This window comes from Streptomyces rhizoryzae, assembly GCF_023155275.1.
GTDB classification, from domain to species: domain Bacteria; phylum Actinomycetota; class Actinomycetes; order Streptomycetales; family Streptomycetaceae; genus Streptomyces; species Streptomyces rhizoryzae.
Genome location: NZ_JALMUV010000011.1, coordinates 55280 through 151055, shown reverse-complemented (window position 1 = coordinate 151055; position 95776 = coordinate 55280). Strand labels below are relative to the sequence as shown.

Genomic DNA, 95776 nt, shown 5'->3' with positions numbered 1-95776 from the left:
GGGTGGGGGCCGGGGGGGAGGGGGAGGCCCCCGGGGAGGCGTGTCGGGGGCCCGCCCCCGTATCCCCCGTACGCTGACCGGGTGACGAACTCGCACGCGGAGAACGCGCAGGACGGCCAGGACCGACCGGACGTACCGGGGACACCCGGCGCCCCGGCCGAACCGCGGGCGGCGGATGCCCGCGGGGAGGCGACGGGCGCGGAGCGGCAGGGCGGGGATGCCGCCGGCCCGGGTGGGGGCCCGGAGGGCGGTGGCGGCGGTGCCGGGGACGAGGCCACCCAGCGGCTGGCGAAGGCCGTGCGGGCGGCGGAGCAGGCGCTGATCGAGTTCGAGATCGCGGTGGAGACGTTCCGGATCGAGGTGGAGAACTTCTCCCGGCTGCACCACCAGCGGCTCGGCCCGATGTACGCGCGGCTGGACGAGCTGGACGCGCTGATCGCGGAGGCCGTGGCGATGCGGACCGGTGACCCGGAGGACCTCCGCAAGGCCCGGGAGGCGCGCGCTGCCGTGCTGCCGATGCCGGAGGTGGAAGAGCTGTTCCACGGCTGGCTCGGGTCGGAGGGGCTGTTCCCCGAGGCGCAGGCGATGCTGACGGATCAGCCGGTGCGGCCGCCGACGAAGGTGCGGCCCAGTGAGGAGGCCCGCAAGGTCTACCGCGATCTGGTGCGCCGGGCGCATCCGGACCTGGCGCGGGACGACGCGGAGCGGGCCCGGCGGGACGGGTTCATCGCGCGGGTCAACGCCGCGTACGGGCGGGGCGACGAGGCGGCGCTGCGGGAGCTGGTGCGGGAGTGGGAGGCCGGTCCGGCGCCCGCGGAGCGGCGGCCGACCGAGAGCGAGGAGCTGTACGCGCGGCTGGAGTGGCTGGCCGAGCGGAAGGAGCTGCTGGCGTCCGTCGCGGCGGATCTGGAGACCAGTGCCATCGGCGCGATGATCAAGATGGCGCCGGATGATCCGGACCGGCTGCTGGACGAGATCGCCGAGAAGCTGCTGGCCGATGTGCGGGAGCGCGAGGCGTACCTCGCGCAGCTGGTCGGGTAGCGTCGGGAGCATGCAATTTGGTTCTGTGCCCACGGTCGGTGTCGATGCCCTCGCGTCCGGGGACTTCCTGCTGGACGTACGTGAGGACGACGAGTGGGAGGCCGGTCACGCCGAGGGTGCCCTGCACATCCCGATGAGTGAATTCGTCGCGCGGTACGGGGAGTTCACCGAGGCCGCGCCCGAGGACGGCAGGGTGTTCGTGCTGTGCCGGGTCGGCGGGCGGTCGGCCCAGGTGGCGCAGTACCTGATCCAGCGGGGCATCGACGCGGTGAACGTCGAGGGCGGTATGCAGGCGTGGGAGGCGGCCGGGCGTCCGGTGTCGGACGGCAAGGGCGGCACGGGGACGGTCATCTAGCCGTCAGGCGGTCATCCGGCCGTCGGATGGCTATCTGGCCGTCGCCTCCCCGCGCGCCGGGCATGGCTGCCGCGCCCGGCTGCCCGTGGTGCACCGCTCCGGCGGCGGCGGTCCTCCCCCGGACCTGGTGTGTCGCGTGGGGGCGTCAGCTCGGTGTGTGGGCGGCGAGGAGGTCGCCGAGTGCTTCCTCGTGGGCCGCGGCCGGGCCGAGGGAGAGTTCGAGCTGTTTGGCCCAGGCGTGGTAGCGGTGCAGGGGGTAGTCGGTGTCGGCGCCGAAGCCGCCGTGCAGGTGCTGGGCGGTCTGGACGATGCGGCGGACGCCTTCGGAGGCCCAGATCTTGGCGACGGCGATGTCCGCCTCGGGCGGCAGGGGGCCGGCCGCGCCGGGGGTGAGGCGCCAGGCGGCCTGCCAGAGGGTGGTTTCCATGGCGCGCAGGTCGATGTAGCGGTCGGCGGTCTGCACGGCGACGGCCTGGAAGGTGGCCAGGGGGCGGCCGAATTGTTCGCGGGTGCCGGTGTAGTCGCTGGTCATGGTCAGGACGCGGTCGCCGAGGCCGAGGGCGAGGGCGCAGGTGCCGGTGGTCAGCAGGTTGCGCAGGGTGTCCCAGGCGGCGGGGTCGGTGAGGATTTCCGGGGATTCGGCGGGGACGGCGTCGAGGTGGAGCTCGGCGTGGCGTTCGCCGGTGGTGGAGGTCTGGTCGGCGAGGGTGACGCCGGTGCGGGTCGGCGGGACGAGGGCGAGGACGGTCTGTCCGTCGGGGGTGCGGGCGGGGAGCAGGACGCGGTCCGCGGTGGCGGCCCAGGGGACGGCGGTGTGGGTGCCGTCGAGGGTCCAGCCGGTGTCGCCGCGGCGGGCGGTGGCGGCGAGGGGTGCGGGGTCGTGTCCGGTGCGGCCGGCGGATGCGGTGGTGAGGACGAGGTCGCCGGTGGCGACCCGGGGCAGGATGGCGGCGCGTAGGGCGTCGGTGGCGTGCTGCTGGAGGGTGTGGGCGGCGGCGTAGGTCTCCAGGAGGGGGACGCGGGCGAGGGCGGCGCCGGCTGCGCGCAGGACGAGGCAGAGGGCGAGGGGGTCCAGGCCGGCGCCGCCGTGTTCGGGGGCGAGCGGGAGGCCGAGCAGGTCGGCTCGGGCGAGGGTGCGCCAGAGGGTGCGGTCGAAGTCGTCGGCGACGGGGCCGTGGGTGAGTGCGGGGCTGGGGACGGTGTCGGGGGCGACCGCTGCGAAGACGGTGTGTGCCGCTTCCGCGGCGGCTTGCTGTTCTTCGGTGAAGGTGAAGTCCACTGGTCCGTCCTCCCGCGTGCCGCCGGATTCCGCCGGGTGTGCCTGACAGGGCGTCAAGTTAGAACATGTTGCAGGAATTGGGAACGGTGCGGACGGCGGCGGACGTCGTTCAGCGGTCGAAGTCCAGCTCGACCTTTTCGGTGCCGGGGTGGGACTGGCAGGCCAGCACGTATCCGGCGTCGACCTCGTCGGCTTCCAGGGCGAAGTTGCGGTCCATGCGGACCTCGCCGGAGACGAGGAAGGCGCGGCAGGTGCCGCAGACGCCGCCCTTGCAGGCGTAGGGGGCGTCCGGGCGGTTGCGGAGCACGGCTTCCAGGAGCGATTCGCCGGCGTGGACGGGCCAGGTGCCGGAGCGGCCGTCGAGGGTGGCGGTGACCGTGCTGTGCGCGGGCGCGGTGGCGGTGGTGGCGGGGGCCGTGGCGCCGTCGGCTATGTGGAAGATCTCTTCGTGGATGCGGGTGCGGGGCACACCGAGGGCGCGCAGGGCCCGTTCGGCGCCCTGGACGAGGCCGTGCGGGCCGCAGAGGAACCAGCCGTCGACGGCGGTGGTGGGGAGGAGCGCGGGCAGCAGGGTGCGCAGGCGGTCCTCGTCGAGGCGGCCGGAGGGCAGGCCGGTCTGCCGTTCCTCGCGGGAGAGGACGGTGACGAGCTGGAAGCGCTGCGGGTAGCGGTCCTTGAGGTCGGCGACTTCCTCCAGGAACATCGTGGAGGCGGTGGTGCGGTCGCTGCGGATCAGGCAGAAGTGGGCGCCCGGTTCCCGGTCGAGCAGGGTGGCGGCGATGGAGAGGACCGGGGTGATGCCGCTGCCGCCGACGATGGCCGCGAACCGGCCGGGGCACGGGGTGAGGGTGAAGCGGCCGGCCGGTGCCATGACGTCGACGGTGTCGCCGGCGGTGAGTTCCTTGAGGGCGTAGGTGGAGAACGCGCCGTTCTCGACGAGGCGGATGCCCACGCGGAGTTCGGGGTTGTCGGTGGCCGGGGTGCACACGGAGTAGGTGCGGCGGATTTCCTGGCCGTCGATCGTTCTGCGCAGGGTGATGTGCTGCCCGGGGGTGTGGCGGAAGGCCGTGCGGAGTTCGGGCGGGACGGCGAAGGTGACGGCCACCGCGTCGTCCGTGAGCCGCTCGATCTCCTTCACCCGGAGCGGGTGGAACATCACAACTCCTTGAAGTGGTCGAAGGGTTCGCGACAGGTCTCGCAGCGGCGCAGGGCTTTGCAGGCCGTGGAGGAGAAGCGGCTGAGGAGGGTGGTGTCGGTCGATCCGCAGTGCGGGCAGCGGAGGGTGAGGTCGACGGGGACCGGTCCGGGGCCGGTGGGGCGGGGCGGGGCGATGCCGAACGCGGCGAGTTTGCGGCGGCCCTCGTCGGTGATGGCGTCCGTGGTCCACGGGGGGCTGAGGACGGTGTGGACCTCGACGTGGGGTATGCCGTGGTCGTGCAGGGCGCGTTCTATGTCGGCGGCCATCGTTTCGAGGGCGGGGCAGCCGGTGTAGGTGGGGGTGAGGCAGACCTCGACGCGGTCGGGTGCGGTGAGGCGTACGTCGCGGAGGACGCCGAGTTCGGCGAGGGTGAGGACGGGCAGCTCGGGGTCGGGGACGGCGCCGGCCAGGGCCCGGAGTTCGGCTTCGAGGGCGGTGGTGGTCACCATGTCGCCCCCGGGTGGCTGCGGTGGAGGTGCTGCATTTCGGCGAGGAGCCGGCCGAAGGGTTCGGTGTGGAGTCCCTGGCGTCCGCCGCCGGCGGCCCAGCCGCTGCGCTGCGGTCCTTCGGGGAGGGTGAGGGCGGCCCGTTCCAGGGTGGTGGTGATGCGGGTGGTCCAGGTGGCGCGGAGGTCGTGCCAGGGAACGCTGTCCAGTCCGTCGACGGGGTCGAAGAGTTCGCCGGTGAAGCGCCAGAGGGTGTCCAGGGCGCGCTGCATGCGGGTGTGGCTCTCGGCGGTGCCGTCGCCGAGGCGGACGGTCCATTGTTCGGCGTGGTCGCGGTGGTAGGCGGTCTCCTTGACGGCTTTGGCGGCCAGCGGCGCCAGGTCGGTGTCGCCGGTGGCGAGGTGGCCGTGGAGGAGTTCCTGGTAGGTGGAGAAGTAGAGCTGGCGGGCGATGGTGTGGGCGAAGTCGCCGTTGGGCTGCTCGACGAGCTGGACGTTGCGGAACTGGCGTTCTTCGCGGAGGTAGGCGAGTTCGTCCTCGTCGCCGGCGAGGGAGAGCAGGACGCGGGCCTGGCCGAGGAGGTCGAGGGCGATGTTGGCGAGTGCGACCTCTTCCTCCAGGACGGGGGCGTTGCCGGCCCATTCGCCGAGGCGGTGGGAGAGGATCAGCGCGTCGTCGCCGAGGGGGAGGGCGGGGGTGGCGGTGCGGGGCGTCACAGGTGGTGCACCCCCTCGGGGATGTCGTAGAAGGTCGGGTGGCGGTAGGGCTTGTCGCCGGCCGGTTCGAAGAAGGGGTCCTTCTCGTCGGGGGACGAGGCGGTGATCTGGTCGGAGGGGACGACCCAGAGGGAGACGCCTTCGGAGCGGCGGGTGTAGAGGTCGCGGGCGTTGCGCAGGGCGAGTTGGGCGTCGGGGGCGTGCAGGCTGCCGGCGTGGGTGTGGGAGAGGCCGCGGCGGCTGCGGACGAAGACTTCCCACAGGGGCCAGTCGGGCGGGGTGGCGGGTGCCGGTGGTGCGGGTGCGGCGGCCGGGGCGGTGGGCTCGGTGGGGTGCGCGGTGGTCATCGGGCCGCCTCTTCCTGGTGGGTGCCGGTGCGGGGCGTGCGGGCCGCGTGTCTGGCGGCGTGGGCGGCGGCGGCCTCGCGGACCCAGGCGCCTTCTTCGTGGGCGCGGCGGCGGCGGCCGAGACGTTCGTCGTTGCAGGGGCCGTTGCCCTTGAGGACCTCGCGGAATTCGCTCCAGTCGATGGGGCCGAAGTCCCAGTGGCCGCGTTCCTCGTTCCACCGCAGGTGGGGGTCGGGGAGGGTGAGCCCGAGGGCTTCGGCCTGGGGGACGCAGATGTCGACGAAGCGCTGGCGGAGTTCGTCGTTGGAGTGGCGCTTGATCTTCCAGGCCATGGACTGGGCGGAGTGCGCGGATTCGTCGTCGGGCGGGCCGAACATCATCAGGGAAGGCCACCACCAGCGGTCGACGGCGTCCTGGGCCATGGCGTGCTGGGCGTCGGTGCCGCGGCTGAGGGTGAGCAGGAGCTCGTAGCCCTGGCGCTGGTGGAAGGACTCCTCTTTGCAGACGCGGACCATGGCGCGCGCGTAGGGGCCGTAGGAGCAGCGGCAGAGCGGGACTTGGTTGGTGATCGCGGCGCCGTCCACGAGCCAGCCGATGGCGCCGACGTCGGCCCAGGTCAGGGTGGGGTAGTTGAAGATCGAGGAGTACTTCTGGCGGCCGGTGTGGAGCTTGTCGAGGAGTTCGTCGCGGCCGGCGCCGAGGGTTTCGGCGGCGCTGTAGAGGTAGAGGCCGTGGCCGGCTTCGTCCTGGACCTTGGCCATGAGGATCGCCTTGCGGCGCAGGGACGGTGCGCGGGTGATCCAGTTGGCTTCCGGCTGCATGCCGATGATCTCGGAGTGGGCGTGCTGGGCGATCTGGCGGATCAGTGAGGCGCGGTAGTCCTCCGGCATCCAGTCGCGTGGTTCGATCCGCTCGTCCGCGGCGATGGTGGCGTCGAACAGGGCTTCTTGGTCCGTGTTCTCCGGCGCGATCGTCGTCATGTGGTGCCCCCTCCTCCCGACCGACCGATCGTTCGGTTCAATGGTGGGTGGCCGGACCGCGGGTGTCAAGCCTGTGGATAACCGGCGTGAGGTGTGCGCGGGGCGGCGCCCTAGGTACCGTTCCGGGGCGGAAGCGTCCGCACGAGGACTCGAAACGGGGCGGGAATGCAGTCATACGGGGACGAATCGCGGCCACTGTCCGCGCTGTCGCTGCCCTCGCGCATCGTCATAGGAACGGCGGCCAGCGGCATCGCGGTCGCGGTCCTGATCCATCTCGCGATGATGTTCCTGCACGTCGCGCCGTCGAACACGCTCAGCAGGCAGCAGTCCGCGCTGATCAGCGACTACGTCTACCCGGAGTACGAGCAGAACTGGAAGCTGTTCGCACCCAACCCGCTCCAGCAGAACACCGCCGTCCAGGTCCGCGCCCACCTGCGCGACCAGGACGGCACGGTGCGGACCACCGGCTGGACCGACCTGTCCGCCCGCGACGGCCAGGCCATCCTCCACAACCCGCTGCCCAGCCACACCCAGCAGAACCAGCTCCGCCGCGGCTGGGAACTCCTCTCCGGCACCCTGGACGCGAAGAACACCCCGACCGGCGAGCGCGGCGGGATGTTCGCGCGCTACTTCCGCCGCATCGTGATGCTCCGGATGTCCGGTGAGTGGACCCGCGGCGGCGCCCGGGTCGAGGAGATCCAGCTGCGCGCGCAGACCACCGCGGTGCTCCCCCCGCCGTGGTCCGGCGAGAAGATCAGCGACCGGCCCGTCTACCGCGTCCTGCCCTGGTGGCGGATCACCGCGGGTGATCTCCCCGAGGGGGCGACGAACCAGTGACATCACCGACGCCGCAGCAGCCGCACACCGCCCCCGGGGCCACCGGCGCCCCCGCCGCCACCGAGGAGCCCCCCGCCTACCAGGAGACCCGCATCGAACGCGCCATCGGGCGCGGCTTGGCCCGGGTCAGCGCCCGGGCCCTGGCCCCGTACCAGACCGCGGTCATCCGGATCGGCTTCGCCGGCACCTGGCTGCTGTTCCTGCTCCGCGAATGGCCGAACCGGCAGGAGCTCTACGGACCCGCCGGCCCCTTCGACTTCACCATGGTCCGCCAGCTGCTCACCGGCAACCACGGCTTCTCCCTGCTGCTGTGGTCCGGCAGCGGCGGCTGGTTCGAGTGCGTCTACCTCCTCGCCCTCGCCGCCGCCGCGCTGCTGATGCTCGGCTGGCGCACCCGCACCATGTCGGTGCTGTTCATGGTGGGCGTGCTCTCGCTCCAGAACCGCAGCGTCTTCGTCGGGGACGGCGGCGACAACGTCCTTCACCTGATGTCGATGTACCTCGTGCTGACCCGGTGCGGGCAGGTGTGGTCGCTGGACGCCCGCCGGGCCCGCCGCGCGGCCGCCGCCGGCGTCCCGGACCGCGGCCCGGACTCCCCCCGCGACCTGCCCGGCATCGTGCTGTGGGCGGTCCTCGGCCTGGCGCTCGCCGCGGCCCAGGTGGCCGGCGCGCCCGGACTCACCTGGTTCGGGCACGGCCCGTTCCCGCACATCGGCTGGAGCCTGGCCCTGTGGGGGCTGTGGGCGGCCCACGGCCTGTGGTGGGCGGTGCGCCGCCACGCCCCCGGCGAGCCCCGGACGGTCCTCGACACCCTCACCGTCCTGGCCCACAACGCCGGCCTGCTGGTGATCATGGTCGAGGTGTGCCTCGTCTACGCCACCGCCGGCTGGTACAAGATCCAGGGCTCGCGCTGGCAGGACGGCACCGCCGTCTACTACCCGCTGCACCTGGACTACTTCTCGCCCTGGCCGGGCCTGTCCCAGCTGCTCGGCGGCACCGGCCTGAGCGTCATGCTGATCACCTACGGCACGGTGATCGTGCAGGTCGCCTTCCCGTTCACCGTCTTCAACCGGCGGCTGAAGAACGCCCTGCTGGTCGTGATGGTCTGCGAGCACCTCTCGATCGCGTTCCTGCTGGGCCTGCCGTTCTTCTCCCTGGCGATGATCACCGCCGACCTCGTCTTCCTGCCGACGAACTTCCTGACGTGGTTCGGCGGGCGCTGCTCCGCGCTGCGCCGGCGGTTCCGTCCGGCCGGCGCCCCCGCCCCGGACCGGGCCGCCGGCCGCTCCCCGGCCGAGGCCGCTGCCGGCTCCGGCGGCGATGGCCCTACGCTCGTGGGGTGAGCAGCGAGAACACCGCCCCCGCCGAGCCCCTGCAGTACGACGAGGGGTACGGGCCGAAGATCGGCGCCGGCCCGCACCCGCAGCCCTGGCCGCGGGACGACCGCTACGACCCCGAGCTGCTCGCCCACGGCGACCGCCGCAACGTCGTCGACCGCTACCGCTACTGGACCCGCGAGGCGATCGTCGCCGACCTCGACACCCGGCGCCACGACTTCCACGTGGCCGTGGAGAACTGGAGCCACGACTTCAACATCGGCTCGGTCGTCCGGACCGCCAACGCCTTCCTCGCCAAGGAGGTCCACATCGTCGGGCAGCGCCGCTGGAACCGCCGCGGCGCCATGGTCACCGACCGCTACCAGCACGTCCGCCACCACCCGGACACCGCGGCGCTCACCACATGGGCCGCCGCCGAGGGACTGCCGATCATCGGGATCGACAACCTCCCCGGCTCCGTGCCGCTGGAGACCACCGCGCTGCCCCGCCGCTGCGTGCTGCTCTTCGGGCAGGAGGGCCCGGGCCTGACCGAGCAGGCCCGGGAGCACGCCTCCCTGGTCTGCTCGATCGCCCAGTTCGGCTCGACCCGCTCGATCAACGCCGGGGCCGCCGCGGCCATCGCCATGCACGCCTGGATCGCCCGCCACGCCCGGCTCCAGGAGCTCTGAGGCCGAGGCCCGGGCCGCCGCCCGGGCCCGGTCTCATGCCTCGCGCCGCACCTCCACCGTCCGGAACCGGTTCGCCACGAACGCGCCGTCGCACAGCACCGCGTTGGCCGCCGGATTGCCGCCCGAGCCGTGGAAGTCGGAGAACGCCGCGGTCTGGTTCACGTACACCCCGCCGGTCAGATTCAGCGACAGCTGGGCGCACTCGTCCAGACAGGCGTCCTCGACCAGCCGCTCCACCTCCGGGGAGGTGGTGTACGCGCCGACCGTCATGGCGCCCTTCTCCCGGACCGTGCGGCGCAGCAGCGCCACCGCGTCGGCCGCGGAGTCCACCGCCACCGCGAACGACACCGGGCCGAAGCACTCCGAGAGGTACGCCGCCTCGGAATCGGGCTTCGCCCCGTCGAGCTTGACGATCACCGGGGTGCGGACCGTGGCGTCCGGGAACTCCGGGTTCTTCACCTCGCGGGAGGCCAGTGCCACCTCGCCGAACCCGGACGCGTCCGCGATGCGCGCCGCGACCTGCGGATTGACGATCGCGCCGAGCAGGGCGTTGGCCCGCGCGTCATCGCCCAGCAGACCGCTGACCGCGCCCGCCAGATCGCTGACGACCTCGTCGAACGTCTTCGGGCCGGCGTCCGTGGTGATGCCGTCGCGCGGGATCAGCAGATTCTGCGGGGTGGTGCACATCTGGCCGCTGTAGAGGGACAGCGAGAACGCGAGGTTGGCGAGCATGCCCTTGTAGTTGTCCGTGGACTCGACGACGACGGTGTTCACCCCCGCCTTCTCGGTGTAGACCTGCGCCTGGCGGGCGTGGGTCTCCAGCCAGTCGCCGAACGCGGTCGAACCGGTGTAGTCGATGATCCGGATCTCGGGCCGGACCGCGAGGGTCTTGGCCAGCCCCTCGCCCGGCCGGTCCACCGCCAGGCACACCAGGTCGGCGGGGAAGCCGGCTTCGGCCAGCACCTCCCGGGCCACCCGGACCGTCAGCGCCAGCGGCAGCACCGCCCGCGGATGCGGCTTGACCAGGACCGGATTGCCGGTCGCCAGGGAGGCGAACAGGCCCGGGTAGCCATTCCACGTCGGGAAGGTGTTGCAGCCGATCACCAGGGCCACACCGCGCGGTACGGCCGTGAACGCCTTGGTCAGCTCCAGCGGGTCCCGCTTGCCCTGCGGCTTGGTCCACGCCGTCTCCCGCGGGGTGCGGGTCTGCTCCTCGTAGGCGTACGCCACCGCCTCCAGGCCGCGGTCCTGGGCGTGCGGCCCGCCCGCCTGGAACGCCATCATGAACGCCTGGCCGCTGGTGTGCATCACGGCCTGCGCGAACTCATGGGTGCGCGCACTGATCCGCGCCAGGATCTCCAGGCACACCGCCGCCCGCACCTCAGGACCGGCCTCCCGCCACACCGGCAGCGCGGCCCGCATCGCCGGCAGCAGCACGGAGACGTCCGGATGCGGATAGGTGATGCCCAGCTCCGGCCCGTACGGCGAGACCTCCTCGCCCACCCAGTCGTCCGTACCGGGCTGGTCGAGCGCGAAGCGGGTGCCGCGCAGCGCCTCGAAGGCGGCCAGCCCGTCCTGCGGGGCGCTCTCGCCGTACGCCTTGGGGTGCTCGGGGTGCGGCGACCAGTACGCGCGGGTGCGGATCGCTTCCAGCGCCTTGTCGAGGGTCGGGCGGTGCTTCTCGACCAGCTGCGCTGCGGTCATTTCGGCGGTCATCGATGACCAACTCCTCGTCGGCTGCGCGGAAAGGGAATGAGGGACCGGGAGTGAAGGACTGGGAGTGACACGGCAACGGAGTTAGAGTAACCGAACGATCGGTCGGGGCAAGGGGGCCCGGCGAACCTGTGGAAAACTCGCTCGGGGAGGAACAGCTGCCATGACGGCACTCGGCAACGGCGACACCGTGGCAGTGGTGGGCACCGGCACCATGGGACAGGGGATCGCGCAGGTCGCCCTGGTCGCCGGCCACCGCGTACGGCTCTACGACAGCGTTCCCGGCCGGGCCGGGCAGGCCGCCGTGGCCGTCGTCCGGCGGCTGGACCGGCTGGTGGAGAAAGGCCGGATCCCGGCGGCCGCACGGGACGCGGCCCGCGACCGCCTCTCCCCCGCCGGCACCCTCGGCGACCTCGCCGGTGCCGCCCTGGTCATCGAGGCGATCCTGGAGGAACTCCCCGCCAAACAGGAGCTCTTCCGCGCCCTGGAGGACATCGTCCCGGCGGACTGCCTGCTGGCCACCAACACCTCCTCGCTGTCCGTCACCGCGGTCGCCGGCGGACTCCGCCACCCCGGCCGCTGCCTGGGCATGCACTTCTTCAACCCCGCGCCGCTGCTGCCCCTGGTCGAGGTCGTCAGCGGCGCCGCCACCGACCCCGCGGCGGCCAGCACCGCCTACGACACCGCCGCGGCCTGGGGCAAGACCCCCGTGCGCTGCGCCGACACCCCCGGCTTCCTCGTCAACCGCATCGCCCGCCCCTTCTACGCCGAGGCGCTGCGCCTGCACGAGGAGCGGGCCGCCGACCCCGCCACCCTCGACGCCGTCCTGCGCGAGGGCTGCGGCTTCCGGATGGGCCCCTTCGAGCTCACCGACCTCATCGGCCAGGACGTGAACGAGGCGGTCACCCACTCGGTGTGGAACGCCTTCTTCCAGGACCCGAAGTTCACGCCCTCCCTGGCGCAGCGCCGCCTGGTGGAGGCCGGGCTGCACGGCCGCAAGACGGGACGCGGCTGGTACGACTACGCCGACGGCGCCGCAGCACCCCGGCCGGCGACCGCCGCCCCCTGCCCGGCGCCCGCCTCGGTCACCCTGCACGGGGAGCTGCCCCGGCCCGCCGCGGCGCTGCCCGGGCTGATCGAGGAAGCCGGCATCGAGGTCGTCCGCGCCACCGCACCGGAAGGGGCCGGGGGCTTCCTCCGGCTGCCCGGCGGCGCCGCACTGGCCCTGACCGACGGCGGCCCGGCCACCCGCCGGGAGGACGGCCGGGCCGTCCGCTTCGACCTCGCGCTCGACTACCGGGCGGCGACCCGGATCGCCCTCGCCGCCTCGGCCGCGGCCCCCGGGGCGGACGTGGCCGAGGCCACCGGTCTCTTCCAGGCGCTCGGCAAGCAGGTCAGCGTGGTCGACGACGTCCCCGGCATGATCGCCGCCCGCACGGTCGCGATGATCATCGACTTCGCCGTGGACGCCGCGGCCCGCGGGGTCGCGTCCCCCGGGGACATCGACACCGCGATGCGCCTGGGGGTGAACTACCCCGGCGGCCCCCTGGAATGGGCCGAACGGCTCGGTGCCCCCTGGGTCCGCGATCTGCTGGACTCCCTGCACCGCCACAATGCCGGGGGACGGTACGCACCGTCCTGGGCGCTGCGGCGCCGTGCGGACCTCGAGGAATGGGTGCTCTAATCATGACCATGGCCAAGCGCGACGCCTACACACCCGAGTCGCTGCTCGCGGTCTCCGTCGAGGTGTTCATCGAGCGCGGCTACGACGGCACGTCCATGGAGCACCTCTCCAAAGCGGCCGGCATCTCCAAATCGTCGATCTACCACCACGTGCGCAGCAAGGAAGAACTCCTCCGGCGCGCGATAAGCCGCGCCCTGGGCGGGCTGTTCGGCGTCCTGGAGGAGCCCGGCGCCACGGAGGGCCGGGCGATCGAGCGGCTGGAGTACGTCACCCGGCGCGAGGCCGAGGTCCTGATGGACGAACTCCCCTACGTCACGCTGCTGTTGCGGGTCCGGGGGAACACCGACACCGAGCGGTGGGCCATGGAGCGCCGCCGCGAGTTCGACCACCGGGTCGCCGAACTCCTGAAGGAGGCCGCCGCCGACGGCGACCTCCGGGAGGACGTGGACGTGCGGCTGGCCACCCGCCTGCTCTTCGGGATGATCAACTCCATTGTGGAGTGGTACCGCCCCGGGCGGGGCGACGCCGCCGGCCGCGAGGAGGTCGCGGAGGCCGTGGTGCGGACGGCGTTCGCGGGGCTGCGGAGGGTTTGAGGGGCGGGGGAGGTTTCCCGCCGGGCACCCACCGCCCGTCCACCCGCCCCCGGCACCCGCGCAAGACCCCGGCAGCCCCACCCGGCGAGCCTCCGCCCCAGGCACGCCTCACCCCGCGCCACCCCCGCCCCACCCCTCCTCCAGTCCCAGGTCGGTCTCCTCGAAGACCAGCAGGGTGCGGGTGCTCAGTACCTCCGGTATGGACTGGATCCGGGTCAGGACCAGCTCCCGCAGTTCGCGGTTGTCCTTGGTGTGCACCAGCAGCAGGACGTCGAAATCGCCGCTGACCAGCGCGATGTGGGCGGCCCCGGGCAGCGTGGTGAGCTGCTTGCGCACGGTGCGCCAGGAGTTCTGGACGATCTTCAGGGTGATGTAGGCGGAGGCGCCCTGGCCTGCCCGCTCCTGGTCCACCAGGGCGCTGAAGCCGCGGATCACGCCGTCGTCGAGCAGCCGGTTGATGCGCGCGTACGCGTTGGCGCGGGAGACGTGGACCTGCTCGGCGACGGAGCGTATGGAGGCCCGGCCGTCGGTGCGCAGCAGGCGCAGGATGGCGCGGTCGATGGTGTCGAGCGGGCGGGCGGCCGGAGGCGGTGGGGCGGGCGGGGCCGGCGGCTGTCCCCCCGGGTGGGCCATCTGTTCCTCCGGCATGTGCTCCCGCCTCCCCTTCGTGGACTCCCTGCCTTCATCACAAGCTGTGGAGAACCGTTTGTCCACAGGCTGAACCCGCCTGTAGCCAAAATGCATCAGCGACCGAACAATCGGTAGGGAAGGGCTCACCCGCCCCGACCCGTTGCATCCTGCCCGCGCGTCGCCCGCCCACCACCCCCATGAGGCGCATCGCGCCACCCCTTCGATGACGAGGAGGTGCCCGTCATGACGGTCCTTGAGCAGCCCGGCAGCCCCCGGCACACCAGCGGCCCGGCCGTCCCCCCGCCCGCCTGGCGGCCGCGTGTCGACCCCGCGCCCCTGCTGCCCGACACCGAGCCGTACCGCCTCCTGGGGACGGACGCCGCCCGCCGGCTCGACCCCGGCCTCCTGAAGCGGCTCTACACCGAGCTGGTCCGCGGCCGGCGGTACAACACCCAGGCCACCGCGCTGACCCGGCAGGGCCGGCTCGCGGTCTACCCCTCGTCCACCGGCCAGGAAGCCTGCCAGGTCGCCGCCGCCCTGGCCCTCCAGGAGCAGGACTGGCTCTTCCCCAGCTACCGCGACACCCTCGCCGCCGTGGCCCGGGGCCTGGATCCCGTCCAGGCCCTGACCCTCCTGCGGGGCGACTGGCACACCGGCTACGACCCGCACGAACACCGCATCGCCCCCCTGTGCACCCCCCTGGCCACCCAGCTCCCGCACGCCGTGGGCCTGGCGCACGCCGCCCGCCTCAAGGGCGACGACGTGGTCGCCCTGGCGATGGTCGGCGACGGCGGCACCAGCGAGGGCGACTTCCACGAGGCGCTGAATTTCGCCGCCGTCTGGCAGGCACCGGTCGTCTTCCTCGTGCAGAACAACGGCTTCGCGATCTCCGTCCCGCTCGACAAGCAGACCGCCGCCCCCTCCCTCGCCCACAAGGCGGTCGGCTACGGCATGCCCGGCCGCCTGGTCGACGGCAACGACGCGCCCGCGGTGCACGAGGTCCTCACCGAGGCGGTCCGCCGGGCCCGCGAGGGCGGCGGCCCCACCCTCGTCGAGGCCGTCACCTACCGCCTCGACGCCCACACCAACGCCGACGACGCCACCCGCTACCGCACCGAGGCCGAGGTGGAGACCTGGCGGGCGCACGACCCGATAGCCCTCATGGAGCGCGAGCTGACCGGCCGCGGCCTGCTCACCGACGCGTTCGCCACCGCCACCCGGGACGGCGCCGAGCAGCTCGCCGCCGCCCTCCGGGACCGCATGCACACCGACCCCCCGCTGGACCCGATGGCCCTGTTCGACCACGTCTTCATCCGGCAGACCGGCCAACTGCGCGACCAGGCCGCACAGTTGCGCGCCGAGCTGGACGCCGAGGCCGAAGCGGACGGGACCACCGCGGCCACCCCCGCGCCCGCCCAGGAGGCCCGGCCATGACGACCACCGCCCAGCCCACCGCGCGCAAGCCGGCCACCATGGCTCAGGCGCTCACCCGCGCGCTGCGCGACGCCATGGCCGAGGACCCCACCGTCCACGTGATGGGGGAGGACGTCGGCACCCTGGGCGGCGTCTTCCGGGTCACCGACGGCCTGGCCGCCGAGTTCGGCGCCGACCGGTGCAGCGACACCCCGCTCGCCGAGGCCGGCATCCTCGGCACCGCCGTCGGCATGGCGATGTACGGGCTCCGGCCGGTGGTGGAGATGCAGTTCGACGCGTTCGCCTACCCCGCGTTCGAGCAGCTGGCCAGCCACGTCGCCCGGATGCGCAACCGCACCCGCGGCGCGGTCCCCATGCCGCTGACCATCCGCATCCCCTACGGCGGCGGCATCGGCGGGGTCGAGCACCACAGCGACTCCTCCGAGGCGTACTACCTCGCCACCCCCGGTCTCCAGGTCGTCACGCCGGCGACCGTCGAGGACGCCTACGGCCTGCTGCGCGCGGCCATCGCCTCCGACGACCCGGTCGTCTTCCTCGAACCCAAGCGGCTCTACTGGTCCCGGGCCGACTGGTCACCGGACGCGCCCGCCCCCGTCGCCCCGATAGGCCGCGCCGAGGTCCGCCGCCCCGGCAGCAGCGCCACGCTCCTCACCTACGGGCCGTCCCTGCCGGTCTGCCTGGAGGCCGCCGAGGCCGCCCGCGCCGAGGGGTGGGACCTGGAGGTCGTCGACCTGCGCTCGCTCGTGCCGTTCGACGACGACACGGTCTGCGCGTCGGTGCGGCGCACCGGCCGGGCCGTGGTCGTGCACGAGGCCAACGGCTTCGGAGGCCCCGGCGGCGAGATCGCCGCGCGGGTCACCGAGCGCTGCTTCCACCACCTGGAGGCGCCGGTGCTGCGCGTCACCGGGTTCGACATCCCCTATCCGCCGCCCATGCTGGAGCGCCATCACCTCCCCGGCGTGGACCGGATCCTGGACACCGTCGCCCGCCTCCAGTGGGAGTCGCGCTGGACGGAAGGGCGTGGTGCGTGATGGCCGTGGTGCGTGAGTTCACCCTCCCCGACCTGGGGGAGGGCCTGACCGAAGCGGTGGTCGTGCGCTGGCTGGTCGAGGTCGGCGACGTGGTGGCCGTCGACCAGCCGGTGGTGGAGGTGGAGACCGCCAAGGCGATGGTCGAGGTGCCCTGCCCGTACGGCGGTGTGGTCACCGCCCGGTTCGGCGAGGAGGGCGCCGAGGTCCCGGTGGGGGCGCCGCTGGTGACGGTCGCGGTCGGCGCCGCGCCGGACGCCCTGCCGGGTGCCCGCTCGGAGCCCGGCACCCCGGCCCCCGCCCCCGAGGAGGCGCCGGCCGCGGAGTCGGGGTCGGGGAATGTCCTGGTCGGCTACGGCACGAGCGGTGCGGCGGCCCGGCGCCGCCGGATCCTGCCCGCCGCCCCGGGGCCCGCCGCCGCGGAGACCGCCGCGGCCGCCCGCCCGGCCGGGCCCGCGCCCGCCGCGAGCGGCCCCGCCCGCTCCGTCGCGGACCCCGGCGGCACCCGCACGGTCGCCGTCATCTCCCCGCTGGTGCGCCGCCTCGCCCGGGAGCACGGGGTGGATCTGCGGGAGGTCCGGGGCACCGGGCGGGACGGCCTGATCCTCCGCACGGACGTCGAGTCCGCGGTCCGCGCGCTGGCCGGACGGGCATCCCGGGCCGCGCCGGCCGCCCCCGGCCTCCGTACGGAAGCCGCGGCCGCCGCCCCGGCCCCGGCGGAGGAGCGGATTCCGCTGAAGGGCCTGCGCGGCGCCGCGGCCGAGAAGTTCAGCCGCAGCCGCCGGGAGATCCCGGACGCCACCTGCTGGGTGGACGCCGACGCCACCGAACTCCTCGCCGCCCGCGCGGCGATGAACGTGCCCGGCGCCCCCAAGGTGTCGCTGCTGGCGCTGCTGGCCCGGATCTGCACGGCCGCCCTGGCCCGCTATCCGGAGCTGAACGCCACCGTCGACACCGCGGCCCAGGAGATCGTCCGGCTGCCCGCCGTCCACCTCGGCTTCGCGGCGCAGACCGACCGCGGGCTGGTCGTACCGGTCGTCCGGGACGCCCAGGACCGCACGGCCGAGCAGCTGTCCGCCGAGATGGCCCGGCTCACCGACGCCGCGCGCGCCGGGAAGCTGACGCCCGCCGAGCTGTCGCACGGCACGTTCACGCTCAACAACTACGGCGTCTTCGGCGTCGACGGCTCCACCCCGATCCTCAACCACCCGGAGGCGGCGATGCTCGGCGTCGGCCGGATAGCCCCCAAACCCTGGGTGCACGAGGGCGGGTTGGTGGTGCGGCAGGTGGTCCAGCTGTCGTTCACCTTCGACCACCGGGTGTGCGACGGCGGCACCGCGGGCGGTTTCCTGCGCCATGTCGCCGATTGCGTGGAGCGCCCCGCGCTGCTGCTGCGCAGCCTGTGACGACCGGTGGTGGCGTGCCCGGAGCGGGCGCGGAGATACTCACGGGGTGAGCGAGCACACCGAGTACGACGTGATCGTGCTGGCCGGCGGCGCGGCGCGGCGGCTCGGCGGGGCGGACAAACCCGCCCTGCCGGTCGGCGGCCGGACCCTCCTGGACCGGGTGCTGGCCGCCTGCGCCGGCGCCGCGGTCACCGTCGTCGTCGGGCCCGCGCGCCCCACCGCCCGCCCCGTCGTCCAGGCCCGGGAGGACCCGCCCGGCGGCGGCCCGCTCGCCGCGCTCGACGCCGGGCTGCGGCACACCACCGCCCCCACGGTGCTGCTGCTCTCCGCCGACCTGCCGTTCCTGACGCCCGCCACCGTCCGCGGCCTCCTCGACGCCGCGGCCGGGCCCGGCGGGGCCCGGCCGCGGGACGGTGCGCTGCTGTGCGACGCGGACGGCCGCGACCAGCCGCTGGTCGCCGCCTACCGGTCCGCGCCGCTGCGCCGCGCCCTGGACGGGCTGCGGGCCGGCCACGGCGGCCTCGCCGGCCTGCCGCTGCGCCCCCTGCTGTCCGCACTGGCCCTGGCCCGGGTCCGCAACGCCCCGGCCACCGCCTCGTTCGACTGCGACACCTGGGAGGACCTCGGCACGGCGCGCGCCCGGATCAGGGAGCATGGACACGTGTTGGACGAATGGATCACCGCAGTCAAGGCCGAACTGGACATCGACCTCGATGTCGACACGGCGGCACTCCTCGACCTCGCGCGCGACGCGGCCCATGGTGTGGCCCGTCCGGCCGCGCCGCTGACGACGTTCCTGGTGGGCTACGCGGCGGCCCGGCAGGGCGGCGACGTGGCGGAGCTGGCCCGGCGGGCCGCCGCGCTCGCCGACCGCTGGGCGGCGGAGGCGGCGGCCGAGGAGGCCGCGGCGGCGCGCGCGGCCGGCGGCGGCGCCCCCGGTGGGGAAGCGCAGTCCGCGGAATGACCCGCGGGGAGCACGGCGACCCGTTCGGCGACGAGTTCGCCGACGCCCTCGCGCTGGCCAACGACACCGCGCCGCCCCGCCGCCCGTCCGGCGCCCCCGCGGCCGGTGCGTGCGGCGCCGGCCCGGATCCGCACCCCGGCGCCGCCGCGCCCGGCGGCCCCGGTCCGCAGCGCCCCGCCGGCTCGGCGCCCGGTGACCCGCACGAGAAGACCGGGACCGGCCACCGGGACGCCGCGGCGGACGCGGCCCCGCCCGCCCGCACCGGCGCACCGCGCCCCGCCCACCGCACCACACCGTGGCGGACCGCCCGGGAACGGGCCGCGCACGCCGTGCACGGCCCGCCCGGCCCCGGCACCGCCCCGCTGGACGACGCGCTCGGCCGCACCCTCGCCGCTCCCCTGACCGCCCTCACCGACCTGCCGTCGTTCGACACCTCCGCGATGGACGGCTGGGCGGTCGCCGGACCCGGCCCCTGGCGCGTCGACCGCGTCGCCGCGGACGGCACCGGAACGGACCCGGACCAGGGAATCCTCGCCGGCCGCACCGCCGACGCCGCGCTCTCGGACGGCCACGCGGTCCGCATCGCCACCGGGGCGCGCATCCCCGCCGGCGCCACCGCGGTGCTGCGCAGCGAGCACGGCGAGGTCCTCGAACTCCCCGACGGCCGCGCCCGGTTGTACGCGCCGCGGCCGGTCTCCCCCGGCCAGGACATCCGCCCGCGCGGCCAGGAGTGCCGCACCGGCGATCACCTGCTGCCCGCCGGCGCGGTGGTGACCCCCGCGGTGCTCGGCCTGGCCGCAGCGGCCGGCTACGACGAGCTGTCCGTCCACCCCCGCCCGCGCGTCGAGGTCTTCGTCCTCGGCGACGAACTGCTGCGCAGCGGACGGCCCGGGGGCGGCCGGATCCGCGACGCGCTCGGCCCGATGCTGGTGCCCTGGCTGCGCGCCCTGGGCGCCGAGACGGCACCGCCCCGGCACCTCGCCGATGACGCCGGGCTGCTCCGGGAAAGCCTGGCCGGCTCCACCGCCGACCTGGTCATCACCACCGGCGGGACCGCGGCCGGACCGGTCGACCACCTCCACCCCACCCTCCGCGGGCTGGACGCCGACCTGCTGGTGGACGGGGTGGCGGTGCGCCCCGGCCACCCCATGCTGCTGGCCCGCCTGGCGCCCCGCCGGCACCTCGTCGGTCTCCCCGGCAACCCGCTCGCCGCGGTCTCCGGCCTGCTCACCCTGGCCGAACCGCTGCTCCGCACGCTCGCCGCCCGCCGCCCGGCCGAGCCGTACCGGGTGCCGCTGGCCGCCGCCGTGCAGGGGCATCCGCGCGACACCCGGCTGGTCCCGGTCGCCTACCGCGACGACGACCGGCACGGCCTGGTCGCGGTGCCGCTGCGCTTCCACGGGCCCGCGATGCTGCGCGGGATCGCCGCCGCGGACGCGATGGCGGTCGTCCCGCCGGGCGGCGCGGAGCGCGGTGCCGAGGCCGAACTCCTCGAACTGCCCTGGCCGGCGGGCTGGTCGGCGGGCTGGCCCGCCCCCGACACGGGGTACGACCCCGCCGCCGGCCCGGCCTGACGCCGCTGCCCCGAGGCCCGCCCGCGTGCCGGACGGGCCTCGGGGCGGCGGGGCCGTCACTCCGCCGCGGGCTCCTCGGCCGACACCCGCTGCACGGTGATGAGCCGGTCCGCGGGCCGCAGCGTCGCGGCCTCCGGTTCGGTGTAGTCCAGCAGCCTCCCCCCGCGCAGCACGGCCACCACCAGGTCGCCGCAGGCGCGCGGGGACCGCCCCGCCTCGGACGCCGCCACCGGGCGTTCGACCAGGTCCAGGCCGCTGCCGAAGGTCATCAGCCGTTCCAGGACGGCCCCCGCGCTGGGGCTGGCCATCGCCACCCCCAGCAGCCGGCCCGCCGAGCTGGAGCTGGTGACGACGGTGTCGGCGCCGCTCTGCTTCAGCAGCGGCAGGTTCTCGTCCTCCCGGACCGCCACCACGATGGTCGCGTGCTTGTTGAGCTGGCGTGCGGTGAGCGTCACCAGGGCGGCGGTCTCGTCGCGGTGGGTGGCGACGACCACCTTCGCGGCCCGGGGCAGTTCGGCCCGGCGCAGCGCGTCGGACCGGGTGGCGTCCCCGAGGACCCCGGCCAGTCCGTCGTTGCCCGCCGCGTCCACCGTCGGCTTCTTGGGGTCCACCACCACGATCTTGTGCTTCGGGACGCCCTGGCCGACGAGGGTCTGCACGGCGTGCCGGCCCTTCGTGCCGTACCCGATGACGACGACGTGGTCGCGCATGCGGGACCGCCAGCGATGCACCCGCACCTGGTGCCGGGTGCGCTCGGTGAGCACCTCCAGCGTGGTGCCGACCAGGATGATCAGGAACAGCACGCGCAGCGGGGTGATGACGAAGATGTTGGTCAGCCGCGCACTGTCGCTGACCGGGGTGATGTCGCCGTAGCCCGTGGTCGAGAGGGTCACCGTCGCGTAGTACGCCGCGTCGAGCAGCCCGACCTTTCCGCCGGCGTTGTCGTGGTAGCCGGTGCGGTCGATCCAGACCACGAACGTGGTCAGCGCCAGCACCACCAGGGCCATGACGAGCCGCCGCAGGACCTGCTGGAGCGGCGGTTTCACGCCCTGCGCGGGCAGCACGACGGCCCGTCCGGCCTCCCCCTGCTCCTCCGCCTGCGCACGCGAACGCGACCAGAGCGCCCGCAGGATGGAGACCCTCGTGCTCCCGCGGGACGGCGGGTGCTCCTCCCTCATGCGGCCGGCTCCTCGTGCGCGGCCTGCGGGGTGATCGTCGCTGGACAAGGCATAACCGGTCATCCTCCGGGTTTCGGGCGCCCATGGTCTCCCTCCGGAAGTCTGTCAGGACCCGCGCCCTGTCCGGGCCCCCGGACCCCTCCGGAGAGCGTCGGCGCTCCTGCGCCGCGACGCCCGTGCCCGTCCCCGGCGGGGGCTGCGGCGTGCGCCCGAAAGCCGGCTCGGCGCCCGCCGAATCGGTAGCGTCGAGGACACGTCCCCCACCAGTCGCTCACACCGCTGGAGAACCGCCTTGCGCGACCACACCGTCATCGTCGGCTACGGAACCAAGGGCCGGTCCGCCGTCCAGACCCTGTGCGCCACGGGCCTGGCCCGGGACCGCGTCGTCATCGTCGATCCCAGCTCCAAGGTGGTCGAAGCGGCGGTGGCGGAGGGGTTCACCGGCGTGGTCGGCGACGGGACGCGCAGCGATGTCCTGATGCGGGCCGAGATCCAGCGCGCGCACCAGGTCGTCATCGCCACCCAGCGCGACGACACCGCCGTACTGGTCTCGTTGACCGCCCGTCAGCTCAACAGGGACGCCACGATCGTCGCCGCGGTCCGGGAGGAGGAGAACGCGCCGCTGCTGCGGCAGTCCGGTGCGGACGCGGTGATCACCTCGGCCAGTGCCGCCGGCCGGCTGCTGGGGCTCTCGGTGCACAGCCCCAGCGCGGGCGCCGTCATGGAGGACCTGATCCAGCAGGGCAGCGGCCTGGACCTGGTGGAGCGGCCGGTGGTGAAGGCCGAGGTCGGCAGGTCCGTCCGGGACACCGAGGACCTGGTCGTCTCCGTGCTGCGCGGCCACCGGCTGCTGAGCTTCGACGACCCGGAGGCGAGCCCGCTGCAAACCGCGGACCGCCTGATCACCATCGTCCGGGCCGCCCCGGCCGGAGCACCGGGCGGCTGCGGCCGGCCGCCCGCCAAGCCGACACTGCCCGGTACGGCGGTCTCCGCCATGCGCCCCGCGGACGAGTGACCGGCGGCCGGGCGTGCCGGAGCCGCCCGGTCCCCGGGCGCGGACGGGCCCACCGCCCCGCGCCCGCCCTTTCGCCCCCCGGCCGGACGGCGAGTAGCCTCGCGCCCATGCGAGCGATCACCATCCCCGAACCCGGAGGCCCCGAAGCCCTCGTGTGGGCCGACGTGCCCGATCCGCAGCCCGCCGAGGGCGAGGTCCTGATCGAGGTCGCGGCCAGCGCCGTGAACCGTGCCGACCTCCTCCAGCGCCAGGGCTTCTACGACCCGCCGCCCGGCGCCTCCCCGTACCCGGGCCTGGAGTGCTCGGGGCGGATCGCCGCGGTCGGACCCGGCGTGCACGGCTGGGCGGTCGGCGACGAGGTCTGCGCGCTGCTGGCGGGCGGCGGCTACGCCGAGAAGGTCGCCGTCCCGGCCGGCCAGGTGCTGCCGCTGCCGCCCGGCGTCGACCTCGTCACGGCCGCCGCGCTCCCCGAGGTGGCCTGCACTGTCTGGTCGAACGTCTTCATGATCGCGCACCTGCGGCCCGGCGAGACGCTGCTGGTCCACGGCGGTGCCAGCGGCATCGGCACCATGGCCATCCAGCTCGCCAAGGCGGTCGGCGCGCGGGTCGCGGTCACCGCGGGCGGCCCCGAAAAGCTGGCCCGCTGCGCCGAGTTGGGCGCCGACCTGCTCATCGACTACCGCGAGCAGGACTTCGTCCAGGAGATCCGCAAGGCGACCGACGGCAAGGGCGCGGACGTCATCCTCGACATCATCGGCGCCAAGTACCTCCAGCGGAACGTCAAGGCCCTGGCGGTCGCCGGCCGGCTGGCGATCATCGGGCTACAGGGCGGAGTGAAGGCCGAGCTGAACCTCGCCGCGCTGATCTCCAAGCGCGCCGCGATCACCGGCACCGGTCTGCGGGCCCGTCCGGTGAGCGAGAAGTCGGCCATCGTCGCCGCCGTCCGCGAGCACGTCTGGCCGCTGATCGGCAACGGCCAGGTCCGCCCGATCGTGGACCGGACGCTGCCGATGGCGGAGGCCGCCGAGGGCCACCGGGTACTGGACTCCAGCACCCACTTCGGCAAGGTCATCCTGACCGTCTGAGCCGCCGACCAGGCGCTTTCGGGGGCCCCGGCCCGCCCCCGCCCCTCCCCGTGCCGGCGGATCACCCGGCCGACCTGCCCGAGATGCCGCGGTCATGCCGCCGTGTGACGCTGGGCACGTCACTCGACGGCTCGGCACGGGAGGGGCACCGTGGTCGCTCCAGGATTCCGTACGCGCATTGCCTCAAGTCTGCTGGTGGTCGCCGCCGCCCTGCCTGCCTCCCTGACATCCGGCACCGCGCTGGCCGCGGACCGGCAGGCCACGCCGGCCGCGCGGCCCGGCGAGCCGATGGACGACTACGCGGCGGACCCCCCGATGAGCGCGGACCGCTTCGGCGAGCTGTACCCGGGCCGTCCCGGCGCGCCGGTGCGCCTGCCGGAGTTCCCCGGCACCGCCTCCTTCCGGGACCTCCCGGACCGCTTCGCCGGGCTCTCCGGCACCCTGCCGGCCTTCCCGCACCACCCCGGCGGGCCGTTCCTGGACGGGCCGCGCCACCACCACCGGCATCACCCGTTCGGACCGCGTTTCCCGTGGTCGCCGGCGTCCGCGCCGGACGCCGGCACCGCCGTCGGGGACGACGCCTCGGACGGGGACCCGGTGGTACCGGCCGCCCCGCCGCGCGCACCGGCCGCGGACCCCGTCCAGCTGCCGGCCGGCCGCCCCGCCCGCCCCGTGCTGCGCGACAGCATGCCCCGGACGACGGCGGCCGACGACCTGGACACCGCCGAGCCGGAGCTCCCCGCCCCGTCGCAGCCCCGCGAGCTCGCCGCCCCCGCCCTCCCGAGCCCCCACCGGCAGGTGCCGTCGCCCGTCCCCGAGCAGGACCCCGGCACCCCCGCCACCAAGGCCGGCCCCGGCGCCTCGGCAGGCCCCTACTCCCTCGAAACCCCCGGCGCGCATGTCGAGCGGGTACTGCCGATGGGCGCGGGGATGGCCCTCACCGGTCTGGGGCTCGCCTTTCTCGGCCTGCGGCTGCGGCGCCGCTGAAGGCCCGGAGTACGTGTTTCACGTGAAACACGTACGCGCGGTTTCACGTGAAACGGTGCGGGCCCCCGGTTTCACGTGAAACATCCGCCGCGCGCGGTGTTTCACGTGAAACACCGCGGACCGAGCCCGTGGTTCCACGTGAAACATGCGACGCCGTTTCACGTGAAACAGGGCGGCACCCTGGGTGGATCACCTTCCGCCGGGGGCACCACCGTTCTGGACCTGTCGTACGAGAGAATGGCGGCATGGATATGCCGATGAACGAACGGTCGCAGGAGAACCAGCACGTCCTGGTCGTCGGCCCGGACGGCATGGCGCTCGGCAGCGCCGCCTCCGGTGGCGGGGAAGAGGGCGGGGAGCCCCGTGAGGTTCCGGTCACGGACATGGTCGAGCAGCCTGCGAAGGTCATGCGTATCGGCAGCATGATCAAGCAGCTGTTGGAAGAGGTGAAGGCGGCTCCTCTCGACGAGGCGAGCCGGGTGCGTCTCAAGGAGATCCACGCCAGCTCGGTCAAGGAGCTGGAGGACGGGCTGGCGCCCGAGCTGGTCGAGGAGCTGGAGCGGCTCTCGCTGCCCTTCACCAATGAGTCGGTGCCGACCGAGGCGGAGCTGCGGATCGCCCAGGCCCAGCTGGTGGGGTGGCTGGAGGGCCTCTTCCACGGCATCCAGACCGCGCTCTTCGCCCAGCAGATGGCCGCCCGGGCCCAGCTGGAGCAGATGCGCCGCGCCCTGCCGCCCGGTATCACCGCGGAGGGACAGGAACAGCCCGGCCACGGCGGCGCCCGCTCGGGCCCGTACCTCTGATTCCCCGGCGCCCGGCGCCCGCGAAACGGCCGGAGGGGCCGGCACGCCCGTTGCGTGCCGGCCCCTCCGCTGTCAGGACGCCGCCGTCAGCTGCTGCGGCCGGTCGAGATGGTCAGCTGGATGGTGTCGTTGCTGCTCGGGTTCCACCAGCTGATGGCATCCGGGGTCTGGTTCGTGACGGTGTTCTTGCCCCAGATCGCGTCGTTCTCCTCCTTGACGACCTTGTACTTCCAGCCGGCCGCCTTGATGCACTGCTCGACCGACTCCAGGTTCTTGAACTTGAAGCTCGGGAAGAGGATCTTGCGCGGGTCCACGGCGCTCTTGGCCGGGCTGGTGCACTCGGAGGTCTGGATGGTCGCCGTCTTGTCCTCGGGCCGGACGCTCGCGGTGGGCGACGGACTGGAGGAGAACACCGAGGTCGGCGAGTCGTGGCCGCCGCCTCCGCTGTCGCTGCCGGCGCTCAGGCCGATGCCGATGGCTATCGCGGTGACCACCACGACGCCCACCACCGCGGCGGCGATGATCACCGGGCCGTTGTTCTTGCGGGGGCCCACCGGCGGCATCGGGCCGGTCACCGGCGGCGCCGGCGGGCCGGGGAACGGCGGCGGGGCCGGGAAGCCGGCGTTGGGGAACGGCGCCGGGGTCGGGGCCGGGCCCGGCGCGGGGGTGGGGTAGGCGTTGTTCACCGGCGGCGGGGTCTGGGGGGCGAAGGCCGCCTGCGTCGGCTGGTACGGCTGCTGGACGTTCGGCGGAGCCGGGGTGTGCGGGTTGCCGGAGGCGGTGGGGAAGACCGCGGAGGAGACCGAGGCGCCGCTGGTGCGGGCGCGCGGCCCCTCGCTGATGATCAGCGGGGTCGCCCCGGACTGCCCGGAGCCGGCGATCCGCAGGCACTCGTCCCGCATCGCCTCGGCGGTGGGGAACCGTTCGTTGGGGTTCTTCTTCAGCGCCCGGGCGACCAGGGCGTCGACGGCCGGCGGCAGCGAGCGGTTGATGCCCGACGGGACCGGCGGCTCTTCCTGGACGTGGGCGTAGGCGATGGCCAGCGGCGAGTCGGCGTCGAACGGCAGCTGGCCGGTGAGCAGCTCGAAGAGCATGATGCCGACCGAGTAGAGGTCGGAGCGGGCGTCCACCCCGCGGCCCAGCGCCTGCTCGGGCGAGAGGTACTGCGGGGTGCCGACGACCATGCCGGTCTGCGTCATCGACGTCACACCGGACTGCATGGCGCGGGCGATGCCGAAGTCCATCACCTTCACGACATTGCGCTTGGTGATCATGACGTTGCCCGGCTTGATGTCCCGGTGGACCAGGCCCATCTCGTGGCTCGCCTCCAGCGCGGCGAGCACGTCGGCGGTGATTTTCAGCGCCTTTTCGGTCGGCATCGCGCCGTGCTGGGCGATATCGCTGTCGAGCGCGGACCGCAGCGGCTGGCCGGAGACGTACTCCATGATGATGTACGGCACCATGCCGCCGTCGAGCTCGTCCTCGCCGGAGTCGAAGACCGAGACGATGTTGGTGTGCGTGAGCTTCGCCACTGACTGCGCCTCGCGGCGGAACCGCTCGCGGAACGCCTGCTCGCGGCCGAGCTCGGTGTGCAGGGTCTTGATCGCGACCTCGCGGTCCAGCACGCTGTCGTAGGCGAGGTGCACGGACGCCATACCGCCGGCGCCGAGAAGATCACGAAGCTGGTAACGTCCACCGCCGACCGAACGGCCCCCGTATTGGCCCTGAGCGCCGTCCTGGCTCATCGTTACCGCTTCCCCCTGGGCGCACTGCCCGTGCATGTCTGGCGATCAGATCTGAAATACCGGAGCCAAGTCTGCCCCAGGCCACCGGCACGTCAAGCTGTGTGCCCGTTCCGTGACCAGATGTGCAAGATCCGGGCACGATCACACAGCGGACCGGGCCGCGGCCGGAGGGTGGCGAACTTGCGGCGCCCGGCCCGCAGAAGGTTTGATGGCCGGTCCACGACGGACCGGTGGGTGCCGCGGAACCTGTAGCGTGCTCTAGCGAAGACCGAGACCTTACCGCTGCAATGCGGATCGATTCGACGGCGAGGACCGATGGCACCGACGCAGCGCCCCCAGGGGCCGTCCGATCCTGACGCCACCGGCTCCAATGTCCCCGACGTACCGGAGATGTGGGGCAACGGCGGACTGGTCGGCGACGGCCGCTACCGGCTGACGCGCCGGCTGGGCCGTGGCGGCATGGCGGAGGTGTTCGCCGCCGAGGACGTGCGCCTGGGCCGCACCGTCGCCGTGAAGCTGCTGCGCGCCGACCTCGCCGAGGACCCGGTGTCCAAGGCCCGCTTCACGCGCGAGGCGCAGTCCGTGGCCGGGCTGAACCACCACGCGGTGGTCGCGGTGTACGACTCCGGTGAGGACTTCGTCGGCGGCAACACCGTGCCGTACATCGTGATGGAGCTGGTCGAGGGCCACACCATCCGCGATCTGCTGCTCAACGCCGAGGCCCCGCCGCCGGACCAGGCGCTGATCATCGTCTCCGGGGTGCTGGAGGCGCTCGCCTACAGCCACCAGCACGGCATCGTGCACCGTGACATCAAGCCCGCGAACGTGATCATCACCAACAGCGGCGCCGTGAAGGTGATGGACTTCGGCATCGCCCGTGCCCTGCACGGCGCGCAGTCGACCATGACCCAGACCGGCATGGTCATGGGCACCCCGCAGTACCTCTCCCCGGAGCAGGCGCTCGGCAAGACCGTCGACACCCGCTCCGACCTGTACGCCACCGGCTGCCTGCTGTACGAACTCCTCACCCAGCGGCCGCCGTTCACCGGCGAGACCCCGCTCTCGGTCGTCTACCAGCACGTCCAGGACATGCCGGTGCCGCCCTCCGAGGTCGCCGAGTCGGTGCCGCCGGAGCTGGACGGCCTGGTCATGCGGTCGCTGGCCAAGGACCCCGACGACCGGTTCCAGACCGCCGAGGAGATGCGCGGGCTGGTCCAGTACTCCCTGCAGATGCTGCACGAGCAGGGCGGCCACACCGGCACGTGGAACACCGGGCCGGTCGCGATGCCCGACGGCGGCCACACCATGGCGCTGCGCGGCGGCGCCGCCGAGACCACCGCGCTGGCCCACCCGGACGCCGGCCAGACCGCGGCGCAGCCGATCCTCGGCCCCGGCATGCGGGACGACGACGGCGGCTACGAGGGCGGCTACCGCCAGGCCAAGGGCGGCCGCGGCAAGGTGTGGCTGATCGCGCTGCTGGCGCTGATCGCCATCGGCGTGGGCGTCGCCTTCGCGATCCAGAACACCAGCGGCCCGGGCCACAGGAAGCAGCCGCAGGTGACCACCCAGTCCCCGTCGCCGTCGGCCTCCGACGAGACCAGCGAGCCGCCGACGGACGAGCCGAGCACTCCCGACACCTACCCGGGCAGCAGCACCGGCGGCGGGAACACCTACACCCACCGGCCGAGCCACGAGCCCAGCACCCAGCCCTCGTCCGCGCCGCCCAGCTCGCAGCCGCCGACCTCCGGGCCGCCGACCAGCACCACGGGCGGTTCGAACAGCGGCGGCACGAACAGCGGCGGTACCGGCACCGGCGGGACGACGGACGGCGGCACGAACACCGGCGGTACCGGCAGCGGCGGCACGACGGACGGCGGTTCGAACACCGGCGGTACCACGACCGGCGGCACGAACACCGGCGGCACGAACAACGGCGGGTCCACCACCGGCGGGACGCCGCTGGGCGGCACGACCGGCGGCTGACCGGGAGCGGGGCGGCGGCGGGCGGGGTGACCGCCCGCGCGGTCAGCCCGTGAACGCCTTCCGCACCGCCGGGTAGGCGCGGGTCCACCACACCGCCAGCGCCGCCGCCGCGGGGAACTGCGGATCGGTGCGACGGTCCCCGAGCCGGTAGCGCCAGGTGAGCATCCAGAAGTCGTTCAGCCGCTCCCACCACACCCGGTGCACGGCGGCGGCCAGCTCCTCGGCACCGGCCCCGCACCCCCTGCGGTAGGCGCTCGCGTACGCGGCGACCTTGGCCAGGTCCAGGGTCCCGCAGGGGCGCACGAAGAAGATCGCGGCGGCGCGCACCGCCTCCTCGGCGCGGGGCTGGACGCCCAGCCGGTCCCAGTCGACGACCGCGGCCGGTTCGGTGCCGCGGTAGAGCACGTTCAGCGGGTGGAAGTCCCCGTGCACCCACCCCGCGGCCGGTTCCGCCCCGGGCGGCGGGCGGCGGTGCGCCTGCCGCTCCAGCAGGGCCCGCCGCTCCAGGAGGCGGTGCTCGGCCAGCTCGTCGAAGCTGGTCCGCGGGCGCGCCCCGCGGGCCAGCGCCAGCAGCTCCTCGATCGTCTCGACGGTCCGCTCGGGATCGGCGGCCGCATCGGTGCCGGGCGGCCGCGGCGGGGCCGGCTCGTCGGCCATGACCTCGGCCAGGGTGGTGTGGACGAGCCCGAGCAGGGCGCCGAGCCGGCGCGACTGGCCCTCGGTCAGCTCGGTGCCGGTCAGGTGCCGGCCCTCGACCCAGGGGTGCAGGGCGTAGTACCGGCCGTCCAGCACGGTGACGGTGCGGCCGTCGTCGCCGGTCACGGGCGGGACGACCGGCAGGCCGAGCCCGGCCAGCCGGCGGGTGGCGCGGTGCTGGCGGGTGAGGGCGGCGCGGTCCCCGTCGAGGTGGTGTTTGAGGAAGTAGCGGCCGCGGGTGGTGGCGAGGAAGTAGCCGTGGTTGAGCAGGCCCTCGGCGACCGGCTCGCAGGACAGCGGCGCCCCGGCACGGCCGTAGTGGCGCAGCAGGGATCCGAGGGTGTCGCGGTCGGGCGTCGCCGCCGACCGGACTACAGATGAGCGCAGCACGCGCCAGATGTTAGATCAACTACGCCCAGTGGAGTGGGTGTGGCGGAAAGCCTTACCGAGGGTGCGCATACCCGGCGACCGGTACCTCCGTGAGGTGGTGCAGCGTCACGAATTCCGGCTCGATCCGCAGGAAGACCGGGTCGAAGGGGTCCCCGTCGGCCAGGTGCGGGGCGCGTCCGAACAGCTCCCGCTCGGCCCGGTCCGGCTCGGTGGCCCGGGCGGTGCCGGTGAACTGCACGGACCACGTGTCGCGGGCGCCGCTGTTGGCGTTGTCGGCCTCGTAGGCGACCACGCTGCCGTCCAGCGCCCGGTGGTAGCCGTAGCCGCGGTGCAGCCGCAGGACCACCCGGCCGCCGGCGACGATGTGCCGGGCGACGGCGGTGAAGGGGAGGGCCCGCCGGCTGGCCGACACCCGGCCGTAGGGAATCCGGCTCAGCAGATCGAGGGCGCGGGAGTCGTCGGTCGGCATGGGGCCCAGCCTGCCCGGCCGGCCGCGCGGCGGGTAGGGGCGGGGGCCCGGGTGCAGCGGGACGTTGGTCCCGCCCACGGGTGAGGGGAATTACCGATTCCGCGGTGGTGCGGCTATTCCGTGCCTGGTCAGCGCCGTTCGGCCTGCCGCCGGGCGACATAGGCGGCGGCTTGCGAACGGCGCTCCATACCGAGCTTGGACAGCAGACTGGAAACGTAATTCTTGATCGTTTTCTCGGCCAGGTGGAGCCGTTCGCCGATCGCGCGATTGGTCAGCCCCTCGCCGATCAGATCGAGGATCCTGCGCTCCTGGTCGGTGAGGCTCGCCAGCCGGTCGTCGCCCTTGGCGGTGTTGCCGTCGCGGAGCCGTTCCAGGACGCGGGACGTGGCCACCGGGTCCAGCAGCGACTTCCCGGCCGCCACGTCCCGTACCGCGGAGAGCAGTTCGCTGCCCCGGATGGCCTTGAGGGCATACCCGGACGCACCGGCCATGATCGCATCGAAGAGGGCCTCGTCATCGGCGAACGAGGTGAGCATCAGGCAGCGGATGTCCTCGTTCTGCGAACGGATCTCACGGCAGACCTCCACACCGCTGCCGTCCGGGAGCCGGACGTCGAGCACGGCCACGTCCGGACGGGTCGCGGGGATCCTGACCAGCGCGTCGGCCGCGGTGCCGGCCTCGCCGACCACCTCGATGTCCTCCTCGACCGAGAGCATTTCGTGGACGCCCCGCCGTACCACTTCGTGGTCATCGAGCAGGAAAACCGTGATTTTTCCGTCTTCGCGCACCTCCCCAGTCTCACACATCAACTCTTCCCGTGCTCCAGGTCACCGATATAACGTGCCGTTGTCCCGGCGGCCTGCAACGCTGTGACCAGGAGTTGTTCCCAGCCTTCGCGATTTACTTGGAAATCCAAGCAAAATCGCAGGTCAGCGCCATTTCCACTTCGGCTTTGACAATGGGTAACGTGCAATGAGCAGGCCACTCCGGGGCGCTTTGTTCCACCCGGATCCGGCCGCGTTCGCACACACCCCGTGCGCCGTATCGGATACCGGGTGAGCCGCAACGGCCACCGGCGGACCCCGGGGGCCGGACAGACGGAGGAGCAGCACGTGACCGTGGAAGGCACTGCCGAGCGGAAAACCGCCCGCGGCGGCAGCAAGCGCACCACCGCCAAGAAGTCGGCGCCGGCGAAAAAGGCGTCGCCGTCCCGGGCCAGGAACGGCGCCCGGCCGGAGCAGGCGGAGCAGGAGCAGCTCGTACAACTGCTGACCCCGGAAGGGAAGCGGGTCGAGCACCCGGACTACGCGATCGACCTCACCCCCGAGGAACTGCGCGGCCTGTACCGCGACATGGTGCTCACCCGGCGCTTCGACGCCGAGGCGACCACCCTCCAGCGCCAGGGGGAACTGGGCCTGTGGGCCTCGCTGCTGGGCCAGGAAGCCGCGCAGATCGGCTCCGGCCGGGCGCTGCGCGACGACGACTACGTCTTCCCCACCTACCGGGAGCACGGCGTGGCGTGGTGCCGCGGCGTCGACCCGACGAACCTGCTGGGGATGTTCCGCGGCGTCAACAACGGCGGCTGGGACCCCAACAGCAACAACTTCCACCTCTACACCATCGTCATCGGGTCGCAGACGCTGCACGCGACCGGCTACGCGATGGGCGTGCAGAAGGACGGCGCGGATTCCGCGGTCATCGCGTATTTCGGTGACGGTGCCTCCAGCCAGGGCGATGTCGCCGAATCCTTCACCTTCTCCGCGGTCTACAACGCCCCGGTGGTCTTCTTCTGCCAGAACAACCAGTGGGCGATTTCCGAGCCCACCGAGAAGCAGACCCGCGTCCCCCTCTACCAGCGCGCCCGGGGCTACGGCTTCCCCGGCGTACGGGTCGACGGCAACGACGTGCTGGCCTGCCTGGCGGTGACCAAGGCGGCACTGGACCGGGCCCGCTCCGGTGAGGGCCCCATGCTCATCGAGGCGTTCACCTACCGCATGGGCGCCCACACCACCTCCGACGACCCGACGCGGTACCGCCCCGACGAGGAGACCCTGGCCTGGGAGGCCAAGGACCCGATCCTGCGGCTGCGGCGGTATCTGGAGGCCGAGGGCGCGGCCGACGAGGCGTACTTCGCGGCCGTCGAGGAGGAGAGCGAGACCCTGGGCAAGCGGGTCCGCGAGGCCGTCCGGGCGATGCCGGACCCCGACCCGATGTCGATCTTCGAGAATGTCTATGCCGACGGGCACGCGCTCGTCGATGAGGAGCGCGCGCAGTTCGCCGCGTACCAGGCGTCGTTCGCCGACGCCGATGCCGCCGCGGAGGGGAACTGACCATGGCCGTCCACGAGAAGATCACCATCGCCAAGGCGATCAACGCATCGCTGCGCGCCTCCATGGAGGCCGACCCCAAGGTCGTCGTCATGGGCGAGGACGTCGGCAAGCTCGGCGGCGTCTTCCGCGTCACCGACGGGCTCCAGAAGGACTTCGGCGAGGACCGGGTGATCGACACCCCGCTGGCCGAGTCCGGGATCATCGGCACCGCGATCGGCCTGGCACTGCGCGGCTACCGCCCGGTCGCCGAGATCCAGTTCGACGGTTTCGTCTTCCCCGCCTACGACCAGATCGTCACCCAGCTGGCGAAGATGCACGCGCGGGCGCTCGGCAAGGTCAAGGTGCCGGTCGTCATCCGTATCCCCTACGCGGGCGGCATCGGCGCGGTCGAGCACCACTCCGAGTCTCCCGAGGCGCTGTTCGCGCACGTCGCGGGCCTCAAGGTCGTCTCTCCGTCGAACTCCTCGGACGCCTACTGGATGCTCCAGCAGGCCATCGCCGGGGACGACCCGGTCATCTACTTCGAGCCCAAGCGCCGCTACCACGACAAGTCGCGCCTGGACACCGAGTCGATCCCGGACCCGCTGCACAAGGCCCGGATCACCCGCACCGGTACGGACCTCACGCTGGCCGCCTACGGCCCGATGGTGAAGGTCTGCGAGGACGTCGCCAAGGTCGCGGCCGAGGAGGGCAAGTCGGTCGAGGTCGTCGACCTCCGCTCGATCTCCCCGATCGACTTCGACACCGTGCAGTCCTCGGTCGAGAAGACCGGCCGGCTGGTGGTGGTCCACGAGGCACCGGTCTTCTTCGGCTCGGGTGCGGAGATCGCCGCCCGGATCACCGAGCGCTGCTTCTACCACCTGGAGGCACCGGTGCTGCGGGTCGGAGGTTTCCACGCCCCCTACCCGCCGTCCAGGGTGGAGGACGAGTACCTTCCGGGGCTGGACCGGGTGCTCGACGCCGTTGACCGCGCGCTGGCGTACTGAGGGCTGAGGAGAGTCGTGACCATGACTGCAGGGACCGCCGGCGCGGCGAACACGCAGCGCATCCGCGAGTTCAAGATGCCCGACGTGGGCGAGGGCCTCACCGAGGCCGAGATCCTCAAGTGGTACGTCCGGCCCGGTGACACCGTCACCGACGGCCAGGTCGTCTGCGAGGTCGAGACCGCCAAGGCCGCCGTCGAACTCCCCATCCCCTACGACGGAGTGGTGCACGCGCTGCACTTCGACGAGGGCACCACCGTCGATGTCGGCACGGTCATCATCGCGGTCGACACCGACCCGGGCGCCGGCCCCGTCCAGGAGGCGCCCGCCGCGGCGGCGCCCGCCGAGTCCGCGGAGGAGGACGCCGAACCGCAGGGCCGGCAGGCCGTGCTGGTCGGCTACGGCGCCGCACCGTCCTCGACCAAGCGCCGGGCGCGCAAGCCGCAGCCGGCGGTGGCCGCGGGCCTCCAGGCCGAGCTGAACGGGCGGGCCGCGCCCCCGGCGGCCGCTCCGGTGGCCGTCCCGGCGGCCCCGGCCGCGCCGGTCGTCCCGGTGCCCGCACCCGCCGCCTCCGTGCCCGCACCGGCCGCTCCGCCCGCCGGGCGGCCGCTGGCCAAGCCGCCGGTCCGCAAGCTCGCCAAGGACCTGGGCATCGACCTGGCGACGGTCGCCCCGACCGGGCCGGACGGCACCATCACCCGCGACGACGTGTACGCGGCCGCCGCACCGGCCGAGGCCGCGCCGGCCGCCGCGGCCGCCGGGGTGCCCGCCCCGGCGGAGGCCGCCGCCCCGGCCGGCTTCGATGCCGCGCGTGAGCGGCGGGTGCCGGTCAGGGGCGTGCGCAAGGCCACCGCTCAGGCGATGGTCGCCAGCGCCTTCACCGCGCCGCACGTCACGGAGTTCATCACCGTCGACGTGACCCGCACGATGAAGCTCGTCCAGGAGCTGAAGCAGGACCCGGATCTGGCCGGGTTGCGGGTCAACCCGCTGCTGCTGGTCGCCAAGGCGTTCCTGGTCGCCCTCAAGCGCCACCCGGAGGCCAACGCCGCCTGGGACGAGGCCGCCCAGGAGATCGTCTACAAGGACTACATCAACCTCGGCATCGCCGCGGCCACCCCGCGCGGCCTGATCGTCCCGAACATCAAGGACGCGGGGAACAAGCCGCTGCCGCAGCTCGCCGCGGAGCTGGGCGAGCTGGTGGCCACCGCTCGCGAGGGCAAGACCTCACCGGCGGCGATGTCCGGCGGCACGGTCACCATCACCAACGTCGGCGTCTTCGGCGTCGACACCGGTACGCCGATCCTCAACCCGGGGGAGTCGGCGATCCTCGCCTTCGGTGCCGTCAAGCTCCAGCCGTGGGTCCACAAGGGCAAGGTCAAGCCGCGCCAGGTCACCACCCTCGCGCTCTCCTTCGACCACCGCCTGATCGACGGTGAGCTGGGGTCCAAGCTGCTCGCGGACATCGCGGCGGTCCTGGAGCGGCCCAAGCGGCTGATCACCTGGGGCTGAGCCGCCCGGCCGGCCGATCCGGCCGGCCGCGGCGGCAGCAGGGGCGGTGTTTCACGTGAAACGGTCGGCGAGTTTCACGTGAAACACCGCCCCTCGTCGTTCTCAGCCCCGGATGAGCTCGACCACGCGGCTCAAGTGCGCCACCGGCCCGGTCGGCGTGGACGGATCGGGCTGCCCCGCGGCGCGGATCACCGTGGCCCCTGTCCAGACGGTCGCGACGATCAGGGCCAGTACGACGGCGTTGCGGGTGCGGCGGCCGGTGTGCGACCTGGTCTGCATGGTCAACTCCCCTTGTCCTGCTGGTCCTCACGGCTCCCTGACTCCATTCACCCACGGAATTCCGCGCGTTCCCTACGCGTCAGGTACGGACTCGGGTCCCCCTTGAGTCGGACCACCCCTCCGTCCTGGGTCCCCCTTTCGTCAGAGGCGCACCACCCGGGAAAGGGTTTGCCGCCGCCGTCCGGGCTGTTTACGGTCGGCGAAATGAGCAGTGAAACGATCATCCGGCCCTACCGGGAAGCCGATCAGGACGCGGTGTGCGACCTGTGGTCCAGGGCGTCGAAGCAGGCCCACCCCTTCGTCGAGGGGGAGGGCGAGGGGGAGCGGGCCCGGGTCCTGCGCGAGGTGTATCTCGTCCAGGCGGAGAACTGGGTCGCCGAGCGCGCGGGGGTCGTCGTCGGGCTGCTCGGTCTGCTGGGCGGCCAGGCCCCGGACGGCGGTGTCGAGATCGGCGGGCTGTTCGTGGCGCCGGAGGCGCAGGGCGCGGGCGTCGGCCGGGAACTGGTGGAGCACGCGGCCGCGCGGTACGGCCCGCTGCGGCTGGAGGTCTTCGAGGAGAACGCCCGCGCCCGCCGCTTCTACGCGCACCTCGGCTTCGCCGCGTCCGGGCGGCGGATCGACGACCTGACCGGCCGGCCGCTGATCGCCGTGGAACGCCAGGCGCCGCTGCGGTCGGTGTCCTGGCTGCACGTCCGCGACGGGCGGTTGCTGAGCGTACGGACCCGGGGCAACGACACCTTCTACCTCCCGGGCGGCAAGTACGAACCGGGGGAGACCGCGCGGGAAGCGCTCTCCCGGGAGCTTTCCGAGGAACTGGGGCTGCGGATCCCCGCGGGGGAGCTGACCGAGGCGTTCGTCGTCCATGACGTCGCGCACGGAAAGAACGGCCGGCGGCTGCACATGACCTGCTTCACCGGCGGGCCCCAGGAGATCGATCCCGCTCCCGGCCGGGAGATCGCCGAGTACGCCTGGTTCGACCGCGCGGAGTCCCGTGTGCGGTGCGCGCCGGCCCACCGTCAGGTGGTCGACCGCCTGGTCGCCGAGGGCCGGATGCGCGGCTGACCGGGGGCCGCCCGCCCGCTCCGCCAAGGGCGCCGGTCGGCCCCATTATCACCTCTACCAGGACAAACATCCTCGTGATCGTCCGCATCGCGGAATGCGGTATCGGTCGCATACCTGTTGTATCTATCCTGTGCGCATGCCATCAGCGTCCCTGCCCACCGCCCCCACGAGGGAGACGGGTCCCGTTCCCGCCAAACAGCCGCCCGCCGCCGAGCGGGTCTACACCCACATCAAGGACGCCGTCCTGGAGCGCCGCTACGAGGGCGGCATGCTGCTCACCGAGGGCGAGCTCGCCGACGCCGTGGGCGTCTCCCGCACCCCCGTCCGGGAGGCGCTGCTCCGGCTGGAGGTCGAAGGGCTGATCAAGCTCTACCCGAAGAAGGGCGCCCTGGTGCTGCCGGTCTCCGCGCAGGAGATCGCGGATGTCGTCGAGACCCGGCTGCTGGTGGAGAAGCACGCGGCGGCCAAGGCCGTACCCGCGCCGGAGGCACTGATCGGCGAGCTGAGCCGGCTGGTGGAGACCATGCGGGAGCAGGCCGCGGCGGGCGACCTGGCCGCCGTGTCGGTCACCGACCGCGCGTTCCACGCCGCCATCGTGCGCAGCGCCGGCAACCAGATCCTGGACCGGCTCTACGAGCAGCTGCGCGACCGCCAGCTGCGGATGGGGGTGGCGGTCATGCACGCCCACCCGGACCGGATCGCCAAGAACATCGCCGAGCACACCGAGATCCTGGAAGCGCTGCGGGCCGGGAACGCCGAGGCGGCCACCGACGCCGTGCACCGCCACGTCAGCTGGGTCCGCCACCTGGCACAGGGGGAGGAGCGATGAGCGGCGGTGCCGACCGCGCCGCCGGAAGCGGCGGCATAGGCGGGGGCGGCGCCCGGCTGCTGCCCTCGGACCCGCCCGGCGGCCGCAAGGCCATGGCGGTCTGGGGCATCGGCGTCGCCGTCTACTTCGTGGCGATCACCTACCGCACCAGCCTCGGGGTGGCCGGCCTGGACGCCGCGCACCGCTTCCACATCAACGCCTCGGCGCTGTCCACCTTCTCGATCCTTCAGCTGCTGGTCTACGCCGGCATGCAGATACCCGTCGGCCTGCTGGTCGACCGGCTGGGCGCGAAGAAGGTCCTGACCCTCGGCGTGATCCTCTACACCGCCGGCCAGTTCGGCTTCGCGTTCTCCGCGTCGTACACCATGGCGCTCGGCTCACGCGCGCTGCTCGGCTGCGGCGACGCCATGACCTTCATCAGCGTGCTGCGGCTGGGCTCCCGCTGGTTCCCCGCCCGGCGCGGACCGATGATCGCGCAGATCGCCGCCCTGGTCGGCATGGCCGGCAACCTGATCTCCACGCTGGTGCTGGCCCGGCTGCTGCACACCTTCGGCTGGACGACGACCTTCGCCGGCAGCGCACTGGGCGGTATCGCCGTCCTGGTCCTGCTGGTGCTCTTCCTCAAGGACCACCCCAAGGGCTTCGCCCCGCCGCCCGCCCCGCGCGAGCACAGCGGCGCGGGTTTCGTCCGGCGGCAGATCGCCGACGCCTGGCGCGAGCCCGGCACCCGGCTGGGCATGTGGGTGCACTTCACCACGCAGTTCCCGGCGATGGTCTTCCTGCTGCTGTGGGGGCTGCCGTTCCTCGTGGAGGCGCAGGGCCTCTCCCGCGGTACGGCCGGTGAACTGCTGACCCTCGTGGTGCTCTCCAACATGGCCGTCGGCCTGGTCTACGGCCAGGTCATCGCCCGCCACCACACGGCCCGCATGCCGCTGGCGCTGGGCACCGTCGTGGCGACCGCCCTGGTCTGGGCGCTCACCCTGTGCTGGCCGGCGGTGCACGCGCCGATGGGCCTGCTGATCGTGCTCTGCCTGGTGCTGGGCGCCTGCGGCCCGGCCTCGATGATCGGCTTCGACTTCGCCCGGCCGGCCAACCCGCCGGAGCGCCAGGGCACCGCCTCCGGCATCGTCAACATGGGCGGCTTCACCGCTTCGATGACCACGCTGCTCGCCGTCGGTGTCCTGCTCGACGCCACCGGCGACAACTACCGGATCGCCTTCGCCTCGGTCTTCGTGCTGGAGGCGCTCGGTGTCTCGCAGATCCTGCGGCTGCGCCGGCGCGCGGCGCGGCGCGAACGGGAGCGGCTGGTCGTCAGCAGGGTCGAGGCGGTGCACGTCCCGGCCTGAGGCCGCCGGCCTCCCGGGTGGACGCGTGCGGCTGGTTGCCCCAGCGGCTCGGGGCCGGGTTCGGTTTCACGTGAAACAGCGGGGCGTTGTTTCACGTGAAACCGAACCGATGTTTCACGTGAAACCGAGATCCCGTTTCACGGGGAAACGGGGAATGCCGGGGCCGTTACGGCGTGACCGCGAGGTTGTCGAGGATCGCCTGTGCCAGCTCCTGGTCGCCGTCGATCTTGATCTGCTCGGCGAGGGCCGCCGGGCGGATCCGGCCGCATGCCAGCCGGTGGAAGGCGTCCCAGTCCATCGCGAGCGTCACCGTCGGCCCCAGCGACACGCTGCCGTCGATGGTGGCCTTCCCCTCCGCGTCGACCCGGACCGTGCGCATGAACTCCACCGGGCCGCTGATGTCGAAGACCACCGTCGAACGGGCCGGTGCCTTGGCCCTGTTGGCGACGACGCCGGGCAGGACCCGCACCAGCAGATCGCGGGTCACCAGCGCACCGGGCGAGTCGAGGTTCCCGGGCGTGCCGAGCGCCCGGCGCAGGTCCTGCTCATGTGCCCAGACGTCGAAGGCCCGCTGTTCGAGGACGAATTCCAGGGTGCGGTCCTCACCGAGCGGGCTGTGGATCACGGTGTCCGGCTGCCGGGTTTCGTTCCGCAACTGGCGGGAGCGCCGGATGACGGTGTATTCGAGCTCGCTGAGCATCTCCGGGGCGGTGTGGTGCCGGCGGACGTCGACCTGGACCTCCATCCGGCGGGCCGACTCGCTGCGCACGTGGTAGAGGTCGCGCGGCAGTGTGTGGATCGGCCGCGGGTCGCCCAGCATTTCGCATTCCAGGCCGATGACGTGGGAGACGATGTCGCGCACGGACCAACCTGGGAGGTCCGTCGCCCTGTTCCACTCGCCCTCGACGAGCGGCGTCACCAGCTCGGTTATCGCTTCTATGGAGTGCGTCCAGGCGTCGATGGAGGACTGAAGGCTGGGATGGACGGTCACGGGACCCCTCGAACGGTTCGTACGCGGGCTGCTGTCTGTGCAGTTAAGTTACGCTGCGCACGGGCACCCCGGCAGTGCTTTCGGGTGACCATCGTAGGCGGATGTTCGACGGCGGGGCCGTTCGAAAGCCCTGCCGGTGGTACTGTGCGCGATTCGCCATCGCCGATTGGTGCGGAGCCGGTGAAACCGGTCAATTCCCGCGTGGCGCAAGGGGCTTGGCGGACCGGTCCGGAGTCCGCTCAGTCGCCCTCGCGCTCACGCTCCGCCATGCGGATCACCGATACCGCCACCGCGATCAGCAGCGCCGGGTCCGCGTCCTCCCGGATGACATGGACGCCGTAGGTGTCGCGGAGGGTCAGCCAGCGCCGCGAGATCTCGGCGAGCAGCTCACCGTCGTACTCGACCGCGAACTCGCGGTCCAGGATCTTCCCGCTGACATCCAGTTCGGTACCGTCCACCAGCTCCACGCGGTAGTGGTGGCGCAGCAGCGACAGCCGCTTGCGCCGGATCGTGGCCAGCGGCTGGTCGTCCCGCTCGATGGTCATCGCATCGCGCAGGCTGAACATCTTCTTGCGGATGGTGATCAGCACCCGCCGCTCGGTGTCCTTCAGCTCGAAGGTCTCCCGCAGACGCAGTGCCTTCCCGTCCACCAGGAAGGCGTGCCGCCCGTGATCGTCGTCGACCCAGTAGTCCTCGCCGATGCCGAAGATCCGGTCGTGCACGAGGTACTTGCGGGAGCGGGGAGGGGCTTCCCCGTGGGATGGCAGCATGGGTGACGTGTTCCCCGTGCCCCCTGCGGAATGCGTGCGCACCGGAGTGACGTTGAATGTCCACATGGCTTCACGTGCGCGCGTCCGGGCCCCCGAGCTGATCGGCAAGGGCGGCTGGCTCAACACCGGCGGAACTGACCTCACCCTCTCCGACCTGCGAGGACGCATTGTCATCCTCGATTTCTGGACGTTCTGCTGTGTGAACTGCCTGCACGTCCTGGACGAGCTGCGGGAGCTGGAGGAGCGCCACCGCGACACGGTGGTGATCATCGGTGTGCACTCCCCGAAGTTCGTCCACGAGGCCGATCACCAGGCGGTGGTGGACGCCGTCGAGCGGTACGGCGTCGAGCACCCGGTCCTCGACGACCCCGAGCTGGCCACCTGGAAGCAGTACGCGGTCCGCGCCTGGCCGACGCTGGTGGTGATCGACCCCGAGGGGTACGTCGTCGCCCAGCACGCCGGCGAGGGCCATGCGCACGCCCTCGGCACCCTCGTCGAGGAGCTGATCGCCGAGCACACCGCGAAGGGCACCCTGCGCCGCGGCGACGGCCCGTACGTTCCGCCGGAGCCGGTCGCCACCGACCTCCGCTTCCCCGGCAAGGCGGTGCGGCTGCCCGGCGGCACCTTCCTGGTCTCCGACACCACCCGGCACCAGCTGGTGGAGCTGGCGGACGACGGCGAGCGGGTGCTCCGCCGGATCGGCACCGGCGAGCGGGGACTGGGCCCCGACACGTTCAACGAGCCGCAGGGCCTGGCGCTGCTGCCGGACGGCCGGGTCGCCGTCGCAGACACCGTCAACCACGCCCTGCGGGTCTTCGACCCGGCGACCGGCGCCCTGGAGACCGTCGCCGGCACCGGCAAGCAGTGGTGGCAGGGCTCCCCGTCCTCCGGCCCGGCGCGCGAGGTGGATCTCTCCTCCCCCTGGGACCTCGCCTGGTGGGAGGACCGGCTGTGGATCGCCATGGCCGGGGTCCATCAGATCTGGACCTACGACCCCGCCGACGGCACGGTGGCGGTGGCGGCCGGCACCGCCAACGAGGGCCTGGTCGACGGCCCCGCGGCGGAGGCGTGGTTCGCCCAGCCGTCCGGGCTCGCGGCCGCCGGTGACCGGCTCTGGATCGCCGACTCCGAGACCAGCGCGGTCCGCTGGATCGAGCGCGCCGAGGACGGCGGCGGGTATGTGGTCCGCACGGCCGTCGGCACCGGTCTCTTCGACTTCGGCCACCGCGATGGCGCCGCGGAGCAGGCCCTCCTCCAGCACCCGCTGGGCGTGACCGCGCTGCCCGACGGCTCGGTCGCCATCGCCGACACCTACAACCACGCCCTCCGACGCTTCGACCCGGCCGGCGGCGAGATGACCACGCTCGCCACCGACCTGCGCGAGCCCTCCGCGGCGGTCCTCGCCGACGGCGACATCGTGGTGGTGGAGTCCGCGCGCCACCGCCTGACCCGGCTGCGGCTCCCCGAGGAGGCGGTCCGCGTCGAGTCGGTGGCCCACCGCACCCGGCGTGCCGCCACCGACATCGCCCCCGGAACCCTCCGGCTGGACGTGGTCTTCCAGGCCCCGGCGGGCCAGAAGCTCGACACCCGGTACGGTCCCTCGACCCGGCTGCTGGTCAGCGCCACCCCGCCGGAACTCCTCGCCGAGGGCGCGGGCGCCGGCACCGACCTGGCGCGGGACCTGGTCCTCGCGGACGGGGTGGCCGAGGGCGTGCTGCACGTCTCGGCGATGGCCGCGTCGTGCGACGACGACCCGGCCGTCGAGTACCCGGCCTGCCATGTCCACCAGCAGGACTGGGGCGTGCCGGTCCGGATCACCGCGGACGGCACGGCCCGGCTGGGGCTGGTCCTGGCGGGGCTGGACACGCAGTGACGGCCGTCCGGCCGGGCCGGCCCCCGCGCGCAGGCGGGGGCCCGGCCGGGCTCAGTTGCCGACGCCGGCCTGCATCCTGGCCGTGGCCGGGAGGTCGTACCAGTAGGTGACCCGGCTCTGGCCGACGGAGACGGTGCTGTACTTCTTCGCGAGGTCGTACACCGCCGGCTGATCGGGGGTCCGGGCGCCTGCGTGGCGGCCCACGAACTGGACGCCGACCTGCTTCTGCTCGGTGCCCCTGGCGGCCGGGGTGGTGGTCGGGATGATCGCGTAGGCCGCGCTCTTGGGCTTGAGGGTGAGGACGTGGCCGCCCTCCTCCTTCATGAGCGGCAGCGGGGACTTCGCCTTGTTGAAGTACAGCAGCGGCCCGTCGTACAGGGTGCAGCTGGTGCTGGAGGCGTTCCGGTATCGCACGGTCACATAGCCCTTCGCCCCCGACGTCTGCGAGAAGCTGAGCCAGGTCGTGCTGAAGGGGCACACCCGCGTCCGGCTGCCGGCCGCCGCTCCCGCACCGGCCCCCGCCGCCGCGGCGCCACCGCCGATGACCGTGCGCTTCTTGCTCTTGGAGGACGAGGAGGACGAGCTCTTCCTCGACTTGGAGGAGGAGCTGTTGCAGCCGGTCAGGGCGAGGGAACCGGCCAGTCCGAGGGCCAGCGCGGCAAACGCGGCGGACCGGCGGCGGGTGCGGCGTGCGGTCATGGAAGGCTCCCCCAGTCGAGGCACTGCGATCAGTGAGGCGGTTCTGTCATGGCGCGGCCACCCTATCGACTGCCGTGCCGGTCGCCGGGGCGGGTTCGCGGGCCCGCACGGCCCCGGTCGCCTTTCCGCGGCACGCGCGGCTAAACCCCGGCCGGGTCAGGTCCGGCACGGGGCAGCGGCTGCGGCCCACCCGCCGTGCGGGATCGTCCGGTGATGTTTCACGTGAAACAGCCGGACCGTTTCACGTGAAACACCGCTGCTGCCCGGGGATTTCGCGGCATCGGCGGTCTGATCCGCCGGGCAGACGCCGACCCGGTGGCGGCGCCGTCCGCCCGGGCAGACGGAAAGGGCGCCCGCTGGGGGAGTCGCGGGCGCCCTGCTCGTGGGGCGGTCTCCTGTCGGACCGCCGGGGTTACGCGGCGGCCGGGATCACCAGGTCGCCGCCACGTTCTGATCCGTCTGCCAGTACGTCACCCGCGCGCTGTCGTCCAGGTATGCGGAGCCGCCGGGCAGTGCCACCTGCGCCGCGCCGTCGATGCTGCCCTGTCCGTCGCGGCGGGCGAGGTAGACGGTCAGTGAGGTCACCGTGGTGCCGTTCCGGGCACCGTCCGCGCCGGACAGCGCCACCCCGGCGTAGCCGGACTTGCCCGGCTCCAGGCTGACCACGGCCTGCGGCTTGCTCTCCGGCCACTCGGCCACCGGCGCCTGGGCGTCGTCGAACCGCAGGGCGGGCGCGGCGTACAGGTCGCAGCGGACGCCGGAGGTGTTGGTGGCCACCAGCATCAGGTGGTTGATCGGCCGGGTCATCGGCCTCGCCGTGATCCGGAGCTTGGTGACGTCGCAGGCCGCCTGCCGGACGCCGGACCCCTTGCCGTGGCCGGCGGCGGGCGGCGCCACGCCACCGGAACCGTCCGGCTTCCCCGCGCTCTCCACCGCGGGGGTGGCGTCCTTGCCGTCCTTGCCGCTCTTTCCCGCCGCGCCGCTGCCGCCGTGGCCCGCGGTGCTGCCGCCCTTGCCGTCGCGCAGGGCGTTGGCCGCCGGGTCCTTGGCATCCTGGGGAGCCGGGTTGAAGGGCTTGGCGTCGCTGGTTTCCAGCGGGTTGCTCTGGCCGCCGCAGGCGGTGAGGGTGAGCGCGGCGACCGCGGTCAGGCCGGCCGCGGCGATCCGCAGCGTACGGCGGCGAACGGCGCGGGGCGAGGTGCGGGCGGTGGCGGCGTCGGTGCGTGGCATGGCAAGTCCCCCCTCGGCGGGCGCGGGGCGCGCCCTGGTCCGGCCCGGCTCGGTCGGCCCGGTCTCTCCTGCGGTCTGCCCACAAGACTGCCGACCGCCGCTGCCGTCCGGCTAACGCCTCCCTAACGTCCGCCCCGCCACCTCGCCGCTCAGCCGCCCGGACGCCCGCCCGGCTCGCCGGACTCCGCCGCGCCTCCGCTCTCCCGCCGCGGCCCCGCACCGCCCTCGTCCCGGGCGAACAGCTGGGTCAGGGCGCTGATCGTGTAGACGTCGGTGGCTTCCTCGTCCACCAGGTGCATCTCCGCGAGCCGTTCGAGCCCGTCCTGGGTGCGCTCCTGGTCGTACCCGGCGAGCGCCGCCGCGGCCGACGCGTTGAGGTGCCCGTCGGGACTGTTCGCCAGCGCCCGGAGCAGCCGCGCGTCATCCGCGGACAGCCGGGCGACGGACACTCGCAGCGCCGCCGCGACCCCGGTGTCCTCCGCCGACAGCAGGGCCAGCCGCCGCCGCTCGTCGCGCAGCGCGGAGGCCAGCCGGGCCAGCCGCCAGCGCGGCCGGGCGGTCAGCTGGGCGGCCGCGGCCCGCAGCGCCAGCGGCAACCCGTCGCACAGGTCCACCAGTTCGCGGGCCGCGGCCGGATCCTCCGCGACCCGGTCGGGTCCGAGCATCGCGCCGAGCAGGGCCGTGCCCTCCTCATGGCCCAGCGCCTGAAGCCCCACCGGACGGGCGCAGTCGGTGGCGACCAGCCCGTCGAGCCGGCTGCGGCTGGTGACGACCGTGGCACAGTGCGGACCGCCGGGCAGCAGCGGGCGCACCTGTGCCGAGCTCCGCGCGTTGTCCAGGACGACCAGCAGCCGCCGTTCGGCGACCAGTGAGCGGAACAGTGCCGAGGCGGCCTGCGCGGAGCCCGGTACCCGCTCCGGCGGGGTGCCGAGCGCCTGGAGGAAGTCGCGCAGGATCTCGGCCGGCGCCGCCTCGTCGCCCTCGCCGAAGCCGCGCAGATCGGCGAAGAGCTGCCCGTCCGGGAACGCCCCGGCCTGGAGGTGGCCCCACTGCACGGCGCACGCGGTCTTGCCGACCCCGGCCGGACCCGCCACCACCGCCAGCGGGCTCTCTCCGGTCGTACGGTCCAGCAACGCCTCGGTCAGCGCCGCCAGTTGGCCTTCGCGTCCCAGGAAGCGGGCCGGGGGCCGGGGCAGCAGCCGCGGCGCCGCGCCGGCCCGGGGCCGGCCGGACTGCGCACCGGACGCACCCGCCTGTCCGGCAGCGGCCGGGGCCCCGTCGGAACCATGTTTCACGTGAAACGTGCGGCCGTCGGCCGGACCGCTGCCGCCCCCGCGGCCGGGTGCCGCGGCCTTCGGACCGCCGTCGCCGGCCTCCGCGCGCAGGATCTCCTCGTACGCCGCGCGCAGCCGCTCGCCGGGGTCGACGCCCAGCTCCTCGCTGAGCAGCCGCCGGGTGCGGTGGTACCACTCCAGCGCGTCGGACTGCCGCCCCGTCCGGAACAGCGCCCGCATCAGCGCGGCGATCAGCCCCTCCCGCAGCGGATGGTTGACGGCCGCCGAGTAGAGCATGGCCGCGCCCTGTTCGTGCTCGCCGAGCGCGCCGTAGGCCCGGGCCAGCGCCTCGACGGCGGTCAGCCGGCGCTCCTCCAGGGCGTGCGCGGCGGCCGCGAACGGCGGACTGGTGACCGTGCCGGTCAGCGCGGGCCCGCGCCACAGCCCCAGCGCCTCCCGCAGCAGCGGGACGGCGTCGGCCGGGGCGGCCTCCGGCCGCGCGAGCGCCACCAGTTCACCGAAGCGGTGGGCGTCGATCAACTCTTCCGGCAGCCGCAGCAGGTACGCCGACCCGTGGGTGGCCAGCTCGATGCCGTACGCCTCGGCACCGCCCGCGGCCAGCGTGGCGCGCAGCCGCGAGACATGCCCCTGGACGACGGTGCGGGCGTGCTCGGGTGGCTCGTCCTCCCACAGGGAGTCGATCAACTGCTCCAGTGGGACGGTGGTGTTGGGCTGCAGAAGCAGCAGTGCCAGCACACTGCGCCGTTTGGCGGGCCCGAGCGACAGCTCTTCGGAGCCGTTCGTCACGGAGATCGGGCCGAGCAGTGAGAAGTCCAACTCAGCTCTCCAGGAAGGCTGTCAGCGCGTGCGCGAGCAGATAGGGGTCCTCGGCGCCGCACAGTTCGCGGGCCGAGTGCATGGACAGGATCGCGACACCGATGTCCACCGTCCGGATGCCGTGCCGGGCGGCGGTGATCGGGCCGATGGTGGTGCCGCACGGCATGGAGTTGTGGGACACGAAGGACTGCCACGGCACCCCGGCCCGCTCGCAGGCGGCGGCGAACACCGCCCGCCCCGTGCCGTCGGTCGCGTACCGCTGGTTGACGTTCACCTTCAGGATCGGCCCGCCGTTGGGCATCGGGTGGTGCCCCGGCTCGTGCCGGTCACTGTAGTTGGGGTGCACCGCGTGGCCGGTGTCCGAGGACAGGCAGACGGTGCCCGCGAAGGCCCGCGCCCGGTCCTCGTACGTCCCGCCGCGGGCGAAGACCGAACGCTCCAGCACCGTGCCGAGCAGCGGGCCGTCCGCACCGGTGTCGGACTGGCTGCCGTTCTCCTCGTGGTCGAAGGCGGCCAGCACCGGGATGGCGGTCAGCGGCGCGCCCGAGGTGGCCGCCGCAGCCAGCGCCGCCGTACCGGCGTGCACGGACAGCAGGTTGTCCATCCGCGGACCGGCGACCAGCTCCCGGTCGCGCCCGAGGTAGGCGGGCGGCTCCACGCTGTGGACCATCAGGTCCCAGCCCTTGATGTCCTCGGCCGGGACCCCGGCCTCCTCGGCCACGAACGCCATCAGATCGCCCTCGGCGACCTCGCCCAGGCCCCAGATCGGCGTCATGTGGCGCTGCTTGTCGAGCTTGAGGCCCTCGGAGTTCACCGAGCGGTCCAGGTGCACGGCCAGCTGCGGCACCCGCAGCAGCGCCCGGTCCACGTGGACCAGCCGGCTGCTGCCGTCGGCGAGCGTGATCCGGCCGCTGAGCCCGAGGTCGCGGTCGAGCCAGGTGTTGAGCAGCGTGCCGCCGTAGATCTCGACGGCGATCTGCCGCCAGCCGCGGGTACCGGTGTCCGGGATCGGTTTGACGCGGAGGTTGGGGGAGTCGGTGTGCGCCCCGATGATGTGGAACGGGGTCGCGGGGCCCGCCCCTTCCGGGACGTACCAGGCGATGATCGCCCCGCCGCGGAGGACGTACCGGCCACCGCTCCGGCCGTCCCACTCGTCGGTCTCCGCCACCTGCCGGAAGCCGGCCTTCTCCAGCCGCTCCGCCGCGTTCGCCACCGCGTGGTAGGGCGAGGGGCTGGCGGCGAGGAAGGACATCAGGTCGTCGGTGTGGCCGCGGTCGAAGCGGGCGGAGTTGGTCATGGATTCAGCATAAGGAGCCAACTCCGTTCTGCCGTGCGCCCCCGGGGCGCGACTCCATTGCCTTCCGGCCACGATTTCCGCATTCCGGAGCGGTGGTGCGGCCAGAACGCCGCGCTGTTCGTCCCGGCCGGCCGCAGCCGTACCAGGGGGCCCGCCCGCACCGTCCGGTGCGGAAAGGGAGGAGCCCGCCTCGCCGGGGGAAGAGAGGCGGGCCCCCACAGTCTCCTCAGTGATTCTGAGAGCTTTCTGAGAAGCCGGTGACGGTCCGGGAACAGCTCCCGGACCGGCGGCTTCCGGCGCGGTCCTTAGAACGCGGCCTCGTCCAGCTCCATCAGGGACTGGTCGATGGACTCGGCGAGCTGCCGCTGCACCGCGACACCCGGCAGGACGTTGTGCGCGAAGAACTTCGCGGCCGCGATCTTGCCCTGGTAGAACGGCTTGTCCTTGGACGACGCGCCCTCCAGCTTTCCGGCCGCCACCGCGGCGCCCTTGAGGAGGAGGTAGCCGACGACGACGTCACCGGAAGCCATCAGCAGGCGGGTGGTGTTCAGGCCGACCTTGTAGATGGACGTGACGTCCTTCTCGGTGGCGGCGAGGTCGGTCAGCATGGCGCCGACGATCGCCTCCAGGTCGCCGGCGGCCTTGGCCAGCTCGCCGCGGGCCTGCTCCAGCTCCGCGCCGCCCTCGGCGTCGGCCAGGAACGACTTGATCGTCTCGGAGAGCCGGGTCAGCGCGGCGCCCTGGTTGCGGACGATCTTCCGGAAGAAGAAGTCCTGGCCCTGGATGGCGGTGGTGCCCTCGTAGAGCGTGTCGATCTTGGAGTCCCGGATGTACTGCTCGATCGGGTACTCCTGGAGGTAGCCGGAGCCGCCGAAGGTCTGGAGCGACTGGGCCAGCTGCTCGTAGGACCGCTCCGAGCCGTAGCCCTTGACGATCGGCAGCAGCAGGTCGTTCAGCGCGTGCTCGGCGGAGGCGTCCTCGCCCGCGGCCTCCTTGACGATGATCTCGTCCTGGACGGTGGCGGTGTAGAGCACCAGGGCGCGCATGCCCTCGGCGTACGCCTTCTGCGTCATCAGCGAGCGGCGGACGTCGGGGTGGTGGGTGATCGTCACGCGGGGGGCGCTCTTGTCGGTGAAGGCCGCCAGGTCGGGGCCCTGCACGCGCTCCTTGGCGTACTCCAGGGCGTTGAGGTAGCCGGTCGAGAGGGTGGCTATCGCCTTGGTGCCGACCATCATCCGCGCGAACTCGATGATCCGGAACATCTGGCGGATGCCGTCGTGCTTCTCGCCGATCAGCCAGCCCCTGGCGGGGTGGCGGTCGCCGAAGGTCATCTCGCAGGTGTTGGACGCCTTCAGGCCCATCTTGTGCTCGACGTTGGTGGCGTAGACGCCGTTGCGCTCGCCCAGCTCACCGGTCTCGAAGTCGAACTCGTACTTCGGCACGAGGAAGAGCGACAGGCCCTTGGTGCCCGGGCCGTGGCCCTCGGGGCGGGCGAGGACGTAGTGGAGGATGTTCTCCGACATGTCGTGCTCACCGGAGGTGATGAAGCGCTTCACCCCCTCGATGTGCCAGGAGCCGTCCTCCTGCTGGATCGCCTTGGTGCGGCCGGCGCCGACGTCCGAGCCGGCGTCGGGCTCGGTCAGCACCATGGTGGAGCCCCAGCCCTTCTCCACCGCGATCTTGGCGATGTGCTTCTGCTGGTCGGTGCCCTCCTCGAAGAGGACGCCGGCGAAGGCGGGACCGGAGGCGTACATCCACACGGCGGGGTTGGCGCCCAGGATCGTCTCGGCGAAGGCCCACAGGAGCGAGCGCGGCGAGGTGGTGCCGCCGATCTCCTCCGGGATGCCCAGCCGCCACCACTCGGCGTCCATGTACGCCTGGTAGCTCTTCTTGAAGGTGTCCGGGACCGGCGCGGTGTTGGTGTCCGGGTCGAAGACCGGAGGGTTGCGGTCCGCGTCGGCGAAGGAGTCGGCCAGCTCGTTCTCCGACAGGCGGGCGATCTCGGAGAGCACGCTCTTGGCGGTGTCGACGTCCATCTCCGCGAACGGCCCGGTGCCGTACACGCTGTCGCGGCCGAACACCTCGAAGAGGTTGAACTCGATGTCGCGGAGATTCGACTTGTAGTGCCCCATGGGTACGGCTCCGTAAGGGTTCGGGAGGGCCTCGTGCGAGGAAGACCTCGATGCGAGGAAGGGACCTCGATACGCAATACCAGCAAGTAGCTACGATGATGCTACCCACCGGTAATAAGAAGCAACCCCTTACGGCCGATCTGTGACGAGCGTCCCCCGCCTCCGCCCCGAATCAGTACGCTGTGCCGCATGTACGGCTACGACCAGAACGCGGGTGCCGGGCAGCAGTACGGAGCGCCGCCCCCGCCGCAGCAACCGGCCCCCGGGGGCTATGGCGAGCAGCCGCTGTATCCGGAGCCGTCCCCGCCGTCGCTGGCCGACGCGGTGCGCGCCTTCACCACCGGGTCGATGTCGGCCGAGGACTTCCAGGGCATCTTCTCGACGTCCAAGGTCTACTGCCCGCGCGGTGACAACCCCGGCTTCCTGGCGCTGCACAACACCCAGCAGCCGGTGATCCCGATGTTCACCTCGCTCAAGGAGCTGCGCCGGTACGCGGGCAAGGAGTCCAAGTACTTCGTGATCACCGGCGCCGAGGTGCTCGACCTGCTGCCCACCGGCTACGGCTTCGTCCTCGACATGGAGGGCGACCACCGGATGGTCTTCGACGCCAAGGCCGTGGAGCAGATGGTCGACTTCGCGATGCGCCGGATGTACGGCTAGCCGTTCTCGCCGCGCGGCCGGCTGGCGGGCTGACCGGCCTCCTGGCTCGCCCTGCGCCCCACCATCTGCTTCCGCGCCTCTCTGGCCTGCGGAAACATCACCGTACTCGCCAACGGAATAGCGCACACCTTGCGAGTTGTTCAGCTTTCAACTAACTTATTGAAAAGCGAACGACCGAGGAGGCCGTCATGCCCGCTGTGACCGTGGAGAACCCGCTGACCCTGCCGAGGGTCGCCGCACCCGCCGGGGCGCGCACCCGGCCCGCGCTGGCCGTCAGCACCGCACCGACCGGTTTCGAGGGCGAGGGCTTCCCGGTGCGCCGCGCCTTCGCCGGCATCGCCTACGCCCACCTCGACCCGTTCATCATGATGGACCAGATGGGCGAGGTGGAGTACGCGCCCGGCGAGCCCAAGGGCACGCCGTGGCACCCGCACCGGGGCTTCGAGACCGTCACCTACCTGCTCGACGGCACGTTCGTGCACCGCGACTCCCACGGGGGCGGCGGGGTCATCAATGACGGGGACACCCAGTGGATGACCGCGGGCTCCGGCCTGCTGCACATCGAGGCGCCGCCGGAGTCGCTCGTGATGTCGGGCGGCCTCTTCCACGGCCTCCAGCTGTGGGTGAACCTCCCCAAGAGCGACAAGATGATGGCGCCGCGCTACCAGGACATCGGCGGCGGCCAGGTCAAGCTGCTGACCTCCAGCGACGGCGGTGCGCTGCTGCGGCTGATCGCGGGCGACCTCGACGGCCACCGCGGGCCGGGCGTCACCCACACCCCGATCACGATGATGCACCTGACGGTGAACCCGGGCGCCGAGGTGACGCTCCCCTGGCGGGCGGACTTCAACGCGCTCGCCTACGCCCTGTCCGGCCGGGGCACCGCCGGTGCGGAGGGCCGCCCGTTCCACATGGGGCAGACGGTCGTCTTCGGGGCGGGCGACGCGCTCACGATCCGCGCCGACGAGAGCCAGGAGTCCCGCAGCCCGAACTTCGAGGTGGTGCTGCTGGGCGGGCTGCCGATCCGCGAGCCGATGAGGCACTACGGCCCGTTCGTCATGAACACCCACGCCGAACTGGCCCAGGCCTTCGAGGACTTCCAGGCCGGGCGGCTGGGCACGATCCCCGCCGACGAGGTGTGAGCGGCCGGCGTCAGCGGGTCCGCGGGGGCGGTGTTTCACGTGAAACACCGCCCCCGCACGCATGTTTCACGTGAAACACCGCCGTACGCGCCGTGCCGGGAACCGTGGCGACCCCGCCCCATGGACGTCGGCGGCCGGCGGGCCGTGGTGGACTGTCGGGGTGCGAAACGACTCGGATCACAACCGGAGCGGTGCCGAGCCCGGCCGGCCGCCGCACTCCCCGCCGCTGCTCCCGATCGAGGCCCGTCGTGCCGCCGCCTGGTGCGCGGCCGCTCTGCTGGTCGCGGCGGTGCTGGCCGTCGGCGGATGGCTCTGCGTCGAACTGAGCGCGGCGGTCACGCCCGTCCTGCTGGCGCTGCTGGGTAGCGCGCTGCTCGGGCCGCTGTACCGGCGGCTGGTGGCGATGCGCCTGAACCGGTCGCTGGCGGCCGGCCTGACCTGTGCGGTGCTGGTGATCGTGGTCGGCGGCGCCGGGTACATCGTGGTCAGCGCGCTGGTCGAGACCGGCGACCAGATCATCGCCTCGCTCAAGGACGCGGCGGCGGACCTCTCCAAGCACGTCGGCATGGCCGGAAACTCGCTCAGCGATCTCGCCACCAACGCCAAGACGCTGGTCAGCAAGTTCGGCAGCACCGCGGCCTCCGGGCTGCTGGCCGGGGTGAGCATCGTCGGCCAGTTCATCGCCGCAGCGGTGCTGGCGCTGCTGCTGACGTTCTTCTTCCTGCGCGACTCGGACAAGGCGGTCCGCGCGCTGCACGACTGGGCGCCCCGCAATTCCGCGCCGCAGCTGGAACGGATGGCCCGGCGCGGCTTCCAGTCCATCGAGGGCTTCATGCGCGGCACCACCTTCATCGCGCTGATCGACGCCCTCTGCATCACCGTCGGGCTGCTGGTCCTGAAGGTGCCGGGCGCCTTCGGCCTGGGCGCCCTGGTCTTCGTCGGCGCCTACATCCCCTACCTCGGGGCCTTCATCTCCGGCGCGGTGGCGATCCTGGTGGCGTTCGCGGACCGCGGCGTCGTGATCGCGCTCTGGGCGCTCGGTGTGGTCGTCGCCGTCCAGGTACTGGAGGGCCATGTGCTCCAGCCGATGATCCAGAGCCGTACGGTGCAGATGCACCCGGCGGTCGTGATGCTGGCGATCACCGCCGGGGCCAGTGTCGCCGGGATCCTCGGCATGCTGCTGTCCGTCCCGCTGACCGCGGCCGTCTCCGGCGTCCTGCACGAGCTGCGCAAGCACTACGCGGCGGGCCCGGGCACGGACGCGTCCGGCGGCTCCGGACCGGAGGACTCCCCCACCGCCCCGGCGTCCTCGTAGAGCTCGAACCACGTCGACTTGCCGTCCCCGCGCGGGTCCACGCCCCAGGCCCCGGCCAGCAGTTCCAGCAGCACCAGCCCGCGCCCGGAGGACGCGAGTTCGCCCGGACTGCGCCGGTGCGGGAGTTCGTCGCTGCCGTCCGCGACCTCCACCCGCAGCCGCCGGGACCCCCGCTCACCGGCGACCTCCGCCACCAGCAGCGCGTCCCCGTCGGTGTGCGTCAGCACATTGGTGACGATCTCGGAGACCAGCAGCTCGGCGGAGTCGACCTGGTCCGGGTCGGCCCAGTCGTGCAGCACATCGCGTACCTGGCGGCGGGCCGCCGCGATCCGCTCCGGCTCCGCCTGGGCCACGGAGAACACGGTGCGCCGCCCCGGCAGCCGCCGCAGCCGGTCCCCCGAGCCGAGCCCGCAGCTGCCGCCCTCACGGGAGAGCAGCAGCAGGGCGATGTCGTCCTCGCGGCGGTCCGCCAGCGGACCGGTGGTGTGGTGGGACGAGGGGCCGTGCACCGCCTGGACCAGGGAGTCGGCCAGCCGCTCCAGACTCTCGCCGTCCCCCTCCTCCGGCTGTGCGCCGTGCCGCTCGAACAGCTCGCGCAACCGCTCCCAGCCGGTTTCCAGATCGTGCCCGCCGGTCTCGATCAGCCCGTCGGTGCACACCAGCATGGTCTCGCCCGGCTCCAGGACGATCCGGGTCGTGGGGTAGTCGGAGTCGGGGTCGATGCCCAGCGGCAGACCTCCCGCGGTGGGCCGGCGCAGGACCGTGCCGTCGGCCATCCGGATCGCCGGGTCGGGGTGGCCGGCCCGGGCCACGTCCAGCAGCCCGGTCGCCGGATCCACCTCCACGTACAGGCAGGTCGCGAAGCGCTGGTCCTCGCCGTGGCCACGGAACTCGGTCTCGTTGATCCCGGCGAGGAAGCGGGAGGCGCGGGAGAGCACCGCGTCCGGGTGGTGGCCCTCGGCGGCGTAGGCGCGCAGCGCGATCCGCAGCTGCCCCATCAGCCCCGCGGCCCGTACGTCATGGCCCTGGACGTCCCCGATCACCAGGGCGATCCGGCCGGACGGCAGCGAGATCATGTCGTACCAGTCGCCGCCGACCTCCAGACCGCCGCCGGTCGGCACGTAGCGGGCCGCGACCGCCATCCCGGGGATGTCCGGCTGCACCGTCGGCATCATGCTGCGCTGGAGCCCGACGGCCAGTTCGTGCTGCGACTCCTGCACCCCCGCCCTGGCCAGCGCCTGGGCCAGCATCCGGGCGACGGTGGTCAGCACCGCCCGCTCGTCCGGGGTGAAGGCCACCGGGTGGGCGAAGCCGGCCATCCAGGCGCCGATCGTCCGGCCCGCGTTGACCAGCGGGAGGAACGCCCACGACGTGCGGCGGAAGCGGGCGGCCAGCGGCCAGGCGGCGGGGTAGCGGCGCCGGTACTCCTCCGGGGAGGGCAGGTAGATGGCCCGGCCGGTGCGCACCACCTCGGCGGCCGGGTAGTCGGTCGCCAGGGTGAGTTCGGTGAACGGCCGCTCGTCACCGGGGCGGTGGCCGTGGTGGCCGATCACCGAGAGCCGGTCGCCCTCGATGCCGAAGACCGCCAGGCCGTCCGGCATGAAACCGGGCATGGAGAGGCCGGCCGCGACCCGCAGCACCTCGGCCGTGGACCGCGCCTCGGCCAGCGCCCGCCCGGCGTCCAGCAGGAACGCCTCCCGCGACCGGCGCCAGTCGCCGGTGACCGTGGTGTGCGCCGCCGAGGTGCCGGGCTGCGGCTCGGGGACCTCCTGGAGGATGCCCACCAGCTCGAAACCGCCGTCGACCAGCCGGGGGCGGGAGCGGGAGCGGACCAGCCGCAGCACCCGCCCGCGCTCGTCGACGATGCGCAGCCGGGCCTCGGCGAGCGTCTCCTCGGCGAGCGCGAGCTGGATGATCCCGTTGATCTCGGCGAAGTCGACGGGGTGGAAACGGGAGCGCACGGCGGCCTCGGTGAGAACGGCCGGCTCGGCGGGAAGCCCCAGCAGCCGGGCCGCCTCGGCGTCGAGGCTCACCCGCCCGGATGCGTTGTCCCAGCGCCACAGGCCGGTCGCGAGGGCGGCCAGGAGGTCCTTGGTGCGCATTGCATCACTTTAGGTGGATTTGGCGTGACCCGGCCGGTGAGCCGGGCGGGACCATCGTCGCAGCCGGGGGCCGCGCCCTCACCCGCGGGGGACCGTGAGGGGGATATGTCAACCAGGACCCCGGGGCCGGGCGGTAACCTGGAGCGGTTATGCCATTCCTGGGGTGGTCTTTCGGGTGGTCCCCAAGGCGATCGATCGGGCGAGCCCCGCATCTGTCCTGCCGCCCGTCAGCTCCCCACCTCGACTCGCGACGACTTGGATGAGCGATGCATCGGTACCGGTCCCACAACTGCGGCGAGCTCCGAGCCGCGGACGTCGACACCGACGTCCGTCTCAGCGGCTGGCTGCACAATCGACGTGACCTGGGCGGCATCCTCTTCATCGATCTCCGCGACCACTACGGTCTCGTGCAGCTCGTCGCCCGCCCCGGCACCCCGGCGAACGAGGTCCTCGGTTCGCTGACGAAGGAGACCGTCGTCCGGATCGACGGCAAGGTCAGCGCCCGCGGCGCCGAGAACGTCAACCCCGACCTGCCGACCGGTGAGATCGAGATCGAGGTCACCGAGGTCGAGGTGCTCGGCGCGGCCGAGCAGATCCCCTTCACGATCAACGCCGAGGACGGGGTCAACGAGGAGAAGCGCCTCGAATACCGCTTCCTCGACCTGCGCCGCGAGCGGATGCACCGCAACATCATGCTGCGCACCGCCGTGATCTCCGCGATCCGCCACAAGATGGTGGCGCTCGGCTTCAACGAGATGGCGACCCCGATCCTGTCCGCGACCTCCCCCGAGGGCGCCCGCGACTTCCTGGTCCCGTCCCGTCTGCACGCCGGCAGGTTCTACGCGCTGCCGCAGGCGCCGCAGCAGTTCAAGCAGCTGCTGATGATCGCCGGCTTCGACCGCTACTTCCAGATCGCCCCCTGCTTCCGCGACGAGGACGCCCGCGCCGACCGCTCGCCGGGCGAGTTCTATCAGCTCGACATCGAGATGAGCTTCGTCGAGCAGGAGGACGTCTTCCAGCCCGTCGAGAAGCTGATGACGGAGCTGTTCACCGAGTTCGGCGACGGCCGCACGGTCACCTCGCCCTTCCCGCGCATCCCGTTCCGCGAGGCGATGCTCAAGTACGGCTCCGACAAGCCGGACCTGCGCGCCGAGCTGGAGCTGGTGGACGTCTCGGACGTCTTCGCCGCCTCCGGGTTCAAGGCGTTCGCCGGCAAGCACGTCCGGGCCCTGGCCGTACCGGGCACCGCCGACCAGCCGCGGAAGTTCTTCGACCAGCTCGGCGAGTTCGCCGTCGCGCAGGGCGCCAAGGGCCTGGCCTGGATCCGCGTCGGCGAAGGCCACGCGCTCAGCGGCCCGATCGCCAAGTTCCTCACCGACGACGACGTCAAGGCGCTGGTCGCGGCCCTGGACCTCAAGCCCGGCCACGCCGTCTTCTTCGGCGCCGGTGAGTTCGACGAGGTCTCCAAGATCATGGGCGCGGTCCGCGTCGAGGCCGCCAAGCGCGCCGGCCACTTCGTGGAGAACGAGTTCCGCTTCTGCTGGATCGTCGACTTCCCGATGTTCGAGCGCGACGCCGACACGGGCAAGATCGAGTTTTCCCACAACCCGTTCTCCATGCCGCAGGGCGGCCTGGAGGCGCTGGAGACCAAGGACCCGCTGGACATCCTCGCCTGGCAGTACGACATCGTCTGCAACGGCACCGAGCTGTCCTCCGGCGCCATCCGCAACCACGAGCCGGACGTCATGTACAAGGCGTTCGCGATCGCCGGTTACGACAAGGAGACCGTGGAGTCGGAGTTCGGCGGCATGCTCCGCGCCTTCAAGTTCGGCGCCCCGCCGCACGGTGGCATCGCCCCCGGCGTCGACCGCATCGTGATGCTGCTGGCCGACGAGCCGAACATCCGCGAGACCATCGCCTTCCCGCTCAACGGCAACGCCCAGGACCTCCTGATGGGCGCCCCGTCCGAGGTCGACGAGGCCCGCCTGAAGGAGCTCCACCTGAGCATCCGCACCGGCCCGGCCAAGCCGACGCCGTACAAGCCGACCAAGTAGGCACGGCGCCCGGGGCCCGGTACCGCAGCGGCGGTGCCGGGCCCTCGCGCGTGGGCGCCCGGAGTGCCACCGCACGCGAACGCCCCCGGACCGGCTCGGTCCGGGGGCGTCCTCGGCAGGGCGCCGGGCGCTCAGCCCTCTTCGCCGCCGAACCGCTCGCGGTACGCCACCAGGTCATCCTCGGTGATCTTCGCGAAGAGCACCGGCGGCACGGTGAACGGCGTCCCGGCGGGCACGGACGCCAGCGCCGTGGCCTCCTCCTGCGTGACCCAGGTGGCGGTGTCGCTCGCCAGCGCGAACGCGCCCCGCATCGCCTGCGCGGACGCCGGGATGAACGGCTCGGAGACCACCGCGTAGAGGTGGATGAGGTTCATCGCGGTGCGCAGGGTGAGCGCGGCGGCGTCCTTGTCCGTCTTGATCTCCAGCCACGGGGCCTTCTCCTCCAGGTAGGAGTTGCCCGCGCTCCACAGCGCCCGCAGCGAGGCCGCCGCCTTCCGGAACTGGAGCGCCTCCATGTGGCCCTCGTACTCCGCGAGCAGCCGGGCGATCTCCTCGCCCAGCTTCTGCTCGGCGGCGCCGGCCTCGGCGCCGGCCGGCACCTCGTCGCCGAACCGCTTCCGTGAGAACGACAGGACGCGGTTGACGAAGTTGCCGAGGGTGTCGGCCAGGTCCTTGTTCACCGAGGAGGAGAACAGCTCCCAGGTGAAGGACGTGTCGTCCGACTCCGGGGCGTTCGCCATCAGGAAGTAGCGCCAGTAGTCGGCCGGCAGCAGCTCCAGCGCGGCGTCGGTGAAGATGCCGCGCCGCTGCGACGTGGAGAACTTGCCGCCGTAGTAGTTGAGCCAGTTGAACGCCTTGAGGAAGTCGACCTTCTTCCACGGCTCGCGGGTCCCCAGCTGGGTGGCCGGGAACATCACGCTGTGGAACGGCACATTGTCCTTGGCCATGAATTCCGTGTAGCGGACGTCATCGGCCTCGTACCACCACGACTTCCAGTCGCGCTCCTCCGGCGCCTGGTCCGCCCACTCCTTCGTCGAGGCGATGTACTCGATCGGGGCGTCGAACCAGACGTAGAAGACCTTGCCCTCGGCGGCCAGCTCCGGCCAGACATCGGCCGGCACCGGCACACCCCAGTCCAGGTCGCGGGTGATCGCCCGGTCCTGGAGCCCCTCGGTCAGCCACTTGTGCGCGATGGACGACGCCAGGGTCGGCCACTCCTTGCTGCCGTTGCCCTCCAGCCAGCCCTCGACCTCGTGCTGGAGCTTCGCCTGGAGCAGGAAGAGGTGCTTGGTCTCGCGCACCTCCAGGTCACCGCTGCCGCTGATCGCCGAGCGGGCGTCGATCAGGTCCGTCGGGTCCAGGACCCGGGTGCAGTTCTCGCACTGGTCGCCGCGCGCCTTGTCGTAGCCGCAGTGCGGGCAGGTGCCGACGATGTAGCGGTCGGGCAGGAAGCGGCCGTCGGCGTTCGAGTAGACCTGGCGGACCGCCCGCTCCTCGATGAAGCCGTTCTCGTGCAGCTTGCGGGCGAAGTGCTGGGTCAGCTCGACGTTCTCCGGCGACGAGCTCCGGCCGAAGTGGTCGAAGCGCAGCCCGAAGCCGTCGTAGATCGCCTTCTGCTTGTCGTGCTGCTCCGCGCAGAACGCGTCGACGGACTGCCCCGCGTCCTTTGCCGCCAGCTCGGCGGGGGTGCCGTGCTCGTCGGTCGCGCAGATGTAGAGGACGTCGTGACCGCGCTGCCGGAGGTACCGGGCGTACACATCGGCCGGGAGCATGGACCCCACCATGTTGCCCAGGTGCTTGATCCCGTTGATATACGGAAGGGCGCTGGTGATGAGGTGTCGAGCCATTGCCGGCTGCTCCCAAGTCGCTACGGTGAGTGATGATTTGCTTTACGCAACGTCAATATCGTACTGGACGGGGTACGGGTCCCCGCGCGTGCATTTCCGGGCCCGAAGGCGTGCGAGCGGCGGCCCGGTCCGCGGCCGTTTCACGTGAAACATGGCGGCCGCCTGTCCCATCATCACGCACCCGGCGCCCGGCCCCGCCCCCGCGTTCGCCGTGAAACGCGCCATGTTTCACGTGAAACACCCCCGGGCTTCCCGTGAAGCGGTGCCGGGAACGGCCGAGGCCGGACCCGATCGGGTCCGGCCTCGGTCCGGGAGCGCGGGTGGGGCGGCTCAGCTGTCCTTGAGGACCTTGGCGGCGCGGGCCTCGGCGAGCCACTCGGGGAACTCGACCATCAGCTGCTGGAAGAACTCCTCGTGGGAAAGGCTGCGCGGGTCGCGGCCGGCGTGGAAGAAGCCCGCGTTGTCGACGACGCGCTTCTCCGGAACGGTCAGGTCGTCCAGCTTGCGGAGGAAGTCGAACCCCTTGGCCTCGGGGTCGCCGAAGCCGATGAACTGCCAGAAGACGGGGAGCCCGGCCGCCTCGCACAGTGCCCGCTCGGCGGCGGGCTTGGACGTCGGCGCGCCGTCGGTCTGGAAGATGACGAAGGCCGGGCCGGTGGAGCCGGACTTCTTGTAGTGCGCGACGACGGCCTCGATCGCCCAGTGGTAGTTGGTGCGGCCCATGTGGCCGAGGCCGGAGTGCAGCTCCTCGATGCGGCCCTCGTAGTGGGTGAGGTCGAGATCCGCGGTGCCGTCCACGTCGGTGGAGAAGAAGACGACCGGGACGGTGGCGTTCTCGTCGAAGTGCGCGGAGAGGGCCAGCGCCTGCTCGGCGAGGTGCTGGACCGTGCCGTCCTTGTAGTAGGTGCGCATCGACCCGGAGCGGTCGAGGACCAGGTAGACAGTGGCGCGCTGGGTGGTGAGGTGGTGCTTCTCCAGCGTGGCGCGCGCCGCGTCGTAGAGGGGGAGCAGGCCGGGGGCGGTCGCCGCCACCGGATTCGGAGTGCCCGCGGCCGGGGCGGGAGCCGCGGTGGCGGCTGCGGCGGCTTCCTGCGCGGCGGGCTCCTCGGGCTCGGCGCCCTCGGGCTCGGCGGTCTCCGGCTTCGCCGTGTCGGCGGCCGGTGCGGATTCCGCGGCGGCGGGGGCCCCGGTCTCCTCCGCCTTCTCCGGCTGGGCCTCCGCCTTCGGCTCGGTGCTTTCCGTGCTCTCCTCGGACGCGGCCGGGGCGGCGGCGGGGGCCGGGTGGTCGAACGCCCGGCTGACGAGGTCGGCGGCACTGTCGGTGGCACTCTCGGCGGCACTGTCGGTGGCGGCCGGAGCGGGGGTCTGGGTGGGGGCGGCCTCGGTAGGGGCCTCGGGGGCCTGCTTCGGCTCGTCCTCGGGCGTGACCGCGGGAGCGGGCTCGGGTGCGGTGACGGCCTGGGAGGCCGGCTCTTCCGCGAGCGGCTGGGCCTCGACCGCGGCGGCCCGGTCCGGCTGCGCGTCCTTCCCGGCGTCCTCGGACCGGCTCTCGGCGGCCGCCGGCTCCTTCGGCTCGGGGGCCGTCACCGGCTCGGGCGCGGTGTCGGCCGGGGCCGCGGCGGACGGCTCGTTCCGTAGCGGAGCCTCCGCCACCGCGGACTCCTCCGGACGCGCCGCGGGCTCCGGTGCGGGCTCAACCGGGCTGCTCTGGGCGGGGAGAGAGGCCGTCACCGGGGGCGCGGGAGCCGGCTCCGCGGGCTCCGCGGACTCGGTGGGCGCCGTACGGGCGGCCGGGACCTCGGCCTCGGGGGGCGCGGTGGCCGCGGCCGGGGCGGATTCCTCGCGCGCTTCCGGGATCGTTGCCGATTCCGGCTGGTCGGCGCTGGTCCGTGCCGCGCCGGATTCGTCGCGGGCCGCCTTGGAGCGACCGAAAGCGTTGCGCAGCAGACTCCGAATGCCCATCGGCTGACCTCTCTTGCGTGTGGTGGGTGCGGCGAATGTCCGTGAAGCGCGGACATGTCCCTGACCAGGACGGATACGTAAGCGTAGCGGCCCGCACCGGTCTGATCGCGGGAACCCGCGCCCCGCACGGTGGGCCATACGGGGGTGTTGGGCGGGCGGGCGGTTTCGGCCGGCGCGTCACCGGTCCGTAAATCGTGTGCCGACCGGTGGAAAGGGCACCCGTGATCTTCGGAGGGATTCCGCGTAATGGCTGGTAAGCCGGGTGGCTTGGCCGTTTGCGGGGCGGTTCTTGACCCGTTACGTGTGGCCGAAGTGGTTTATGGGGCGCGGAATAGGGCGGCAGGCGAAATGCACCGTGATCCCGTCGTGGTGGGTTGCGTTCGAGGGGAGGCGCCGCACAACTCCTTAGTCCGTGACGGGAGTTCGGGTCCGCGGACGGGTGGCTGATCTGCTGGCGGGGCGGCTGTCGTGGTGAAATGGCACGGCTTGTCGCCGACTGTTCACCAGCACGTCGTTTCACGTGAAACACGGGCGTGGTTCCGTCGGTTGCGGCGGACGCCCGGCCGCGCTCCCGCACATCACGCGCGGGATACGAACAGGCAAGAGCTCGGTAAGAAGTAAGTCGTGCAGGTATCCGACGTGCGGATGTGCCCGTCTTCTCCGGTGACCATTGTCCTGAGCCGCCCGTTGTGCCTCGGGGGGCGGCCGGTGAGAAGGCAAGAACCCTTTCGAGGGTGACGGGAGATGTGGGCGCATGGGGCTGACCAGTCAGTCGCTCGAAATCGCGGTGATCGTGCTGGCGGTGGTCTGTGTGGCCGCGACGGTGTGGCTCTGGCCCCGCCTGTCGCGGAACGGATGGCGCCATGTGCTGGCAAGGCTCGGAGCCATCCTGGTCACCCAGCTGTCGCTCGTGTCCGCGCTGGCCCTCGCCGTGAACGCGAACTTCGAGTTCTACGGCAACTGGGACGAGCTGCTGGGCAACAACGAACAGGCCCCGGCCTCGGTGAGCCAGGGGGGCGGGCAGTACGCCACGGTCGGCAACCTCAAGGGCGGTCTGATCCAGCCCGCCGGCCCCCAGGGGCTCGACCGGGTGACCGGACTGCCGAAGGGCCCCGCCGACAAGGCGGGCAAGGTCGAATCCGTACGGATCATCGGCCGCCGGACGCGGGCCATCAACCCGGGCTTCGTGTACCTGCCGCCGCAGTACTTTCAGCCGCAGTTCCGCCGGCAGCGGTTCCCGGTCATGGTGGTGATCAGCGGTTATCCCGGCGGGATCATGAACCTCGCCCAGCACCTACAGATCCCGCAGAACGCGGGGCGGCTGATCGCGCAGGGCAAGATGCAGCCCACCGTGCTCGTGATGGTGCGGCCGACGATCGCGCCGCCGCGGGACACCGAGTGCGTGGACGTGCCGGGCGGACCGCAGGCCGAGACGTTCTTCACCAAGGACCTGCCGGACGCCATGAAGGCCACCTACCGGGTGGGCCACGACCCCAGCGCCTGGGGCGCGTTCGGCTACTCGTCCGGCGGGACCTGCTCGCTCCAGCTGGCGATGCGCAACCCGGACGCGTACACCTCGGCGGTCTCGCTGTCCGGCGACTACGCGATCAAGGACGACCTCACCACCGGCAGCCTGTTCGGTCCCGGCCCCGCGGGCGCCCGGCGCCAGCGGGAGCACGACCTGCTGTGGCGGCTGGAGCACCTTCCCGCACCGCAGGTCTCCGCGCTGGTGGCCAGCAGCCGCCAGGGCGAGGCGGACTACGGCGACACCATGAAGTTCCTGCACGCGGTGAAGCCGCCGATGCGGGCGGACTCGATCATCCTGCCCCGCGGCAGCCACCAGTTCGGGACCTGGCGGCGGGAGGTCGTCCCGGCCCTGGAGTGGCAGAGCCAGCAGCTGACCTTCCCGCAGGACACCGAGCCCAACAAGCCGCCGAAGCCGGCGCCGGGGCAGGCCAAGGGCACACCGCCCGCCGCGCAGGCGCCCGCCGATGACCGGTCCCACAAGAAGGTGGAGGCCGAGCGCCCGCACGGCTGACCCGGGCGCGCGGCCGGTCCGGCTCACGGCCGGTAGACCATCCCCGGCTCGGGCTTGGCGGGGGCGAGCAGCTGGGACACCGTGACCACCGCATAGCCGCGCTTCTTCAGCTCCTTGAGGATGCCGGGGACCGCGGGCACGGTGCCCTTGTAGATGTCGTGCAGCAGGATGATGCCGTCCGGCTTGGTCTGTTCGAGCACCCGCTTGGTGATCAGGGCCGGGTCGGTGGTCTGGTAGTCCTTCGCGGTCACGCTCCACAGGACCTGCGCCAGCCCGAGCTCCTTGCTGACCCTGGAGACCTCCTGGTCGGTCCGGCCCTGCGGCGGGCGCATCAGCGCGGGCGCCTTGCCGGTGATCCGCTTGACCTCGTCCTGCACGCGGGCCAGTTCGCGCTTGGCCTCGTCCGGCTCGATGTCCGTGAGGATCTTGTGGGACCAGGTGTGGTTGGCCAGCTCGTGGCCCTCGGCGGCGATCCGCTTGACCTCGGCGGGGCGCTCGGCGATGTGGTTCTTGCCGAGCATGAAGAACGTGGCGTGCGCGTCGTTCTCCTGGAGGATGTCCAGCAGGCGGTTGGTGTTCTCGCTGGGGCCCGCGTCGAAGGTCAGCGCCACGCACTTGGCCTTGCGGCAGTCGACGGCGCCGCCGCCGGTGCCCGGCTCGCCCTTGGCGTCCGCGTTCTTGGCGCCGTCCGCGGTGGCACCGGCCCGGGCGTCGGCCGGGGCGGTGACGTCGTAGGTGGCGCAGCCGGTGAGAGCCAGCGCGAGGGAGGCGGCGGTCAGCAGCCCGGCCAGGGCGGAGCGGCGGGCGGCGGATATGTGCTGGGGCATGCGTGGTCTTTCGCTGGGATCGGTCACGGGCTGGCTGAGCTGCGCGCCCCAGGGACTATACATAGGTAGTACACACTGAGTGTATAGAGGGGGTGAAGGTCTCGCGGACAACGCCGTCAGCCCGATCGGGCGTGCCCGGCGCGACACCCCGCCGCACCCGCGGTGGACTGCTGCTGTGACCGCCCCGCCGGACGACTGCCTGGCCCGCAACGACTGGATCTGCGGCGACTACCTGACCACCCGCCGCCAGATCCTGCTCGACGCGGTCGGTCAGCATGTGCGGCTGACGGTGGTCTCGGTGGCGCTCGGGCTGGTGATCGCCCTCCCGCTGGCGCTGCTGGCCCGCCGCCTGCGCTGGACGGCCGGGCCGGTGCTCGGGGCCACCACCGTGCTCTACACGATCCCGTCGCTGGCGATGTTCTCGCTGCTGCTCCCGGTCTACGGGCTCTCCGCCACCCTCGTCGTGGTCGGCCTCGCCCTCTACTCCCTCACCCTGCTGGTCCGGAACATCCTGGCCGGACTGGACGGCGTCCCGGCCGAGGCCAAGGAGGCCGCCCGGGGCATGGGCTACGGGCCGCTGCGGCAACTGCTGACCGTGGAACTGCCGCTGGCCGTGCCCGCCGCGATGGCCGGACTGCGCATCGCCACGGTCTCCGCGGTCGCCCTGACCACGGTCGGCGCGATCGTCGGCTACGGCGGCCTGGGCAACCTCATCTACGCGGGCATGAACAGCTTCTTCAAGGCCCAGGTGCTCACCGCCTCCGTGCTCTGCGTCCTCCTCGCGGTCGCCTTCGACGTGCTGTTGCTCGGCGCGGAACGGCTGCTCACGCCTTGGCGGCGGCCGGCCCGGAGCGCCCGGCCGGCCCGCGGGAGGAGGCCGCTCAGCGCCTCCGGACGGCGCGGATGAGCACCCTCGCCGCGGTCTGGGCCTGGCTGACCACCGCCGCGCACTGGTCCGGTGAGAACGGCGTCTGGCACCGGCTCGCCGAGCACGCCGCACTGACCTTCGCCTGCCTGGCGCTCAGCGCGCTGATCGCCTTGCCGGTCGCCCTGACGCTGGGCCACCTGGGCCGCGGCGGGGCGCTGGCGGTCAACCTCGCCAACGTCGGCCGCGCGGTACCCACCTTCGCGGTCCTCGTCCTGCTCCTGCTGACCCCGATCGGACGGCACGGACCGTGGCCGACGGTCATCGCGCTGGTGCTGTTCGCCGTACCCCCGCTGCTCACCAACGCCTACGTCGGGATGCGCGAGGTCGATCCGGACGTGGTGCGGGCGGCTCGCGGCATGGGGATGACCGGGGCGCAACTGGTGTGGCGGGTGGAGGCGCCGCTGGCCCTCCCGCTGGTCCTCACCGGGGTGCGGATCGCCGCCGTCCAGCTCGTCGCCACCGCCACGCTGGCCGCCCTGGTCGGCGGCGGCGGGCTCGGCCGCATCATCACCGCGGGTTTCAACCTGGCCAGTACGCCGCAGGTGGTGGCCGGGGCGGTGGTGGTCGCGGTGTTCGCGCTGCTGATGGAGGGGCTGTTCGAGCTGGTGCAGCGGCTCGGACCGGCGCAGGCGCGCGGACGGGACCGGTGAGGGCGCCCGGTGCGGCCCGCCGCGTGCTCGGCGCGCTGGCCGCGCTGGCCGCGCTGACCGGTCCGGCGGCCTGCGCCGGCGGGCCGTCGCTGGAGAACCGCGGCGCGCTCACCGCCTCCCCCGGGAACAGCCGTGCGCTCTCCATCGGTTCGGCCGGCTTCACCGAGAGCGAGCTGCTCGCCCAGATGTACGCGGCGCTGCTCGGCCACGCCGGCTACCCCACTCAGGTGCTCACCGTCGGCAACCGCGAACTGTACGAACCGGCGCTGGAGTCCGGGCAGATCGATGTCGTTCCGGAGTACGCCGCCACCTTCGCGGACTGGCTCAACGCCAAGGACCACGGGCCCACCGCCGCCCCGGTCGCCTCTCCCGACCTCGGCGCCACCCTGGCCGCCCTGCGCCGGCTGGCCGCCCCGCGCGGCCTGACCGTGCTCCCCGCGGGCCGGGCGGTCGACCAGAACGCCTTCGCGGTCCGCGCCGCCTACGCCGCCGAGCACCGCCTCCGCACCCTCAGCGACCTGGGCCGCGCCAGGCTCCCGGTGCGGCTGGCGGCGGGGGACGAATGCGTGCAGCGGCCGTTCTGCGCGCCCGGGCTGCGGAAGACGTACGGCATCGACATCACCGCCGTGGACCCCAAGGGCGTCGGCACCACCCCGGCGAAGCAGGCCGTCCAGGACGGCCAGGACCAGATGGTGCTGACCACCAGCACCGATGCCACCCTCGACCGGTTCGGGCTCGTCGTCCTCGCCGACGACCGGAAACTCCAGAACGCCGACTACATCGTCCCCGTCGTCAACCGCGCCCGGGCCGGCGGCGCCCGGCAGGTGGCCGCCCTCAACCGCCTCAACGCCGTACTGACCACCCAGGATCTGGCCCGGCTCGACGAGCAGGTCGACAGCTGGCGCCGGCTGCCCGCCGATGTGGCGCACCGCTACCTCGTGGCGAAGGGCCTGCTGCCCAGGCGCTGAGGCGCTGAGGCGCTGAGGTGCTCGGGCGACGTTTCACGTGAAACACCGCCGCGCCGCGGGTGTTTCACGTGAAACACCCGCGGGCCCCGCCGGGCCACCGCCTCACTCGGTGGGGACCGAATCGACCTCCGGCCGCCCCCGGGACACCTCGCGTCCCTCCGGCGCGATGGTGCGGCGCAGCGCCTCGTGCAGGGTGGTCGGGGTCAGCACGCCCAGGAACCGCCGGCCGTCCAGGACCGCGATCCAGCCGGCGTCGTGCTTGAGCATCTCGCTGAACGCCGTCTTGAGCGTCCCGGTCACCGGGATCCATGCCTCCATCCGGCGGGCGTGGTCGGCCACGGTCCCGCCCGCGTCCGCCAGCCGCTCGGTGCCCACCCAGCCGTGCAGGGCCCCGTCGGCGTCCAGGACCACCGCCCAGTGCGCGCCGTCGGCCCGCAGCCGGGCCCCGGCGTCCGCGGCCGGTTCGGCGAGCCGGGCGAACGGCGGGCGCTCCAGGTCGCCGCGGTCGATCGGGGTGACCGCGAGCTGCTTCAACGCCCGGTCCGCGCCGACGAATTCGGCGACGTACGGGGTGGCGGGTGCGCCGAGCACCTGCGCGGGGGTGTCGAACTGCGCGATCCGCCCGGCGCCGTAGACCGCGATCCGGTCGCCGAGCCGGATGGCCTCCTCGATGTCGTGGGTGACCAGCAGCACCGTCTTGTGCAGGGTGGCCTGGAGGCTCAGGAACTCCTTCTGGAGGCGGTCCCGGACGACCGGGTCCACGGCTCCGAACGGCTCGTCCATCAGCAGCACCGGCGGGTCGGCCGCCAGGGCGCGGGCCACCCCGACCCGCTGCCGCTGGCCGCCGGAGAGCTGGTGCGGGTAGCGCGAGCCGTGGATCTTCGGGTCCAGCCCGACCAGTTCCAGGAGTTCGGCGGCCCGTTCGCGGGCCCGGGACTTCTTCCAGCCGGTCAGGAACGGCACGGTCGCGGTGTTGTCGAGGACGGTGCGGTGGGGGAAGAGGCCGGTCTGCTGGATGACGTACCCGATCCGGCGGCGGAGGCGGACCGGGTCGACGCCCGCGATGTCGGCGCCGTCGACGAGGATGCGGCCGCTGGTGGGGTCGATCAGCCGGTTCACCATCATCATGGTCGTCGTCTTGCCGCAGCCCGACGGCCCGACGAGGGTGACCAGCTCGCCCTTGCGGACCTCGAAGGAGAGGTCGTCGACCGCGGTGGTTCCGTCCGGGTAGCGCTTGGTCACCGACTCGAACCGGATCATGGCGCCATTGAATCCCGCGGCCCGTGCGCGGTCCCGTCGTGCGGGTGCAATCGAGTGGGGAAACGGAACGGGGACGGGGGCCGTACGAGTTGCTTCCGGGGCACCGCCTCCCGTCCTGCTGCATGCGGCCCCGCCGGCGTGCTTACGATCCCCCCGGCCGCCTCCTCGGAAGGGTGGAAGGGAACGCCACATGAGAGCCGTAGCAGTCAACGCCTTCGGTGAGGAACCGCAGCTCATGGAGTTGCCGGAGCCCGAGCCGGGGCCCGGCGAGGTCCTGGTGCGGCTGGCCGCCGCCGGTCTCAACCCCGTCGACTGGAAGCTCGCCGACGGCAAGTTCGGGGACGCCGTGAAGGCGTCCTTCCCGCTGGTCCTGGGCTCGGACGGGGCGGGCGAGGTGGTGGCGGTCGGCAGCGGCGTACGGCGGTTCACCGTGGGGGACCCGGTGTTCGGCCAGTTCCAGCGGCCGGAGCGGGGCGGCGGCTCGTACGCGGAGTTGGCGGTGGCCGAGGAGAACGCGCTCGCCCTGGCGGCCCGCAGTGTCACCTACGCAACCTCGGCGGCCGTGCCGACGGCCGGGATGACCGCCTACAACCTGGTCGAGGAGACCCGGATCAGCGAGGGGCGGCGGGTACTGGTCGTGGGCGCGACCGGCGGCGTCGGCACGTTCCTCACCCAGCTCGCGGCCGGGCGCGGGGCCGAGGTGATCGCCACCGCCCGCCCGGCCAAGGCGGAGCTGATGCGGACCCTGGGCGCCGCGGAGACCGTCGATCACACCGCGGGCCCGGTCGCCGACCAGGTCCTGGCCGCGCATCCGGACGGGGTGGACGTGCTGATCGACATGACCAGCGACGCGGAGGGCTTCAACGAGCTGTCCCGGACCGTACGGGACGGCGGGGTGGCCGTCTCGCTGATCGGCTCGGCCGACGCCGATGTGCTGACCGAGCACAATCTGCGCGGTTTCAACTTCGTCAACCGGCCCTCCCCGCAACTCCTGGAGATCCTCGCCGGGTACCTCGACGCGGGGCGGCTCACGGTCCTCGTCGGCCTGGAGGTCCCCTTGGAGGAGGCCCCCGAAGCGGTGGCGGCCAGCCGGTCCGGGCGGGCGCAGGGCAAGACGGTCGTGGCCATCTGACCGCACGTCACCGCAGGGCGGGCGGCCGTTACGAGGCCGCCTTCGGGCCCGGCAGCGGCCCCGGCCGGCGTTCCGTGGCCGCCGGGCGCCGGAGGCGGGCGGCCAGCGGGCCCGCGGAGGCGAGCAGGACGACCAGCACCGCTGTCCCGGCCACGCCCCACACGGCGGTTTGCAGGGGCGCCGTCAGGGCATCCGCGTAGGCGTCCGCGGCGGGCCGGGAGACCGCGGCGGGCAGCGCGTCCAGGGCCCGGGCGCGGAGCAGCGCCAGCGCGGTGGCCAGCAGGGCGCAGGCCACCGCACAGCCGGCCGCCGCGCGGACCAGCGCCCGCCGCCGGCGCCGCACCAGCAGCAGACCGGCCGGCAGGCACAGGGCGGCGGCCGGTGGCAGCAGCAGCGCAGCGGTGCGCGCCGCCCGGAAGCCGGCCCGGAACCGCGGGACATCGGGGGGCCTCAGCAGGACGATCGTGGCGCCGGTGGGCGGTACCCGCCGGGCGATGTCGATGCCCAGGCCGTTCCCGGACAGCTGGTGCCGGACGCGTTCGACGACCGGGGTGAGGTCGAGGGTGACCGGGGCGCTGCCGGAGGCGGTCAGCGCGCCGTCCAGGCTTTGGTGGGCGGTGCGGTGCACGGTGGCCCAGACCGCCGGGAAGGTCCGGCCGGTGACGACCTCGCGGACCTGTTTGCCGACGAACTCGCGGATGCCGCGGGTGAACTTCCGCCGCAGTGCGGGCCGTTCGGCGCGCGGGACGACCTTGAGCAGCCCGTCGAGCCGGACGTGCGGCATCACCCCGTCGGTGACGTCGTCGACGATCGCCTTCTGTACGGCGGGGTTCCCGGCGAGCGGCGCGACCGCGGCCACATAGCGGTCGGTGTCGGAGAGTTCGGCGCGGGCCCAGACGGCGGCCAGGCTCAGCGGCAGCAGCAGCGTCCCGAGCAGCAGCAGGGCCCCGCCGGCCAGTGAGCGGGCGCGGCCCGGCCGGGCCGGCGGGCCGGGCGCTGCCGTCCCCCGGCCGTCGGCGCGTGCGGGTGCGCTCGCTGACATCGCGGTGGCCCGGTCCTTCCTGACACGGCGAATGCGGCCGTGTTCCAGGCAAGTCCGTACGGTGACCGGCCGCGAGTGGGGCCGGTGCCAACGGGTGACCGCAGGGGCGGGTGACCGTACGGGTGTGCGCGGGGCGGGCCGCCGGGCCCGGTGCCGCGCCGTTCAGCCGGTCCGCCGGGCGCGTCCGCGCCGGACCGCCCGCACCACCCCGGGCGCGAACAGCGCGCACACCACGGCGGCCACCGCCCACGCCGTGCGGCCGCCCGCGCGCTCCGGCTCGGCGCCCGGGGCGGGCAGGTCGTCCAGGTCCCCGGAGCAGGCCAGCGGGGCGGCGGACGGGCCGGCGTGCACGCACACCGTGGTGGCGGCCCGCAGGGTGCCCGCGGCGGCGCCGGTGTCCGGGCGGGTGCCGAGGACCGCGGCCGAGGTGAAGACCTGCGTGCCGTGGGCGGGCAGATCGGCGCGCCAGACGGCCAGCCAGCCGCCGGTGCCGTCCCGCGCGGCGGTGCCTCCGGGGGCGGTGGCCGTGTCGGTGGTGGCCGGCATCTCCTGCTCGATCCGCGCCCCGGGCAGGTCGGTGGCGCCCAGGTTCTGCACGGTGATGCGGTAGTCGAGCCGCGTTCCGGCCGCGGCGCGGTCGACGCCGTCGGTCACCGCCACCGCCACCGCCGGAGCCGGTGCGGGCCGCGGGGCCGGTGCGGCGCCGGGTGGGGCGGGGAGCGCGGCGGTGCACAGCACCGTGAGCGCGGCGGCGGTTCTCATGGCGTCATCGGAGCACCGCGGCCGGGTGCGGCGGCGGTGTGCGGCCGGGGACCGCAACGGGGTTCACCCGAGTGCGGGCGGCCGGCGGTCAGTGGCGGTGCGGTCCCGGCCGGTGCACGGGTCCGTGCGAGTCGTCGCAGTGGCTGCCGGAGGGCTGCCCGGGGCCGGGGCCCGGGCCCAGCGTCAGCAGCTCGTCCTCGTCCTGTTCGCCGAGGTGGTCGACCTGGAGGGTGGCGTGGGTGATGCCGTACTCGGTGCGCAGCAGGGCGTGCAGGGTGCGGCGGACCCGGTGGCAGTCACCCCCCGGGGCGACGAGGATGTGCGCGGACAGCGCCGGCTGCCCGGAGGTGATCTGCCAGATGTGCAGGTCGTGCACCTCCACGACCAGCTCGGTGGCGACGAGGTGATCGCCGAGCGCGTCCGGGTCGATGCCCGCCGGGGCGGCCTCCATGAAGATCCGGCCGGACTCCCGGACGAGCCCCGTGCCGGCCTTCAGCATCAGCGCGACGACGATGAGCGAGGCGATGGCGTCGGCCCGGGCGAAGCCTGTGGTCAGCACCACCAGACCGGAGATCGCGGTGGCGATGAAGCCGAACAGGTCGGTGAGGATGTGCTGGTAGGCGCCCTCGATGTTCAGGCTGGAGCGGTTGGCCTTGGACAGGAACCAGGCGCAGATCAGGTTCACCACCACACCGGAGAGCGCGGTGACCACCACCAGGCCGCCGGTGACCGCGGGCGGTGAGATCAGCCGCTGCACCGCTTCGTAGGCCAGCCAGACCGACAGCACCAGCAAGGTGATGCCATTGGCCTGCGCGGAGAGGATCTCGGCGCGCTTGAGCCCGTAGGTGTAGCCGCCCCGTGCGGGCTTGGCCGCCAGCCGCATCGCGACCAGCGCCAGCACGATCGAGACCGCGTCGGTGAGCATGTGGGCGGCGTCCGAGATCAGCGCCAGCGACTGCGCCAGGACACCGATCACGACCTCGACGGCCATGTAGGCGACGAGCAGGAAGAGCGCGGCCCGCAGCCAGCGCCGGTCGGCGTCCGGGGAGACGGCGTGGCTGTGGCTGTGCGCATGGCTGTGACCGCTGTGGGCGTGCTCCGGCATGGCGCGCTCCTTTTCCTGGCTCCACCTTGCTCCTCGCTGCGAAGCAAACCGCACTTCGGCAAAAGATCCAAAGGCTGCACCGGTGACCGTTGTCATTACCGTCGAACGGCGTATCGTGCCTGGTCAGAGCGGTGCGGCGAGAAGCGCGCCGGAGAGGCGCCGCGGGCCGGCCGAGCGGCCGTCCGCGGTTTCCCGGAAGACGACGGGCGATGTTTCACGTGAAACCGGCCGGGGTTTCCCGAGAAACGGGGCGGGTCTTTCCGCGGTGCGCGGGCCGGAAAAAGAGGACAGCGCGCGGATCCCCCTCGCGCGCTGTCCGGTTCGCGGTCGGACCACCGGGGCACGGCGGTCCGGCGGACGCGACGCGCTGTCGCGCGCCGTCGCGTCCCTGCGTCAGTAATAGCAAGTAATTGCAACCCCTGCGCAAGAGGCGCGGGGGCGGGCGCAGGGGGCGCACCGGGAGCACGGCGTCCTCCCCGGAGGCAGGGACCGCCCGGCCGGTCAGTAGAGTTCGGCACCCGTCCCCCGACCGTCTCCGGACCCGTTCCGGCCCTTTCGCGCCCGAGGTGCCCCGCAGTGACTCCCCCGCTTCCGCTGACCGTCGTAGGTATCGGGGCCGACGGCTGGGACGGGCTGGCGCCGGTCGCGCGGCGGGCGCTGACGGCGGCCGAGGTGCTGATCGGCGGAGCGCGGCAGCTGGCGCTGCTGCCCGCGGAGTGCGCGGGGGAGCGGGTGGCGTGGCCCTCCCCGCTGCGGCCGGCGGTCGCCGGGCTGCTCGCCGCGCACGCCGGGCGGCGGGTCTGCGTCCTGGCCAGCGGGGACCCGATGTTCTACGGGATCGGACGGACGCTGACCGAGGTGATGGCCGAGGACGCCGTGGTGCGGCGGCCGCTGCGGGTGGTCCCGCACCCGTCGTCGGTGGCGTACGCCTGCGCCCGGCTGGGCTGGGCGGTGGAGGACACCGAGGTCGTCACACTCGTCGGGCGGCCGTCCGAGAACGTGCTGCGGGCGCTGTCCGACGGGCGGCGGGTGCTGGTGCTCTCGGCCGGGGCCGGAACGCCCGCCGAGGTCGCGGCGCTGCTGCGGGACCGGGGCTTCGGCCCGTCCCGGATGCGGGTCCTGGAGCAGCTCGGCGGCCCGCACGAGCGGGTGGCCGAGGGCACCGCGGCCAAGTGGGACCGGCCCGCCGGCGATCCGCTCAACGTGATCGCGCTGGACTGCGTGCGGGAACCGGACGCGCTCCGCCTCCCGGTCGTGCCGGGCCTCCCCGACGCCGCCTACGAGCACGACGGCCAGCTGACCAAGCGTCATGTCCGGGCCGCGACCCTGGCCGCCCTGGCCCCGGCGCCCGGGGAACTCCTCTGGGACGTCGGCGGCGGCTCCGGCTCCATCGCCGTCGAGTGGCTGCGCGCGCACCGCAGCTGCCGGGCCGTCAGCGTGGAACGGGACGCGGCACGGGCCGAGCGGATCGGCCGCAACGCGCGGGCGCTCGGCGTACCGGCGCTGCGCGTGGTGCACGGGCCGGCGCCCGCCGCCCTGGCCGGACTGCCCGCGCCGGACGCGGTGTTCATCGGCGGCGGCCTCACCGCCCCCGGGCTGCTGGACGCCTGCTGGGACGCGCTGCCGCCGGGCGGCCGGATCGTCGCGAACACCGTGACGCTGGAGTCCGAGGCGCTGCTCACCGAGTGGTACCGGCGCCACGGCGGCGAACTGGTGCGGCTCGCGGTCGCCCACGCGGTGCCGGTCGGCGGCTTCACGGGCTGGCGGCAGGCGATGCCGGTCACCCAGTGGTCGGCGGCCAAACCCACCGCGCCGGCCCGCTCGCAGGACCCCTCGTAACCCCTCCCAGGAGACCGACACCATGACCGTCCACTTCATCGGCGCGGGCCCCGGCGCCGCCGACCTGATCACCCTGCGCGGCGCCCGCACGCTGGCCGCCTGCGGCGTGTGCCTCTACGCGGGCAGCCTGGTGCCCCGGGAACTGCTCGACGCCTGCCCGCCCGGCGCCCGGCTGATCGACACCGCGCAGTTGGACCTGGACGCCATCACGGCGGAGATGGTCCGCGCCCACCAGGAGGGCCAGGACGTCGCCCGGCTGCACTCCGGCGACCCGTCCGTGTTCAGCGCGGTGGCCGAGCAGATGCGCCGGCTGGACGCGGCGGGGGTGCCGTACGAGGTGGTGCCGGGTGTGCCCGCGTTCGCCGCGGCGGCGGCCGCGCTCAAGCGCGAACTGACGGTTCCCACGGTCGGCCAGACCGTCATCCTCACCCGCGTCGCCCAGCGCGCCACGCCCATGCCCGACGGCGAGGAGCTGGCCACGCTGGGGCGCAGCGGCGCGCTGCTGGTGCTGCACCTGGCGGCCATGTACGTCGACCGGATCGTGGACGAACTTCTGCCGCACTACGGCGCCGACTGCCCGGCCGCCGTGGTGGCGATGGCCTCCCGCCCCGACGAACTGGTGCTGCGCGGCACGCTCGGCGACATCGCCGGCCGGGTGAAGGCCGCGGGTGTGGTCCGGACCGCGGTGATCATGGTCGGGCGCACGCTGGGGGCCGAGCAGTTCCGGGACAGCCACCTCTACTCGCCGGAGCGGGAGCGGCCGCACGCGCCCTGCGGCGAAGGAGCCTGATACGGCGTCAGTGCGGGGCCGCGGCGGGCCTGTACGGCTGAATTGTATGACCGCATCGGGGTGAAAGTCCGTTTTCCGGCTGTCGGACGCCGGTAAGGAAGCTGCGACACCCAGGGGGATCGACGCAAAGGAGCACGCCACGATGCGTACCAGAATGGCCGCCGGGGCGGTCGTCGCCGCCACCCTGCTGACCCTCACCGGCAGCACCGTCGCCGTCGCCGACGGCAAGGACGCCCCGCGCCGGACGAAGGACAGCCCCATCCAGATGGCCGCCTGCGCCCTCGGCACCGCGCTGGGCGCGCTGACCGGCGGGGACGCCAACTGCGTCCGGGACCGGCTGGCGCACGCCCGCGACGAGGGCGCCCGCGAGAACCGCGGGGAGCACCGCCGGACCGGGCAGGCGCACCGGGACGACCTGGGCCGCAGTGACGGCCTCGGGCGCGCGGACGACGTGAACCGGGGCGAGGGCCTGAACCGCACCGACGGTCTGGGCCGTGCGGACGACATGGGCCGCGGGGAGACCCTGCCGCGGATGTGACGAGGCCCCCTGGCGGGGCGCCGGACCTGGACGGCCGGCCGGGACATGTTTCACGTGAAACGGTCCGGTGCCGGGTGCGTCCGGGCTCCCGGCCCCCGCGGCTCCGCCCGCCCCACCACCAGCCCCGCCCGGTCGATGCAGATCACATCGACCGCGACCGGTGCGCCGCGTAGCACGGTCAGGGCCTCGTCCCGTGCCGTCGCCGCCACCAGGTCGCCGAGCGGCACGCCGGCCGCCGCGCACAACTGGAGTGCGGCGAGGCCGGTGTTGGCTCCGGCCACCGCGTCGGCCAGGGCCTCGTCGGCTCCCCCCTGCCGGGCCAGCTGGGCCAGGAAGCCCTTGTCCACCTGGGACCGCGCCGAGTGCAGGTCGAGGTGGCCCGCCGCCAGCTTGGAGAGCTTGGCGAAGCCGCCGCAGAGGGTCAGCCGGTCCACGGGGTGGCGGCGGATGTACTTCAGCACCGCCCCCGCGAAGTCGCCCATGTCCAGCAGGGCGTCCTCCGGCAGGTGGTGCAGTGCGACCACCGCCTTCTCGGACGTCGAGCCGGTACACCCGGCCACGTGGCGGCGGCCGGCCGCCCGCGCCACGTCCACCCCGCGCCGGATCGAGTCGATCCACGCCGAGCAGGAGTACGGCACCACGATGCCGGTCGTCCCCAGGATGGACAGCCCGCCGAGGATCCCCAGGCGCGGGTTCCAGGTGCTGCGCGCGAGCTCCTCGCCGTGATCGACCGAGATCTCCACCGCCACGTCCGCGGCCGCGCCGGGGCCGCCGTGCGCCTCCGCGACCGCTGTCAGGTGCTCCCGGATCATCTGCCGCGGGACCGGGTTGATGGCGGGTTCGCCGACCGCCAGCGGCAGGCCGGGGCGGGTGACCGTGCCCACGCCGGGCCCCGCGCGGAAGACCACCCCGCTCCCGGCCGGCAGCGCCCGCACCGTGGCCCGCACCAGCGCCCCGTGGGTGACGTCGGGGTCGTCGCCGGCGTCCTTGACGACCCCGGCCATGGCGCCGGCCGGATCCGCGCCGGCGGTCAGTTCCTCCACCGCGAGCGCGAAGGACGGCGTCTGGCCCTTGGGCAGCGTGATCGTCACCGGGTCCGGGAACTCCCCGCTCAGCAGCGCCGTGTACGCGGCCGTGCTCGCCGCCGTGGCGCAGGCGCCGGTCGTCCAGCCGTGCCGCAGACCGGTGTGCGCGAGCTGCGCGCTCCGGCCTCCCGTAGCCTTCGGTTGCGTTTCACCCACGGAGGTACCCGCCGCCCATGCCGTCTTCGCCCGTTCCCGGTCCCGTCCGCCATGTGCTGATCCTCGGCGGCACCACGGAGGCCCGCCGGCTGGCCGCGGCCCTCGCCGCGGAGCCGGGGCTGCGGGTGACCAGTTCCCTGGCGGGCCGGGTGGCGGCGCCGCGGCTGCCCGCCGGGGAGGTCCGCATCGGCGGGTTCGGCGGCCCCGAGGGCCTCGCCAGCTGGCTGCGCGCGCATGCGGTGGACGCGCTCATCGACGCCACCCATCCTTTCGCCGGCACGATCAGTTTCTCCGCGGCCCGGGCCGCGGCCACCGCCCATGTTCCCCTGCTGGCCCTGCGGCGCCCCGGCTGGGTCGCCGGACCGGGCGATGTCTGGCACCCGGTGCCCTCCCTCGCGGACGCCGCCGCGGCCCTGCCCGGCCTGGGCCGCCGGGTCTTCCTCACCACCGGGCGGATGGGCCTCGCGCACTTCGCCCACCACACGGACCTGTGGTTCCTGGTCCGTTCCGTGGACGCGCCCGAGCCGCCGCACCCGCCCCGGATGGCGACCGTGCTGGACCGCGGCCCGTTCACCCTCGACGGGGAGCGGGAACTGCTGCGCGCGCACCGCATCGACGTCCTGGTGACGAAGGACAGCGGCGCCGCGGCGACCGCCCCCAAGCTGACCGCCGCGCGGGAGGCCGGGGTGCCCGTCGTGGTCGTCCAGCGGCCGCCGGTCCCGGAAGGGGTGCCGGTGGCCGCCGGCCCGGACGAGGCGGCCGACTGGGTGCGGACGCTCCGTCGCTGACGCCGCCGGCGGCCGGGCGGCCCGCTCAGCCCTCCGGGTACCGCCGCGGCGTCCAGACCGCCTCCGTGCCGTCGTCCCGGCGCACCCGCCGGGTCTGCGACGAACCGACGAGCAGGATCGTGCGCATGTCGACCACCGCCGGGTCGAGGTCGGTGAGCGGCACGGTCCGCAGCGACTCCTCGGGGCCGCCGATGTCCCGGGCCAGGATGACCGGGGTGTCCGGCGCGCGGTGCTCCAGCAGGACCTCCCGGGCCTTGGCGACCTGCCACGTGCGGGTGCGGGAGCCGGGGTTGTAGAGCGCCAGCGCCAGGTCGGCGGAGGCGGCGGCGCGGAGCCGTTCGGCGATCACGTCCCACGGCTTGAGCCGGTCGGAGAGCGAGATCACCGCATAGTCGTGGCCCAGGGGCGCGCCGGCGCGGGCCGCGGCGGCGTTGGCCGCCGTGACGCCGGGCAGGACGCGCACCGGCACGGAGCGGTAGGGGGCCTGCGACGCCACTTCGAGGACCGCCGTGGCCATGGCGAAGATGCCGGGGTCGCCGCCGGAGACCACCGCCACCCGGCGGCCGCGGCGCGCCAGGTCCAGGGCGAATTCGGCGCGTTCGGACTCGACCTTGTTGTCCGAGGCGTGCCGGCGCTGGCCCGGGCGCACCGGGACGCGGTCCAGGTACGTGGCATAGCCGACGAGGTCGTCGGCGGCGGCCAGGGCGCCGCGGGACTCCGGGGTGAGCCAGCGCGGACCGGCCGGACCGGTGCCCACCACGACCACCTCGCCGCGGTCCGCGGCCGGCTCCGGCTCCCGGGCGCCGGCGGCGATACGGCTGGGCACCACGGCGACGGAGAAGTACGGGACGGTGTCGGCCCCGACGTCGGCGAGCGCACCGGTGCGCTCCCCCGCCATGGTGGCCCGCTCCACGTAGCGGGCCTCGGGCATCCGGCCGGAGCGCTCCAGGGCGCGGCGCACGGTGGGGAAGGTACGGCCCAGCTTCATCACCACCGCGGAGTCCGTCGCGCTGAGACGGGCCGCCAGCTCCTCCTCCGAGAGGGTGCCGGGCAGCACGGTCAGGACCTCGTCGGCCTCGGCGAGCGGGGTGCCCAGGCGGGCCGCGGCGGCGCTGAGGGAGGTGACGCCGGGGATGACCTCGGTCGGATAGCGGTGCGCCAGCCGCTTGTGCATGTGCTGGTAGGAGCCGTAGAAGAGCGGGTCGCCCTCGGAGATCACCGCGACCGTGCGGCCGGCGTCCAGGTGGGCGGCGAGCCGCGCCGCGGCCGCCTCGTAGAACTCGTCCAGCGCGCCGCGGTAGCCGCCGGGGTGGTCGGTCGACTCGGTGGTGACCGGGTAGACCAGGGCTTCCTCGATGTGGTCCGGGCGGATGTGCCGCGCGGCGATGGCGCGCGCGATGGAGCGTCCGTGCCGGGCGCTGTGGTACGCCACCACCTCGGCCTCGGCGAGGATCTCCACCGCCCGGACGGTCATCAGGGACGGGTCGCCGGGGCCGAGGCCGACGCCGTAGAGGCGGCCGGTGGTCTGCCGGGACGGGGCGGACGGCTGCTCCGGCGCGCCGCCGCTGGCCTGCTGCTCGCTCACGCTCACTCTTCCTCGCTCGCCAGGGCGTTGAGCGCGGCCGCGGCCATGGCACTGCCGCCGCGCCGCCCGCGCACCACGATGTGTTCCAGCTTCGACGGGTGGCCGATCAGCGCGTCCTTGGACTCGGCCGCGCCTATGAACCCGACGGGGATGCCGAGGACGGCGGCCGGGCGCGGAGCCCCCTCCTCGATCATCTCCAGGAACCGGAACAGGGCGGTGGGGGCGTTGCCGAACGCGACCACGGCCCCCTCCATCCGGTCCCGCCACAGTTCGAGGGCGGCGGCGCTGCGGGTGGTGCCCATCCGGGCGGCCAGGTCCGGGACGGACGGGTCGCCGAGGGTGCACAGCACCTCGTTGCCGGCGGGCAGCCGTTTGCGGGTCACGCCGCTGGCCACCATGGTCGCGTCGCAGAGGATCGGCGCACCGGCGCGCAGGGCCGCGCGGGCGCCGGCCACCACCCCCGGGGTGAAGGCCAGGTCGCGGACCAGGTCGACCATGCCGCAGGCGTGGATCATCCGGACCGCGACCCGGCTGACGTCGGCGGGCAGCCCGGCGAGGTCCGCCTCGGCGCGGATGGTGGCGAAGGACTGGCGGTAGATGGCCGCCCCGTCCTTTTCGTAGTCGAACGCGGTCACTGGGGCCTCGGGGTGGTGGGTTGAGGGGTGGAAAGGGAGCCGGGCGCCGCCGGGGACGCCGGTGTTTCACGTGAAACCGAGCCGGTGCGGGGTGTCTCACGTGAAACCGGGCCCGTGCGGGGGGCCTCACGGGAATCCGGGTCCGGCCGGGGTGTGTCCCGTGACACCACGGGCCGGGCCGGATCCTCGGGGCGGACGACGGCGGTCCGGTAGCCGTCGGGTGTCGCCAGGACGTCGATCCAGGTGCCGTGCGGGTGGCCGCAGCGGCGCGCGCAGCCGGACCAGTGGACCGGTAGGCCGGCGGGGGCGGCGGCCCCGTCTGCCGGGACGGCGCCGCCCGCGTCGAGAACGGCCGCCGCGTCGGCGCGGACATCCGTCAGGGACTTGGCGCAGCCGGGGAGTCCGGTGCAGGCGGTGACCCGGCGCCGCACCGACCCCGGGTCGGTGACCAGTCCGGCGGCGGCCAGGCCGCGCAGCCGGTCCGCCGCCGCGGCGGCCGCCAGGCCGGGGACGCAGACGCCGCGCCAGGGAGTGAGGCGCAGCGTGCCGGAGCCGTCGGCGGCCGTCGCGGTCAGCAGCCGCCACTGGGCCGCGGACAGCCGGCCGAGCGGTGCCAGGACCACCAGCGCATGGCGGCCGTCGGGGCCCTCGACGGTGCCGGGGGCGGTGGCATCGGCGAACCGGGCGGCCGGGGGCGGACCGGGTACCTCCGCGTACGCGGCGGCGATGCCCGCGGCGTGCAGGGCGTGCCGGACGTCCCGGGCGGTCAGCGGCTGGGCGGCGGGCAGTTCCCGGACCCGCCAGGCGCCGCTGCCGCCGGCCGCGGCGACGGCCAGGAAGGTCTCCGCGGCGGTGAGCGCCGCCCGCGGGACGTCGTCCGCCGCGATCCGCAGCGCCGTCCGGTCGTCGCCGACCCGCAGCAGCGCCCCGAGCCCGGACGCGGCCCCCGGCCGGCAGGCGGTCTCCGCCGGGGCGCGCAGGCCGGATTCTGCGAGCAAGGTCACATCGCCGCCGAGGCCCGCGACATCGCCGCGCCCGTCGTCCAGGACGAACAGGAAGCGGCCCGAAAGGGCGGTCGCCCCGTCGCTCGCGCACAGCAGCGCGTCCAGGCTCCGGGCCCAGCGCCGCACGTCGGAGGGGGTGTTGCGGTCCAGGCCCGCGAGCGGGGAGGCCAGGATGTTGCGGATCCGCTCATGGCGTACGGACGGCAGCAGCCCGGCGTCGGCCAGCAGGCCCGCGAGCAGTCCGCCGCAGTCGTCCGCCAGTCCGCGCAGTTCGACGTTGCCGCGGGAGGTGAGCGAGAGGTGGCCGTCGCCGAGCCGCTCCGCGGCAGCCCCCAGCGCCACCGCCTGATCCACCGTCAAGTCTCCGGCGGGCAGCCGGACTCGGGCCAGCGCGCCGTCCGCGGCGGAGTGCAGCCGCAGCGCACCGGGGCAGGCGTCACCGCGGTCCCGTACGGGGGGCACGGCCCGGCCGGGGCGGGGCGAGGGGGAGGGCGGCATGGCGGCGAGCATACCTACGTCGGCCGGGCCCGGAACCGGGGCGAGGGGTCCCGGAGGGCAGGTCACCGGGCCCGCTCCCGCGGTCCGGCCGCAGCCCTTACTATGCAGGTCGGCGGGTCGGCTGGCCCGCCGGACGCCAGCGACGGCGCCAACGGAGGAAGCCCGGTGAGAATCCGGCGCGGTCCCGCCACTGTGAACCCGGCCCCGCCGGGTGAGCCAGGAACTCCCGCCGTCCATACGACCACCCGGGGCGTGGACACCCCGAGGAAGGGCCGCGCCGTGATCCTGCTGCTGTCGACCTCCGACACCGACCTGCTCAGCGCCCGCGCGGCCACGGGACCCGTGCCGTTCCGGCTCGCCAACCCCGCCCGCCTCGACGTCGCCGACCTGCCCGGGCTGCTGGAGGGCACCGACCTCGTCGTGGTCCGCCTGCTCGGCGGCATCCGGGCCTGGCAGGACGGCCTGGACGTGCTGCTGGCCGCGGACCAGCACCGCCCGGTCGTCGTGCTCACCGGCGAACAGGCCCCCGACGCACAGCTCATGGAGGCGTCCACGGTTCCGGTCGGCATCGCGGCCGAGGCGCACGCCTACCTCGCGCACGGCGGCCCGGCCAACCTCTCCCAGCTCGCCCGCTTCCTCAGCGACACCGTCCTGCTCACCGGCCACGGCTTCGAGCCGCCCGCGGCCGCGCCGTCCTGGGGCCCGCTGGAGCGAACGGCGCGCGAGGCCGGCGGCCCGACGGTGGCCGTGCTCTACTACCGCGCTCACCACATGAGCGGCAACACCGCCTTCGTCGAGGCGCTGTGCGAGCGGATCGAGGACGCCGGCGGGCGCCCGCTGCCGCTCTACGTCGCCTCGCTGCGGGCCCCCGAACCGGAGCTGATCGAGGAGCTGCGCGCGGCCGACGCCATCGTCACCACCGTCCTGGCCGCCGGCGGCACCAGGCCCGCCGAGGCGTCCGCGGGCGGCGACGACGAGTCCTGGGACGCCGGCGCGCTGGCCGCCCTGGACGTGCCGATCCTCCAGGCCCTGTGCCTGACCGGGTCGCGGGCCGCCTGGGAGGAGAACGACGAGGGCCTCTCGCCGCTCGACGCCGCCTCGCAGATCGCGGTGCCGGAGTTCGACGGGCGGCTGATCACGGTGCCGTTCTCGTTCAAGGAGATCGACGAGGACGGCCTGCCGGTCTACGTCGCCGACCCCGAACGGGCCGCCCGGGTCGCCGGGATCGCCGTCCGGCACGCCCGGCTGCGCCACATCCCGGCCGCGCGGAAGCGGCTGGCGCTGGTGCTGTCGGCGTACCCGACCAAGCACTCCCGGATCGGCAACGCGGTCGGCCTGGACACCCCGGCGAGCGCCGTCGCGCTGCTGCGCCGGCTCCGCGAGGAGGGCTACGACTTCGGCACCGAGCCGGTGCCCGGCCTCGCGTCCGGCGACGGCGACGAGCTGATCTACGCGCTCATCGAGGCCGGCGGCCACGACCAGGAGTGGCTGACCGAGGAGCAGCTGGCCCGCAACCCGGTCCGCATCCCGGCCGCCGACTACCGCCGCTGGTACGCGACCCTGCCGCAGGAGCTGCGCGACGCCGTCGAGGAGCACTGGGGCCCGCCGCCCGGCGAAATGTTCGTCGACCGCAGCCGCAACCCCGAGGGCGACATCGTGCTGGCCGCGCTGCGCCGCGGCAATCTGCTGGTCCTCATCCAGCCGCCGCGCGGTTTCGGCGAGAACCCGATCGCGATCTACCACGACCCGGACCTGCCGCCCTCGCACCACTACCTGGCGGCCTACCGCTGGATCGCCACGCCCGCCGCGGACGGCGGCTTCGGCGCCGACGCCATGGTCCACCTCGGCAAGCACGGCAACCTGGAGTGGCTGCCCGGCAAGAACGCCGGCCTGTCCGCCGCCTGCGGCCCGGACGCCGCGCTCGGCGACCTCCCGCTGATCTACCCGTTCCTGGTCAACGACCCCGGCGAGGGCACCCAGGCCAAGCGCCGGGTGCACGCCACCCTCGTCGACCACCTCGTCCCGCCGATGGCCCGCGCCGACTCCTACGGCGACATCGCGCGCCTGGAGCAGCTGCTCGACGAGTACGCGGCGATCTCCTCGATGGACCCGGCCAAGCTGCCCGCCATCCGCGCGCAGATCTGGACCCTGATCCAGGCCGCCAAGCTCGACCACGACCTGGGCCTGGCGGAACGCCCCGACGACGACGGCTTCGACGACTTCCTGCTGCACGTCGACGGCTGGCTGTGCGAGGTCAAGGACGCCCAGATCCGCGACGGGCTGCACGTCCTGGGCGCCGCCCCGGCGGGCGAGGCCCGGGTCAACCTCGTCCTGGCGATCCTGCGCGCCCGGCAGATCTGGGGCGGCACCTCCGCGCTGCCCGGTCTGCGGGAGGCGCTCGGTCTGGACGAGTCGGCCGCCACCCGCACCGCCGCCGATGACGCCGAGTCCGCCGCCCGCGGCCTGGTCCAGGCGATGGAGGACGCCGACTGGGACCCGGCCGCGGTGGACCGGGTCGCCGACGGCCACCCGGAGGCGGTCGCCGCGATCCTCGACTTCGCCGCCCGGCAGGTCGTCCCGCGGCTGGCCGCCACCACCGCCGAGATCGACCACGCGGTGCACGCGCTCAACGGCGGCTTCGTGCCGGCCGGCCCGTCCGGCTCGCCGCTGCGCGGCCTGGTCAACGTCCTGCCGACCGGCCGCAACTTCTACTCCGTGGACCCCAAGGCGGTGCCCTCGCGGCTCGCCTGGGAGACCGGGCAGGCGCTCGCCGACTCGCTCCTGGCCCGCTACCGCGACGACAACGGCGACTGGCCGGAGTCGGTGGGGCTCTCGCTGTGGGGCACCAGCGCGATGCGCACCTCCGGCGACGACGTGGCCGAGGCGCTGGCGCTGCTGGGCGTCCGCCCCGTCTGGGACGACGCCTCGCGCCGGGTCACCGGCCTGGAGGCCGTCCCGCCGGAGGAGCTGGGCCGCCCCCGCATCGATGTGACCCTGCGCATCAGCGGCTTCTTCCGGGACGCGTTCCCGCACGTCATCGGGCTGCTCGATGACGCGGTCCGGCTCGTCGCGGGTCTGGACGAGCCGGCCGACCGCAACTACGTGCGGGCCCATGCCCAGGCGGACCTGGCCGCGCACGGGGACGAACGCCGGGCCACCACCCGGATCTTCGGCTCCCGCCCCGGTACGTACGGCGCGGGCCTGCTCCAGCTCATCGACTCCCGCGACTGGCGCACCGACGCCGATCTGGCCGAGGTCTACACCGTCTGGGGCGGTTACGCCTACGGGCGGGGGCTGGAGGGCCGCCCGGCCCGCGAGGAGATGGAGACCGCCTACCGGCGCATCGCGGTGGCCGCGAAGAACACCGACACCCGCGAGCACGACATCGCCGACTCCGACGACTACTTCCAGTACCACGGCGGCATGGTCGCCACCGTCAAGGCGCTCAAGGGCAAGGCCCCCGCGGCGTACATCGGCGACTCCACGCGGCCGGAGACGGTGCGCACCCGGACGCTGGTGGAGGAGACCTCCCGGGTCTTCCGGGCCCGGGTCGTCAACCCCCGCTGGATCGAGGCGATGCGCCGCCACGGCTACAAGGGCGCCTTCGAACTCGCCGCCACGGTGGACTACTTGTTCGGCTACGACGCCACGACCGGTGTGGTCGCCGACTGGATGTACGACAAGCTCGCCCAGACCTACGTCCTCGACCCGGAGAACCGCGCGTTCCTCCAGGAGGCCAACCCCTGGGCGCTGCACGGCATCGCCGAACGCCTCCTGGAGGCCGAGTCCCGCGGCATGTGGGAGAAGCCGGACGCGGAGACGCTGGCGGCGCTGCGGGACGCCTTCCTGGAGACCGAGGGCGAGCTGGAGGGCGAGGACTGAGCCTCGCCGGGGCGCGCCGCGGAGCGGTGTTCCACGGCAAACGCAGCGGTGTTTCACGTGAAACACCGCGCCGCGCCGGGCCGTTGTGCGGTGTTTCACGGGAAACACCGCACCCGTCCTCATGCGGGCGCCGCGCTCGTCAGCCCCGGTCCCCGTCGACGTACTTGACGCGGTGCAGCCAGGCCAGCAGCACCACCAGCACCGCGGTGGAACCGCCCAGCGTCAGCACCGCCGACGGCGACGCACGGTCCACCACCAGCCCGCCGGCCAGCGCCCCCAGCGACAGCGTGGCCTGGAACGACGCGGTGAACAGCACCGAAGCCGCCTCCGGCGCGCCGGGGGCCGCCCTGGCGAACCAGGTCTGCGAGGCCACCGGCACCGCGCCGTAGGCCGCGCCCCAGACCACCAGCAGGGCCAGCGCGCCGGCCGGTCCGCGGCCGAGGACCGGCAGCAGCAGGGTGGCCAGGGCCAGCAGCCCGGCCGCGGCTCCGAAGAGGGTGTGCGGCCGCCGCGCCGCCAGGGCACCGCCGGCGAAGTTCCCGGCGACCCCCGCGACGCCGTAGACCAGCAGGAACACCGTCACCGTCGGGGCGGACGCGAGGTGCGTGGTGCGTTCCAGGAACGGCGTCACATAGGTGTAGGCGCCGAAGTGCGCCAGCACGGCCAGGAACGTCATCGCCAGCGCGAAGCGGGTGTGGGTGCCGCGCAGCAGGCTCCGCAGCAGCGCCGGATCGGTGGCGCGGCCGGCCGGCAGCGGCGGGGTCACCAGCGCGGTCAGCACCAGCACCCCGACCGCCAGGGCACCGACCGCGGCGCAGGCGGTCCGCCAGCCGGCCAGATCGCCGAGGTAGGTCCCGGCGGGCACCCCGATCACCGAGCCGAGCGGCACCGCCGAGAAGATCACCGCGGTGGCCCGGGCGACCGACTCCGGCGGCACCAGCCGCGCGGCGAGCCCGGCCCCGATCGACCAGAAACCCCCGATCACCACCCCGACCAGGACCCGGGAGAACAGCACCGTCCCGTACCCCGGCGCGGCCGCGGCGAGGAAGTCCGCCAGCGCCAGCAGGGCGATGAAGGCGCACAGCATCAGCCGCCGGTCGATCCGGGCGGTGGCCACCGTCACCGCCGGTGCGGCGCAGGCGGCGAGGAACCCGGGGAGCGTCATCATCAGCCCCGCGGTGCCGTCGGAGATCCCGAAGTCGGCCCCGATCCGGGTGAGCAGGCCGACCGGCAGGATCTCGGTGGTGACGATGGTGAAGATGCCCAGGGTCACCGCGAGCACGGCGAGCCGGCCCTTCAGCGGTGCCCGGTCCGGGCGGGCCGGGGGCGGGAGCGGGACGGTCGCGGTGGTCGGCGGGCTGCCGGGGGTCGTCATGGCGACCAGTCCAGCAGCCGGCCGCGCCGGGGTCCGGCAGCTTTGCGACGGGACGGTGCACGCGCGAAGGGCCCGTCCCGCCGGGCCGCGCCGGCCGGGGGCTCAGCTGCCCGGGCCGGCCTGGATCTCGCCGTTGCCGGTGGACAGTTCGAGCCGGTACCGCCCCGCCGGGTCGTCGTGGACCGCGATCCGCTTGCCGCCGTTGTCGGTCTGCGCCGAGACCCGGTAGCGGGCGTCCGGCACGGTGACCGTGATCGCGCCGTTGGAGGTCCGGGCCCGGACGTCCTGCGGGGTGGTGGCGTGCAGCTCGACCGCGCCGTTGGAGGTCCGGACGTCGATGCCGTGGCCGGCCAGGTGCTTCCCGGTGATCCCGCCGTTGGTGGTCCGCGCCTCCACCGCGCCGGACACCTCGTCCAGATCGACGTCGCCGGAACTGGTGGTCACGTGCACCGCCGCCACCTTCGACAGGTCCAGCGCGCCGTTGGTGGTCTCGCCGGTCACCGGCACCGTGCCGGGCAGCTCGACGGTGTAGTTCACCGCGCAGTCGTCGCCGCAGCCGCCGAGCACCAGCGTGCCGCCCTCGACCCGGAACGTCGGCCCCGCGGGCCGGTCGCCGCGGTAGGTGACCTGGCGGTGCACACCGGCCGTGGCGCCGCCCTTGCCGCCGCGCACGGTCACTCCGCCGTTGGCCGTGTCCACCCGCACCGCCGTGATCTTCTGCGTCACCGCGGCGTCGTCGGAGAACGTCTCGCCGGGTATCAGCCCGCACGCGCCCAGGGCCAGCGCCCCGGCTCCGGCCACTGCCGCGGCCCCGGTGAAGCGGACACGCCTGTGCATGAAGTCCCCCTGCGATCGGATCGGTTCGGGGCCCCGGACGGGTGCCCCACCGTGTGCTCGAAGCCCGCGCCGCGGCCCGCCCGGGGCTCGCGGTCCTGTGACCCTACGGACCCCGCGGCCGGCGCCGCCATGGGGCTGTCCCCCGGCTCGGGAAGGGTGCGGGCTTCCGGGTGCGGCCCCCGGGCGCCGGTGCGAGCCTGGGTGGTGGGGAGTGTTCCCATGCGGTACGAGGAGGTTCCGGTGACCGGCACGGGTGAGGGTACGAAGACATGGACCGCCGAGGTCCGCATCGTCGAGTCCGGCAGCGAGGTCCGGGCGGAGGCCCGGCTGAGCGGCAAGGAGGGCGGGCAGATCGTCGGTGAGGGAACCGCCAGATGCAATCCGGCGGACGAGAACGTCCCGGCGATCGGGGACGAGCTGTCGGTGGCGCGGGCGCTGTCGGACCTGAGCCACCAGCTGCTCAACCGCGCCGCGCACGACATCGAGGTGCACACCTCCCGCCCCGTCGAGCGGCTGCACGCCTGACCGGACGGCCGTGGGACGCCCGGGCGGACCGGTCGCCGTCCGCCCGGGCGTCCCACGGCCGTCAGAAGTCGCCCGGCGAGAAGTCCCGTCCGACGGTCAGCGTCACCGCGCCCGGTGCGGCCTGGGCGGACTCCTCCGCCTTGGTGCCGGCCAGCCGGCCGGCGAGCACCTCGGCCTGGGTCTTGAGGCCGGCCGGGTAGCTGATGGCGGACTTGTCGGTCGGCCGGCCGTTGTCGGTGGAGACGACGGTGAAGCCGAGCTGGCGCAGCTTCTGGGCGGCGACCCCGGCGAGGCCGGTGGTGTCGGTGCCGTTGAGCACCCGCACCCGCACCGAGCGTGCGGTGACCGGGTTCTTGGCGGCCTCCGCGAACTTCGCCTTCGCGGCGGCGCCGATCTCCCGGTCGTGCGCGAGATCGCTGAACAGCTCGGTGGCCTGCGGGTACTGCCAGACCACGTTCGCCTTGTCGGTGGGCACGTCGGCCTCGCGGGAGTAGGTCGGCACGGTCAGGAAGGTCAGGCGGTCCGAGGGCACGTCCTTGACCGTGGCGGCGAGGTCGTAGAGCGGCTTGATGCCGGCCAGGTCCTTGTCGGTGGTGAGCGACTTGGTGGCCGAGTCCAGGAAGTCGTAGAGGTCGGTCGGGCTGGTCAGCTTGGACTGGGCCTTGGCCGCGAGCGCCTTCATGAACTCCTGCTGGCGGCCGATCCGGCCGAGGTCGGAGCCGTCGCCGACGCTGTAGCGGGTGCGGACGTAGCCGAGCGCCTTCTCGTCGGTGACGTTCTGGCAGCCGGCGTCCATGTCGAGGTGGGCCTTCTTGTCGTGGATGGCGTGCTTGGGGCAGACCTCGATGCCGCCCAGCGCGTTGACCATGCCCTTGAAGCCCTGGAAGTCGACCGAGACGAAGTGGTCGATGCGCAGACCGGTGTTCTTCTCGACGGTCTTGATGCTGCACGCGGCCGCTTTGCCGACGTCGCCGCTGAGGCCGCCGATGGTGTACGCCTCGTTGATCTTGAAGTGGTGCGGGGCGGAGGTGCTGCCGTCGCCCTTGTCGCAGGCCGGGATCCGCACCCAGGAGTCGCGCGGGAAGGACACCGCGGTGGCCCATGTGTGGTCGGCGGAGATGTGCAGCACCATCAGCGTGTCCGACTGCATGGTGGTCAGCCCGCTGCCGTACTTCCCGCCGGTGCCCGCCCGGCTGTCGGAGCCGACGACCAGGATGTTCTTGGAGCCGGGGCTGAGGTTGACCGGCCGGTCCCCGCCCAGCGTGCTGCCCACGTCGGCGCCGTGGATGTTGCCGTCCAGGTGCTGGTAGACCCACACACCGACGCCGGCCGTCCCGAGCAGGAGCACCCCGACCACCCCGCCGGTCCAGGCCACGATCCTGCCGCGCCGGGTCATCCGGGTCTTCCCCGCTTTGCCGGAGCCGCCGGCCCGCCGCCGTTCGGCGCGGCCGCCCGCCGCGGGCTCGCCGTCCGTCACCGGGCCCCGGCCGCTCCGGTCGCCCCGGCGGGCCGCCTGCCTGTGCGTCTGCCTGTCATGCACGCCGATGGCCCTTCTGGTCCTTCTGGAGCTGGTCTTGCAAAGCGGAGGTGGGTGCGGGTACGGGGGAGGGCCCGGCGTGCTCGGCCGGGGGCGGCAGCGGGCCGCGGTGGGTCAGATGCCCTCGGTGGGCAGCAGCCGTACGGAATCCGGGTCGTAGCGGCGCCACTGCGGGCGGCTCCCGCCGGGCACGGTCCGCAGCAGGCACCACCGCACGCCCGCGCCGTCCGTCCACCAGGCGCAGATCCGGCCCAATTCCCAGGCACCGTCGGGGTATTGGACCTCGACCGGCTGATAGACCCATCGCACCTCCGCCTCTGGAGGCGGGCTGTCCCAGGTCAGGGGTCCGCACCTCGTCGCCATCTCCCCCTCCGGCAGCGCCCGTTGCGCATGTCAGCCGCAACCCTACCGGCAACTTCTACAGCACTGTAGAAGTCAGTTGGTGTGCTCCGGATCACAAAAAGCGGTCCGCCGCGTGGCGCGCTGGAGAGTCCGGGATCAGTGTGCACTCACCACGGCGTTGCCGCCTTCAGAACGAGGAACAGAGCTACCGCCGCGTTCAGCGAGGACAGCGCGGAGGCCGCGGTGCCCGCCGCCGCGACCAGCGCGGCCAGGCCCGCCGGGGTCAGCGCCGGCGGCCAGGTGCGCGCCGACGGCACCGGTCCGAGCAGCGCCGCCACCCGCCGCGGCACCGGCCCCGCTTCGGGCGACGCGAACTGCGCCGGCAGCGGAGCGGGAACGGGCCGCGCGATCAGCGCCGCCCGCCCCACCGCCCGCGCGGTCAGCCGCCGGTCGCCGACCACCCGCGCCGCCTCCTCGTCCGCCCAGCGCTCGGCGCTGAACGCGACCGCGGAACGCAGCGGCAGCAGCAGCGGGTTGACGCACCCGGCCAGCCGCACCGCGAGCAGGTAGCGGTGGTGCCGGCAGCGCAGATGGGCGCGCTCGTGCGCGAAGAGGGCGCGCCGCTCATCCGCGTCGAGGCTGCGCAGCATGCCCCGGGAGACCGCGATCCGGCCGGGGCGGGCCGGCCGCCCCGGCCGCGCCGGCGTGCCGGGCACCGCGTAGGCGTAGGGATGGTCGTCGGGCAGCACCGCGGGGTCGGCGCCGGCCGGCAGTACGTCCAGCGCCCGGTGGGCGCGCGCCCGGATCCGGTGGTTCCGGCGCAGCGCGGTGGCGCACCCGGTGAGCGCGCCGGCCAGCGCGAAGATCGCCGCCAGCCCGGCCACCTCGGCGTACGGCACCGCGGCCCGCACCTCCGGGTCGGACCAGCCGTCCGGCAGCGGGTTGCCGGGGAGCTGGGCGGTGCCGACGACCATCAGCAGCCCCAGGCAGAGCGTGCTGCACACCCCCAGCACCACCGCGAGCAGGGTCAGCAGCCGGGTCGTGACCCGGGGGTGGAGGTGCTGTTCGGCGAGCCGGGCGATCGGCAGCGCGGTCAGCGGCAGGACCAGCGGCAGGAAGACGAAGACGCCCACCGGTCACCCTCCGCGCGCTTCGTCCGACGGCCCGGCGCCGCCCCTCCCGGGGCCGGGACCGGCCCGGCCGCCGTCCCCCGCGCGGTCCAGGAGGCTGCGCAGCACCTCCTCGTCATGGGCCGAGAGCGCCGAGACGAAGCTGGTCAGCACGGCGTCCCGGTCCGGTTCGCCGTCCAGGACGCGGCGCATCCGCAGGGCGGCGAGCCCGGCCTCGTCGGCCGCCGGCGTCCAGGCGTAGGCCCGGCCGGACCGCTCGCGGGTGACCGCCCCCTTGGCGTGCAGCCGGGACAGGATCGTCATCACCGTGGTGTACGCCAGGTCGCCGCCGAGCCGCTCCTGCACCCAGGCGGCGGTGGCCGGGCCGGGCGCCTGGTGCAGTGCGGCCAGCACCTGCGCCTCCAACTGCCCCTGTCCGCGCCGCGCCCGCTCCCGCCCGGCGCCGCCGAGGGCCTTTCCGAAGGGTGTTCCGCCCATGCCGTCGCCTCCCGTCGTACCGGGCGTCCCGAGGGCGGGGACGCCGGGGCATCTTACGGCGGCCCGCCCCGCACCACCGGGCCCGTCCGGCCCTGCCGAAACCGCCCGACCTGCCGGGGATGCCGCGCTCCGGCCGCTCACTTCTCCACACCTGTGGTCACCCCGCCGGGCCCTGGGACGCCTCCGGGCCGACGGGCAGCGCGGCGGGCCACGGCGGGAACGTCCGAGGCGCCCGGCCCGGCAGGGTGGCGGCCCGGTGCCGGTCGGTCGCGCCCCGCGCATGCGCGGGGCGGGCCGTGGGCATGATTCCGGCATGCGTATGGCCATGCGGAAGTAAAATCTACAGCGCTGTAGAAGGTCTGCGGATGCCGCCCCCCGTCGTCATGCCCCACTTCGGCGCGATATGCCGCCGCTGTGCGGAGTACGGTGGAGAAACCACCGGAAAGCGAAGTGTTGTCGAGCGTGCCCGGTATACCCCGGTTGCGGGGGTCCGGGAGTATGCGGGTGAGCGCCATGCAGACCTTCTTGAGCGTCCTCGTGCTGTTGGCCCTGATCGCGATGGGCGTGCTCTTCCTCCTGCGGGTCAACGCGCAGACCTCAGGCCGCCCCACCCCGCACCGGTACACGCACCTGAAGGAGTCGTTCCAGCACCGGCTCCACCACCGCCACGGGCACGAGACCGGCACCGACCCCCAGGCGCGCACCGGCAGCCCGCCGCCGCCCTCCCGGGAGCCGCGCGGCGGCCGGTGACCCCGCCGCCCGCCGGCCCCCTCCCGCCGGCGAACGCGGCCGCCGCGCTCGCCGCCCGTCGCGTCAGGAGCGCCGTATGACCACTGCCGAGGGCCGCTCCCCGCACCCCCGCCCGCACCACCACGCACCGCCGCCGGTCGCCCGGCTGGCCATCGCCCCGCCCGGCCCGGTGACCCGGCGGATCGACGGGGCCTGGTGGCCGCACTCCACCGACCTGGCCGCCGAACTCCCCGAACTCCTGGCCGCGCTGCCCTTCGACTGGCCGCGGATCACCCATGCCACGGTGAACGGCACCGGCTGGTCCGCGCTGCCCGGCCGGATCCTCGCCGCCGGCCACGTCGTCCGGCTGCGCCGCACCGCCAACCGTCCCGGCCCGGACACCCTCTGCCTGGTCTCGGCCGGCCACGGCCGCTGGGACCTGCTGCTCCTGCCGCCCGCGACACCGGAGGCCGCCGCGGTGCGGGCGCTGGCGGAGATGGCGCGGACCGGCGAGCCGGCTCCGGCCTGAGGCCGGACCGGCTCCGGACGTGTACGCGCCGGTCACCTGCATAACCCGGGACCCGGGCCCGCGCATCCGCCGGGACCGCCCGGCCGCGCCCGCGGCGCCCCGCCCGCCCCGTCCCGCCGTCCCCCGGTCCCGCCCCGGCCTGCGCCTTTGCGGCGGTGGCTACTGCGGACGGGTGGTGTTCATCGGAAGAACGCCGATCCGGGGGCGTCGGTCCGTGAATCCTCCCATTGCGTACTCATCATAAGAAAACGCAACAGAAGGAACGCGTGGGTTCCCTGGCTCGGGGACCCCGACCGAAAGCGAGGGACCATGGCTGCGACCAAGGTCATGAAGTTCTGGGCGGCATGCCTTGCGGTGCTGGGCAAGCTGCTGGCGTCACTGGGGGTCTCCGCCGCCGCCTCCGCGGCCCGCCGGGAGGCCGCCGTCCACGAGCGCACCCCGGGCAGCAGCGCCCCGGGCACGGTACGGGCCGCGGCGGACGGCGACGGCGAACCGGACCACCATCCGGGCCCGTTGGCCCCCGTGGCGGAACCGGTCCGGCCGTTCGTCCCCGCCGCGCGCACCGCGCCCCGCTACGGGCAGGCCGCACCGGTCCGCCGCCGCTTCCCGCTGCCGACGCTGCCGCCGACCATCAAGCAGCGGATCCGCGCCGAGGCCCACGGTGCCTCGCCCACCTCCCGCCGCCGCCGTGCCGCCGCTGTCCAGCCGCTGTGCACCGCCCCGTCCGGGACCGCCCCGAACGCCGGCTCCGCGGCGGCCGTTCCCGCGGCCCGCCGCGCCCACACGGCCGCCCGTGCCGTCTGAACCGGCCCCGGCCACAGCCGCGTTGCCGCATCCGCGGCACCACCGCGCAGCCGTGCCGCCGCACGAGGCCACCACGCGCGGCCCTGACACCGCACCGCCCGCGGCACGAGCCCAGCGGGAAACGACGAGGACAACCGCGGCGGAGACGGATCCGCAGCCGCACCCCCGTAACCAGGGGAACCACGGGAACAGCCGGAACGACCGGAGCCACGGGAACGGTTGGCACCGCCGGCAGGAGCAGGGGGCCCAGCGGCAGGACCAGCAACAGCAGTAGCAGTACCACCAGCAGCACCACCAGCAGTACCCACAGACTTTGATCGCGGGCCGAAGGCCGTTATTTCACGTGAAACGGCGTACGGCAGGCGGCCGTTCAGCCTCCGGAGCCGGGGGCCGGGGCCGGCGCCAGGCCCAGCCGGGCGCGGAGTTCGCGGGTGTCGGGCTTTCCGTTCGGGGTGAGCGGGAAGCGGTCGACGACATGGACCGCGTTGGGCTGTTCGTACTCCGCCAGGTGCGGGGCGAGCCGCCGGCGCCAGGTGAGCGGCGCCTCGCCACCGGGGTCCGCGACGACGAAGTGCAGCGCACTGCCCCGGCGCTGGTCGGGGACGGCCAGCACCTTGACCGGACGGCCGCAGGCTTCGGCCCGGCGCTCCAGGCTCTCGGGGTAGAGCGTGAAGCCCAGCCGGTGCACGGCCTGATTGCGGCCCACCACCCGTACGATGCCGTCCGCGCCGACGCTGCCGAGGTCGGCCGTCGGGTACCAGGCGTCCGGGTCGGCCGGTGCGAGCGAGCCGTCCGCCGACAAGTAGCCGGCCATCAGGCCGGGGGAGCGCACCTCGATGGCGCCGAGTTCGCCGGGATCGGCGACCGTGCCGTCGGGACGGGTCACGCGCAGCCGCACGCCGGGCAGCGGACGCCCGCAGCCGTGCGGCACGTCGGGCGTGGCCAGCGCGACATTGCCGAGTTCGGTCAGGCCGTAGCCGTCCAGCAGCGGGCGGCCCATCGCCGCGCGGAACGACTCGGCCAGCGGGGCGGGCAGCGGGGCGCCGCCCACGCCCCAGATGCGGACGCCGGCGAGTGCGCTGCGCGCCTCGGGGCGGCGGCGCAGCACGCCCAGGAGCGAGTGGTACGTGGACGGGGCGGCGTCGACGGCGGTGGCGCCGTGCGCCGCGGCCTGCCCGACCGCGGTGTCCAGCCGCTGGTAGGGGGTGACCACCAGGGTGCACCGGGCCAGCCACCACAGCAGGATCACCGAGAGCCCGTACTGGTGGGAGAAGGGCAGCAGCGGTGCCATGACGTCGTCGGCGCGGAAGCCCATGGCCTCGATGGTGCGCAGCGAGTTGTCGAGCACCGCCGGGCCGGACTTGACCACGCCCTTGGGGCGCCCGGTGGTGCCGGAGGACCACAGCACCAGCGCGTCGCCGCGGCGGAACCACGGGCCGAGGTCCACGGCGCCCGCGGACGGCGGCGGGGCGTCGGCGGCGAGCCGCGGGTAGCGGACGACGCGGTCGGCGGGCAGGCCGGGGAGGGCCGCCGCGGGATCGGCGGTGACCTGCCAGCGGACACCGGCCTGGCGGGCGGCCGCGGCGGCGTCCGCCGGCGGGACGCGGTGGTCCAGCGGGACCAGGGAGGTGTCCAGGTGCATCAGGGCCAGCAGCGTCACGACGTAGGCGGTGCTGTTGTCGCCCTGGACCAGGACCCGGTCGCCGGGGCGGACGCCGAGGTTCCGCAGCGCCTGGGCGGCGGCCAGGATCCGGTGGTCGAGCGCGGCCCCGGCCAGGCGGGCGGCGGGGTCCGCGGGGGCACCGGCGCCGTCGACCAGGCGGGCCGCGGCGAGCGGCGGGGCGGGCGCGAGGGTGTCGGTCATGGGTGCTCCGTTCCCGTGGGGTCGAGGGGCCGCCGGTCCGGGCCCGCGGTGGCGGGGCCCAGCAGCGACGAGGTGGTGGTGGCCACCCAGGTGCCGTCGGGGGTGTGGAAGGCGCACTCCAGGGTGAGCTGCGGGCGCCCGGCGCGGTCGGCCGCGCCGGCGACCCGGACCGTGGCGCGCAGCGTCTCCCCGGCGTGCACGGACCGGGCCAGCCGCACCGACTGGGCGCGGTGGACGGCGCCGTCGGCGGTGAACGCGGGCTGCCCGGCGAGGAGTTCGTCCTCGGCCCCGGCGGCCAGGACGGCGAGGTAGGTGGGCGGGGCGATCACGTCGGGGTGGCCGAGCGCCCGGGCGGCGGCCGGGTCGGTGTGCGCGGGGTGCGGGGTGCCGCCGAGCGCCCGGACGAAGCGGGCGATCCGGTCCCGGTCGACGGTGTACGTACGGGTCACGGCGGCCGCCGGCGGGCCGTCCGCCGGGGGCCCGGCCGTGGGGTGCGCGGCCACCGGGTCTCAGTCGCCGATCATGTGGTGGCCGCCGTCCGCGTGCACGATCTCGCCGGTGGTGGCGGGCAGCCAGTCGGAGAGCAGCGCCAGGCAGGTCCGGGCGACCGGTTCGGCGTTGCGCGGGTCCCAGCCGAGCGGGGCGCGGGCGGACCAGCCCTTCTCGAAGGACGGGCCGTCGCCGCCGATGCCGCTGGCGGCCAGGGTGCGCAGCGGCCCGGCGGCGACGAGGTTGGCCCGGATGCCCTGGCCGCCGAGGTCCCGCGCCAGGTAGCGCGAGCACGCCTCCAGACCGGCCTTGGCGACGCCCATCCAGTCGTAGCCGGGCCAGGCGCGGGAGGCGTCGAAGTCCACGCCGACCACGGAGGAACCGGGGCCGAGCAGCGGGCGGCAGGCCCGCGCCAGCGCCACCAGGGAGTACGCGGAGGTGTGCAGGGCGCCGGCGACGTCCGGCCAGGGGGCGGTCAGGAAGCCGCCGTCGAGGCAGCCGGCCGGGGCGTGCGCGATGGAG

83 protein-coding genes, 1 pseudogene and 1 riboswitch (1 of these 85 only partly in view) are annotated in these 95776 nt (G+C 73.8%); of the genes and pseudogenes, 42 read left to right on the top strand and 42 right to left on the bottom strand.

The genetic code is table 11. The features are described from left to right. The first annotated feature begins 81 nt into the window (after positions 1-81). Positions 82-1041 (top strand): J domain-containing protein, encoded by a 960-nt coding sequence (locus tag MUU72_RS12320; protein WP_248013227.1) that lies wholly within the window; start codon positions 82-84, stop codon positions 1039-1041. A 10-nt stretch (positions 1042-1051) separates the two neighbouring features. Then, positions 1052-1396, top strand: a complete 345-nt coding sequence (locus MUU72_RS12315; RefSeq protein WP_248013226.1) for a rhodanese-like domain-containing protein — start codon at positions 1052-1054, stop codon at positions 1394-1396. Between the two features lie 145 nt (positions 1397-1541). Here MUU72_RS12315 and MUU72_RS12310 read toward each other — a convergent pair whose 3' ends face one another. The 6 genes from MUU72_RS12310 to paaA form a co-directional block, all read right to left on the bottom strand. Next, positions 1542-2675 carry an acyl-CoA dehydrogenase family protein gene (locus MUU72_RS12310; protein WP_248013225.1) on the bottom strand — a complete coding sequence of 378 codons (1134 nt, stop codon included), beginning with the start codon at positions 2673-2675 and terminating at the stop codon, positions 1542-1544. Positions 2676-2784: 109 nt separating this feature from the next. Next, a complete protein-coding gene (gene paaE / locus MUU72_RS12305) occupies positions 2785-3831 on the bottom strand; it encodes a 1,2-phenylacetyl-CoA epoxidase subunit PaaE (protein ID WP_248013224.1) in 1047 nt (348 codons plus the stop codon). Then, on the bottom strand, positions 3831-4322 hold the full coding sequence (gene paaD, locus MUU72_RS12300; RefSeq protein WP_248013223.1) for a 1,2-phenylacetyl-CoA epoxidase subunit PaaD: 492 nt from the start codon (positions 4320-4322) through the stop codon (positions 3831-3833). Before paaD ends, paaE begins: the two co-directional genes overlap by 1 nt. Continuing rightward, positions 4316-5035, bottom strand: a complete 720-nt coding sequence (gene paaC / locus MUU72_RS12295; RefSeq protein ID WP_248013222.1) for a 1,2-phenylacetyl-CoA epoxidase subunit PaaC — start codon at positions 5033-5035, stop codon at positions 4316-4318. Before paaC ends, paaD begins: the two co-directional genes overlap by 7 nt. Next, positions 5032-5382 (bottom strand): 1,2-phenylacetyl-CoA epoxidase subunit PaaB, encoded by a 351-nt coding sequence (gene paaB / locus MUU72_RS12290; RefSeq protein WP_248013221.1) that lies wholly within the window; start codon positions 5380-5382, stop codon positions 5032-5034. The genes paaC and paaB overlap by 4 nt, the downstream gene beginning before the upstream one ends. Beyond that, positions 5379-6362: a 1,2-phenylacetyl-CoA epoxidase subunit PaaA gene (gene paaA, locus MUU72_RS12285; protein ID WP_248013220.1), complete on the bottom strand. Its 984-nt coding sequence runs from the start codon at positions 6360-6362 to the stop codon at positions 5379-5381. The genes paaB and paaA overlap by 4 nt, the downstream gene beginning before the upstream one ends. Positions 6363-6527: 165 nt before the next feature. On the opposite strand from paaA, the gene MUU72_RS12280 reads away from it, so the two are divergent. Genes MUU72_RS12280 through MUU72_RS12270 form a run of 3 tightly spaced genes read left to right on the top strand, consistent with a single transcriptional unit; the run spans position 6528 to position 9204 of the window. Next, positions 6528-7199: a DUF5819 family protein gene (locus tag MUU72_RS12280; protein WP_248013219.1), complete on the top strand. Its 672-nt coding sequence runs from the start codon at positions 6528-6530 to the stop codon at positions 7197-7199. Continuing rightward, positions 7196-8542, top strand: a complete 1347-nt coding sequence (locus tag MUU72_RS12275; protein ID WP_248013218.1) for an HTTM domain-containing protein — start codon at positions 7196-7198, stop codon at positions 8540-8542. The genes MUU72_RS12280 and MUU72_RS12275 overlap by 4 nt, the downstream gene beginning before the upstream one ends. Next, the gene (locus MUU72_RS12270) at positions 8539-9204 is read left to right on the top strand and encodes a TrmH family RNA methyltransferase (RefSeq protein WP_248013217.1); all 666 of its coding nucleotides are present in this window, start codon (positions 8539-8541) and stop codon (positions 9202-9204) included. Before MUU72_RS12275 ends, MUU72_RS12270 begins: the two co-directional genes overlap by 4 nt. Before the next feature lie 33 nt (positions 9205-9237). On the opposite strand, the gene paaN is transcribed toward MUU72_RS12270, so the two are convergent. Then, complete coding sequence (gene paaN / locus MUU72_RS12265; protein ID WP_248013216.1) at positions 9238-10920, bottom strand: phenylacetic acid degradation protein PaaN; 1683 nt, start codon at positions 10918-10920, stop codon at positions 9238-9240. A 160-nt stretch (positions 10921-11080) separates the two neighbouring features. Here paaN and MUU72_RS12260 point away from each other — a divergent pair, with 160 nt between their 5' ends. Next, positions 11081-12601 (top strand): 3-hydroxyacyl-CoA dehydrogenase, encoded by a 1521-nt coding sequence (locus tag MUU72_RS12260; RefSeq protein ID WP_248013215.1) that lies wholly within the window; start codon positions 11081-11083, stop codon positions 12599-12601. Positions 12602-12603: 2 nt separating this feature from the next. Beyond that, a complete protein-coding gene (locus MUU72_RS12255; protein ID WP_248013214.1) occupies positions 12604-13194 on the top strand; it encodes a TetR/AcrR family transcriptional regulator in 591 nt (196 codons plus the stop codon). A gap of 108 nt (positions 13195-13302) precedes the next feature. Here the strand turns inward: MUU72_RS12255 and MUU72_RS12250 are convergent, their stop codons facing one another. Then, complete coding sequence (locus MUU72_RS12250; RefSeq protein ID WP_248013213.1) at positions 13303-13842, bottom strand: Lrp/AsnC family transcriptional regulator; 540 nt, start codon at positions 13840-13842, stop codon at positions 13303-13305. A gap of 225 nt (positions 13843-14067) precedes the next feature. Between MUU72_RS12250 and pdhA (MUU72_RS12245) the strand changes: the two genes are divergently transcribed. From pdhA (MUU72_RS12245) to MUU72_RS12225, 5 genes are read left to right on the top strand one after another with little or no spacing between them, the layout of a single operon-like run. Then, entirely contained in the window at positions 14068-15258 is a 1191-nt protein-coding gene (gene pdhA / locus MUU72_RS12245) for a pyruvate dehydrogenase (acetyl-transferring) E1 component subunit alpha (RefSeq protein ID WP_248013212.1), read from the top strand. Next, a complete protein-coding gene (locus MUU72_RS12240; protein ID WP_248013211.1) occupies positions 15255-16289 on the top strand; it encodes an alpha-ketoacid dehydrogenase subunit beta in 1035 nt (344 codons plus the stop codon). Before pdhA (MUU72_RS12245) ends, MUU72_RS12240 begins: the two co-directional genes overlap by 4 nt. Further along, the gene (locus tag MUU72_RS12235) at positions 16289-17692 is read left to right on the top strand and encodes a dihydrolipoamide acetyltransferase family protein (protein WP_248013210.1); all 1404 of its coding nucleotides are present in this window, start codon (positions 16289-16291) and stop codon (positions 17690-17692) included. Before MUU72_RS12240 ends, MUU72_RS12235 begins: the two co-directional genes overlap by 1 nt. 46 nt (positions 17693-17738) lie before the next feature. Beyond that, positions 17739-18656 carry an NTP transferase domain-containing protein gene (locus tag MUU72_RS12230; RefSeq protein WP_248013209.1) on the top strand — a complete coding sequence of 306 codons (918 nt, stop codon included), beginning with the start codon at positions 17739-17741 and terminating at the stop codon, positions 18654-18656. After that, positions 18653-20230, top strand: a complete 1578-nt coding sequence (locus MUU72_RS12225; protein ID WP_248013208.1) for a molybdopterin molybdotransferase MoeA — start codon at positions 18653-18655, stop codon at positions 20228-20230. Before MUU72_RS12230 ends, MUU72_RS12225 begins: the two co-directional genes overlap by 4 nt. A gap of 56 nt (positions 20231-20286) precedes the next feature. Here the strand turns inward: MUU72_RS12225 and MUU72_RS12220 are convergent, their stop codons facing one another. Next, positions 20287-21408 (bottom strand): potassium channel family protein, encoded by a 1122-nt coding sequence (locus MUU72_RS12220; RefSeq protein ID WP_248013207.1) that lies wholly within the window; start codon positions 21406-21408, stop codon positions 20287-20289. Positions 21409-21676: 268 nt separating this feature from the next. Here MUU72_RS12220 and MUU72_RS12215 point away from each other — a divergent pair. The 4 genes and pseudogenes from MUU72_RS12215 to MUU72_RS12200 form a co-directional block, all read left to right on the top strand. After that, positions 21677-22423, top strand: a pseudogene (locus MUU72_RS12215) (potassium channel family protein); the annotation flags it as partial. A gap of 107 nt (positions 22424-22530) precedes the next feature. Further along, a complete protein-coding gene (locus MUU72_RS12210; protein ID WP_248013206.1) occupies positions 22531-23508 on the top strand; it encodes an NAD(P)H-quinone oxidoreductase in 978 nt (325 codons plus the stop codon). Between the two features lie 195 nt (positions 23509-23703). Next, positions 23704-24495 (top strand): hypothetical protein, encoded by a 792-nt coding sequence (locus MUU72_RS12205; RefSeq protein WP_248013205.1) that lies wholly within the window; start codon positions 23704-23706, stop codon positions 24493-24495. A 245-nt stretch (positions 24496-24740) separates the two neighbouring features. Next, entirely contained in the window at positions 24741-25298 is a 558-nt protein-coding gene (locus MUU72_RS12200) for a bacterial proteasome activator family protein (protein WP_248013204.1), read from the top strand. 86 nt (positions 25299-25384) lie between these two features. Here the strand turns inward: MUU72_RS12200 and MUU72_RS12195 are convergent, their stop codons facing one another. Beyond that, positions 25385-27043 (bottom strand): protein kinase domain-containing protein, encoded by a 1659-nt coding sequence (locus MUU72_RS12195; protein WP_248013203.1) that lies wholly within the window; start codon positions 27041-27043, stop codon positions 25385-25387. A 315-nt stretch (positions 27044-27358) separates the two neighbouring features. Here MUU72_RS12195 and MUU72_RS12190 point away from each other — a divergent pair, with 315 nt between their 5' ends. Then, entirely contained in the window at positions 27359-29026 is a 1668-nt protein-coding gene (locus MUU72_RS12190) for a protein kinase domain-containing protein (protein WP_248013202.1), read from the top strand. Between the two features lie 42 nt (positions 29027-29068). Here the strand turns inward: MUU72_RS12190 and MUU72_RS12185 are convergent, their stop codons facing one another. The 3 genes from MUU72_RS12185 to MUU72_RS12175 all read right to left on the bottom strand — a co-directional run bounded on the left by MUU72_RS12185 (position 29069) and on the right by MUU72_RS12175 (position 31369). Next, positions 29069-30112 carry a phosphotransferase gene (locus tag MUU72_RS12185; RefSeq protein ID WP_248013201.1) on the bottom strand — a complete coding sequence of 348 codons (1044 nt, stop codon included), beginning with the start codon at positions 30110-30112 and terminating at the stop codon, positions 29069-29071. 52 nt (positions 30113-30164) lie between these two features. Further along, positions 30165-30581 carry a pyridoxamine 5'-phosphate oxidase family protein gene (locus MUU72_RS12180; RefSeq protein WP_248013200.1) on the bottom strand — a complete coding sequence of 139 codons (417 nt, stop codon included), beginning with the start codon at positions 30579-30581 and terminating at the stop codon, positions 30165-30167. 128 nt (positions 30582-30709) lie between these two features. Beyond that, positions 30710-31369, bottom strand: coding sequence for a response regulator (locus MUU72_RS12175; protein ID WP_308403809.1), 660 nt, complete (start codon positions 31367-31369; stop codon positions 30710-30712). Positions 31370-31693: 324 nt separating this feature from the next. Here MUU72_RS12175 and pdhA (MUU72_RS12170) point away from each other — a divergent pair, with 324 nt between their 5' ends. From pdhA (MUU72_RS12170) to MUU72_RS12160, 3 genes are read left to right on the top strand one after another with little or no spacing between them, the layout of a single operon-like run. Then, complete coding sequence (pdhA, locus tag MUU72_RS12170; protein WP_248013198.1) at positions 31694-32911, top strand: pyruvate dehydrogenase (acetyl-transferring) E1 component subunit alpha; 1218 nt, start codon at positions 31694-31696, stop codon at positions 32909-32911. A gap of 2 nt (positions 32912-32913) precedes the next feature. Further along, positions 32914-33897 carry an alpha-ketoacid dehydrogenase subunit beta gene (locus MUU72_RS12165; RefSeq protein ID WP_248013197.1) on the top strand — a complete coding sequence of 328 codons (984 nt, stop codon included), beginning with the start codon at positions 32914-32916 and terminating at the stop codon, positions 33895-33897. 21 nt (positions 33898-33918) lie between these two features. Continuing rightward, positions 33919-35403 carry a dihydrolipoamide acetyltransferase family protein gene (locus tag MUU72_RS12160; protein WP_248013196.1) on the top strand — a complete coding sequence of 495 codons (1485 nt, stop codon included), beginning with the start codon at positions 33919-33921 and terminating at the stop codon, positions 35401-35403. Positions 35404-35505: 102 nt separating this feature from the next. Here the strand turns inward: MUU72_RS12160 and MUU72_RS12155 are convergent, their stop codons facing one another. Next, positions 35506-35682, bottom strand: coding sequence for a hypothetical protein (locus MUU72_RS12155; protein WP_248013195.1), 177 nt, complete (start codon positions 35680-35682; stop codon positions 35506-35508). Positions 35683-35886: 204 nt separating this feature from the next. Between MUU72_RS12155 and MUU72_RS12150 the strand changes: the two genes are divergently transcribed. The 3 genes from MUU72_RS12150 to MUU72_RS12140 all read left to right on the top strand — a co-directional run bounded on the left by MUU72_RS12150 (position 35887) and on the right by MUU72_RS12140 (position 38919). Then, positions 35887-36744: a GNAT family N-acetyltransferase gene (locus MUU72_RS12150; protein ID WP_282503975.1), complete on the top strand. Its 858-nt coding sequence runs from the start codon at positions 35887-35889 to the stop codon at positions 36742-36744. A 136-nt stretch (positions 36745-36880) separates the two neighbouring features. Beyond that, entirely contained in the window at positions 36881-37573 is a 693-nt protein-coding gene (locus MUU72_RS12145) for a GntR family transcriptional regulator (RefSeq protein ID WP_248013194.1), read from the top strand. Positions 37574-37665: 92 nt separating this feature from the next. Next, positions 37666-38919, top strand: coding sequence for an MFS transporter (locus tag MUU72_RS12140; protein WP_248013237.1), 1254 nt, complete (start codon positions 37666-37668; stop codon positions 38917-38919). 166 nt (positions 38920-39085) lie between these two features. Here the strand turns inward: MUU72_RS12140 and MUU72_RS12135 are convergent, their stop codons facing one another. Further along, positions 39086-39910 (bottom strand): maleylpyruvate isomerase family mycothiol-dependent enzyme, encoded by an 825-nt coding sequence (locus MUU72_RS12135; protein ID WP_248013193.1) that lies wholly within the window; start codon positions 39908-39910, stop codon positions 39086-39088. Between the two features lie 239 nt (positions 39911-40149). Further along, positions 40150-40680, bottom strand: a complete 531-nt coding sequence (locus MUU72_RS12130) for an LURP-one-related/scramblase family protein (RefSeq protein WP_248013192.1) — start codon at positions 40678-40680, stop codon at positions 40150-40152. A gap of 64 nt (positions 40681-40744) precedes the next feature. Here MUU72_RS12130 and MUU72_RS12125 point away from each other — a divergent pair, with 64 nt between their 5' ends. Then, positions 40745-42553, top strand: coding sequence for an NHL domain-containing thioredoxin family protein (locus MUU72_RS12125; protein ID WP_248013191.1), 1809 nt, complete (start codon positions 40745-40747; stop codon positions 42551-42553). Positions 42554-42604: 51 nt separating this feature from the next. Here the strand turns inward: MUU72_RS12125 and MUU72_RS12120 are convergent, their stop codons facing one another. The 5 genes from MUU72_RS12120 to MUU72_RS12100 form a co-directional block, all read right to left on the bottom strand. Further along, positions 42605-43252 (bottom strand): DUF4232 domain-containing protein, encoded by a 648-nt coding sequence (locus tag MUU72_RS12120; RefSeq protein ID WP_248013190.1) that lies wholly within the window; start codon positions 43250-43252, stop codon positions 42605-42607. Between the two features lie 429 nt (positions 43253-43681). Beyond that, positions 43682-44482: a DUF4232 domain-containing protein gene (locus MUU72_RS12115; RefSeq protein ID WP_282503974.1), complete on the bottom strand. Its 801-nt coding sequence runs from the start codon at positions 44480-44482 to the stop codon at positions 43682-43684. A 149-nt stretch (positions 44483-44631) separates the two neighbouring features. Beyond that, positions 44632-46593 (bottom strand): AfsR/SARP family transcriptional regulator, encoded by a 1962-nt coding sequence (locus MUU72_RS12110; protein ID WP_248013189.1) that lies wholly within the window; start codon positions 46591-46593, stop codon positions 44632-44634. 1 nt (position 46594) lies between these two features. Then, positions 46595-47890 (bottom strand): M18 family aminopeptidase, encoded by a 1296-nt coding sequence (locus MUU72_RS12105; RefSeq protein ID WP_248013188.1) that lies wholly within the window; start codon positions 47888-47890, stop codon positions 46595-46597. A gap of 305 nt (positions 47891-48195) precedes the next feature. Beyond that, positions 48196-50022, bottom strand: a complete 1827-nt coding sequence (locus tag MUU72_RS12100) for an acyl-CoA dehydrogenase (protein ID WP_248013187.1) — start codon at positions 50020-50022, stop codon at positions 48196-48198. 189 nt (positions 50023-50211) lie between these two features. Between MUU72_RS12100 and MUU72_RS12095 the strand changes: the two genes are divergently transcribed. The 3 genes from MUU72_RS12095 to MUU72_RS12085 all read left to right on the top strand — a co-directional run bounded on the left by MUU72_RS12095 (position 50212) and on the right by MUU72_RS12085 (position 53139). Then, the gene (locus MUU72_RS12095; protein ID WP_016571781.1) at positions 50212-50682 is read left to right on the top strand and encodes an SseB family protein; all 471 of its coding nucleotides are present in this window, start codon (positions 50212-50214) and stop codon (positions 50680-50682) included. Between the two features lie 188 nt (positions 50683-50870). Continuing rightward, positions 50871-51824 (top strand): pirin family protein, encoded by a 954-nt coding sequence (locus tag MUU72_RS12090; RefSeq protein WP_248013186.1) that lies wholly within the window; start codon positions 50871-50873, stop codon positions 51822-51824. Between the two features lie 160 nt (positions 51825-51984). Further along, on the top strand, positions 51985-53139 hold the full coding sequence (locus MUU72_RS12085; RefSeq protein WP_248013185.1) for an AI-2E family transporter: 1155 nt from the start codon (positions 51985-51987) through the stop codon (positions 53137-53139). On the opposite strand, the gene MUU72_RS12080 is transcribed toward MUU72_RS12085, so the two are convergent. After that, positions 53061-55241 carry an ATP-binding SpoIIE family protein phosphatase gene (locus MUU72_RS12080; RefSeq protein WP_248013184.1) on the bottom strand — a complete coding sequence of 727 codons (2181 nt, stop codon included), beginning with the start codon at positions 55239-55241 and terminating at the stop codon, positions 53061-53063. The two genes, MUU72_RS12085 and MUU72_RS12080, sit on opposite strands and share 79 nt — an antisense overlap. Before the next feature lie 266 nt (positions 55242-55507). Between MUU72_RS12080 and aspS the strand changes: the two genes are divergently transcribed. Then, entirely contained in the window at positions 55508-57295 is a 1788-nt protein-coding gene (aspS, locus tag MUU72_RS12075; RefSeq protein ID WP_248013183.1) for an aspartate--tRNA ligase, read from the top strand. 131 nt (positions 57296-57426) lie between these two features. Here the strand turns inward: aspS and metG are convergent, their stop codons facing one another. After that, positions 57427-59142 carry a methionine--tRNA ligase gene (gene metG / locus MUU72_RS12070; RefSeq protein ID WP_248013182.1) on the bottom strand — a complete coding sequence of 572 codons (1716 nt, stop codon included), beginning with the start codon at positions 59140-59142 and terminating at the stop codon, positions 57427-57429. Between the two features lie 330 nt (positions 59143-59472). After that, positions 59473-61104: a VWA domain-containing protein gene (locus tag MUU72_RS12065; RefSeq protein ID WP_248013181.1), complete on the bottom strand. Its 1632-nt coding sequence runs from the start codon at positions 61102-61104 to the stop codon at positions 59473-59475. Positions 61105-61858: 754 nt separating this feature from the next. Between MUU72_RS12065 and MUU72_RS12060 the strand changes: the two genes are divergently transcribed. Then, complete coding sequence (locus MUU72_RS12060) at positions 61859-63142, top strand: alpha/beta hydrolase (protein ID WP_248013180.1); 1284 nt, start codon at positions 61859-61861, stop codon at positions 63140-63142. Positions 63143-63165: 23 nt separating this feature from the next. Here MUU72_RS12060 and MUU72_RS12055 read toward each other — a convergent pair whose 3' ends face one another. Next, positions 63166-63969: a polysaccharide deacetylase family protein gene (locus MUU72_RS12055; protein ID WP_248013179.1), complete on the bottom strand. Its 804-nt coding sequence runs from the start codon at positions 63967-63969 to the stop codon at positions 63166-63168. A gap of 175 nt (positions 63970-64144) precedes the next feature. Here MUU72_RS12055 and MUU72_RS12050 point away from each other — a divergent pair, with 175 nt between their 5' ends. From MUU72_RS12050 to MUU72_RS12040, 3 genes are read left to right on the top strand one after another with little or no spacing between them, the layout of a single operon-like run. Further along, positions 64145-64876 carry an ABC transporter permease gene (locus MUU72_RS12050; protein WP_248013178.1) on the top strand — a complete coding sequence of 244 codons (732 nt, stop codon included), beginning with the start codon at positions 64145-64147 and terminating at the stop codon, positions 64874-64876. Then, the gene (locus MUU72_RS12045) at positions 64873-65547 is read left to right on the top strand and encodes an ABC transporter permease (protein ID WP_248013177.1); all 675 of its coding nucleotides are present in this window, start codon (positions 64873-64875) and stop codon (positions 65545-65547) included. Before MUU72_RS12050 ends, MUU72_RS12045 begins: the two co-directional genes overlap by 4 nt. Then, on the top strand, positions 65544-66515 hold the full coding sequence (locus tag MUU72_RS12040; RefSeq protein ID WP_372503081.1) for an ABC transporter substrate-binding protein: 972 nt from the start codon (positions 65544-65546) through the stop codon (positions 66513-66515). Before MUU72_RS12045 ends, MUU72_RS12040 begins: the two co-directional genes overlap by 4 nt. Positions 66516-66617: 102 nt before the next feature. Here the strand turns inward: MUU72_RS12040 and MUU72_RS12035 are convergent, their stop codons facing one another. Beyond that, entirely contained in the window at positions 66618-67775 is a 1158-nt protein-coding gene (locus MUU72_RS12035) for an ABC transporter ATP-binding protein (protein ID WP_248013176.1), read from the bottom strand. Positions 67776-67965: 190 nt separating this feature from the next. Here MUU72_RS12035 and MUU72_RS12030 point away from each other — a divergent pair, with 190 nt between their 5' ends. Beyond that, on the top strand, positions 67966-68907 hold the full coding sequence (locus MUU72_RS12030) for an NADP-dependent oxidoreductase (protein WP_248013175.1): 942 nt from the start codon (positions 67966-67968) through the stop codon (positions 68905-68907). A gap of 28 nt (positions 68908-68935) precedes the next feature. Here MUU72_RS12030 and MUU72_RS12025 read toward each other — a convergent pair whose 3' ends face one another. The 3 genes from MUU72_RS12025 to MUU72_RS12015 all read right to left on the bottom strand — a co-directional run bounded on the left by MUU72_RS12025 (position 68936) and on the right by MUU72_RS12015 (position 71816). Beyond that, a complete protein-coding gene (locus tag MUU72_RS12025) occupies positions 68936-69949 on the bottom strand; it encodes a hypothetical protein (RefSeq protein ID WP_248013174.1) in 1014 nt (337 codons plus the stop codon). 162 nt (positions 69950-70111) lie between these two features. Beyond that, positions 70112-70711, bottom strand: a complete 600-nt coding sequence (locus tag MUU72_RS12020) for a hypothetical protein (RefSeq protein ID WP_248013173.1) — start codon at positions 70709-70711, stop codon at positions 70112-70114. Positions 70712-70799: 88 nt separating this feature from the next. Beyond that, a complete protein-coding gene (locus MUU72_RS12015; RefSeq protein WP_248013172.1) occupies positions 70800-71816 on the bottom strand; it encodes a cation diffusion facilitator family transporter in 1017 nt (338 codons plus the stop codon). Between the two features lie 576 nt (positions 71817-72392). Between MUU72_RS12015 and cbiE the strand changes: the two genes are divergently transcribed. From cbiE to MUU72_RS12000, 3 genes are all read left to right on the top strand, one after another. Continuing rightward, positions 72393-73655, top strand: coding sequence for a precorrin-6y C5,15-methyltransferase (decarboxylating) subunit CbiE (cbiE, locus tag MUU72_RS12010; RefSeq protein WP_248013171.1), 1263 nt, complete (start codon positions 72393-72395; stop codon positions 73653-73655). A 22-nt stretch (positions 73656-73677) separates the two neighbouring features. Continuing rightward, entirely contained in the window at positions 73678-74445 is a 768-nt protein-coding gene (gene cobM, locus MUU72_RS12005) for a precorrin-4 C(11)-methyltransferase (RefSeq protein ID WP_248013170.1), read from the top strand. Between the two features lie 142 nt (positions 74446-74587). After that, complete coding sequence (locus MUU72_RS12000) at positions 74588-74983, top strand: hypothetical protein (RefSeq protein ID WP_248013169.1); 396 nt, start codon at positions 74588-74590, stop codon at positions 74981-74983. 50 nt (positions 74984-75033) lie between these two features. On the opposite strand, the gene MUU72_RS11995 is transcribed toward MUU72_RS12000, so the two are convergent. After that, on the bottom strand, positions 75034-76224 hold the full coding sequence (locus MUU72_RS11995; protein WP_248013168.1) for a cobalt-precorrin-5B (C(1))-methyltransferase: 1191 nt from the start codon (positions 76222-76224) through the stop codon (positions 75034-75036). A 17-nt stretch (positions 76225-76241) separates the two neighbouring features. Here MUU72_RS11995 and MUU72_RS11990 point away from each other — a divergent pair, with 17 nt between their 5' ends. Then, positions 76242-77012 carry a cobalt-precorrin-6A reductase gene (locus tag MUU72_RS11990; RefSeq protein ID WP_248013167.1) on the top strand — a complete coding sequence of 257 codons (771 nt, stop codon included), beginning with the start codon at positions 76242-76244 and terminating at the stop codon, positions 77010-77012. Between the two features lie 25 nt (positions 77013-77037). On the opposite strand, the gene MUU72_RS11985 is transcribed toward MUU72_RS11990, so the two are convergent. Genes MUU72_RS11985 through cobG form a run of 3 tightly spaced genes read right to left on the bottom strand, consistent with a single transcriptional unit; the run spans position 77038 to position 80734 of the window. After that, positions 77038-78603, bottom strand: coding sequence for a precorrin-2 C(20)-methyltransferase (locus MUU72_RS11985; protein ID WP_372503079.1), 1566 nt, complete (start codon positions 78601-78603; stop codon positions 77038-77040). Further along, positions 78600-79232: a precorrin-8X methylmutase gene (locus MUU72_RS11980; RefSeq protein ID WP_248013165.1), complete on the bottom strand. Its 633-nt coding sequence runs from the start codon at positions 79230-79232 to the stop codon at positions 78600-78602. Before MUU72_RS11980 ends, MUU72_RS11985 begins: the two co-directional genes overlap by 4 nt. Continuing rightward, a complete protein-coding gene (gene cobG, locus MUU72_RS11975; protein ID WP_248013164.1) occupies positions 79229-80734 on the bottom strand; it encodes a precorrin-3B synthase in 1506 nt (501 codons plus the stop codon). The genes MUU72_RS11980 and cobG overlap by 4 nt, the downstream gene beginning before the upstream one ends. A gap of 96 nt (positions 80735-80830) precedes the next feature. Beyond that, positions 80831-80979, top strand: a riboswitch (cobalamin riboswitch). Positions 80980-81013: 34 nt separating this feature from the next. Here cobG and cobN point away from each other — a divergent pair. After that, on the top strand, positions 81014-84616 hold the full coding sequence (gene cobN, locus MUU72_RS11970; protein ID WP_248013234.1) for a cobaltochelatase subunit CobN: 3603 nt from the start codon (positions 81014-81016) through the stop codon (positions 84614-84616). Between the two features lie 139 nt (positions 84617-84755). Here cobN and MUU72_RS11965 read toward each other — a convergent pair whose 3' ends face one another. Both MUU72_RS11965 and MUU72_RS11960 read right to left on the bottom strand, forming a co-directional pair. Then, positions 84756-85991, bottom strand: a complete 1236-nt coding sequence (locus MUU72_RS11965) for an MFS transporter (RefSeq protein WP_248013163.1) — start codon at positions 85989-85991, stop codon at positions 84756-84758. 102 nt (positions 85992-86093) lie between these two features. Continuing rightward, positions 86094-86828 (bottom strand): DUF4097 family beta strand repeat-containing protein, encoded by a 735-nt coding sequence (locus tag MUU72_RS11960; RefSeq protein WP_248013162.1) that lies wholly within the window; start codon positions 86826-86828, stop codon positions 86094-86096. Between the two features lie 240 nt (positions 86829-87068). On the opposite strand from MUU72_RS11960, the gene MUU72_RS11955 reads away from it, so the two are divergent. Next, the gene (locus tag MUU72_RS11955; protein ID WP_248013161.1) at positions 87069-87353 is read left to right on the top strand and encodes a DUF1876 domain-containing protein; all 285 of its coding nucleotides are present in this window, start codon (positions 87069-87071) and stop codon (positions 87351-87353) included. A gap of 61 nt (positions 87354-87414) precedes the next feature. Here the strand turns inward: MUU72_RS11955 and MUU72_RS11950 are convergent, their stop codons facing one another. The 4 genes from MUU72_RS11950 to MUU72_RS11935 all read right to left on the bottom strand — a co-directional run bounded on the left by MUU72_RS11950 (position 87415) and on the right by MUU72_RS11935 (position 90839). Further along, a complete protein-coding gene (locus MUU72_RS11950; RefSeq protein ID WP_248013233.1) occupies positions 87415-88749 on the bottom strand; it encodes an LCP family protein in 1335 nt (444 codons plus the stop codon). A gap of 255 nt (positions 88750-89004) precedes the next feature. Further along, entirely contained in the window at positions 89005-89199 is a 195-nt protein-coding gene (locus MUU72_RS11945; RefSeq protein WP_248013160.1) for a hypothetical protein, read from the bottom strand. A gap of 200 nt (positions 89200-89399) precedes the next feature. Continuing rightward, positions 89400-90365 (bottom strand): M56 family metallopeptidase, encoded by a 966-nt coding sequence (locus MUU72_RS11940; RefSeq protein WP_248013159.1) that lies wholly within the window; start codon positions 90363-90365, stop codon positions 89400-89402. 3 nt (positions 90366-90368) lie between these two features. After that, positions 90369-90839 (bottom strand): BlaI/MecI/CopY family transcriptional regulator, encoded by a 471-nt coding sequence (locus MUU72_RS11935; protein WP_248013158.1) that lies wholly within the window; start codon positions 90837-90839, stop codon positions 90369-90371. 513 nt (positions 90840-91352) lie between these two features. Between MUU72_RS11935 and MUU72_RS11930 the strand changes: the two genes are divergently transcribed. The 3 genes from MUU72_RS11930 (at position 91353) to MUU72_RS11920 (ending at position 92901) form a co-directional block, all read left to right on the top strand. Further along, positions 91353-91589: a hypothetical protein gene (locus MUU72_RS11930; protein ID WP_248013157.1), complete on the top strand. Its 237-nt coding sequence runs from the start codon at positions 91353-91355 to the stop codon at positions 91587-91589. A gap of 76 nt (positions 91590-91665) precedes the next feature. Beyond that, the gene (locus MUU72_RS11925) at positions 91666-92097 is read left to right on the top strand and encodes a DUF5994 family protein (protein WP_248013156.1); all 432 of its coding nucleotides are present in this window, start codon (positions 91666-91668) and stop codon (positions 92095-92097) included. Between the two features lie 309 nt (positions 92098-92406). After that, positions 92407-92901, top strand: coding sequence for a DUF6344 domain-containing protein (locus MUU72_RS11920; RefSeq protein ID WP_248013155.1), 495 nt, complete (start codon positions 92407-92409; stop codon positions 92899-92901). A 370-nt stretch (positions 92902-93271) separates the two neighbouring features. Here MUU72_RS11920 and MUU72_RS11915 read toward each other — a convergent pair whose 3' ends face one another. The 3 genes in view from MUU72_RS11915 to fabI are tightly spaced (at most 6 nt apart) and all read right to left on the bottom strand, a layout consistent with a single transcriptional unit that may run on beyond the window. Then, on the bottom strand, positions 93272-94765 hold the full coding sequence (locus tag MUU72_RS11915) for a class I adenylate-forming enzyme family protein (protein WP_248013154.1): 1494 nt from the start codon (positions 94763-94765) through the stop codon (positions 93272-93274). Beyond that, complete coding sequence (locus tag MUU72_RS11910; RefSeq protein WP_248013153.1) at positions 94762-95268, bottom strand: MaoC family dehydratase; 507 nt, start codon at positions 95266-95268, stop codon at positions 94762-94764. Before MUU72_RS11910 ends, MUU72_RS11915 begins: the two co-directional genes overlap by 4 nt. A gap of 6 nt (positions 95269-95274) precedes the next feature. Further along, positions 95275-95776, bottom strand: the 3' portion of a protein-coding gene (gene fabI / locus MUU72_RS11905) for an enoyl-ACP reductase FabI (protein ID WP_248013152.1). 269 nt of this gene lie beyond the right edge of the window; 502 of the gene's 771 nt are visible here — the last part of the coding sequence; the start codon falls outside the window, past its right edge; it ends in the stop codon at positions 95275-95277.

What these genes read in the sequence shown, in the direction of transcription:
- MUU72_RS12315 (WP_248013226.1), top strand. Translation starts at nt 1,052, where the DNA reads ATGCAATTTGGTTCTGTGCCCACGGTCGGTGTCGATGCCCTCGCGTCC.
- paaE (WP_248013224.1), bottom strand. Translation starts at nt 3,831, where the DNA reads ATGTTCCACCCGCTCCGGGTGAAGGAGATCGAGCGGCTCACGGACGAC.
- paaD (WP_248013223.1), bottom strand. Translation starts at nt 4,322, where the DNA reads ATGGTGACCACCACCGCCCTCGAAGCCGAACTCCGGGCCCTGGCCGGC.
- paaB (WP_248013221.1), bottom strand. Translation starts at nt 5,382, where the DNA reads ATGACCACCGCGCACCCCACCGAGCCCACCGCCCCGGCCGCCGCACCC.
- paaA (WP_248013220.1), bottom strand. Translation starts at nt 6,362, where the DNA reads ATGACGACGATCGCGCCGGAGAACACGGACCAAGAAGCCCTGTTCGAC.
- MUU72_RS12280 (WP_248013219.1), top strand. Translation starts at nt 6,528, where the DNA reads ATGCAGTCATACGGGGACGAATCGCGGCCACTGTCCGCGCTGTCGCTG.
- paaN (WP_248013216.1), bottom strand. Translation starts at nt 10,920, where the DNA reads ATGACCGCCGAAATGACCGCAGCGCAGCTGGTCGAGAAGCACCGCCCG.
- MUU72_RS12260 (WP_248013215.1), top strand. Translation starts at nt 11,081, where the DNA reads ATGACGGCACTCGGCAACGGCGACACCGTGGCAGTGGTGGGCACCGGC.
- MUU72_RS12255 (WP_248013214.1), top strand. Translation starts at nt 12,604, where the DNA reads ATGACCATGGCCAAGCGCGACGCCTACACACCCGAGTCGCTGCTCGCG.
- MUU72_RS12250 (WP_248013213.1), bottom strand. Translation starts at nt 13,842, where the DNA reads ATGCCGGAGGAACAGATGGCCCACCCGGGGGGACAGCCGCCGGCCCCG.
- pdhA (WP_248013212.1), top strand. Translation starts at nt 14,068, where the DNA reads ATGACGGTCCTTGAGCAGCCCGGCAGCCCCCGGCACACCAGCGGCCCG.
- MUU72_RS12240 (WP_248013211.1), top strand. Translation starts at nt 15,255, where the DNA reads ATGACGACCACCGCCCAGCCCACCGCGCGCAAGCCGGCCACCATGGCT.
- MUU72_RS12235 (WP_248013210.1), top strand. Translation starts at nt 16,289, where the DNA reads ATGGCCGTGGTGCGTGAGTTCACCCTCCCCGACCTGGGGGAGGGCCTG.
- MUU72_RS12225 (WP_248013208.1), top strand. Translation starts at nt 18,653, where the DNA reads ATGACCCGCGGGGAGCACGGCGACCCGTTCGGCGACGAGTTCGCCGAC.
- MUU72_RS12220 (WP_248013207.1), bottom strand. Translation starts at nt 21,408, where the DNA reads ATGAGGGAGGAGCACCCGCCGTCCCGCGGGAGCACGAGGGTCTCCATC.
- MUU72_RS12210 (WP_248013206.1), top strand. Translation starts at nt 22,531, where the DNA reads ATGCGAGCGATCACCATCCCCGAACCCGGAGGCCCCGAAGCCCTCGTG.
- MUU72_RS12200 (WP_248013204.1), top strand. Translation starts at nt 24,741, where the DNA reads ATGGATATGCCGATGAACGAACGGTCGCAGGAGAACCAGCACGTCCTG.
- MUU72_RS12195 (WP_248013203.1), bottom strand. Translation starts at nt 27,043, where the DNA reads ATGAGCCAGGACGGCGCTCAGGGCCAATACGGGGGCCGTTCGGTCGGC.
- MUU72_RS12190 (WP_248013202.1), top strand. Translation starts at nt 27,359, where the DNA reads ATGGCACCGACGCAGCGCCCCCAGGGGCCGTCCGATCCTGACGCCACC.
- MUU72_RS12180 (WP_248013200.1), bottom strand. Translation starts at nt 30,581, where the DNA reads ATGCCGACCGACGACTCCCGCGCCCTCGATCTGCTGAGCCGGATTCCC.
- MUU72_RS12165 (WP_248013197.1), top strand. Translation starts at nt 32,914, where the DNA reads ATGGCCGTCCACGAGAAGATCACCATCGCCAAGGCGATCAACGCATCG.
- MUU72_RS12160 (WP_248013196.1), top strand. Translation starts at nt 33,919, where the DNA reads ATGACTGCAGGGACCGCCGGCGCGGCGAACACGCAGCGCATCCGCGAG.
- MUU72_RS12155 (WP_248013195.1), bottom strand. Translation starts at nt 35,682, where the DNA reads ATGCAGACCAGGTCGCACACCGGCCGCCGCACCCGCAACGCCGTCGTA.
- MUU72_RS12150 (WP_282503975.1), top strand. Translation starts at nt 35,887, where the DNA reads ATGAGCAGTGAAACGATCATCCGGCCCTACCGGGAAGCCGATCAGGAC.
- MUU72_RS12145 (WP_248013194.1), top strand. Translation starts at nt 36,881, where the DNA reads ATGCCATCAGCGTCCCTGCCCACCGCCCCCACGAGGGAGACGGGTCCC.
- MUU72_RS12140 (WP_248013237.1), top strand. Translation starts at nt 37,666, where the DNA reads ATGGCGGTCTGGGGCATCGGCGTCGCCGTCTACTTCGTGGCGATCACC.
- MUU72_RS12130 (WP_248013192.1), bottom strand. Translation starts at nt 40,680, where the DNA reads ATGCTGCCATCCCACGGGGAAGCCCCTCCCCGCTCCCGCAAGTACCTC.
- MUU72_RS12125 (WP_248013191.1), top strand. Translation starts at nt 40,745, where the DNA reads ATGGCTTCACGTGCGCGCGTCCGGGCCCCCGAGCTGATCGGCAAGGGC.
- MUU72_RS12120 (WP_248013190.1), bottom strand. Translation starts at nt 43,252, where the DNA reads ATGACCGCACGCCGCACCCGCCGCCGGTCCGCCGCGTTTGCCGCGCTG.
- MUU72_RS12115 (WP_282503974.1), bottom strand. Translation starts at nt 44,482, where the DNA reads ATGCCACGCACCGACGCCGCCACCGCCCGCACCTCGCCCCGCGCCGTT.
- MUU72_RS12105 (WP_248013188.1), bottom strand. Translation starts at nt 47,890, where the DNA reads ATGACCAACTCCGCCCGCTTCGACCGCGGCCACACCGACGACCTGATG.
- MUU72_RS12100 (WP_248013187.1), bottom strand. Translation starts at nt 50,022, where the DNA reads ATGGGGCACTACAAGTCGAATCTCCGCGACATCGAGTTCAACCTCTTC.
- MUU72_RS12095 (WP_016571781.1), top strand. Translation starts at nt 50,212, where the DNA reads ATGTACGGCTACGACCAGAACGCGGGTGCCGGGCAGCAGTACGGAGCG.
- MUU72_RS12090 (WP_248013186.1), top strand. Translation starts at nt 50,871, where the DNA reads ATGCCCGCTGTGACCGTGGAGAACCCGCTGACCCTGCCGAGGGTCGCC.
- MUU72_RS12080 (WP_248013184.1), bottom strand. Translation starts at nt 55,241, where the DNA reads ATGCGCACCAAGGACCTCCTGGCCGCCCTCGCGACCGGCCTGTGGCGC.
- aspS (WP_248013183.1), top strand. Translation starts at nt 55,508, where the DNA reads ATGCATCGGTACCGGTCCCACAACTGCGGCGAGCTCCGAGCCGCGGAC.
- metG (WP_248013182.1), bottom strand. Translation starts at nt 59,142, where the DNA reads ATGGCTCGACACCTCATCACCAGCGCCCTTCCGTATATCAACGGGATC.
- MUU72_RS12065 (WP_248013181.1), bottom strand. Translation starts at nt 61,104, where the DNA reads ATGGGCATTCGGAGTCTGCTGCGCAACGCTTTCGGTCGCTCCAAGGCG.
- MUU72_RS12060 (WP_248013180.1), top strand. Translation starts at nt 61,859, where the DNA reads ATGGGGCTGACCAGTCAGTCGCTCGAAATCGCGGTGATCGTGCTGGCG.
- MUU72_RS12055 (WP_248013179.1), bottom strand. Translation starts at nt 63,969, where the DNA reads ATGCCCCAGCACATATCCGCCGCCCGCCGCTCCGCCCTGGCCGGGCTG.
- MUU72_RS12045 (WP_248013177.1), top strand. Translation starts at nt 64,873, where the DNA reads ATGAGCACCCTCGCCGCGGTCTGGGCCTGGCTGACCACCGCCGCGCAC.
- MUU72_RS12035 (WP_248013176.1), bottom strand. Translation starts at nt 67,775, where the DNA reads ATGATCCGGTTCGAGTCGGTGACCAAGCGCTACCCGGACGGAACCACC.
- MUU72_RS12030 (WP_248013175.1), top strand. Translation starts at nt 67,966, where the DNA reads ATGAGAGCCGTAGCAGTCAACGCCTTCGGTGAGGAACCGCAGCTCATG.
- MUU72_RS12025 (WP_248013174.1), bottom strand. Translation starts at nt 69,949, where the DNA reads ATGTCAGCGAGCGCACCCGCACGCGCCGACGGCCGGGGGACGGCAGCG.
- MUU72_RS12020 (WP_248013173.1), bottom strand. Translation starts at nt 70,711, where the DNA reads ATGAGAACCGCCGCCGCGCTCACGGTGCTGTGCACCGCCGCGCTCCCC.
- MUU72_RS12015 (WP_248013172.1), bottom strand. Translation starts at nt 71,816, where the DNA reads ATGCCGGAGCACGCCCACAGCGGTCACAGCCATGCGCACAGCCACAGC.
- cobM (WP_248013170.1), top strand. Translation starts at nt 73,678, where the DNA reads ATGACCGTCCACTTCATCGGCGCGGGCCCCGGCGCCGCCGACCTGATC.
- MUU72_RS12000 (WP_248013169.1), top strand. Translation starts at nt 74,588, where the DNA reads ATGCGTACCAGAATGGCCGCCGGGGCGGTCGTCGCCGCCACCCTGCTG.
- MUU72_RS11990 (WP_248013167.1), top strand. Translation starts at nt 76,242, where the DNA reads ATGCCGTCTTCGCCCGTTCCCGGTCCCGTCCGCCATGTGCTGATCCTC.
- cobG (WP_248013164.1), bottom strand. Translation starts at nt 80,734, where the DNA reads ATGCCGCCCTCCCCCTCGCCCCGCCCCGGCCGGGCCGTGCCCCCCGTA.
- MUU72_RS11965 (WP_248013163.1), bottom strand. Translation starts at nt 85,991, where the DNA reads ATGACGACCCCCGGCAGCCCGCCGACCACCGCGACCGTCCCGCTCCCG.
- MUU72_RS11960 (WP_248013162.1), bottom strand. Translation starts at nt 86,828, where the DNA reads ATGCACAGGCGTGTCCGCTTCACCGGGGCCGCGGCAGTGGCCGGAGCC.
- MUU72_RS11950 (WP_248013233.1), bottom strand. Translation starts at nt 88,749, where the DNA reads ATGACCCGGCGCGGCAGGATCGTGGCCTGGACCGGCGGGGTGGTCGGG.
- MUU72_RS11935 (WP_248013158.1), bottom strand. Translation starts at nt 90,839, where the DNA reads ATGGGCGGAACACCCTTCGGAAAGGCCCTCGGCGGCGCCGGGCGGGAG.
- MUU72_RS11930 (WP_248013157.1), top strand. Translation starts at nt 91,353, where the DNA reads ATGCAGACCTTCTTGAGCGTCCTCGTGCTGTTGGCCCTGATCGCGATG.
- MUU72_RS11925 (WP_248013156.1), top strand. Translation starts at nt 91,666, where the DNA reads ATGACCACTGCCGAGGGCCGCTCCCCGCACCCCCGCCCGCACCACCAC.
- MUU72_RS11920 (WP_248013155.1), top strand. Translation starts at nt 92,407, where the DNA reads ATGGCTGCGACCAAGGTCATGAAGTTCTGGGCGGCATGCCTTGCGGTG.
- MUU72_RS11915 (WP_248013154.1), bottom strand. Translation starts at nt 94,765, where the DNA reads ATGACCGACACCCTCGCGCCCGCCCCGCCGCTCGCCGCGGCCCGCCTG.